This window comes from Rubripirellula reticaptiva, assembly GCF_007860175.1.
GTDB lineage: Bacteria > Planctomycetota > Planctomycetia > Pirellulales > Pirellulaceae > Rubripirellula > Rubripirellula reticaptiva.
Window position 1 is genome coordinate 922744 of record NZ_SJPX01000005.1, and the last position, 115343, is coordinate 1038086.

Annotated in this window: 101 protein-coding genes and 2 tRNA genes (2 of these 103 only partly in view); 44 read left to right on the plus strand and 59 right to left on the minus strand. The window is 55.7% G+C overall.

Features of this window, described 5'->3' with window-relative positions:
• Positions 1 to 908 carry the 3' end of an excinuclease ABC subunit UvrA gene (uvrA, locus tag Poly59_RS24590; RefSeq protein ID WP_146536719.1) on the plus strand. It extends 5515 nt beyond the left edge of the window, so 908 of the gene's 6423 nt are visible here — the last part of the coding sequence; its start codon lies beyond the left edge, outside the window; its stop codon occupies positions 906 to 908.
• 13 nt (positions 909 to 921) lie between these two features.
• Here uvrA and Poly59_RS24595 read toward each other — a convergent pair whose 3' ends face one another.
• The 3 genes from Poly59_RS24595 to Poly59_RS24605 all read right to left on the minus strand — a co-directional run bounded on the left by Poly59_RS24595 (position 922) and on the right by Poly59_RS24605 (position 5626).
• Positions 922 to 2226, minus strand: coding sequence for an MFS transporter (locus Poly59_RS24595; protein ID WP_146536720.1), 1305 nt, complete (start codon positions 2224 to 2226; stop codon positions 922 to 924).
• A gap of 81 nt (positions 2227 to 2307) precedes the next feature.
• Entirely contained in the window at positions 2308 to 3612 is a 1305-nt protein-coding gene (locus tag Poly59_RS24600; protein WP_146536721.1) for an aminotransferase class I/II-fold pyridoxal phosphate-dependent enzyme, read from the minus strand.
• Between the two features lie 199 nt (positions 3613 to 3811).
• Positions 3812 to 5626 carry a peptidylprolyl isomerase gene (locus Poly59_RS24605; RefSeq protein ID WP_146536722.1) on the minus strand — a complete coding sequence of 605 codons (1815 nt, stop codon included), beginning with the start codon at positions 5624 to 5626 and terminating at the stop codon, positions 3812 to 3814.
• Positions 5627 to 6164: 538 nt separating this feature from the next.
• Here Poly59_RS24605 and Poly59_RS24610 point away from each other — a divergent pair.
• Positions 6165 to 7910 (plus strand): S41 family peptidase, encoded by a 1746-nt coding sequence (locus tag Poly59_RS24610; RefSeq protein ID WP_246151910.1) that lies wholly within the window; start codon positions 6165 to 6167, stop codon positions 7908 to 7910.
• A 38-nt stretch (positions 7911 to 7948) separates the two neighbouring features.
• Here Poly59_RS24610 and Poly59_RS24615 read toward each other — a convergent pair whose 3' ends face one another.
• The 8 genes from Poly59_RS24615 to Poly59_RS24650 all read right to left on the minus strand — a co-directional run bounded on the left by Poly59_RS24615 (position 7949) and on the right by Poly59_RS24650 (position 18481).
• Positions 7949 to 9304 (minus strand): hypothetical protein, encoded by a 1356-nt coding sequence (locus Poly59_RS24615; protein ID WP_146536724.1) that lies wholly within the window; start codon positions 9302 to 9304, stop codon positions 7949 to 7951.
• Positions 9301 to 11907 carry a serine/threonine-protein kinase gene (locus Poly59_RS24620; RefSeq protein ID WP_146536725.1) on the minus strand — a complete coding sequence of 869 codons (2607 nt, stop codon included), beginning with the start codon at positions 11905 to 11907 and terminating at the stop codon, positions 9301 to 9303. Before Poly59_RS24620 ends, Poly59_RS24615 begins: the two co-directional genes overlap by 4 nt.
• Positions 11907 to 12566: a sigma-70 family RNA polymerase sigma factor gene (locus Poly59_RS24625; protein ID WP_246151911.1), complete on the minus strand. Its 660-nt coding sequence runs from the start codon at positions 12564 to 12566 to the stop codon at positions 11907 to 11909. The genes Poly59_RS24620 and Poly59_RS24625 overlap by 1 nt, the downstream gene beginning before the upstream one ends.
• A gap of 159 nt (positions 12567 to 12725) precedes the next feature.
• Positions 12726 to 14495, minus strand: a complete 1770-nt coding sequence (locus Poly59_RS24630; RefSeq protein ID WP_246151912.1) for a matrixin family metalloprotease — start codon at positions 14493 to 14495, stop codon at positions 12726 to 12728.
• A 142-nt stretch (positions 14496 to 14637) separates the two neighbouring features.
• Positions 14638 to 16236 (minus strand): prenyltransferase/squalene oxidase repeat-containing protein, encoded by a 1599-nt coding sequence (locus tag Poly59_RS24635; protein ID WP_246151913.1) that lies wholly within the window; start codon positions 16234 to 16236, stop codon positions 14638 to 14640.
• 91 nt (positions 16237 to 16327) lie between these two features.
• Positions 16328 to 16765: a hypothetical protein gene (locus Poly59_RS24640; RefSeq protein ID WP_146536728.1), complete on the minus strand. Its 438-nt coding sequence runs from the start codon at positions 16763 to 16765 to the stop codon at positions 16328 to 16330.
• 165 nt (positions 16766 to 16930) lie between these two features.
• A complete protein-coding gene (locus Poly59_RS24645) occupies positions 16931 to 17617 on the minus strand; it encodes an EF-hand domain-containing protein (RefSeq protein ID WP_146536729.1) in 687 nt (228 codons plus the stop codon).
• Between the two features lie 180 nt (positions 17618 to 17797).
• Positions 17798 to 18481, minus strand: coding sequence for a dioxygenase family protein (locus Poly59_RS24650; RefSeq protein WP_146536730.1), 684 nt, complete (start codon positions 18479 to 18481; stop codon positions 17798 to 17800).
• Between the two features lie 272 nt (positions 18482 to 18753).
• Here Poly59_RS24650 and Poly59_RS24655 point away from each other — a divergent pair, with 272 nt between their 5' ends.
• Together Poly59_RS24655 and Poly59_RS24660 are read left to right on the plus strand one after the other, a co-directional pair.
• Positions 18754 to 19302 (plus strand): RNA polymerase sigma factor, encoded by a 549-nt coding sequence (locus tag Poly59_RS24655; protein ID WP_146536731.1) that lies wholly within the window; start codon positions 18754 to 18756, stop codon positions 19300 to 19302.
• Positions 19299 to 21098: a hypothetical protein gene (locus tag Poly59_RS24660; protein WP_222436161.1), complete on the plus strand. Its 1800-nt coding sequence runs from the start codon at positions 19299 to 19301 to the stop codon at positions 21096 to 21098. Before Poly59_RS24655 ends, Poly59_RS24660 begins: the two co-directional genes overlap by 4 nt.
• Positions 21099 to 21185: 87 nt before the next feature.
• Here Poly59_RS24660 and Poly59_RS24665 read toward each other — a convergent pair whose 3' ends face one another.
• Complete coding sequence (locus tag Poly59_RS24665; RefSeq protein ID WP_146536733.1) at positions 21186 to 21695, minus strand: response regulator; 510 nt, start codon at positions 21693 to 21695, stop codon at positions 21186 to 21188.
• Between the two features lie 84 nt (positions 21696 to 21779).
• Entirely contained in the window at positions 21780 to 22325 is a 546-nt protein-coding gene (locus Poly59_RS24670) for a TIGR03067 domain-containing protein (protein WP_146536734.1), read from the minus strand.
• A gap of 184 nt (positions 22326 to 22509) precedes the next feature.
• Between Poly59_RS24670 and Poly59_RS24675 the strand changes: the two genes are divergently transcribed.
• From Poly59_RS24675 to Poly59_RS24685, 4 genes are all read left to right on the plus strand, one after another.
• On the plus strand, positions 22510 to 23013 hold the full coding sequence (locus Poly59_RS24675; RefSeq protein ID WP_146536735.1) for a DUF1269 domain-containing protein: 504 nt from the start codon (positions 22510 to 22512) through the stop codon (positions 23011 to 23013).
• Between the two features lie 273 nt (positions 23014 to 23286).
• A complete protein-coding gene (locus tag Poly59_RS24680) occupies positions 23287 to 23646 on the plus strand; it encodes a hypothetical protein (RefSeq protein WP_146536736.1) in 360 nt (119 codons plus the stop codon).
• A 246-nt stretch (positions 23647 to 23892) separates the two neighbouring features.
• Positions 23893 to 24057: a hypothetical protein gene (locus Poly59_RS29755; protein ID WP_186776490.1), complete on the plus strand. Its 165-nt coding sequence runs from the start codon at positions 23893 to 23895 to the stop codon at positions 24055 to 24057.
• A 115-nt stretch (positions 24058 to 24172) separates the two neighbouring features.
• On the plus strand, positions 24173 to 24619 hold the full coding sequence (locus tag Poly59_RS24685) for a CBS domain-containing protein (protein WP_186776491.1): 447 nt from the start codon (positions 24173 to 24175) through the stop codon (positions 24617 to 24619).
• 214 nt (positions 24620 to 24833) lie between these two features.
• Here the strand turns inward: Poly59_RS24685 and Poly59_RS24690 are convergent, their stop codons facing one another.
• Complete coding sequence (locus Poly59_RS24690) at positions 24834 to 26426, minus strand: glycoside hydrolase family protein (RefSeq protein WP_146536921.1); 1593 nt, start codon at positions 26424 to 26426, stop codon at positions 24834 to 24836.
• A gap of 234 nt (positions 26427 to 26660) precedes the next feature.
• Between Poly59_RS24690 and Poly59_RS24695 the strand changes: the two genes are divergently transcribed.
• A complete protein-coding gene (locus Poly59_RS24695) occupies positions 26661 to 27659 on the plus strand; it encodes an NAD(P)-dependent alcohol dehydrogenase (RefSeq protein WP_246151915.1) in 999 nt (332 codons plus the stop codon).
• A 300-nt stretch (positions 27660 to 27959) separates the two neighbouring features.
• On the opposite strand, the gene Poly59_RS24700 is transcribed toward Poly59_RS24695, so the two are convergent.
• Positions 27960 to 29342, minus strand: coding sequence for a phospholipase D-like domain-containing protein (locus tag Poly59_RS24700; protein ID WP_146536738.1), 1383 nt, complete (start codon positions 29340 to 29342; stop codon positions 27960 to 27962).
• Positions 29343 to 29625: 283 nt separating this feature from the next.
• Positions 29626 to 29699 (minus strand) — tRNA-Asp (locus tag Poly59_RS24705).
• A 304-nt stretch (positions 29700 to 30003) separates the two neighbouring features.
• Here Poly59_RS24705 and Poly59_RS29760 point away from each other — a divergent pair.
• The 4 genes from Poly59_RS29760 to Poly59_RS24720 all read left to right on the plus strand — a co-directional run bounded on the left by Poly59_RS29760 (position 30004) and on the right by Poly59_RS24720 (position 34239).
• A complete protein-coding gene (locus tag Poly59_RS29760) occupies positions 30004 to 30168 on the plus strand; it encodes a hypothetical protein (RefSeq protein WP_186776492.1) in 165 nt (54 codons plus the stop codon).
• Between the two features lie 202 nt (positions 30169 to 30370).
• The gene (locus Poly59_RS24710) at positions 30371 to 30697 is read left to right on the plus strand and encodes a DUF6793 family protein (protein ID WP_146536739.1); all 327 of its coding nucleotides are present in this window, start codon (positions 30371 to 30373) and stop codon (positions 30695 to 30697) included.
• 162 nt (positions 30698 to 30859) lie between these two features.
• Positions 30860 to 33244, plus strand: a complete 2385-nt coding sequence (locus Poly59_RS24715) for a hypothetical protein (RefSeq protein WP_146536740.1) — start codon at positions 30860 to 30862, stop codon at positions 33242 to 33244.
• Positions 33245 to 33297: 53 nt separating this feature from the next.
• On the plus strand, positions 33298 to 34239 hold the full coding sequence (locus tag Poly59_RS24720) for an ABC transporter ATP-binding protein (protein WP_146536741.1): 942 nt from the start codon (positions 33298 to 33300) through the stop codon (positions 34237 to 34239).
• A 42-nt stretch (positions 34240 to 34281) separates the two neighbouring features.
• Here Poly59_RS24720 and Poly59_RS24725 read toward each other — a convergent pair whose 3' ends face one another.
• Positions 34282 to 35199, minus strand: coding sequence for an SMP-30/gluconolactonase/LRE family protein (locus tag Poly59_RS24725; RefSeq protein ID WP_146536742.1), 918 nt, complete (start codon positions 35197 to 35199; stop codon positions 34282 to 34284).
• Positions 35200 to 35339: 140 nt separating this feature from the next.
• Here Poly59_RS24725 and Poly59_RS24730 point away from each other — a divergent pair, with 140 nt between their 5' ends.
• Positions 35340 to 36731: a DUF6666 family protein gene (locus Poly59_RS24730; protein ID WP_146536743.1), complete on the plus strand. Its 1392-nt coding sequence runs from the start codon at positions 35340 to 35342 to the stop codon at positions 36729 to 36731.
• Between the two features lie 52 nt (positions 36732 to 36783).
• On the opposite strand, the gene Poly59_RS24735 is transcribed toward Poly59_RS24730, so the two are convergent.
• The 3 genes from Poly59_RS24735 to queF all read right to left on the minus strand — a co-directional run bounded on the left by Poly59_RS24735 (position 36784) and on the right by queF (position 38463).
• Positions 36784 to 37011, minus strand: a complete 228-nt coding sequence (locus Poly59_RS24735) for a SlyX family protein (protein WP_146536744.1) — start codon at positions 37009 to 37011, stop codon at positions 36784 to 36786.
• Between the two features lie 14 nt (positions 37012 to 37025).
• Positions 37026 to 38027 carry a sugar phosphate isomerase/epimerase family protein gene (locus Poly59_RS24740; protein WP_146536923.1) on the minus strand — a complete coding sequence of 334 codons (1002 nt, stop codon included), beginning with the start codon at positions 38025 to 38027 and terminating at the stop codon, positions 37026 to 37028.
• Positions 38028 to 38100: 73 nt separating this feature from the next.
• Positions 38101 to 38463 (minus strand): preQ(1) synthase, encoded by a 363-nt coding sequence (gene queF / locus Poly59_RS24745; RefSeq protein ID WP_146536924.1) that lies wholly within the window; start codon positions 38461 to 38463, stop codon positions 38101 to 38103.
• Positions 38464 to 38482: 19 nt separating this feature from the next.
• Between queF and Poly59_RS24750 the strand changes: the two genes are divergently transcribed.
• Together Poly59_RS24750 and Poly59_RS24755 are read left to right on the plus strand one after the other, a co-directional pair.
• Positions 38483 to 39280, plus strand: coding sequence for a 7-carboxy-7-deazaguanine synthase QueE (locus Poly59_RS24750; protein ID WP_146536745.1), 798 nt, complete (start codon positions 38483 to 38485; stop codon positions 39278 to 39280).
• 20 nt (positions 39281 to 39300) lie between these two features.
• Positions 39301 to 40362, plus strand: coding sequence for an SMP-30/gluconolactonase/LRE family protein (locus Poly59_RS24755; protein ID WP_390621524.1), 1062 nt, complete (start codon positions 39301 to 39303; stop codon positions 40360 to 40362).
• A gap of 56 nt (positions 40363 to 40418) precedes the next feature.
• Here Poly59_RS24755 and Poly59_RS24760 read toward each other — a convergent pair whose 3' ends face one another.
• Entirely contained in the window at positions 40419 to 41297 is an 879-nt protein-coding gene (locus Poly59_RS24760; protein WP_146536746.1) for a hypothetical protein, read from the minus strand.
• Between the two features lie 603 nt (positions 41298 to 41900).
• Positions 41901 to 42452, minus strand: coding sequence for a hypothetical protein (locus Poly59_RS24765; protein ID WP_146536747.1), 552 nt, complete (start codon positions 42450 to 42452; stop codon positions 41901 to 41903).
• A gap of 196 nt (positions 42453 to 42648) precedes the next feature.
• Here Poly59_RS24765 and Poly59_RS24770 point away from each other — a divergent pair, with 196 nt between their 5' ends.
• The 3 genes from Poly59_RS24770 (at position 42649) to Poly59_RS24780 (ending at position 46813) form a co-directional block, all read left to right on the plus strand.
• Positions 42649 to 44328, plus strand: coding sequence for a 30S ribosomal protein S1 (locus tag Poly59_RS24770; protein ID WP_246151916.1), 1680 nt, complete (start codon positions 42649 to 42651; stop codon positions 44326 to 44328).
• Between the two features lie 219 nt (positions 44329 to 44547).
• A complete protein-coding gene (locus Poly59_RS24775) occupies positions 44548 to 45774 on the plus strand; it encodes a DUF1559 family PulG-like putative transporter (RefSeq protein WP_186776494.1) in 1227 nt (408 codons plus the stop codon).
• A 286-nt stretch (positions 45775 to 46060) separates the two neighbouring features.
• Positions 46061 to 46813, plus strand: a complete 753-nt coding sequence (locus tag Poly59_RS24780; protein WP_146536749.1) for a hypothetical protein — start codon at positions 46061 to 46063, stop codon at positions 46811 to 46813.
• A gap of 165 nt (positions 46814 to 46978) precedes the next feature.
• Here Poly59_RS24780 and tig read toward each other — a convergent pair whose 3' ends face one another.
• A complete protein-coding gene (gene tig, locus Poly59_RS24785; RefSeq protein WP_146536750.1) occupies positions 46979 to 48481 on the minus strand; it encodes a trigger factor in 1503 nt (500 codons plus the stop codon).
• A gap of 385 nt (positions 48482 to 48866) precedes the next feature.
• On the opposite strand from tig, the gene Poly59_RS24790 reads away from it, so the two are divergent.
• Positions 48867 to 48939, plus strand: a tRNA-Gly gene (locus Poly59_RS24790).
• 64 nt (positions 48940 to 49003) lie between these two features.
• A complete protein-coding gene (locus Poly59_RS24795) occupies positions 49004 to 50008 on the plus strand; it encodes a ketoacyl-ACP synthase III (RefSeq protein ID WP_146536751.1) in 1005 nt (334 codons plus the stop codon).
• A gap of 44 nt (positions 50009 to 50052) precedes the next feature.
• Here Poly59_RS24795 and Poly59_RS24800 read toward each other — a convergent pair whose 3' ends face one another.
• Both Poly59_RS24800 and Poly59_RS24805 read right to left on the minus strand, forming a co-directional pair.
• Entirely contained in the window at positions 50053 to 51432 is a 1380-nt protein-coding gene (locus Poly59_RS24800; protein WP_246151917.1) for a hypothetical protein, read from the minus strand.
• 7 nt (positions 51433 to 51439) lie between these two features.
• Positions 51440 to 52204, minus strand: a complete 765-nt coding sequence (locus Poly59_RS24805) for a penicillin-binding protein activator LpoB (RefSeq protein ID WP_146536752.1) — start codon at positions 52202 to 52204, stop codon at positions 51440 to 51442.
• A gap of 356 nt (positions 52205 to 52560) precedes the next feature.
• On the opposite strand from Poly59_RS24805, the gene Poly59_RS24810 reads away from it, so the two are divergent.
• Positions 52561 to 52998, plus strand: coding sequence for a hypothetical protein (locus Poly59_RS24810; protein ID WP_246151918.1), 438 nt, complete (start codon positions 52561 to 52563; stop codon positions 52996 to 52998).
• 18 nt (positions 52999 to 53016) lie between these two features.
• Here the strand turns inward: Poly59_RS24810 and Poly59_RS24815 are convergent, their stop codons facing one another.
• Together Poly59_RS24815 and Poly59_RS24820 are read right to left on the minus strand one after the other, a co-directional pair.
• Positions 53017 to 54294 (minus strand): M48 family metalloprotease, encoded by a 1278-nt coding sequence (locus Poly59_RS24815; RefSeq protein ID WP_146536753.1) that lies wholly within the window; start codon positions 54292 to 54294, stop codon positions 53017 to 53019.
• A gap of 237 nt (positions 54295 to 54531) precedes the next feature.
• Complete coding sequence (locus tag Poly59_RS24820; protein ID WP_146536754.1) at positions 54532 to 54885, minus strand: hypothetical protein; 354 nt, start codon at positions 54883 to 54885, stop codon at positions 54532 to 54534.
• Here Poly59_RS24820 and Poly59_RS24825 point away from each other — a divergent pair.
• Entirely contained in the window at positions 54775 to 55572 is a 798-nt protein-coding gene (locus Poly59_RS24825; RefSeq protein WP_261343555.1) for a transposase, read from the plus strand. The two genes, Poly59_RS24820 and Poly59_RS24825, sit on opposite strands and share 111 nt — an antisense overlap.
• A gap of 152 nt (positions 55573 to 55724) precedes the next feature.
• Here Poly59_RS24825 and Poly59_RS24830 read toward each other — a convergent pair whose 3' ends face one another.
• From Poly59_RS24830 to Poly59_RS24840, 5 genes are all read right to left on the minus strand, one after another.
• The gene (locus tag Poly59_RS24830; RefSeq protein ID WP_186776495.1) at positions 55725 to 56360 is read right to left on the minus strand and encodes a hypothetical protein; all 636 of its coding nucleotides are present in this window, start codon (positions 56358 to 56360) and stop codon (positions 55725 to 55727) included.
• 379 nt (positions 56361 to 56739) lie between these two features.
• Entirely contained in the window at positions 56740 to 56871 is a 132-nt protein-coding gene (locus tag Poly59_RS30465) for a hypothetical protein (protein ID WP_261343556.1), read from the minus strand.
• A gap of 62 nt (positions 56872 to 56933) precedes the next feature.
• A complete protein-coding gene (locus tag Poly59_RS29765) occupies positions 56934 to 57176 on the minus strand; it encodes a hypothetical protein (RefSeq protein WP_186776496.1) in 243 nt (80 codons plus the stop codon).
• A 119-nt stretch (positions 57177 to 57295) separates the two neighbouring features.
• Positions 57296 to 58402: a DUF3466 family protein gene (locus Poly59_RS24835; protein ID WP_146536757.1), complete on the minus strand. Its 1107-nt coding sequence runs from the start codon at positions 58400 to 58402 to the stop codon at positions 57296 to 57298.
• A 258-nt stretch (positions 58403 to 58660) separates the two neighbouring features.
• Entirely contained in the window at positions 58661 to 60256 is a 1596-nt protein-coding gene (locus tag Poly59_RS24840; RefSeq protein ID WP_186776497.1) for a zinc ribbon domain-containing protein, read from the minus strand.
• A gap of 179 nt (positions 60257 to 60435) precedes the next feature.
• On the opposite strand from Poly59_RS24840, the gene Poly59_RS24845 reads away from it, so the two are divergent.
• The 3 genes from Poly59_RS24845 to Poly59_RS24855 all read left to right on the plus strand — a co-directional run bounded on the left by Poly59_RS24845 (position 60436) and on the right by Poly59_RS24855 (position 62443).
• Positions 60436 to 61458 (plus strand): DUF4272 domain-containing protein, encoded by a 1023-nt coding sequence (locus Poly59_RS24845; protein WP_146536759.1) that lies wholly within the window; start codon positions 60436 to 60438, stop codon positions 61456 to 61458.
• 329 nt (positions 61459 to 61787) lie between these two features.
• On the plus strand, positions 61788 to 62195 hold the full coding sequence (locus tag Poly59_RS24850; protein ID WP_146536760.1) for an HU family DNA-binding protein: 408 nt from the start codon (positions 61788 to 61790) through the stop codon (positions 62193 to 62195).
• Positions 62196 to 62224: 29 nt separating this feature from the next.
• Positions 62225 to 62443: a hypothetical protein gene (locus Poly59_RS24855; protein WP_146536761.1), complete on the plus strand. Its 219-nt coding sequence runs from the start codon at positions 62225 to 62227 to the stop codon at positions 62441 to 62443.
• Positions 62444 to 62653: 210 nt separating this feature from the next.
• Here Poly59_RS24855 and Poly59_RS24860 read toward each other — a convergent pair whose 3' ends face one another.
• Positions 62654 to 65791, minus strand: coding sequence for a vitamin B12-dependent ribonucleotide reductase (locus Poly59_RS24860; RefSeq protein ID WP_146536762.1), 3138 nt, complete (start codon positions 65789 to 65791; stop codon positions 62654 to 62656).
• A 679-nt stretch (positions 65792 to 66470) separates the two neighbouring features.
• On the opposite strand from Poly59_RS24860, the gene Poly59_RS24865 reads away from it, so the two are divergent.
• Both Poly59_RS24865 and Poly59_RS24870 read left to right on the plus strand, forming a co-directional pair.
• The gene (locus tag Poly59_RS24865) at positions 66471 to 66896 is read left to right on the plus strand and encodes a DUF2780 domain-containing protein (RefSeq protein ID WP_146536763.1); all 426 of its coding nucleotides are present in this window, start codon (positions 66471 to 66473) and stop codon (positions 66894 to 66896) included.
• 144 nt (positions 66897 to 67040) lie between these two features.
• Positions 67041 to 67856, plus strand: coding sequence for a sugar phosphate isomerase/epimerase family protein (locus Poly59_RS24870; RefSeq protein ID WP_146536764.1), 816 nt, complete (start codon positions 67041 to 67043; stop codon positions 67854 to 67856).
• Positions 67857 to 67961: 105 nt separating this feature from the next.
• Here Poly59_RS24870 and Poly59_RS24875 read toward each other — a convergent pair whose 3' ends face one another.
• Complete coding sequence (locus Poly59_RS24875; RefSeq protein WP_146536765.1) at positions 67962 to 68168, minus strand: hypothetical protein; 207 nt, start codon at positions 68166 to 68168, stop codon at positions 67962 to 67964.
• Between the two features lie 254 nt (positions 68169 to 68422).
• On the opposite strand from Poly59_RS24875, the gene Poly59_RS24880 reads away from it, so the two are divergent.
• Positions 68423 to 69697 (plus strand): HD-GYP domain-containing protein, encoded by a 1275-nt coding sequence (locus Poly59_RS24880; protein WP_146536766.1) that lies wholly within the window; start codon positions 68423 to 68425, stop codon positions 69695 to 69697.
• A 24-nt stretch (positions 69698 to 69721) separates the two neighbouring features.
• Here the strand turns inward: Poly59_RS24880 and Poly59_RS24885 are convergent, their stop codons facing one another.
• Together Poly59_RS24885 and Poly59_RS24890 are read right to left on the minus strand one after the other, a co-directional pair.
• Positions 69722 to 70672, minus strand: coding sequence for a ribose-phosphate diphosphokinase (locus Poly59_RS24885; protein WP_146536767.1), 951 nt, complete (start codon positions 70670 to 70672; stop codon positions 69722 to 69724).
• Complete coding sequence (locus Poly59_RS24890; protein WP_146536768.1) at positions 70665 to 71414, minus strand: sugar phosphate nucleotidyltransferase; 750 nt, start codon at positions 71412 to 71414, stop codon at positions 70665 to 70667. Before Poly59_RS24890 ends, Poly59_RS24885 begins: the two co-directional genes overlap by 8 nt.
• Positions 71415 to 71571: 157 nt before the next feature.
• Here Poly59_RS24890 and Poly59_RS24895 point away from each other — a divergent pair, with 157 nt between their 5' ends.
• On the plus strand, positions 71572 to 72489 hold the full coding sequence (locus tag Poly59_RS24895) for a lysophospholipid acyltransferase family protein (protein ID WP_146536769.1): 918 nt from the start codon (positions 71572 to 71574) through the stop codon (positions 72487 to 72489).
• Positions 72490 to 72528: 39 nt separating this feature from the next.
• Here the strand turns inward: Poly59_RS24895 and Poly59_RS24900 are convergent, their stop codons facing one another.
• The 5 genes from Poly59_RS24900 to groL (Poly59_RS24920) all read right to left on the minus strand — a co-directional run bounded on the left by Poly59_RS24900 (position 72529) and on the right by groL (Poly59_RS24920) (position 78405).
• Entirely contained in the window at positions 72529 to 73098 is a 570-nt protein-coding gene (locus Poly59_RS24900; protein ID WP_146536770.1) for a nucleotide exchange factor GrpE, read from the minus strand.
• An 18-nt stretch (positions 73099 to 73116) separates the two neighbouring features.
• Positions 73117 to 74259: a molecular chaperone DnaJ gene (gene dnaJ / locus Poly59_RS24905; protein WP_146536771.1), complete on the minus strand. Its 1143-nt coding sequence runs from the start codon at positions 74257 to 74259 to the stop codon at positions 73117 to 73119.
• A 273-nt stretch (positions 74260 to 74532) separates the two neighbouring features.
• Positions 74533 to 76152, minus strand: a complete 1620-nt coding sequence (gene groL / locus Poly59_RS24910) for a chaperonin GroEL (RefSeq protein WP_146536772.1) — start codon at positions 76150 to 76152, stop codon at positions 74533 to 74535.
• Positions 76153 to 76272: 120 nt separating this feature from the next.
• Positions 76273 to 76569, minus strand: a complete 297-nt coding sequence (locus Poly59_RS24915) for a co-chaperone GroES (RefSeq protein WP_146536773.1) — start codon at positions 76567 to 76569, stop codon at positions 76273 to 76275.
• A gap of 135 nt (positions 76570 to 76704) precedes the next feature.
• The gene (gene groL, locus Poly59_RS24920; protein ID WP_146536774.1) at positions 76705 to 78405 is read right to left on the minus strand and encodes a chaperonin GroEL; all 1701 of its coding nucleotides are present in this window, start codon (positions 78403 to 78405) and stop codon (positions 76705 to 76707) included.
• A gap of 442 nt (positions 78406 to 78847) precedes the next feature.
• Between groL (Poly59_RS24920) and gdhA the strand changes: the two genes are divergently transcribed.
• Positions 78848 to 80218 (plus strand): NADP-specific glutamate dehydrogenase, encoded by a 1371-nt coding sequence (gene gdhA, locus Poly59_RS24925; RefSeq protein WP_146536775.1) that lies wholly within the window; start codon positions 78848 to 78850, stop codon positions 80216 to 80218.
• A gap of 27 nt (positions 80219 to 80245) precedes the next feature.
• Here the strand turns inward: gdhA and Poly59_RS24930 are convergent, their stop codons facing one another.
• Positions 80246 to 81340 (minus strand): zinc ribbon domain-containing protein, encoded by a 1095-nt coding sequence (locus Poly59_RS24930; protein ID WP_146536776.1) that lies wholly within the window; start codon positions 81338 to 81340, stop codon positions 80246 to 80248.
• Positions 81341 to 81640: 300 nt separating this feature from the next.
• Between Poly59_RS24930 and Poly59_RS24935 the strand changes: the two genes are divergently transcribed.
• The 4 genes from Poly59_RS24935 to Poly59_RS24950 all read left to right on the plus strand — a co-directional run bounded on the left by Poly59_RS24935 (position 81641) and on the right by Poly59_RS24950 (position 88657).
• Positions 81641 to 83578: an ATP-dependent DNA helicase gene (locus Poly59_RS24935; protein ID WP_246151936.1), complete on the plus strand. Its 1938-nt coding sequence runs from the start codon at positions 81641 to 81643 to the stop codon at positions 83576 to 83578.
• A gap of 145 nt (positions 83579 to 83723) precedes the next feature.
• Positions 83724 to 86747 (plus strand): DUF1553 domain-containing protein, encoded by a 3024-nt coding sequence (locus Poly59_RS24940; protein WP_246151919.1) that lies wholly within the window; start codon positions 83724 to 83726, stop codon positions 86745 to 86747.
• Positions 86744 to 88168, plus strand: coding sequence for a DUF1501 domain-containing protein (locus Poly59_RS24945; protein ID WP_146536779.1), 1425 nt, complete (start codon positions 86744 to 86746; stop codon positions 88166 to 88168). The genes Poly59_RS24940 and Poly59_RS24945 overlap by 4 nt, the downstream gene beginning before the upstream one ends.
• Positions 88169 to 88276: 108 nt before the next feature.
• Positions 88277 to 88657 carry a DUF3127 domain-containing protein gene (locus tag Poly59_RS24950; protein WP_146536780.1) on the plus strand — a complete coding sequence of 127 codons (381 nt, stop codon included), beginning with the start codon at positions 88277 to 88279 and terminating at the stop codon, positions 88655 to 88657.
• A gap of 103 nt (positions 88658 to 88760) precedes the next feature.
• Here the strand turns inward: Poly59_RS24950 and bioB are convergent, their stop codons facing one another.
• Entirely contained in the window at positions 88761 to 89774 is a 1014-nt protein-coding gene (gene bioB, locus Poly59_RS24955; protein WP_146536781.1) for a biotin synthase BioB, read from the minus strand.
• 139 nt (positions 89775 to 89913) lie between these two features.
• On the opposite strand from bioB, the gene Poly59_RS24960 reads away from it, so the two are divergent.
• Positions 89914 to 90444, plus strand: a complete 531-nt coding sequence (locus Poly59_RS24960; RefSeq protein WP_146536782.1) for a hypothetical protein — start codon at positions 89914 to 89916, stop codon at positions 90442 to 90444.
• 19 nt (positions 90445 to 90463) lie between these two features.
• On the opposite strand, the gene Poly59_RS24965 is transcribed toward Poly59_RS24960, so the two are convergent.
• The 11 genes from Poly59_RS24965 to Poly59_RS25015 all read right to left on the minus strand — a co-directional run bounded on the left by Poly59_RS24965 (position 90464) and on the right by Poly59_RS25015 (position 101526).
• The gene (locus Poly59_RS24965) at positions 90464 to 90973 is read right to left on the minus strand and encodes a gamma carbonic anhydrase family protein (protein WP_146536783.1); all 510 of its coding nucleotides are present in this window, start codon (positions 90971 to 90973) and stop codon (positions 90464 to 90466) included.
• 2 nt (positions 90974 to 90975) lie between these two features.
• Positions 90976 to 91629 carry a toprim domain-containing protein gene (locus Poly59_RS24970; protein ID WP_146536784.1) on the minus strand — a complete coding sequence of 218 codons (654 nt, stop codon included), beginning with the start codon at positions 91627 to 91629 and terminating at the stop codon, positions 90976 to 90978.
• A 53-nt stretch (positions 91630 to 91682) separates the two neighbouring features.
• Entirely contained in the window at positions 91683 to 92420 is a 738-nt protein-coding gene (locus Poly59_RS24975; protein WP_146536785.1) for a PIG-L family deacetylase, read from the minus strand.
• A 424-nt stretch (positions 92421 to 92844) separates the two neighbouring features.
• A complete protein-coding gene (locus Poly59_RS24980; RefSeq protein ID WP_146536786.1) occupies positions 92845 to 93870 on the minus strand; it encodes a glutamine synthetase beta-grasp domain-containing protein in 1026 nt (341 codons plus the stop codon).
• Between the two features lie 444 nt (positions 93871 to 94314).
• Positions 94315 to 94545 (minus strand): hypothetical protein, encoded by a 231-nt coding sequence (locus Poly59_RS24985; RefSeq protein ID WP_146536787.1) that lies wholly within the window; start codon positions 94543 to 94545, stop codon positions 94315 to 94317.
• A complete protein-coding gene (locus Poly59_RS24990; protein ID WP_246151920.1) occupies positions 94508 to 94720 on the minus strand; it encodes a hypothetical protein in 213 nt (70 codons plus the stop codon). The genes Poly59_RS24985 and Poly59_RS24990 overlap by 38 nt, the downstream gene beginning before the upstream one ends.
• Before the next feature lie 54 nt (positions 94721 to 94774).
• The gene (locus Poly59_RS24995) at positions 94775 to 95023 is read right to left on the minus strand and encodes a hypothetical protein (protein WP_146536789.1); all 249 of its coding nucleotides are present in this window, start codon (positions 95021 to 95023) and stop codon (positions 94775 to 94777) included.
• A 177-nt stretch (positions 95024 to 95200) separates the two neighbouring features.
• Entirely contained in the window at positions 95201 to 95512 is a 312-nt protein-coding gene (locus Poly59_RS25000; protein ID WP_146536790.1) for a hypothetical protein, read from the minus strand.
• 131 nt (positions 95513 to 95643) lie between these two features.
• Entirely contained in the window at positions 95644 to 97929 is a 2286-nt protein-coding gene (locus Poly59_RS25005; RefSeq protein WP_146536791.1) for a tetratricopeptide repeat protein, read from the minus strand.
• Between the two features lie 11 nt (positions 97930 to 97940).
• A complete protein-coding gene (locus Poly59_RS25010) occupies positions 97941 to 100154 on the minus strand; it encodes an O-antigen ligase family protein (RefSeq protein WP_146536792.1) in 2214 nt (737 codons plus the stop codon).
• Between the two features lie 145 nt (positions 100155 to 100299).
• A complete protein-coding gene (locus Poly59_RS25015; protein ID WP_146536793.1) occupies positions 100300 to 101526 on the minus strand; it encodes a hypothetical protein in 1227 nt (408 codons plus the stop codon).
• A 598-nt stretch (positions 101527 to 102124) separates the two neighbouring features.
• Between Poly59_RS25015 and Poly59_RS25020 the strand changes: the two genes are divergently transcribed.
• The 4 genes from Poly59_RS25020 to Poly59_RS25035 all read left to right on the plus strand — a co-directional run bounded on the left by Poly59_RS25020 (position 102125) and on the right by Poly59_RS25035 (position 105571).
• A complete protein-coding gene (locus tag Poly59_RS25020; RefSeq protein WP_186776498.1) occupies positions 102125 to 102658 on the plus strand; it encodes a cytochrome c oxidase assembly factor Coa1 family protein in 534 nt (177 codons plus the stop codon).
• A gap of 121 nt (positions 102659 to 102779) precedes the next feature.
• On the plus strand, positions 102780 to 103211 hold the full coding sequence (locus tag Poly59_RS25025) for a peptidylprolyl isomerase (protein ID WP_146536795.1): 432 nt from the start codon (positions 102780 to 102782) through the stop codon (positions 103209 to 103211).
• A gap of 7 nt (positions 103212 to 103218) precedes the next feature.
• Complete coding sequence (locus tag Poly59_RS25030) at positions 103219 to 104172, plus strand: hypothetical protein (RefSeq protein ID WP_146536796.1); 954 nt, start codon at positions 103219 to 103221, stop codon at positions 104170 to 104172.
• A 10-nt stretch (positions 104173 to 104182) separates the two neighbouring features.
• Positions 104183 to 105571: an MBOAT family O-acyltransferase gene (locus tag Poly59_RS25035; protein WP_146536797.1), complete on the plus strand. Its 1389-nt coding sequence runs from the start codon at positions 104183 to 104185 to the stop codon at positions 105569 to 105571.
• A 14-nt stretch (positions 105572 to 105585) separates the two neighbouring features.
• On the opposite strand, the gene Poly59_RS25040 is transcribed toward Poly59_RS25035, so the two are convergent.
• The 4 genes from Poly59_RS25040 to hrpB are packed head-to-tail and all read right to left on the minus strand — an operon-like array spanning position 105586 to position 110629.
• Positions 105586 to 106575: a hypothetical protein gene (locus Poly59_RS25040; protein WP_146536798.1), complete on the minus strand. Its 990-nt coding sequence runs from the start codon at positions 106573 to 106575 to the stop codon at positions 105586 to 105588.
• A 33-nt stretch (positions 106576 to 106608) separates the two neighbouring features.
• Positions 106609 to 107382 (minus strand): ABC transporter permease, encoded by a 774-nt coding sequence (locus Poly59_RS25045; RefSeq protein ID WP_146536799.1) that lies wholly within the window; start codon positions 107380 to 107382, stop codon positions 106609 to 106611.
• Complete coding sequence (locus tag Poly59_RS25050; RefSeq protein WP_246151937.1) at positions 107379 to 108023, minus strand: ABC transporter ATP-binding protein; 645 nt, start codon at positions 108021 to 108023, stop codon at positions 107379 to 107381. The genes Poly59_RS25045 and Poly59_RS25050 overlap by 4 nt, the downstream gene beginning before the upstream one ends.
• Positions 108024 to 108040: 17 nt before the next feature.
• A complete protein-coding gene (hrpB, locus tag Poly59_RS25055; RefSeq protein ID WP_186776499.1) occupies positions 108041 to 110629 on the minus strand; it encodes an ATP-dependent helicase HrpB in 2589 nt (862 codons plus the stop codon).
• A 441-nt stretch (positions 110630 to 111070) separates the two neighbouring features.
• On the opposite strand from hrpB, the gene pstS reads away from it, so the two are divergent.
• Genes pstS through pstB form a run of 4 tightly spaced genes read left to right on the plus strand, consistent with a single transcriptional unit; the run spans position 111071 to position 114877 of the window.
• Positions 111071 to 112120 carry a phosphate ABC transporter substrate-binding protein PstS gene (gene pstS, locus Poly59_RS25060; protein WP_146536802.1) on the plus strand — a complete coding sequence of 350 codons (1050 nt, stop codon included), beginning with the start codon at positions 111071 to 111073 and terminating at the stop codon, positions 112118 to 112120.
• A 5-nt stretch (positions 112121 to 112125) separates the two neighbouring features.
• The gene (gene pstC, locus Poly59_RS25065) at positions 112126 to 113109 is read left to right on the plus strand and encodes a phosphate ABC transporter permease subunit PstC (RefSeq protein WP_146536803.1); all 984 of its coding nucleotides are present in this window, start codon (positions 112126 to 112128) and stop codon (positions 113107 to 113109) included.
• Entirely contained in the window at positions 113109 to 114038 is a 930-nt protein-coding gene (gene pstA, locus Poly59_RS25070) for a phosphate ABC transporter permease PstA (protein ID WP_146536804.1), read from the plus strand. The genes pstC and pstA overlap by 1 nt, the downstream gene beginning before the upstream one ends.
• Positions 114039 to 114052: 14 nt before the next feature.
• Positions 114053 to 114877 carry a phosphate ABC transporter ATP-binding protein PstB gene (gene pstB, locus Poly59_RS25075; RefSeq protein WP_146536805.1) on the plus strand — a complete coding sequence of 275 codons (825 nt, stop codon included), beginning with the start codon at positions 114053 to 114055 and terminating at the stop codon, positions 114875 to 114877.
• A 34-nt stretch (positions 114878 to 114911) separates the two neighbouring features.
• Here the strand turns inward: pstB and Poly59_RS25080 are convergent, their stop codons facing one another.
• Positions 114912 to 115343 carry the final stretch of an endonuclease/exonuclease/phosphatase family protein gene (locus Poly59_RS25080; protein ID WP_186776500.1) on the minus strand. The gene runs 795 nt beyond the window's last position, so only the last 432 of its 1227 coding nucleotides appear in the window; the start codon falls outside the window, past its right edge; its stop codon occupies positions 114912 to 114914.

Here is a 115343-nt window from a genome sequence, read left to right on the forward strand (position 1 = left end):
ACGTCACGCTTGGCCAATCCGCACCGACGTTGTCGGGCGGTGAAGCCCAGCGAGTCAAGTTGGCCGCTGAACTGGCCCGTCCGGTTACCGGCAACACTCTTTACTTATTGGATGAACCCACCACCGGACTTCACTTTCACGACATTGAAAAACTGTTGGGCGTGCTGCAGCGTCTCGTCGATCTTGGGAACACGGTTGTTGTGATCGAACACAACCTGGACGTCATCAAGTGTGCCGACTGGGTCGTCGACATGGGCCCAGGCGCGGGCGTCGACGGTGGCCAGATCGTGTTTGCGGGAACTCCCGAGGGACTCGCAAAGTCGCGAAAGTCACTGACGGCACCGTTCATGGCCGAAGCACTCGGACAACCCAAGGTGTCCCCGCAGCGACGATCGCCAACGGAAAAACCGAAGCCAACTGGAAAACCGAAACCAGCGAAAACCGAAACGCCATTGCCTGCTTGCGACGCGCCAATCGACGAAGCGTCCGCGATCACGGATCCCTGGAAAGTGCTGGGCCGAAAATGGCATTCACTTGGCAAAGGATTTCCTGCGGGCCAGAAACCAGACTGGCCGCTCGAGATCGCTGACCAAACCCTAGCGCTGTTAGAAAACGTCGCCGGCGACAATTCGCTCGACTTTATTTCCCCGACCAGCGTATCGGTGAAGCCCGAAGGTTCAAAAACGCCCTGGGCAGAAGTCGAAACGAAGACACCAGAATCGCTAAAAGTCACGCTGGCCGGCCCCACCGAAACGATGGACTTAGAAGGACTGCCAAAGATGCGCGTCGATGGTCCGGTCGAGATGGGCGACTACACGTTCATCACACTTAATTTCACGGAAGAAAAACACGTGCGAAGCCGGAAACTAAAAACGTTTCTGAAGAGTCACCTGGAACGATCACAGTAGAACTTTCGGCAACCTACCGAGATCCCTCGTGCTCGTCTTCACCTGGCAAACTTGCGATCACGGGTGCATCCAGCGAAGCGCTGTTGAGACGAACCGAGACGGTTCGAACTTCGATGTCGTCGTTCCTGGTTTCAATCTTTGGCACTCGCGCGAGCAGGAACAACGTCCCGCCCCGAGCCACCGTCGAAACGCCGAAGATCACAAGGTAGCCAACGTAACTGGTTTCCAAAATCCAAAGAATGCTGCCGCCAATCAGCGCGCCGACGACAAACGCGATCGTGTTGATCAAGTTGTACATCGTCAACAAGCTTGTCCGTTCTTCGACTGCGATGGCGTCGAAAAACATCAAAAAGAACGCAAGCTCGTAGGCTGCCCAGACGACTCCGGCGCCCACTTGAATGGCGATCAACCAAGGCATTGCATCCGAGACAATCCAGGCCGCCGACATCGGAACGATACCGATGCCGCCGATCCATAACAACCTGTGGGGACCGATCCGGTGTGCCACATGGCCCCACATCGGCAATGTCACCACCTTGGCCAAGAACGTCATCGAAATCAGTGTGACGTACTGTGTGTAGCTATGACCAAGTTTCTGGAACATGAACGGCGTAAGATATGGCCCAGCGATCTGCGCGGCGACTTGAACTGCGGCTAGGTACAACAGCAACCGCCCACTGCCCTCGTTCAAGAGATGTCGACACGCGCTAAGCAATGGGATTGATCGCATGTTCGCCGGAATCGGCGTCGGCTCGCTTTTGATTACGAGCATCGCTACCGACACGACTCGGCACGCCCCCGCCAGCCCAAAAACAATCGCATAGGCCGTCAATAGCTGTTCGCTCTGGCTCGCCCACTGCAGTCCAAATCCGCCCGCCAAAAAACCAGCAAACACCGCGGCTTGTGACGACCGCGTGCGAAACGCAAAGTAGCGAGACCGAATCGGTGGCGGAACGACGGTACCAATCCAAGTGTTCCACGCAGGACCACCGGCAAGTCCCGCGCCCCAGTAAATGCTGGCGATCAACATCAGCGACGTTCCGCTGATCGAACCTCGCAGCGCCGCGATGACAAGCGGCACAAACACCAAGGCCTGGATCGACGAGCAAAGCACGACCCAACGTTTGTGCGACCCGAGGGTTCGAATCAAACGTGGCGAAACGAGTTGCAGCACACCCCCGCACAGCAATGGCAAACTTCCCATCAGCCCGGCGGTCAGTTCGCTAATCCCAATCGCCAGCGCAAAGGCAACCAGATACGTTTCACCGAAGCCGACCATGCCACCCCAAGCCGTTGCGTCGGCGCAGCTTGCACGCAAGTTCGTTCGCAGTTCACGGCGACGCGCAAGAGAGCGTGCGATCGGATGGTTGCCGGCGTAGGTCAATGTCAGGAAGGAAGCTTAAGCTTTGACAATCGCCGGGGGTGACGACAAGCACTTCGAGATTTGACGAACCGCTTGACGCAAGCGTTGCTCATTCTCGACCAGCGACATTCGCAGGAAGCCTTCGCCACCCTGACCGAAACCGCTGCCGGGGCTGACGGCGACGTTGCCTTCTTCCAGTAACTTCATCGCAAAGTCCATCGTCGACATCGCACTCTTCCAAGGCTCCGGAATCTCGGCCCACACGAACATGCCGGCCTTAGGCGGGTTCACCGTCCAACCTAATCGACGCAGCCCGCTGACCAGCGCATCGCGGCGACCTTGGTAGATCAGACTTTGCTTTTCAACCGCTTCTTCGGTGTCTCGCAGTGCCACGATCGCAGCAATCTGGATCGCCTGAAACATGCCATAGTCGTAATAGCCTTTGATCGTTCCCAGGCCACGAATCATGTCGGCGTTGCCGGCACAAAAACCGACTCGCCATCCGGCCATGTTGTAGCCCTTGCTCATCGTCGTGAATTCCACCCCAACATCCTTGGCGCCCTTGGCCGACAAGAAGCTTGGCGGCTTGTATCCGTCGAAGGCAACATCGGCGTAAGCAAAGTCATGAATGACCAAGAACCCATAACGTTTTGCCAATCGAACAACTTCGACAAAAAAGTCAGGTTCGATGACTGCCGATGATGGGTTGTGAGGGTAGTTAACGATCAAGATCTTAGGTCGCGGCGCCATGTGCTCGCACGTGTAAGCGACATTGCGCAGGAACAAATCTGGGTCGGCAACGTCAAGCGACACGACATTGCCAGACGCCAAAATAACTCCATACATGTGCACTGGAAAATACGGCGACGGAATCATCGCCGTATCGCCAGGCCCCATTAGAGCCAAGCACATATGCGAGAAACCTTCTTTGCTGCCCAAACATGAAATCACTTCGTGTTCGGGATCCAGCGTCACGCCATACTTGCGTTCGTACTTCTTGGTGACTTCACGGCGCAAATTGGCGATGCCGTTCGATTTGCTGTATCCATGATTGGTCGGATCCGTCGCCGCGGTCATCAATTTGTCGATAACGACTTGTTCGGGTGGATCCGACGGATTGCCCATCCCCATGTCGATAACGTCATCACCCGCCCGACGCTTTTGGTACAGCAGATTGTTGATCCGCCCAAACATATAAGGCGGCAGACGCTCGACCCGCGAGGCGAACTTGACCGCAAACGGCTCCGGCACCGGATCGGTGATCGGCATATCGATGGCAGGCGCGTCGATATTGGGCGTGTCGTTGAACTTATTAGGATCGTTTTCGCGGGTATCGGTCATGATCAAAACTGTGGGGATCGAAACTGAGCTGTCGGAACAGCGTCCATTGTCAACGAGACACCAAATCTAGCCCAGGGGTTAGCCAAAATTTGTAGGTCGCTCTGCTCCCAGACCAACTGGGGCGGTAAACGTATCCAGATCCATCAAAAAACCCCGCCAGGACATGACGGGGTTAAGTGATCGGGGAGATTCCAGCAAGTTATTGCCGAGCTTCAGCGACCCGAGGCGTTTCCTTGGACGCGGCAAGGAAATTGTCAATTTCAGCCTTTTCCCGAAGGTCTTCGATGCGTTCCGCCATCAGGCGACGCATTTTCCGTTCGGTCAGGTCGCGAACCAGTTCACCTTGAACGGCCGCAGGATCGGTCACGACAGGCTCGGTGAACCCTTGGCAACGCAAGATGATGTACTTGCCGCCGGTTGCGATGATTCCGCTAAGTTCGCCAGCCTTCAGAGCGAACGCTTCCTTTTCGACCGACGGTTGACCGCCGTGCTTTCGAATCGGTGGAACCTTGCCCATGTTGCCCGACGAAACAGGTTCGACGCTGTACTGTGAAGCCAAACGGCCAAAGAAATCGTCGGTTGGGTTGTCGCGAGCCATTTCCCAGATTTTTTGGGCACTGCGTTGATCCGACAGAACACACGCCAACACTTCGACGCGAGGTCCGTAGGCAGCTTCGAAGCCTTCTTTCATATCGGCATCGGTCAACACCATGTCATCTTCGACCAACTTCGTCAGCGCGACGCTTGGCCAAACCGAATCAGCCATGTAGACACCACGAGTCACCTCGCCAGTCGACAAAACTTGTTCCATCCACGCTTCGGTATCGGGCGTCCCATCGGGATTGACGATCCCATAACTAACTGCGGCACGCGAAATCTCAGCGTGCAGGTCAGCATCGGTGACCTGTTTGTTCATTTGACGCAGTGCTTGTGTCAACAATTTGCGATTGATTTCGCCTTCCAAGACTTCTTCGCCATGGCGTTTGATGCATTCTTCGCCGACCAAAGCCAACGTGATTTGTTCGCCGTTAATAATCGCGCCGGCACCAGGGTATTGTTGTTCAAGTTCCTCGTTGCCAAGCACCTTGATGACGTTGGCTTCTTGTTGCAACTTGGAAAACAGTTCCGTTGCCGCCGAACGCATTTTCTCGTCGCGGATACGGTCAGTGATTTGTTCGCGGATCGCCGGCAAAGCCTGCGGACTTGGCGAGCTAGCGGGAATACGTCGAACCGCTTGCAACAGGATCCATTGATCGCCCAACTGCAAGACTTGCGAAACTTCGCCGTCCTTCAGACCGAACGCGACTTCTTCCAATCGTGTGTCACCGCTGTGGCGTCGGATTGGCGGGATCAAGCCACCAACGCTTGCGCTGGCTTCGTCTTCGCTGAACTGCTTTGCCAAACTGGCGAACTTGTCCGGATCGGCTGCGGCTTGGGCGTGCAGCTTATTGGCTTTCGCTTCGTTGTCACACATGATCAAGCGACACTTGGCGGCTTCACCATACTGGGCCACAAACGATCGGTTGAATTCTTCTTGAGTGACTTCGACTTGATCGGCCACCAAGCGACGAAGTGCCAACATCGGCCAAATGATTTCGCGGCTGTATTGGTTGGGATCGATATTGCGTTCTTCTTTTAGAAGTTGCAGATAGCTTTCCATCGACAGACCAAACTTAGCCGACAAGCGACGGATTTCGTCGGTCACTTCTTGCTTGCTGACCTCGATGCCATTGTGCTGACAAGCTTGCATGATCAGGTGCCGGTTGATCATGTTGTCGATCACTTCGGTGCCGTAACGCTGGATCGATTGATCCGACAGCGTCTTGCGAGTGATTGGGTCTGCGTTGACGACCGCCACCACATTGCTGCGACTCGGTGCCGTTTCTTGTGCGATCGCCGACGATGTCAGCGTGGCGCCCAAAACGGCGGCCAGCGTGAGCGCTGGAAAACAACGACAGAGCGGGCGGATGGATTGGGTCATGAATTTTCGCGTGCGGGCGGTTTGCAGTGGCATCGTCGGTCACTCCTTTGAACCGAAGTTGGAATCGATAGGTCGACCTTAGAAAAATTCCAACTTTCGCTCAAGTTCAATTCATTTCACGCCGGAGGCAACAAATCAGCTTGACCGCGTTCACTCGCTGGCGTCGCTAGCAAACTTTGATTTGCCCGCCGACTGGACAATGCGTATCGTGGTTGTGACGCCGCGACTTGCTGTGATGCGAGTCGTGATCCGCGCTGGGAAGCGCATGTGGTTCGAGTTGACGAGACGGTGAAACACACCGCCATGAAACTCGCTGGATTCCTGCAAATTATTCTCCTTCAATTTGCACGGATCACCGGAACAACCTGAGCAACTAGGCATCGACTTTTCAGTCTTTGTCGGTCGCTCTCAATTTTCCAGGTAACCGCCTGATTGGTTTTTTGACCAAGCATTCTTTGTGACCTATGTTTCCGTGGCCCTGCCTCCTGCATCAACTGCTGGGCCATGAAATGAGTGCGTCCAGATATGCACTTGTGAGCTTCCCCAAACGATGCCGATGGATTTTTTGCGCATGGATCTTGTCGCTCGCCTAAACAACCTGTCGCGTTGTCGCAACCGCCTATCATTGCCTGCTTCGGCGGTCATTCTTATTCAGTCCTTCCTTGCGACGGGCACAGCAACAGCACAAGAATTCCCAGCGACGGATTCCCGATCGCCAGGCAATCTCACCAGCCAGGTCGCTAGCCCGGTTGCGATCACCGAAGCTGCGCCGATCCCGGTCGACGGCGAACAATCCGCCATCGTCAAAGGTCGCGAACTGGAAGCCAACCGCATGTGGGGCGAAGCCATTCGCCACTACGAAAAAGCGTCTCGCGACTACCCCGAAAGTACGTCGCTGTATCAACGGATGGTGATCAGCCGTTTGCACCACGACGTGAACCGTCGCTACCAAGATCAAAGCTACCTAGCGTCGATCCGGGAAATGAGCACGGCACAAACGTTGGACGTGTACTCGGAAATCTTGGCAAACCTTCAAACGCACTACGTGGAAGACGTCGACTGGGCACGTGTCCAAGTTCACGGCACTGCGGCGCTTGAGGTTGCGTTATCGGAAGAAAAGTTTGTCGATCGCTTGTTGGCCAACGCCGACCCGGCCCGCGTCGAGAACTTTCGTCAAACCATTCACCACAAATTGCAAGGTCGCAGTACAGCAACGCGATTCGACTTGCGAGCCAGCGCGGCATTCGTCGCCGCCGAGGCCGAAGCCGAACTTGGTCTGTCTGGCACCGCAGTCGTGTTGGAATTCCTAAGCGGTGCAGTTTCGACGCTTGACCCCTATACCCGATTGCTTTCGCCCATGCAGTTGGACGAAATGTTTTCGAATATCGAGGGCAACTTTGTCGGCCTTGGACTTGAACTGAAAGCAAAGGCGGATTGTCTACAGATTCTGTCGGTGATCGAAAAAGGCCCTGCCGAAGAAATGGGCATCCGAGGCGGCGAGAAAATTATCGCGGTTGATGGTGTTCGAACGGATGAGGAAGAACCTGGTTATGTTGCCGACTTGCTGCGAGGCCCCGAGCACAGCTACGCTGCGGTTACGATCGTTGGCGTCGATGGGAACGAACGAACCATCAACGTCCAGCGTCGCCGCGTCGAAGTACCGTGCGTCGAAAACGTTCACTTCGTTGATCCGGTTAACCGAGTCGGATACCTTCGACTGACTAACTTTCAAAAGACCACCACTCGCGATGTCGAACGTGCTCTGTGGGATCTGCAACGACAAAAGATGCGTTCACTGATCATCGATGTTCGCGGCAACCCGGGCGGATTGCTGTCGGCGGCAGTCGAAGTTGCTGACCGCTTCATGAGCGATGGTCGTATTCTGACCACTCGCGGTCGAAACGTTCGCGAAAACTTTGACTACGCGGCTCACCGCCCCAACACGTGGAACGTTCCGCTTGCCGTCTTGATCGACGGTGACAGTGCCAGTGCAAGCGAAATCTTCGCCGGTGCGATCGCCGACAGTGGTCGCGGTGTGATTGTCGGCGAAACCAGTTACGGCAAAGGCAGCGTGCAAGGGATTTTCCGGATGCAATCCGCGAAATTTGGCTTGTGCCTGACAACGGCAAAGTTTTACTCGCCAAGCGGCCGGGCGATCAGCCACAACGGCGTCGTCCCGACCGTGCCAGTTCCAGCGACTCGTATCGCTGCTCGTCCAGACGACGAAGGTCGACTGACACTCGACGCCGAAGACGCAGTTCTGCAGAAAGCGGCCGAGCAACTGAGCGGCCGCAACATGATCAGCCGACTGCCGTAACTGGCTCACTGATGGGATGGAAATTCAGACAGAACAGCCTATCGGCTCGATTCCAGTTTGGCGATCTTTTGACGTCGGCTAGCAACGGCAAGTGTGCTGGCGACGATTACGATGCCGGGATAAGCCATCCCTGCGACCCGCGATTCAACGGACTTGGCGACCGATTCAATCTGCGCCGGTTGCTGTGCTGCGATCGCGGCAAGAATCGCATCTCGAACATTGTTGGGTAACAATTCGGGTTCAGCTTTGGCGATCAAACCAACGCTTCGGTGCATACCCAACGTCGCATCGAGAACCACATCAACCATCGACGGCATGCCCGCGTGAGCAATCGAGGGCAAATCACTTCCAAGTTGAATGTCGTCGATCAAACCCGTGGAATGACCGAACCACTCGGTGATAGCCACGTCGATCGAAATTGGATCTTCCACGATGCGGTTGTTTCGACTCGAATCGCGAGCCATCTCACGAAGATCGTTCAGCAATTCCGAGTCAACTTCCCAAGCTTCGTCGGCCGATGCAATTTGGTCCCGATCAAATTCGTGACGCAACAGCGGAATCGCAGCGATACTGCCACCGGTTTGATCGCGTCCGGCCGAATCGAGTTCAACCAAGCCGAAGCCAACGGCGTCAAACTCAACTGGGCTAATGGCATTTGGCCTCGCTTGAACCGAGGACTGATCGGCTGTCGATAAATCAGAAGTCACTTCTGCGACCGCGACTTCAGCCGCAAACGGAGCGATCAAAACACCTTGCGAGTTTGAAACTAAACCGGGCGCCGGCGCACCCGGGTTGAGCTTATCTTCTGTCTTCACGGTTTGCGATCCAGTTGCGGCCTTCACGTCGGAGGGAATCGTTGCCGCCGCAACCGAAGTCATTATATCGCGTGACGCTGCCTTTTGAGCCGAACTCGAAACTGCGGCGCGACCCAAATCTAGGCTTGAAAGGTTCGCCGTGGATGGCGTCAAAACCACGATTGTGTCAACCGATAGCTTCGCCAAAGAAATTGAGAATGAATTGACGGGCGGCAGTGGTTCATTCTGCAAAGGATTGAATTGTGGTGAAGCAACTCGCAAACGATTCAGTGGTGCCGGATTGGATTGCAGCCGATTGGGCGCGTCCCCGCGGAACGGTGTAAACTGCGACGCACTTAGATTTGACCGACCAACATGTTGAAGAGAAGCGTTGTCGTGCCGCGAGTCGCGTCCCCGACTGTCGTGCTCGTCCATTCGGTTGGCAGCGTGAAGATCCACCATTGCCGGACGGTCGCGGTCCGCGCCAACCAAATCATTGGCGGTGTTTCCGGTCGAAAACGAAATCAGACCCGCAGCGAGCATGCACCGAGACTCGAGTTGTTCTAACAAAAGTGCTCGGGATTCGTTACGTTCATTCATGATGATGTCTCCCCGAGAAGCCGTGCGCTGATCGAATCTCGCTTTTCCTGTACATCAGAAACGTCATCGACACCATCGAGCGAACTGAGATTTGCACGATGTTTGCGAAGAAATTCTGAATACTGCTGAACCTCGGGGGCCAACCGAACGGCGGCCGACTGATGCTCAATAGCTTCAGCATAGGCACTGGCGGCGGATTCCTGATCACCTAACTGCTGATTCAGAAACCCAAAATTGTTCAAAACTCGGCCAACCATGCTCTGTATTTCCGCATCGTTTGCGAAAGTTTGGGCAAGCGGACGGCCGAGCGAGATCGCTTCATCGAGTGCGACTTGCGCCTTGGCGACTTGAGCGTTTTTTGATAGCGCCAGCCCAAGATGGTTGTAGCTAAGCACAAGATCGCGACGGTAGGTGGGTTGATTCGGCCAGCGAGCGAGCATTTGCTTGCCAATTTCGACCGCTCGGTTGAACGTGTCGATCGCACCTTCGCTGTCATTCCCTGCAAACTGAGCCGCACCAAGCGTGTTCAGCATGACTACCGTTTGGGTCGCAAGCTTGGCATTCCCTCGATCGGCTTGCAACGCATCGAGCTGGCCAGCGAGCGCCTCACGCGCGTACTCAACCGCTCGCTCAGGCGACTGTTCGGTTAGCAATCCACTTAGGTTGGCCTGGACGTTCGCCAGGATCGCTGCGGGACGTTCGGACGCTGCCGCGTCTGGTACCGGCGGCAAACCACGAAGCAAATCGATCGCCTCAAGGTACGTCTGTTCCGCTTGCTCAGTGGCCCCGGTTTGCGACAGCAGTAAACCAAGATTGTTCAGCGTCGTCGCCATCACCATGCCAGTGCTTGACCCACGAACCGAAGATCGCCCGGCCACACTCTTTTGCGTCACGATCGCGCGAGCAAAGTACTTAGCCGCGTCTTCAAACCGGCCACTTCGAACTAAGGTCTGGGCAAGGTTGTTCTGGCTCTTGGACCAATCCAGCAGTATCGAATCGCTAGCGGTCGGTTGCCTGGCAAGTTCAGCGTAGATTGCTTCACTACGGCCAAGCGTTGCGATCGCACTTTCATGATCACCAAGTTCGGATTGCAGTGCCCCAGTTTTGCCCAACGTAATTGCCAAGTCTTCACGCAGTGCCGGATCGCTCTTCACCTCGGCGGCAAATCGTTCGTAGTAGTCCAGAGTTTCAATCAGCAATTGACGGCGTACCGAATCGGCCGCGGGAATGTCCGACAACAGTTCGGCCATTTGCGAACCAAGCCGATCCACTGCGTCGCGTGCTAACTTCTCGCCGCGCAGAGCCCGTGCACCACTGGCATCCGAAACTTGTTTTGCGGCGGCTAGCTTCGCGGTTGCGATGGCCGATCCGACAAAACCGAGCGCCACGATCGCGGCGCCCGTCAGAACGACGCTGCGATGTTTCGACGCCATCCGGCCGATGCGATCGGCGATCGTCGCGGGACGAGCCAGGGTTGGTTCATCCGCAAGCACACGCTGCAGATCAGCCGAAAACTGCTCGGCCGTTTCGTACCGTGCCTCACGGCTTTTGGACATTGCTTTGGCGATCACGGTTTCCAAATCGCGTGGCAGATCCGGGCGCAAAACCCGCAGCGGCGTCACCTCGTGCGTGTCAATCATCTTTAAGATTGTCGGCGCGTCGTCGCCCGGCGTCGCAGGCTGCAGCGTCAACATCTCGTACAACGTCGCGGCAAGCGAATAAACGTCCGCTCGGCCGTCAATCAACGCCGATTGACCTCGCGCTTGCTCGGGACTCATGTACCGCATCGTGCCAATCACGTCCCCGGATCGCGTCAGCGAAACATCCGTCTGGCAGCGCGCAAGTCCAAAATCAGTGATCCAGATTTTTCCCGCAGTGTCTAGCATCAAGTTCGACGGTTTAACGTCGCGATGCACCACACCGTTTTCGTGCGCAACTTGAAGAGCACCGGCAATGTCGATCGACCAACCAATCACATCCTCCCAGGATTGAGCACGACCGTTTTGCAATCCATTTGCTTCCCTGCGCTGGCCAGCGCACCAAGCGTCCATCGAAATTCCTTCGATGAACTGCATCGCGTAGTAGTGGACGCCTCGCTCACTACCGACGCTGTGAATGGGCACAATGTTAGGATGCTGTAACAGGCCAGCCGCATGAGCTTCATTCTTGAAGCGAGCGATTTGGCGAGAATCCAGCAGTGACGCCAGCGGCAGCAACTTAATGGCGACGCGGCGGTCAAGCGACTTTTGGCTCGCTTCATAAACGACACCCATTCCTCCGCGACCGATCTCGCGATGAATCGTAAACTCGCCTAGCGTCATGCTGCCGCTTAAAACCGACGCCTCGGTCTGGGCCGGACCCTGGAAGCCAACCGCGACGCCGTACAACGCATCGAGCTTTTCCAAGTAAGCATTGAACACGTCGGCCAGATCCGGGTTCGCCTGAGTCAGTTGCTCGGCGTCCAATCGCTGGCCATCTTCGAGACTCCGCAGATACAGATCAAGCAAATCGGTCAATCGCGTTTGCTGATCCTTCGTTAAGCCATGCAGCAACGAAGGTTCAGAATTGCTGATATCGATTACTGATTGATTCAACGCGACCATCACATCGCCTCGTTGGTCGTCTTGAAACTTTCAAGCGCTCGCAACCACAGCATTCGGACCGCACCACTTTTGCGATCCATTCGTTCCGCGATTTCATCAAACGACAAACCCTGCAGCACCCGAAATACGATCACTTCGCGGTACGACGGTTTCAGTTTGCTAAGTTGGTCCGCCAAAAACACCGCGCGCTCACGTGCTTGCATCGGCGCACTCGGCGACGGGCCGCCGCCCGGCAACAAGGCCGCCAAATTGCACGCTGACTGTTCCAGCCGGTTGCTGACCGATTCAAGAGACACCTCGCGGCGAATGTCTCGCTTTTCAACTCTCAGGTGCGTCTTGAAACTGCGATGCAAGGTATGAATTAGAATCGTTCGCAGCCAACACAGCAGTTCGCCTTGGCTGTTGCCGCGAAAGTCTTCGAAATCTTTGTGAGCCGCCAACATCGCTTCTTGAACAATGTCTGACGGATTCAGCCGCCGACGCAATCGACGATCGAGCTGGGTGGTTGCTAGAATCGTCAAATAGTTACCGTACCACTGCAACAACTGCCCCAACGCTTCGCGATTCCCTGCTCGTGCCTGTTTCAACAGTGGCAAAAATTCGACATCGTCGCTCGAGACGTCGGACGCCGACGAGCCAGCGGGTTGAGTCACTTGCATCATAAAGTTTCCTCGGGGGGGTGGCTGAACGACCCAAGACCGATTCCGTTGCCGGACGATCAGATCAAAGACCACTCGATCATCCTAGGTTAGTTGCCGGCGAATCCCAAATCCGCCGGCATTTATTGAAACTCTTCCCAAACCCCGCGTTTCAGGAGGTTACCGGCGTCCGCGTCGACCGATCGATGCGAACACACTTTCGCGTGGAGACAAATCATGGTGCGACGGATGACGACCATGCGACCGACCAGAAGCACCAACTTCGGTCGATTGATTTTCCGTAAGAAAGGTGTCCAGTTCTTCGAACGAAACGCCTCCATCAGCATCCACATCCGCCGCAGAGACCTTAGACCAGAACCGATCACTGACTTCTGATTCAGTCAGCAATCCATCGGCGTCGGCATCCTGTGCAGTAAACGCTTCCAGTTTCGCCGCAGCAACCGCCGCATCAAGCTCGGCAACCGTGACCAACCCGTCCGCGTCGGCGTCAACATTCAATTCGGTTAGCTTGGCCCATAGCCGACGGGAAACTTCGTCTTCCGACAGCGATGCATCGTCGTTGGTGTCCAAGCGTGTCACCAAAGCTTCGGCGTCGCCGCCAAAACGACCGAGGTTAAACGCCATGCCAACGAAGTGACTGGATCGTTCGTCGCCACAGTGGCTGTCGTCGGTGCCTTCGGCGTCGGTGTCAGTATCGTCTGATTCTTCCAGCACTCCGCCGTCATCAATAGGATCAACCGTTTCGTCCGTCGTATCGTCATCGGTTTCGCCAGTTGTCTCGTCAGTCGTGTCAACGACTTCGTCGACGGTGCCAGTGTCTTCAGTAACCGTATCATCGATTTCATCAACCGTTTCATCGGTGGTGTCGTCCACAACGTCTGTCGTATCAGTTTCGTCAACTGTATCGGTGTCCGCTTCAGTATCAGTGTCGACCGTGATCGTCGTCAGCGACGCGTTGCCGCTCATTGCATTGATAACGGTCAACGCGTCCAGCGCAGTCACCGAACCATCACCGTTCACGTCACCAAGACCTGGCGTTTCAATCTCGGTCAAATCAATCGTCGACGAGCGACTGAGTTGATTGATGATCATCAAAGCATCGAGTGCCGAAGTGTTGCTGTCGCCGTTGACATCGGTCGGATTGATGTAGTTAAAGTCGACCAGTTCGGCGTCCAAGCGACCGCCGAACCGATGCCAGTTCCCACCGCGTCGCCATCGATTGCGTGGGAACGGAACGTCGTCCGAATCGCCTGGATCCGTATTCGTGTTCGTGTTGTCGGTATTGTCCGTCGTCGTATCCTGATCGACGGTATCATCAACCGCCGTGATATCGTCATCTGATGTCGTTTCCGTTCCATCGGACACCGCATACAACGAAGCGATCGCTGCCGCATCGACGTTGCTTAGCGAGGTAAAGAATTGATTGGGCGTGACGTACGGTGTCAGCACACTAGCGGCCGTCATGGCGTGATCGAGCCCCAAGGAGTGACCCAGTTCGTGAACTGCGACATAGACAAGGTCAAACGCGCTGCTGCCAAGCGAGTTGCCAACTTCCCATGCTTCCGAAATGTCAAACTGGATGTCGCCAGCAATCCGAGCGGGATTCACGTCATCGGGAAAATAGGCCTGGGCAAGCGTTCCCGCCACACCGTCGATGTTGACGAACGATATATCGATCGAATCCCGCAGTCCCGATTGGCTGGTTGGCGTGAATGTGATGTCCGCGGCACTGGACCAAGCTGCCAGCGCCGTTTCAATCGCAGCGTTGGTTTCCGCCTGCGTCAGCGAATCCGGCGAATTGGCAATGTGATACGTCAGTTCCGCGCCCCCTAAACCGGGGCCATCCCAACCCATGCTGGCCGCCAACACGCGGCGGGTTTCGAGTAGCTGCAACGTTAGGCGGCGTTTTTTTGTTGAACGACGTACCATCAAAAAATCCTTGTTTGAAGCAGAAAAGAGCCGCTTTTGGCGAGTTATCGGAGCCTTGATCGGATCCCCAGTGCATTAGGGACCATCTCATTAACGTTTGTCACTCGATTTCCCTAAAAAAGCTAAAACGATCGCGACCGGGCTACGGACTGACCACCACAGAGCTTTTGATATCATTCGCGCGTGCATGTTCGTTTTCATACAGCGGCATGTGCCGGTAGTAGACTTCCAAGCAATACAGCGAAAAGCAGGTCGTATACAGACGGCCAGCGCGGCGACCCCAAGCATCGTTTTGGGGCGACCAGCTTCCAATTTCTCGCCCTTGTCGTTCCTGATGCGCGGGCACTTCAACCTTCAACTTGTCGTTCCACTGCCTCCACATCGCCCCACCGTAGTGATGCAACGTCTGCGTCGCGTAATACCAGTAGTAGACATCCGGTTCATTGAAATCGATCGGATGGTTCGCTACCAATGCTCCGCAACCCTGGGTCATGCCGGGCATGTTCCGGTGCCAGCCCATGTATTGGCGGCACAACAAACCTTCGGCAGTCATCGAGGGCGATGCGACGCCACCGGTCTGATACGAGTAGCCTCCGGTGTAACCGCTTGTCACCGAGTCAAGGTACGTCTCGACTCGCGGCCAGACCTGAGGTTGAATTTCCAGCCCTCCCGCGTCACCGCTCTTTAGCGCCATCACGAACCAACCTGTCACTGACGTATCGCTTTCGAACCTTGGTCGGTAGCGCCAGCCACCTTCGTACGACTGAGAATTACACGCAAAATCACAGGCTGCTTGAGCGTAGGGACGAATCCATGAATCGCCTGTCATCGCGTACAGTTCGCACAACACAATTGTCGCCTGCGCTTGCGAGTACATCTTTTCGTGTTCGGGAGACCGATTGGCCATAAAACCCTGTCGGTCCTGTTGTTTGACGAGCCAATGAACCGCTCGTAAGAGTTCTTTCTTGTACTCGCCACCACGATGCGTGCTGCCGGCTCCCATCATCGCCAGCATCGCCATCGAAGTCGCGCTGATGTCATTCTCGGTTCTTGCACCGTTTTCGTAGGGACCGACCAGGCTCCAATTACCTCTTTTTTGCTGTTGTCGTTTCAACCATTTCAAACCCAGCGAGACGGCATCCTCGGTGGCTTTGGTTCCGCCTGACTCGCGAAGCAACTTTTGCTTCATCGCTCCGGTGCGACCGCTGAACATTCGCACGGATAGCGGACCACCGAGACTCGCCTGCCAGACAGCGATATCAGATGGCTGAATCATCGAGGGGATCGATGCCAAGACATCTTGCGTTTCAAAGTTCACTAGCTCGACATCCAGAGTTTCCTGATCCAAAACCTCGTCGATCTCAATCGACTCGATCACAAACTCGGCAAGTTCCGGCCTAGCGTCACCACTGCCTTGAGTGATGGTCAATACCAAGCGACCGATCCCACCGGCAGGCGTTGTGATCAAGGCGAGCACCAACAGAAAGACCAAGTGCACCACCAAACTGATCAACCATGGTGGCACCGATTTGCGTTCGGCAATTTCAAGATCAACGGTACAAGGAACCGACGGTTTTGACGCCGCTGACGACGACCGAACCCTCGGCGCGGGACGGGCTTGCGTGAGAGGCGTTGCGGCGCCACTCGGCAAGGCCGGGCCGCTCCATCGCGGACTAGCCGACACCGGTGGCGGAACGACCGCCACTGGCATCAAGACGGCAGATTGCGAGGAAGCGTGCATCGACGTGCCTTTACAGAAACCGGTACAGGAAACGAGTTGCGTCAGAGCAACATCCCAGCGCGCCGCCCTACCCCATGGCCAGAATCTGTCGCTACAGATCCACTCGCGCCGAGGTCAACTCGTAGCGATTTCCCGAACTTGATCCATCACGCTCTGCGAGCCGTGCGGCAATCCGTTCTGCGCGTTCCGCACGTTTCGCTTCCGCCCGTGCCAATCGGTACGGCCGCGCTTGTTCGTCGCGGGCCAGCGTCGACAGTCGCTGTTGCTGACTGTTCTGGTAGCCGATCGACTGAGCTTGCTGTTGATATTGCTGGCCGATCAACGCAACCGACGATGGATAAGCCGATGGAGAGTTCGAAACCAACGAACTGGACGAATACGGGAGTGCCGGATTGAAGGTACTGTTGCTGCCCGTTGGCGTGCTTCCACGACCCCCGCGGCTACACTGCGCCATCGCTTCGCCAGTCGAACACATCAACAGGGCTGCCAAGCTAGCGGCCCCTAATAAGTAGTGTCGTTTACAACGCACGATACACCTCTGCGGGTTTTGAAGAGAGAAAAGACTGTCCTGCTTTAGTAGGGACCATCACCCGGAAGATGTCACAAACAATCGACGCAATACAAACGAAGGGAGCCAAGCCCCGACGGACTCGGCTCCCCTCAAACGAAGAATCATTCAATGGCTGCCAGCCACTCACTCTGCAGATGGACGGCCCGACGATGGACGACCTTGACCGCGACCGCGAGGGCCATCTTGGCTGCCCGCACCGGGACCACCAGCCCCCTCACCTCGACCACGCGGACCTCCGCGTCCGGCCGGCCCCTGCTTCATCTTTTGCAACTGTTCGGGGGTAAGAATTTTCGCCAACTGCGAATCGACTTCGGCCTGCAATTTTGCGATCGCTTCCGTTTGCTGCGTCGTCAAACCAAGTTGCTGTTGCACGAATTCGGGAAGCACCTGCCCAATCGGCGGCTGACCATGACCACCCGGTCCACCACGACCTTCGGGCCCGCCTGGGCCACCACGACCTTCCGGGCCGCCGCGGCCTTCAGGTCCACCTGGACCACCGCGGCCTTCAGGTCCGCCACGCATCCCGTTTCGCTCGCCCTGCTCGGGAGCCTGCCCCACCATCGCTGTCAATTCTTCGCGAGTCACGACTCCATCCTTATCAGCGTCAGCGCGTTCTAGCATTGGCTTTAGCCGGCTGTCAGCCACTTCGTCACTAGTCAGCTTGCCATCACCGTTCGCGTCCAACGCCATCAATCGCTCGATCGGCGCCGCTCCTCGACGTCCTTCGCCACCGCCCGGCGGTTGGGCGATAGCAGTACCAGCACTAAAAACAGACAGCACAGCAGCCGAAAGCAAGATTCGCTTCTTCATGATTCACATCGTGGTTCAAGGTTTCAAAATCCCCAATCACGGATCAACAGTTCCGCTGGGCTACAAGATTGGTTGCCGCGAGAACCAATAACCGCCAAACAAAAGTTGCGTTTTAAACCGCAACAACGTTTTTCGGGGACTGATCCCCAAAGAAGTGGGCGTCAATAACTACTGCAACAACTACTGCAACTGTCGATCATCCGGTGTTCGGCCCAGGACGATGTCGAAACTCGCACCGAGTTCACCAATCTTTGATCCCGCCAGAGGCTTAAAGTCCGCCATCACCAACTCGCGTTGGACCAGATCGCCGGCACGTTGAAATATCCCGTCGCGATCGTTGCCCTTGTAGCCGCGAATCATCAACTGAGTCGTTAATAATTCGTGACCGTTTTGCGACACCTTGATGTGAATGTGCGGCGCCGGTCGCCCCGGATATTCCACTGGCTTGATCGTACGAAAACGATACCCGCCGTCTGATGCCGTTTCGAACTTGCCGTAGCCTTGAAAGTTCTGATCTTGCTGTTTCTTCTTTTGACTGCTGTCACGAGTGTGCAGATAAACGGCATTGGCATCACACTGCCAAATCTCAATCGTGGCGTTCCGCAGCGGCGTCCCAGCCTTCGTTAAAATGCGGCCAGTCAAATGGGTAATCTCGCCGACCGCCGGCATCGTGCTGTCATTAATAATGATCAGGTCATTGTCTTGATCCAGCGGCAACTTGTCGGGATAAAATGGGCCTTCGGTCATCGACGGTGTCAACATCAACTCGTCGGCGAACAGTCCCGGAGTCGAAAAAAATGCTGCCCCACCGGCAACCAATAGCGACCGCCTTGAAATAGGCGGAATGAAGACCGAACGTGTCATTTTGGATATCCCGAGCCATCGAAAGAACAAAGCAACGAAAACCTGTTCGCTTGCTAGTTCCCTTCGTAGCAGGTCTGCTGGCTACCCGCCACGAAAACTTGCGAAATTCAAGAGATTGCAGCTTCCAACCGCATGGCCTCCGATTCGGACTCAATGCATGAGGCGATGCGTCAGTGTTGTTTAAGCCTCTAAATCACGCTTTTGATGTGTTAACAGATTTGCTTGAGTGATCGTGCGGGTGAGTGGACACTGTATTGGTGGAGGTATGATTCTTGGACTTGACCGACGCCATCGACCGATTTCGCGGACCACTTGTGGGGCTGATTGCCTCGTGGGGAGCTTCCCATGTCGATGCGTCTGAACTTGCTCAGGACAGTTTTGCGGACGCTTACCTGAATCGCGATCGCTGTCGAGGTGATTGGCAAGATCCCGAAGTGTTCGGTCGGTGGTTGCGAGGCATCGCCCGCAACAACTTTCGTAATTGGTTGAGATCTTGCCGGCGTCGCCAGCGGCGAGTCGTCTCCGTTGACACCGCAACGCTGGAACAGACCGCCGCGGCCACAGCTGGAAAAGCAGAATCACTCGCCACAACAGATCGTCGCCTGATCGAACTGCGGATGGCGATCGACAGGCTGCCGACCAAGCAACGTCAAGTCATCCTGATGCACTACTTGGAAGAAACGTCGGTCAGCGATGTCGCCGCCTTACTGTCCGTGTCCGCAAAAACTGTCGAAGGCCGACTCTACCAAGCTCGACGAGCGCTGCGGCGATTGATGGACGAACCTTCGGCTTCGGGGATCGGAAAGGCGTTGCTGCTATGAGCTCAAAACATCCTAAACAATTAATCGACGAAACAGAATTGCGAACCGCACTCCAACCCCTGCGGCCCAATCCCAACGGTTTTGCCGCCGGCATTCGGCAACGACTCGAAGAGGGCAATGTCAGGCTACGCGACAGTGAGCAAAACGAAGCGAGCTTCGACCATTCAGGCTGGGCTCAAGTCGCTGCGGCGGTGATGCCATTGCCACTGCTTGGCAGCAACGGCGGTGCTGGCTTGGTCAAGCTTGGGCAACTCTCACTTGGTAAAAAAGTCGTGGCCGTTGCCGCCTTGCCGATGGTCGGCCTACTGCTGATGGTCACGGCCTCGATCTGGGCGATTATTAGAATCCGTCGGGCGCAACGTTCGAATCAGCAGCACCAGGGGCAATCTATCGGCGACATCGACGCGGTGAAGCTAAGCCAAGTCACGGCCGATTGGTGGCGTCAGTTCGGCGTCTTGGTGGTAGGCATGTCCGTTATGTCCGTGCTGTTGATGGTTATCGGTTACACGTTGCCAGTGTTTATCGTATTTATGGTTTCAGGAATCACGATGGTGTCGTTGATCACGAAACTAGGGCAAGAGCACCTTGTCGACCGAAACACGATTGCCGGAACTCTGCTGCCGGGCTTGCTGATGCTGGTCCAAGTCACTCATGTCATCACGATGATCGATCACGGCAATCCATTCTTAGACCAAATGCTGATCCCCGCGGTCTTGGTGCTTGGCGGATTCGCAATGCTATGGATGTGTGCTCCGCCCTGGGAAGGCATCGGTCGCGCTACCGACCTAGTTGCCAGATCACTTTTAGGCATCGGGTTGCTGCTGATCGCGAGTTGGTTCAGCAGTTCGCTTTGGAATCCGGTCACGACCCAGGACTTGAAAACCCACGTCGAATCATTCGACCACGCCCGATTTTCATCAGCGACATGGAATCAGTGGCAAGTCGCTGCGGAATGGCTGCAAGATTCAAACGTGCAGCTAGACCTGTCCAAGCCACATGCGATGCTAAAAACAGAACTCGCCAAAGACAAACCGAACTTGTCTGTCTTGCGTTCTGCGATTGAGGCTGGCTTGTTTCAGCGACAAGACCTGGATCGGTTATTCGATGCAGTTGGCTCGAAGTCGCTGATGTTGGCAGAGTCGAAAACTCAGATGTTCCGCGAACAACAGCGCGGACAGCCATTCATTTCGGCCGACGATCGGACCCGTTTTTTAATCCACGCTTTGGTGCTCGGTGGTGAACTCAGCGAAAGCGAGCGAGACTTTCTTGGCGAACGATTGACCGCAACGATGGATAGTCTCGCGACGAAAACGTACGTGAACCTCTTGGAACAACAGTTGGCAATCACCAAGCTCGCTATCCTGATCGATCGACCTCTTGATACCGATTCACTCCAAGAATTCGTTCGCCATACATTGACCAGTCACCAACGCCTAGGCGTCAACTTAGGTACCCGCCGCGGCGGCTTTGCCAGCAGTCCCAAATTAAACCACAGCATCGAACTGGCAACTGTCGATGCGATCGGATTGATGCAGATCTACGGCGTACCCGAAGATATCCGAATCGACGCTCTACGCTCTTATTTGCGACCGACGTCACACGATCATTGGTTCCAACTCTACGACCAGACCTGCATGCGAGTTGCAAGCCTGCAACGCCTGGAAAGCCTGCCCGATGTACAGCCGATCTCCTGGCAAGATTACTTGCGATACGAACAAAACCTAATGATGGCGATCCTTTTCACACTCGTCTGCGTATTTGCGACCCTCGGCGCAACAAAGTCCGAGTTTGTCTGACGTCAAACGCACAGGCCGGCCTGCCTCCTTTTCCAAATGCATGCTTTGAAAAAAATAAGGCGCGAGTCCGGCGAAGCGATCAGGCATTCACCCTGATGACTCGTGCTTTGCGACCGTCTTGAGTAAACGCCTTAGCGTTGGTGAGATTGCCCCGTCGATTGGCGAGCCAGCGTCACCAACGCACTGCGAGTACGAACGGATATTATCATGACCGGCGACTAAATTGAGAATCACGGATAAGGTCGCCTGCATGTCGAGCGGTTTGTGCAGCAGCCCGCTGCCCCCCAAACTCCTGACGACGTTCAATGTCTGACCGTCTCGTAAACTTGTCATCACAAGCACAGGGATTTGGCGAATTTGTTCGTTCTCAGCGTGACGAACCTTTTCAAGCAGTTCCAAACCGCACAGATTCGGCATTTCGAGGTCAGTGACCAACAGGTCAGGCGGCTGTTCGCAAATCGCGTCCCATGCCAGCAGCCCATCTTCAACCTCCGTGCATTCAAACTCGTTCTGCCTCAGCCATGCACTAACCGTCTTACGCGACGCTCGCACATCGTCGGCAATGACACATCGTTTCGGTTTGGCGAATGGCTGCATGGGACCACAGTGGGGAAGGTTGCTCTCGTATCATTGCTCACGACGAAAGAAGTCAATTCGATCGCTTGGCGGTTCAGGGAAAATTCATTCTTTTGTTATTGCCTCGATTAAGTCTTCATCTACCGGATGTTTCTTCAACACGAACAGCATGTTCTTGCCGCCACCGGGTGACTCGAATTTCATAGGCCGCTCTGACCCAGGTAACGCATAACACAACATCATGATTACGTCCCCGCCCGACTTGCCGGTTAACTTTAAAATTCCGGGCGAGGTCGTGTTCGGCGTGTTTTGCTTCGCTCGAGGCGATGTCTCGTCAGCCACCGGGGCAACTTTCGGGACGGTGATCATCGTGATATGAACCGGTTTGTTCGATTCGTCGATCGTGAACACGGCACGAAACTTTTCTTGCTGGCTCTGGTCATAAGTCACAATCGAATTGGTCGTGATCGTCACGGACGCGCCCGCGAGTTCTCCCGCGGTCAAGGTGCGCCCTTGGTTTATGCCTTCAGTGATTTCCCAACGCCCTTGCAACTGTTCGATGATCGTGTCGTTCGGTTTGTCTTCGGCCAGCGCCGGAACGACAACAAGTGCGGTGAAGGCGAACGAAAACATAGTGATTTTGATAGGCATAGGGGAATTCCTCGTGCTCGGAGTGTCGGCGGAGTCAGCGGTCGGTCGTGACGAAAAGTCTCTCTCGGAGGCAGATGCAAGGATCGTGCCACTTTCACGAACGGCCAAGTGCAAAGCCTGTGGCTTCGGCATGGAAGTTGCCCATTTCGATCGACAAAAGAAAGCCACAATGAAGGAGTAAAAGATGTCGAAATGCTTGATTGCTGAATACGAAACGAGTGCCGGTGCCAAGCTGGGGTTGGAAGCCCTCGAAAAGAAAGGTTTCACACTTGGCAACGTCTCGGTTGTTTCCAAGACGAGCGACCCGGCCGCAAATCGCCTTGACGACTTGCACAAAGAATCCGTGGCGGAGAATTCGGATTCGGCGCCTGACGGGCGTTCGACATCATTGGGAATGCTGATTGGTGGAAGTGTTGCAGCACCGATTGCGGCGGGGACTTTGATCGGACCGCTCATTATCGCTGGACCGTTGGTGGGAATGGCGGTAGGTGCTGCGATTGGAAGTTTGCTCGGTAGCATGGAGCGTTGGGGTGTGAATGAGAATCTCAGCGCGGACTACGAACAACGAGTGAATTCAGGTTCGTTGCTTGTGATTGTGCACGATGTCGACGACGGCGGTTTAAGCGACGCGAGAGCGGTGCTGCAAGCAACTGACCCCAAATCGCTGGAAAAACATGAAGTGTCGTAAACCGAGTCTAGCCGTTTCGCGAGCGATTTTTCCTTTGCCGCATGTCGCCAAAGTCTCATCAATCTCGCAATTTGAAACGCAAAGCTTGACGGTGTTCACTCCGATCTGTGTTCATCAGCCAAGGCCGTAATGTCCATAGACGGGGGGCGACACCTCAAAAGATTTATCCGCACTCTAAAAATTTTAGTGGCGTGGCATTCTTATCAAGTTGGCATAGAGATTGCTCATTCAGGTTCATTCAACTGACACTGATATCCTTTCGAAAGGTGACATATGAGCGACACGAATCCACAGATCGAAGAACAACTCGACAAGCTTGCCACGATCTGTTGCGAGCAACTCAATGGAGACGAGTCCTCGCTGGCTATCGAAGACTCAACCATCGCCGAGTTGTTGAAATCGCTCTTGATGAGCGGCTATGCGCGGAAGGAAGGTGCCAACCTGCAAGTCGACATCGAAAACCGCGTGAAGTCCAAATGCCAAGAGCCCGCCATGCACCGAGGTGGCGCGCTGTCGAGCATTACCGCGCAGGTAGGGAAGAAGTTTCAGGATTTGAAGCGTTGGGAATCCCGTCAGCCCAACGAAAAAAGCGACCCCAAAGCTGCCAATATCAGTTCAGCGACAGGGGCCTAGGAGCGACGAGGGCATGGAACAGGCCCACTCGCAAACCACTCACACCGACCGTCGATTTAGTCAGGAAAGTCCGCGAAAACACGTTGCGATATGGGTATCCAGATGCTGGCAAAACGAGTTAAGACAATCGAGTTTTTTGGCGGTCCGATGGATGGTTTCGAATGTGAAACGAATGAACCGCCGAGACCGTTTGCATGGGTCATTTCGGCTCCCCATGCTGCAAACACCCCCGCACTCGCGCAGCTCATGAGATTATTCCTTTTCCAGGGGCATCCACAGCCAGACATCAATGCGATCTATGCACTTGATCTTGGTTCCCGTCGACCAGTTTACCGCTACATGCATTCAATGGTGGCAACCGACGTTTATCCAAGCGACCTGGTTTGGGTGGTCGATCACCAGCCACGCTGAGCGTTTTCTGATCGCCGCGGTGAATTGGCTTCGCGTTGCAGAACAGTTAGTGAACCGTCCGGCGATTCCCCAAAATTTCCAGTTCGCGTTTCCACCTATTTCGAGGAGAGTAGCGATGCAATTGAAAGAAATCATGACGACACACGTCCAAGGGATTTCGGATCAACAGAGTGCCTGCGAGGCGGCCAAGTTGATGGAGCGATTGCAGATCGGTTCCGTGCCTGTCTTCTGCGATGGCCACGCGATCGGCATTGTTACCGACCGCGATATTGTCACGCGTGCCGTCGCTTGTGGGCGGGACTGTTCCCAGACGCCGGTTCGCCAAATCATGACCGGCGGGTTGGCGACCATGTCCGAGACCACCGAAGTTTCCGTGGCCGTCGATGAAATGGAGCGACGTCAGATTCGCCGATTGTTGATCACAGGACCGGAAGACGAAATTGTCGGCGTCGTATCGGTTGGAGACATCGTGGCGAAGACTGGCAAACACAACCTGTCTGCCGAGTTGATTGAAAAGATATCCGTACCAGCGGAACCAGCAAGACAATCCCCGGTAACCTGAGCGGCAAGTGCGTTGCAGGAAGTTGTTGGCTTGTCGGCTAAAAGTGTGGACGAGCCGGCTAGTTATTTGGGCTACGAAATTTGAGGCCTCACCGACAAGCCGATTAACCTGAATATGCTGTCAAACGACGATCATGGTCTTAGCCTGCCAACCGGGTGCGCGAGGTGGGACATCAAGTCTGCTCTATTCGGTCACGGACAAGCGATGGCTAGCCCTATCCGCTCGCTAAGTGTTCATCGGTTTGTCTGGGTGAAGCGAGTCGTTGCAGTTGGATGTCGGCAACTCGCAGTTCTGCGGTTTCTAGATACACGCCCAACTGCCCGGCATTAAACCTTTGATCCGCAAGTGACAAGACGACACGACCACCAACGGATAGTTCGATGTAACTTCCAAATGCAATCAGTTGCACGACAGCTTCGGCTCGATCCTCGGAGTACCAGAATCCGGATTGCAGCGAACGAAACTGCATCATGTGCTCACCACTGCTGTCTTCGTCGGTCCCCCATGCTCTAAGTTGCGCCACGCCTTTGAGTAGATCGAGCGATAGATAATATCCGTCGCGAGACTCGGGGTCGATGCGAAACACTAATCCACATTTGCCCAACCCCTTCATGTGCAACGTCGCCTGAAAGCGGAAGTGGTCGAGAGTTTCGTCGAACACGAAGGCTTGGAAACCGCTTTCGCATGCAATGTCCAGGTGTCCGTCATCGACGCGGCACAGTTCGACTTGGGGACCGACATCATCGATCAAACTGTGGATGCATCGTGCGTCAATCGATTCTCGCACGTAGTCCGCAATGCCCTCGAACGTCACCGCTCGCAAGAGGCCCGCGTCATTTTTGACCAACCGTTTCGGCGGTGGCATCAAGTTCTCCGCCGTACGGTCGGCCAGGTTCATCGAATAGAAATTCCACAGCAGCCAACCTTTATCGTCACGGCAAACTCGTCCAGCATAGTTTCCTTGCGCCAACAGTACGTTGTCGTGATAACTTTGCCATGGATTCCCGATCTTGTCGGTATGCCAATATCGAATTTTGGCATCTTCGCGGATGCTGCCGATCAAATATTGATCGTCGTCGACACAGATCAAATTCGGTACTTCGACGTCGTCGTAAAGTCGCGGGTGATGCAGTGGTGGCTGGCCTACAAAATGGTTCGGTTCGACCTCTTTCATTAGTGCAACACATCCGCGACGGACAACCGGTCCCGTTTTGACGCGGGCCGCCGCCATCAACCAACCGTCTTTGCCATCGTGGTAGTAAAACGGATCACGAAAACTGACCCAGTGGCGGCCTTCGGCGAGCGATGATTCATAATGCTGTGGATCAGGTTCAAGCGGAAAGCAACTTTCCGAGTCATACAAGGCATGGTGGCTATCGGACACCTTTGATTGACTCTTTCGCAGCGCCTCCTTAACGGGCTCCGGGTCTTGTGGGCCTCGATGGTCTTCCCATTTTACGGGTGCCTTTTTCCAATGATACAGATCATCACTGGTAGCCAACCCGAGCCGCTGAATCTTGCCTTGATCGCGGCGAGAAAGTCCGGTGTAGAACATGCGCCAGCGACCCGGCTGATGGGGATCGGCCGAGACGTGCATCGTCCACAGCATCAAATCGTCCCAGTTTCCGGGGTCGCCGATGAACAGTGCGTTGTTGACACGACGCCAGTTCAGCGCATCAGTGCTGACGGCATGAGCAATGAAATCGTGATTGGGAAGCACGAGATGGAACAGGTGGTACAGACCGTCATGGAACAAAACGTCCACGTCGCCGATCGTTTTGCGGCTTCCGTCGGTTTCTGAAAACATAGATTCTCGGGTGATGTAGGTCTCGTTGTCGCCAAGGTGGCCGGGGACCGATCGAAGCAACAGCTCACCGGCGCTAAGCGAATCTCGGCAACCAAGATTGCATACAAGCCAGCAACACGTTGGCATAGCTTTCTTCGGCACGCGATTTGCCCCGACTTAGGTTATCACGCTCAAATTTGCCACGGTCCAATTTGACACGGCCAATGGTAACCAAACTCTGCAAATGGAAACATGATGTCTACCCAACTTGAACGCTCCGCTTCACAAGCCCGAGACGGTTCGTCCAACCAAACAATGACGGCTTTCGTCTACGACGACTATGGCAATGCAGATGTCCTGCATTGTGCGAAACTGCCGATTCCTGACCGATTACCCGGACAGATTCTCATCGCGGTCGAAGCCTCTAGCGTCAATCCGATTGACTATCGGCTTCGCAGTGGCGAAATGAAGGGCTTGTTGCCATTCGGTTTTCCTCGAATTCCAGGCTACGACGTTGCCGGAACCGTTGCCGACTGTGCTCCAGACGCTCCGTTTGGTCGCGGTGATCGAGTGATGGCGTTCTTGGACCACATGCGTGGCGGGGCGTGCGCAGAGTTCGCGGTTTGTGCGATCGATGTTGCAGCAAAGATTCCCGACTCGATGCAGTTCGCGGACGCTGCTGCGATCCCACTAGCTGGAACGACGGCACTGCAATCACTACGTGACCACGGGAAAATCGCGGCCGGGAAGCGGGTGCTCATCAACGGAGCGAGCGGCGGGGTTGGAGCATTCGCTGTTCAAATCGCCAAAGCTTATGGCGCTCATGTAACCGCAGTGGCAAGTAGTGATAACGAGTCGTTCTGCATGGAACTAGGTGCAGATTGCTTTTACGACTACGAGAAAGTTGACTTCACGAAATCAGTCGAACATTGGGATTTAATCTTTGATGCAGCCGGCAAGTCAGGCTACTTCGACTCTCGAGACGTGCTGAACGAGCATGGCCGGTATGTATCGACGGAACCCGACGCGAAGGGAATGTTGATGACTCTGTTGACGTGGCCGTTGTCGAAGTCCGGAAAAGTCATGCTGGCCAAACCGAACGCAGCCGACCTACGCGAGCTGATCCGACTGCACGAACTCGGCAACCTAAAAGTAACGATCGACCGCCGTTATCCCATGAATCAAGTAGCCGATGCGCATCGACGCGTCGAAGAAGGCGTGGATCGCGGAAAAGTCGTTCTGGTCAACGGCTGATCGCACACACTGCCACACGTTGTTCGGCAGTGGCAACGAACCACTCAATATCAAAGGAATCAAAGCGAATCCTTTTTAAGAAACAGATCGACCTGATTCATGCTTCCGAAAGCGAATTATCTTGTTGTTGCGAGTCGAAACCTCGCGTGGCGAATTCTTGAACATCTCGCGGCTGACCGGTGTGAAAAAACTGCGCACCGCGGGCAAGGCTAATTTGTAAGGCGGTTGGGCAACGACTGAAGCTTCGACCAATCTGGACGAAGCACTGTCATGTCAATTCCGCAACCACAGACCGCGGCGTTACAGTTCGTCGGCAAACATCCGCACGGCAGTCGCAAGGGCTGATCGAGACCTCGAGTGATCAGTCAAACCCGAATCGCAGTCTCGCGACAAGTCTTCATACCAATTACTCACCTCGGCAATCGTTGCCTTGTCGTGGACCAAGACCGACAGTTCATAGTTCAAAAAAAACGATCGCACGTCGAAATTGGCGGACCCTACCAGCGCAACCCAATCGTCAACGATACCGACCTTGGCGTGAACCATTCGCTTGGGGTAACGGTGGACCTTGCAACCGACTTCGACCAGGTCCTTGAAATAGTCGTGCCGAGCATAGTCGACGGGACGCAAATCGCTCACTTGCGGAACAAGAACCTGCACGTCGATCCCGCGGCGACATGCTGATTCCAAAGCCCGCATCGTCACGGGCGGCGGCACAAAGTAGGGCGTTGCAATCCAAATCCTCCGTTCTGCTCGATGAATGGCGAACTGCCAGAAGTCCTCCAAAATTTCATCGGGGCCGTCTGGCCCGATCGGCAAAACCGTCAACCGTGAACCATCGTTCGGTCCGACTCCTGCTTCATCCAATTCACGGCGAGGCAGTTCTTCGTCGGTTTCAAACTTCCAGTCGCTACAGAATACCGCTTGCAACTGAGCGGCAGCCGGACCTTCGATTCGCAAACTCATGTCGATCCACGCTCGTCCATCCGAATCGTCGTTCAGTTCATCGTCGACAATGTTTGCGCCACCAAGAATCGCACGCTCACCGTCTGCCACGGCAAGCTTGCGATGGTTGCGGAAGTTCAAATAGGCCAATCGCGACAACTTCGACATCGCCTTGAAGCGATGCGCCCGACCACCTGCGTCACGGACTTTTTGCAATTGTTCTTCGGGCACCATGAACGACCCAAAACCGTCGACCAGCAAGCGTACTCGGACGCCACTGCGAGCCTTGTCGCAAAGCGCGTCGATGATCGCGGCGCTGCTTTCACTCTTGTCCAGAATAAACGTCATCACATAGATCGACTCTCCAGCACTGTCGATCAATTCCAAAAACGCATCACGGACATTGGATGGGCGATTTAGCAAACGAACGTCGTTACCGTTGGTTGGCAGACAGAGGCTTCGCGACGATGAGAGACGTTCAAGCGAATCACGGGGTTCTGCTTCCGCGCCCGGTAACGTCGGCATGTCCACCAAATTTCGCTGTTCGTGTTCAGCAGAGATTTTCCGTCCGCCGAGCCACAGAAAAAGTAGCAAACCGACGGGTGGCGACAGCAACACAAGGCCCAGCCACCCGATACGACCAACGCTATGCCGCTGCTCGTTGCGGATGATCGTCATCGCCAGGATCGTTAGGAAAGCGCCCACGACAGAAGACACATAGGCGACAATCCAAATCATGAGGTTGCGTTTCAGGGGCAGTGTTTAGGTACTGAATTTCGCCTAGCCACGATCCGAAGGCATACAAGCGTCACGCCCTCTAGAGTCAAGCAAGCAGGCCAGTCGCGGCCGCTCACCCTATTCTGACTGTCTGCCGCCCGATCCGCGACCGCCCTTCAAGTGCCTCTGGCCGTAAAACGGTTCTTGGTGCCGATCATCAAATTCTTTAAAGAGATGAAAGAGCGGCGGCTCGTTGGGTCGGCGCATGAAAAAAGCCTGGTTGAGAAACCAGGCTTTTTCAAAGCGACGCGGACGGGACTCGAACCCGCAACCTCCGGATCGACAGTCCGGGGCTCTAACCAATTGAGCTACCGCGCCTTGGTGGGCTGCCGAAATCGGCGAACCACCTTGGATTGGCGTTGCTTGAGTGGGAATTATATCGGCCGATCTCAGGCTCGCAAGTGTGCCAACGGGTCAATTGCGGAACGTTTCGATTGTTCCGATTACAACGGCCGAAACCCGTCAAAACACCGTAATTCCTTGCCCTTTTCATCGCTTTCGACACACCAATGCGACCTAACTTTGAATGTTAGGTCGAATCGGGCTGGATTTTTTTTGCTCCAGACGACTCGTCCTTTTGCCAACTTTCCTTCGGCCTCTCTCACCGGCCCCAGAGCTTGCCATGATCCCTGATCTAATTGCCTTCTCGATGGTCACCTGGTTCTTTGACGCCTGGGCTGAATTGGTTCGATACTTCAACACGATGAACACCATGCAATGGGGAATCGTGTCGGCTTGCTCGGTTGCGTTTGGCTTTCTGTGCCTGCGCGGCCATAAAATCAACTAATCGGGCTGTGAACACGACCGCCTGCGAGCGGCAACAAGCGGCTCGAACGTGGAATTACGAGTGACGACAATTTGCAGGCGGTGACGCCCTCGGTATGATGACTTTGCGGCATTTTTGCCACGGTCGTCAGTCGCGGGCTTTCTGGACGCTGGCCCCATGCCTTTCGTCTTTCCGCCTCGAAACCACATCTTGGAGTCACCCGATGCCATTGTTTGAAATCGAAACCGAGTCCCACATCATCATCACTTGGGCCGAGGAAGAAAATGACGCTCGGGCTGTGGTTGCCGACGCTTATCCGCAGGACGATTTGCTGCGGATCACCAAACGGCCTCGCGATACTTGGGTGATCAGCAAAGGCGTGCTTGGTTTGACAACGATGAAAGCCGATCCGTGCGTGGTTGCGCGCGATTGCTTGAGCCGATCGGCCGGAGACAAAGTCAACGCCATCCGCCTGTACCGCATGGAAACGGGCAGCGACCTGGAAAACGCTCGCAAGGCGATCGAGTCCAACATGGTCATGGGCTGGTGAAAGAGCAGGCGACAGGCTTCAAGTGACAGGCTTCAGGTGACAGGCAAACGCATTGAGTTGGCGGACGTTTCACACGGGCGGTTGGCTTGCCGGTAACCTGGATAGCGTCGCTGTGACACGTTTTCATTGCGATTGTAAACTGACGCCAAGAACCGACTTCTCATGCCGCGTTTGTCTTTTCTGATCGCGCTGCTTTGTGTGCCTCTGATTGTTGGATGCGACGGATGCCGGCGTGATCCAACCTTGGACAAAGACAAGGACGCCGAAGAATTACCGCGTGATGCTTTCACCACGTATTCGCCAGACCCATTTCCAAGCGTTGGACTGTTGGCCGATGGTGGCGTACCGGCCGGTCGAGCGATCAAGCCGGGCCACTGGATCAGCGCCTCGGTTTCGATCAAGAGCAACCTGGACGATTCGCGTGGCGAGCTCGTTTGCACCGCCAATGCGCAGGGCATCGACTTTAGTACTGGTGATTCGATGGAGGGCCGCAACCGCTTCACCGCGGTTCCCAGTTCTCGCCCCATCGTGCTGCCGAAAGGGCAACTTCGACGCTTCGACTATCGGCTGCTGACGCCTGTGACGGGTGGCAATGCCAAGAAGACTTATAGCCTGAGCGGAAAATTTGTTCCGTCGGGTCGAGCAGTCCCGGTCAACGTGCCGACGATGCCATTCATCGCGATGCAGCCCGAAGAATACTTCTTTGTCGTGCTGACCAACCGTCCCGAACGCTTTGCCAAGCTGCGGAAAGCCGACTGGATCAAACCGTATCGCGACGAATTCGATTTTCCGATCGCGGGCGCAAACTACCGAGTCATTACCGCCTCGACCAAAGATCTATTACCGATCGCCGACACGATGCTGGATTGGACGAACACGGCCGTTTTGGTTTGGGACAACGTTACCGACGATGTGCTGACGCCGGACCAACGCACGGCGATTGCCGATTGGATCCGCTTTGGTGGCAAATTGATCGTCAACGGCCCCGACGCCAGCGACGCATTGGGGCGAAGTGCGTTTCGCGATGTTCTAGCCTTTCAACCATCCGGAAACATCGAACTGGATCCGCAGGCCGGCGAGTCACTATTGAAGGGATGGCAAGTCAAAACGGATCGATCGACCAGCAAACAAATCGAGATCCTGAAGTCGCAATCGGGACGCGTTGCCGTTGATGGACCGTTGGCTGTGGGAGCCACGTTGCTGGAGAATTCGGGTGGACTGATTGCGAAGCGGCAAGTTGGCCGCGGCTCGGTGACGCAGACTCGATTCGATGTGACCAGTGATTGGGTCGTCGACTGGGAATCGTTCGACAGTTTCTTTAACAATGCGATTTTGGATCGGCCACATCGCCGCTATTCGGCTTCGGAAGGTCAGGCCGAAGGTGGCGGCATGGCCACTCGCCAATACGATGCAGTCACCGGATCGGTGACTTCCGATGCCGCGATGAACACGCAATTTCGGATCGCCACTCGCGACGCCAAGATCTTGACGGCATCGCCAGAGAAACCAACCAATGCACCAGAGAATCTGTCATCCTCGCTGACGTATCAAACCGACCCGTTCACGCGAATCGATCCCAGCACCGGGATAAGCGGATGGACCGATTCAAGTGACTTGGTCGAGGCTTGTTCGCAAATTTTGCGTAACGAATCGGGCATCGAGATTCCCAAATCATCGTTGGTCGTGCGATCCCTTGGCTATTACTTGCTGATTCTGGTACCGCTGAACTTTATCATTTTTCGATTGATGGGGCGACTTGAATATGCATGGTTGGCGGTTCCGGTCATCGCAATCGTTGGCGCGATCTGGGTGGCCCGCTCGGCACAATTAGACATTGGTTTTGCTCGCAGCCAGACCGAAATTGCGGTGTTGGAAATGCAACCGAGTTATCCGCGGGCTCACTTGACGCGGATCGACGCGATCTACAATTCGCTGTCCAGCACGTATCGATTTGACTTTAAAACGATCGATGGCTGCGCATCGCCGATGCGCAATGTGCTTTCGCAAAGCGATGCCGGCAACCCGATGTTCAGCACGTCCTACAACGAAGGACCGTCGCTGTCCGGAATGGCTGTCGGCAGTAACCAAGTACGAATGGTCCACGCGGAACAGATCGTCGATGTCGGTGGCGGAATCCGGCTCGACAGCAGCGGCAAGTTGGTCAACGGATCGCCGCTAGAGATTCTGGATTCTTACGTGATCGAAAAAGATGCCGAGGGAAACATTCGAGTTGCCGTCGTCGGCTTGGTAAGCCCTCAGTCGGCGACGACGCTTCGGTATCTGGATTGGCCCGAAGTGAATGTCAGCGACGAACTGCCGATGCAGACGGCGCTGCTGATTCGTCAATTGACGTTGCCATCATCGATCCCATCCGGATCAACTCGACTGGTCGGCCGGGTCAGCGATGCGATCGATGGGATGACGATCACGCCCAAGGCGACTCAGACGTTGGCCCAAACCATTGTGCTGGCTCACCTGAAGCACGCGCCACTGAAACCGGGCCAGCCGGATGTGAATTTAAAGTCCGACGTATCGAAACGCCGGTAACCAGATCTGCGAAGTGCGGTTTCACTTTTTGAGTTCCTTTTGAGATACTTGTCATGATCACACTTCGCGGATTCGGAAAAGACTACGGTGATTTTTGCGCCGTCGAAAGCATCGATTTGCAAATCGATGCTGGCGAAGTATTCGGGTTCATCGGTCCCAACGGTGCTGGCAAAAGTACGACGATTCGATTTCTAGCGACGTTGTTGCGAGCAACACGCGGCAGCGGAACGGTGGCGGGCTGTGACGTGATGGGCGACCCGGTCGGCGTTCGCCAAGCGGTCGGTTACATGCCGGACAACTTCGGTGTTTACGACGGCATGCGAGTATGGGAGTTCCTGGATTTCTTTGCCGTTGCCTATCGCATTGGTCGCACCGAACGCAAACAGATCATCGACAACGTGCTTGAACTGCTAGACCTCACTCACAAACGAAGCGACTTTGTGAACGGGTTGTCGCGTGGCATGAAGCAACGTCTGTGCTTAGCAAAAACACTGGTCCACGATCCGCCGGTTTTGATCTTGGACGAACCGGCCAGCGGACTGGATCCGCGGGCTCGCGTGGAAGTGAAGGCGCTACTAAAAGAGCTTCGCAAGATGGGCAAGACGATCTTGATCAGCAGTCACATTTTGACCGAACTGGCCGACTGTTGCACTTCGATTGGAATCATCGAACGAGGCCAACTGTTGATGCACGGACCGATCGATAGTGTCTATCGCCAGATCCGCCGCAACCGCTTGGTCGAAATCCAGTTCGTTTCGGGCGAGGAGGCTGGCATGTCGATTTTGCGTAGCACCGACACGCTGCGGTCGCTTGAAGTCTTGCCTGGCACTTCCGACACCAAGCGGGTCGTCGCGGAAATGGAAACCGACGACGAGGGGCTCGCCGTGTTGATGGAAACTCTGATCGCCGCCGGCGTGCGGATGAAGTCGTTCAACGATCGCGATCCGACACTCGAAGACGTGTTCATGACCGTGACCAAGGGACTGGTGAGTTAAAAGCGGAAATAAAGTTTAGGTGTCTTTTCTATTACCTAATACCTACTTCATCCGTTCGACGGCTTTCTTCGTTTTGCGATCGAATTGGTAAATCTGCTTTTGTTTTGGATCGGCGACGTAGATTGAATCTTCGGTTGCCGTGATCCCGACGGGGCCGACCAACGGTTCGCCCTCGTGCCACTTTTCGGTTTTGCCGTCCGCGGTGAATTTCCAAATCGCTTTGCCGTAGCCGTCGGTGACGAACCCTTCGCCGCCGGACCATGTCAGACCGTTTGGATACTGGTAGGGACGATCGGTGATCACATTGGTGACGTCACCCGTTTTGACGTCAATCTTGACGACTGCGTCGGCGTCGGGTGTGACAGCCCACAAGTTTCCGTCTTCGTCGAATGCCAATCCTCGTGCGTTAACTCGAGCCACAAGTTCTGGCTTTCCGCCTTCGATAGGCATCTTAAACGTGGCTCGTTTTTCAGCGTCTCCGACGTACATCGTTTTGCCGTCTGCGTCCAAGCAGATTGCCATCGGGATTCCGATGTACCCAGCGGTCAGCGGCACCGGCTCGGCATCGGCGGATTCGATTCGATAAACCTCGCGAGTGGCCGAGTCGCCAACGAAAATGCCGCCGCGCGGATCGATCGCAACACAGCGAGGACGATTCATGGGTTTGCGCAGCAGGTTCGTACCACGTGCAAACAGTTCGGTCTTCTCGCCAATCTTCCAGACACCCGGCAGATCCAAATCGACCGCATAAAGAGTCGTTCCATCAATCGCGACAGCCAGCGGGTAAGCCGGCTCAGCGACGTCGGCGGCGGGTTCACTTTTTGCGTCAGCTTCTGCGCTAGCCACCACATCTTGAGCTGAGCAAACAGCGGTCGGAAACAAGGCCAAGGCAAGCGTGAAACACGCGGCGCCATGGAAGGCCGGGTGGCAGATTGTGCGGATTACGAAAGATTTGCTCATTGCGATGATTATTCGGGCCGATAAACAGAGAGAACGAGACCGGGGAAGTGCAGGTACAAACGCGCCCGGTAACACGAACGCTATCTGAGACCAACGATATGATAACGTCAGGCGGACTTAGTCGCGAACCGATTGCAAACATGCTTTTTGCAGCCGCGTTATTGCTGACACTCGCAATCACGATGGCGTCTTCCACGCTGGCAGCGGAGCCGCAAACGCGAACTGCAGCAAAACCAGTGATGCGGAGCTCGGTAAATCAAACCGGCCAAATTCAGACGACTCGCGTAAAAACCAACGCTCGAAAACGAACATCGATCGTTGCCCAAGCGGCATCGGGGCGCATTCCCAATACTATCCCCGAAGCTCCGCTCGACGGATCGCTGATCCGCGGCAGCGTGAAACAGGTCGGGTTCTTGGAGGACTATGTTGGTTGCCAAAATGGCTGTGGCGCGGTCTGCGATTGCTGTGACGCCGGTCCAACCTGCGGCATGGAAGCCAGTTGCGGAATCGAAGTCGGTTGCGGCTTTGAACCGGGATGCGGATGGGAAAACGGATGCGGCGTTGAAGGGTGCGCGAGCTGCGGCGAATCAAGCTGTGGTGTGGAATCGTTCATGGGCGAACCAACATGCGGCATGGAAATCAACGGCCAGTGCTCCTGCAACGCGTGCCGCGGGATTGAGAGCATTCCGATCTTCTTGCCTCTGCTGCGAGTGAACTGGTGCCGCTTTCAGTTCTTTGCCGGCGTGCAAGGATTCACGGGTCCGATGAGCTATGCGAACACGAATGCTGCGAGTCCGAATTCGCGTAGCGGTTCGAGCAGCTTTGGTTTCTATGAGGGCATCAACGAAGGTCGATCGCTAAAGAAGTGGCTCGGCTGGGACATGGCAGCTCAGTTAGGCTTCCGCGCAACTCAATCCAATCTGTCGGGATCGGAGTTCAGCAATTCGCAGCGCAGCCAAGTCTTCGTGACCGGTGGCTTGTTCCGCCGAGTCGATTATGGACTGCAGTACGGTGCGGTGTTTGACTACATGGATGACGATTGGTGGTTCAACGGCAACTTGACGCAGATTCGCGGCGAGCTGAGTTGGAAGACCAAAGAATGCCATAGCTTTGGATTCCAATTCATGAGCGGGCTGGGCGACGATTCATCGAAGACCGAGGTCACAAGTTCCGCAGGCGCGTTGATCAATTCGACGATCAACTTTGAACCACTCGACCAGTACCGACTGTTCTATCGTCGTCTGCTGGCCGGCAGCGGTGATTGGTCGGCGTTCGGCGGCTGGACCGACAATGGCGACACGATTCTGGGTGCGAATATGAACTTGCCGCTGCGTCAGAAGTTGGTGCTTGCGACCGGAGTGACTTACCTGGCTCCCGCCGAAGGCGACAACAACCTTGGCAACCGCGAAGAAGGCTGGAACATTTCGATGGGCTTGGTCTATCGCCCGGGTGGTCCCACCGGATGCGGCCGCTATTGCCGTCCGCTGTTTGACGTCGCCGACAACGGCACGTTCATGGTCGAGCAGAAGTAGCAAGCGATCGGACTTTAAAACTGCCGCCGCGACGGAATCCGGCGCAAACGCACTAGTAATGCGGCGGCTTTTCGTCGAGCGGATCGGTCGCTGGCTCGGCCGATTTGCTTTTGACCTCTTTCAACTGGACCGTCAACGCATCGACCTTGCGTTGAATCCGATCACCACGCATCGCCTCGGTCGTCACAACCTCGTTCAAATGTTCGTACATACGTTGGACATGAGCGAGCTGGATTTCCAACTCGGTCAAACGATCAGCATTGGTTTTATCGGATGCCATGTCTGGTGTACCGGCTAGCTGCAGGATGCTTTGATGTCGGCGAACGAACGCAAAGCGTACGGGATACCGACATAATCGAGAACTCGGCACAGCCCACGCATGGCAACGCCAAACCCGTCTGGTCCGCTGAATCCACCGAACTGACCGCCACCTTTGACGTGTGGTTCCAGGTCCATGAAGACACCGTCGGCGCCGCGAGCCGTCATTCGCTTGTGCAACTCGGGCATGAAGTCTCGCATGTCGCGAAGGATGGCTTCGTGTCCGCTGTCGCCCATGTCGGCGGGGACAAAGTTGCTGAGGCTGGCTTCATCGACGTGATCGATTCGGCCCGTTGGTGACGGATCGTGATAATCCTTGATGTGAACCCAGCCGAGACTCGGTTTCATCGCCAAGTACTGCGAGTAGGTTTCGTCGGCGGTGAACCCTTGCGTCACAATGTTGGCGGCGTCAAAGATCGTCAACATCGCCGGATGGTTGACCTTGGCAGCGATCGTGCTGAGCAAGTCGCCGGTTTGCCCGACCAAGTTCGCTTCGACTTCTAATCCAAACGTCAAACCGCGTGAGTCGCAAAGCTCGGCGATTTGGCTCAACTGGTCCGCGACTTGATCGATGTGATCAGCGGGGTCCGTACCTTTGGGATGATAGAACGCGAAACCGCGAAGCAGCTTGGCACCAAACGCTTCGGCGCGGTCACAGGCGGTGGTGACGTCTTCGCGAAGGTATTGGTCGAACGGCACATACTTGTTGCTGGTGCCATCATCGACGTCCAGCAATTTTACTTTCCCAATCGGCGAACCGATGCTGCTGACCTTTAACCCGTAATCGCCTTGCATCTTGACCAAGTGCTGGATCTCGGGATCCGACAACGACATCACGTTCTTGATGCCCTCGCCGGCATCGATAAAGCGAATCGAGTAGTACCGCAGGCCGAGTGCTGCAAAAGCGCTGTATTGCTGGACGGCTTGCTTCTCGTTGGCCGCTTCGTCGCCGAAGCCGCTGATCAGTACGGGAGGAATGGTCATGATGAATTGGTTTAAAAGTAAGTTTTGTCGACAGTGCGAAAAAAGGGCGAAGATAAAATCGGGAAAATCAGTTTTCCGGATATCGGACAATGATATTGCTGTGCAGACCACCGCGAGGCGTCCAGCGGCTTTCGACGCTGGCACTGCGAGGCTTTACGACAGCCAAAAAGTCGTCCATGATTCGGTTCGTCACCGCCTCGTAGAAGATCCCTTCGTTGCGAAAAGCCTGCAGATACATCTTCAGGCTCTTCAATTCGACGCAAATTTCGTCCGGCACATAGCTGAACACGATCGTGCCATAGTCCGGTTGTCCCGTTTTGGGGCAGACCGAAGTAAACTCGGGGCAGTGATGCTCGATCGTGAAATTTCGCGACGGGCTGGGGTTGTCGAAAACCTCGAGGAGTTTCCGAAAGTTATCTGAGTTACTCAATTTTAGCGTCTCGTTTTCAATGACTTCCACGGGTGAAATTCGATTCTCGCACGCCTCCGCCGACCCGACCAGGGGCAGCGATGATGAGATGCCGGGCAGCGACCGCGAGATGCCGAGCAGCAGCGACGAGCTGCGGATCAGTGAAACCTTTGTCAGCCGTCAAGGCGAAGGAAAATTGACGGGCGTCGAGAGCTATTTTGTTCGCACCAGCGGCTGCAACCTGCGTTGCTGGTTTTGTGACACACCGTACGCTTCATGGAAACCCGAAGGGGATCGCCAGTCCGTGGCGTCGATCGTCGACCAGATTCGCCAGTCGGGCGTTCAACACGTCGTGCTGACGGGCGGCGAACCAATGCTGCCTTCGGCGATCGAGGCCATTTGCCGGCAACTTCGAGAAGCGGAAATTCACATCACGATCGAAACTGCGGGCACGATTGACCGCGAATTGCCTTGCGATTTGATGTCGATCAGCCCGAAGTTGTCGGCCAGCACTCCCGCCCCCGCAGACCATCCGCGATGGGCCCAATTGCACCAACAGCGGCGAATGCCGATCGGCGTGATGCGGCGGCTGATCGAGCGAGCGGACGACTTCCAGGTCAAATTCGTGATCGATTCTGCGGCCGAGTACGACGAGTGCTTGTCCGTGATTGACGAGCTCGGTGTCCGGCCAGCCGACGTTTGGATCATGCCGCAAGGCGTAACGGCCGAGGCGATGGACGCAGCTGCGCTGTGGCTGAAACCGTGGTCCGACGAGCGTGGGTTCCAGTATTGTGACCGGATGCAAATCCGGTGGTACGGAAACCGCCGCGGAACGTGAAGCTAGCCTCGCGTTGCGGGATGCAATTACAATCATGGGCTGATTCCCCCCCAACTCCCTACCTCATTGCCAATTCGTTTGCCATGCGATTAGCCGCGCTCCTGTGTTTTGTTTCGCTTGCAAGTCTTTCCAGCAGCTTGTTGGTTGCCCAAACGCCCGAGACCCTGGGCCGGATCGAGCGACTGGATCCGGCACTGGACTCGTTGGTGGCAGCGACCGCAAAGATCGAGGTTTTAGCCAGCGGGTTCACTTGGACCGAGGGACCGGTTTGGGTACCGGACGAACAAGGCGGTTATCTGCTATTTTCAGACATCCCGCGGAATAGCATTTTTCGATGGTCCGAAGCGGGTGGTATCAGTCTGTTCATGCAGCCAAGTGGTTACACCGGAGCCACTTACTACGGACTTGAACCTGGCAGCAACGGCTTGGCGCTCGACGCCCAAGACCGACTGACCGCGTGCGAACACGGCGATCGACGCATTTCAGTGCTGACTCGCGGCGGCGGAAAACAAACGCTGGCGGACAACTATCAAGGGCGTCGATTGAACAGCCCCAACGACTTGGTGTTCGATTCGGCGGGATCGATCTACTTCACCGATCCACCGTACGGGCTGCCCGAACGAGCGGCGGATCCTCGCCGCGAACTTGATTTCTGTGGCGTCTATCGACTAGATGCTAACGGCCAATTAACGCTGCTGACCAAACAGCTGACGCGGCCAAATGGTATCGGGCTATCGCCCGACGAAAAGACTCTGATCGTCGCGCAAAGCGATTCCGACAAGCCAATTTGGATGTCGTTTCCGATCAACGAGGACAAGACGCTCGGCGAAGGCGTCGTGATCGCAGACGCGACAGAAGCGAAGAAAGAATTTGCCGGCGCCCCGGATGGCCTGGCCATTCACCGCAGCGGCATCATCTTTGCCAGTGCGCCGGGCGGCATCCATGTGATGAAGCCCGATGGCTCGCTGATCGGTCGCTTGATCACCGGCGAGCGAACTAGCAATTGCACGTTCGACAAGGACCAAAAGACCCTCTACATCACCGCGGACAGCTATGTGTGCCGCGTGAAATTGGTCGAGTGAACAAGAGGTCGGCAAGCAACTGGAAACGTAAAACGCCGACATGTTAGCTCGCTTGTTTACATGCACCAACGCTCAAAGTACGGGTGACGCGACATCTCGATCGCGTCCGCCGTGGGTGCCTCGTCAATGTCGAGGGCAGCCAGTTCATCAAGCACTCGGTCGGCTTTGTCGGCACCCGATTCCAAACGATGAAGCCACAGTGACTTTAACGTTCCGATGCTGTCGAAAAGATCCGGACGCAGCATCAGCATGACACTCTTGACGACCGCACGATTCGCTTCGGGCAGAGCCGTGCCTTCCGAAGTTCGTCGCTGCAGGGTGTCGTGCATCGCAGCGTTCATCAGCCAAGCCGACATGTCCCGCATCGCTCGGCCGCCACACGACCGCGTTTCCTCGGCGTATTCCGTTGCCCGCTTTGCATCGAACGCATAGCAAACATTCTTTGGTGATTCGGCCGTCAAACGCCCGACCAAAGCATCGGTCCAGCGCTCGACACCCTGGCGAAGTCGATTCAACCGAACCGTGTCTCGGACCGAGCAGCCGCGGCCTGTCAGCATCAGCTGTTGGATTCGATTGCGGGCTTCTAGGTGAGTCAGAAACACCGCGTGAGTGATCGGCGAAATCTCATCAGTCGAGTTTTCACGGTCCAGGCCAGTTCCTAGCGCCGCGATCACGCGCGTCAGCATTTCAGTCACCAGCACTTCTTCGATCAGAGTGAGGTGATCTCGCCACCAAGCTCTCATGGACGCAAAGTCGCCGGTCTTCTCGTTCTTCTGATAGCGAGCGACCGCTTGCTGCCACAGCTCGAACCGATTTCGCGACGTTGCCCAGTACTGGGTCATTGCCTCCGGTGGAATCGCCTCGCGTTGGTACAGGATCGCCGGCCCATGCTGGGACACAAGAGCGGCGAGATCGGCGATCAAAACACAATGCATAACGGGACCGGAAAGGCGAGACTTGCGGCTGAATCATTTCGCCGTCCCCGATGATCAAAAATCTGTGATCAAAAATCTGTGATCAAAAATCTGTGATCAAAACCTGCAATCAGGCACCCGCCAATGCGAATCAGCATCGGCAAGCGACTTTCAAGAGAGGACGGCCGAAGCTGATTCAAGCACGCCGCATGCCACCGGGCGCTCCGGCGATCGCCACATCACCCTAAACCATTGCCAACAAGAAGCTTAGCGACAAAACTACGGCACACCGACGGGGTCCGCCAAGCAAAACGAGATGGCGTTTTCGCAGCGCCGGTGCTGCGTCTGAACAACGCAATCCCCCCCGCTAGCGAAAGCCGGACAGCGATTAGCAAAACGTGGGCGCAAAAAAAAACGGCTCAGGTTTTTGTGCCCCACCGACATTGCCCGAAGACATTGCTGATGGAAAAACCCAAGCCGCTATAGTCGTCTACAGAATGAGAAACGTTGAATGTGCCCCACACAAGGAGTCCCTCATTCCGTCTGACTTAAATTTGATCGGCTCGCACGGCTCAAGTTCTTTCCTTCAATTTGCCAAGTTTGTGATAACCCGCAAAAAAAACACTAACCTGCATGACTGTCTGAACACTGAATAAACATTACCTGCCATTCGATCCACTGCACATTCATCAACTGATCCGCATCGCGATTTCCAGCTTGAACGGCCAATTGGCACGCGTCTGCAAAGGAAGAATAGCCACCGTAAATCCCGTCCGATCGCTTTTCGATTTCGGCAAAGGCAGGATGCTCCCCCGCCCGGCGAAACCAGTACTTCGCGTTTCCGTAATCGCCTTCGCGGCGGTGCATGATTCCGTGCCAGAAACTACCGTCTGGCGATCCGTCGTCCTGGCTAATCGAGTGACTGCGATCCAAATCGCCAGCAAGTAGCCAAAACGCTGCAAAACAGCTCTGGCGGGCATGATCGGTGAGACCGGGCCATGGCAGGTCAACGCCACCGCGAGCCGCATTTTTGGTTGCCACGGCCAGCCGATCGGCCAAGTCAGCATTGCGCGGCCCGGCGCCCAGACCTGGCATCGCTGCCGTAGTGGTGGCTTCGATCCAGTCGCTCCCTAGGAACGCAAGCGAGTTGGCGGCAAAGGAATCAATCGCCGGCATGGTTGGAAGACTCCGAAAGCAGTGAAAAGCGTGGAAAACTACGTACCGCGAAGACTACCGACCGCGCCGCCAGATTGCTAGACTGGCGGTGTCGACTCGGGCCCCTGGGCGCGAGCTGCTGCCGTGACGAGTTCGGCAGCGACTGCTTCGGCGAATCCTCGGTTCCTTTTTCTTTGTTCCCTTGCTGACGATCTCGATGACCACCGGCGACCAATCGGCTCCCGAAACGGACCCCAACACGACGGCAAACGTCGTATCGACTCCATCCGATTCGGATGCAGCGACCCCCAACCAATCCCTCGCTTCGGACAATCCGGCAGCTGATCCAGCAGCCGAAACCCCGGCACCTGAAAAGCCAGCGATGGACACAGCCAAGCCAGCCAGCGCGGCTCCCTTGGCCAAAGCTGCTCGCAGCGGCCCCTTGTCGGCTCGAGGACTTGGCTTGGCCAAGCCTTCGTCGCCATCGGTTAGCTCCGAAGAGCTTTCCAAACAAATGGGGGTGAAGCCGAAAGACGCTGGCGGCAAGCCTACGAAAAAGAAGCCCCAGTCGCAAAAGCCTAAACCGGCCGGCGCCTTCAGCAGCGAAACCAGCGACCCGGACAAAATCCCGCGTCCCAAGACGACTCCATCGCGTGTCGCCGTGCCGAATCTGCGAATGGGATTGTCGGACGACCTGCAAGCAGAACTCGATGCCGAACTTGCGGCAGCCGATGTCGAAGCCATCTTGGGCGGATCGGCTGGTATGCCAGACCGCAAAGAACCGCTCGAAGAAAACGCTCGCGTGATGGGCACGGTTCTGAAAGTCGATACGGACCATGTTTTCGTTGGCCTTGGCGGCCCAGACGAAGGCATCGTGCCGTTTCTGCAGTTCAAAGAAGAACCCGTCGTCGGATCACAGATCGAAGTCGAAGTTCGCGCGTTCGAAAAGGGCGACGGTCTTTACGTGTTGTCGCTGCCAGGCGGCACGATCGTTGCATCAGACTGGGAAGACATCGATGAGGGAACCGTCGTCGAAGTCACGATCACGGGACACAACGCCGGCGGTTTGGAATGCAAAGTTGGCGGCGGTCGCGGCTTCATTCCGATGGGCCAAATTTCAGAACATCGCATCGAAGACGCCAGCGAATTCGTTGATCAAAAATTCTTGTGCGTCGTCACCGAATCGAACGAGCGACGGGGCAACCTTGTCCTCAGCCGACGTGCGATTCTTGAACGTGAACGCGAAGAGAAGCGAAAGGAACAACTCGAAAAAATCGAAGTTGGCCAAACGCTGGAAGGCATCGTTCGCAGCGTCAAAGACTTCGGCGCCTTTGTCGATCTCGGTGGACTTGATGGACTGATCCACATCAGCAAATTGAGCTGGGACCGCGTCGCGCATCCAAGCGAAGTCGTAGAAGTCGGCCAACAGGTCAAAGTCCAAATCGACAAGATCGATAAAGAAACAGGCAAGATCGGCCTGTCCTATCGCGACCTGCTCGAAAACCCTTGGGACACTGCCGAAGCCGACTACGCCGCCGGCGCGATCCTGAAAGGCACCGTTACTCGGATCGCCGCCTTCGGTTGCTTTGTCAAACTTGGCCCCGGCGTCGAAGGCTTGGTCCACATCAGCGAAGTGGCTAGCCACCGAGTCTCGCGTGTCGACGCATTCGTCAGCGAAGGCCAAGAAGTCGAAGTGAAGGTTTTATCGTTCGACCGTGATTCGCAAAAAATCAGCCTGTCGATGAAGCAAGTCAACGCACCCGCGGTCGAAGCGAAACCGACCGAAGAGCCAGACGAGCCGCTGCGCGAAGTCGCGATCAAGCCAGCCCACTCGGGTCCGCTTCGCGGCGGAAACGACACCGCATCAGGCGGCGAAAAATTTGGTTTGCGTTGGTAATCTGAACCGACCAACGAATTGAAACACAAACCGAGGGAAGCTCTGCGACCCTCGGTTTTTTCTTGCACCGACGGCATCGCCGGGCGGAAACGAGGCGTTACGCCCGGCGCACTCCACGCATTTTTCTTGCGTCGCCGCCGCACGCCCCGTTAAAATGTGGGCCTTGTCTCAACTTGCCCAGCTCGGGCCGCCTCTTCAAAAATGAATCGGAGGTTTGTGATGCGCTCTCGCAAACACACAGCACGTCGCCATACAGCACGTCGTAACACAGTACGTCGTAACTCGGAATCTCGTGACGCAGGCTCGTCAGCATCTGGATTCACTCTGGTCGAAATCCTGGTCGTGATTTCAATCATCGGCATTCTGATGGGATTGACGGTTCCCGCCGTCATGGAAGCCAGACGCACGGCGGCACGCGCACTTTGCGCTGAAAACCTACGCCAACTTGCCATCGCAACGGTCGCCTTCGAAACCACCCATGACAGAATGCCCGGATACCTGCAACAGTTCGGCGAATTCCCAGGCGGTGCTGACCCTTCCGATCCACCAAACTACTCTGGCAATGTGCCGCGGCACTTCAAAATCGGCGGTTGGCCAATCGCCATTCTTAGCAAACTGGACAACCAGCCTGCCTATGAGCGATGGAGCTTGGACCGGTACCCGATCATCGCCGACGGCAACGGTTCGCAAACCCGAACGACGGAAGGGTACAGCGCCCACGCTTCGACGCATTTGGACACGTTCATTTGCCCTAGTTCCAGCAATACGATCTGGCACCGCGGCAAGAACAACTACATCGCCAACAATGGCATGCACTCCGATTCATTCCCGATGATCTACACACGACCGGGCGCGGCGGCACGAACAGTTGACTTTGCCCGGTCCCAGAACCGAAGAAACGGGATGTTCAATAACCAGTTCAACGGTTTTGACCCTGCTGCTCCGACGCAACGAGTTGCAATCGGAAAACCGTTCCGTCTCGACGACTGCCGCGACGGCGTCAGCCAAACGATGATGCTGAGCGAAAACAATCAAGCGGCACCGACGTACCTGACTCGGCTTTCCGGCAACACGAATCATTTGACAAACATCGTCAACGTCGGCGGATCCGATACCGTGGCCTACTCGCCCGAATCGCGATACTTGCAAGGTGCGGTTTGGCACTTCGAAGATCCCAGCGGGTTTGCCGGAGCCCCCGCCGTGGCGCCGATTCACAAAATCAACGGCGGCGACGTTTACCAAAACTCGCTAACGCTTGCCAACGCATCCGACCTGGCACGGCCCTCGTCCTTGCACACCGGCGGCGTGAACATGGCCATGGCCGACGGCAGCATCAAGTTTGTGACCACATCGATCAGTTACCCGGTTTATCAGGCAATGATGACGCCGTCGGGCCAGGCGAGCGACGTGCCAGCCAACGAATTCATCCCCGTTGACGAGATTTAGCAGCCAGAGCCAGATCAATTTTCAAGCAAAGCCGTACCGAAAGTCGCCAGACGATTGGTAGTCTAGGAAGTTTGACTTCACTTGACTTAGCACTGCCTGACCTCGTAACGTCCGTGCTTGGAATCACGACGATATCCTCGCACGGCGGAATGAGACGATTCGTAATCCACGAATCTACCGATGGCTCGCAATCTTCGCATCCGCGAACTTGGCGGTCGGCTGCGCCACTTGGAAAGACGACAGCTCGTTGACATCAGCGATAAAGTCTCAAAAAAACTCGGTCTTGATGGACCGACCGCTTATTGAAAGCAAACGATCCATCGTCCTGGACATCGAATTCGTCAACATTGATGTCGCGACCGCCGATGCCGATTCAGCTGCCTCGCTTTGGCAGTGGGTCGACGAGACGCCGATCGATATCAATCTGCGCAACGAATTCCTGAACAATGGGATTCGTATCGGCTTGGTTTCCAGCGAAGAGCGCTTTCGAGAACGAATCACTTCGCTTGCTGCACAAAAAGACGTGCTCGAAGAATTCTTGACCAGCGCGTCGGTCGCCAGCGATCTGTCGCGTGGCGAAAAACGAATTCCGATGCGCATCGGCAAGCGATACGAACTCCCCGTTCGTCAACCGATCGAGGGCAACCACGTCGCACTGGCCCGCGTCGGCCAGCAAACGATCGGTCGCACGCTTCAAAATGCGCAATACTTGATGGCCATCCGCCCTGTCCAAGCGACCGGCCAGAAACAAATTGAACTTTCGCTGCGAACCGAAATCCAGCACGGCGAAACCCAACAAAAGTGGGTCGGCAGCGACTCGGCGATCCGAATCGACCAGCGACGCGAAACGTGGCCGATCCCCTCGCTGGACCTAAACCTCGAAGTAGCCGAAGGCGACGTGCTGGTACTCGCCCCAACATGGCCGCTGACTGGCCTGGCCAAGCATATGTTTTCCGGCCAAAACGCCGACCACCAACCAGAAATGGTCGTGCTGCTGATCCGCGTCGCGCAAGTGCCCACGGCGATCGACCGCATCTAGGCATTTTTAGACTTGCCGTAGGGCCGGTTCCCACTCGCGATCGGCGCGCAGCCCCAGTTGCAATGGGCTTGCGCACAAAAAAAGCCGCTGAGGCTTTTGCACTCAGCGGCTTCTTTTCAAATCCAGCTTCTCTTTAAATCGTTGCCTGGTCGCACAGGTTGGCGACTAGTCTTCGTCGCGCTCAGTCTTCTTTTCGGCTTCCTTCGGCGAATCGTCAGCGTACTTGGCTGTTGGAATCGCTTCGGCGTCCTTGGTTGGCAAGACGTTGTGATAGACGGCGAATTCCGATGGTTCTTCGCCAGTCTTCTTGTCGACCGGTTCTTCGGTGACCTTCGCGCTTTCGACAACCAGTTCGATCACCTTGCGTTCCACGATTTGGTTTCGCAGTGCATCCATTTGGCCCTGCTTTTCCAATCGAGCACGAACACGACGTTCGGGCACATCGCTTTGCTGAGCGATCAACGCGATTTCTGCAGCGTAGTCTGCTTCTTCTGCGTCGATCTTTTGCTCTTCTGCAATTTGCTCGAGGATAAAGTGCTCACGCAGTGCCGACTCGGTGGTGGCTTGAGCATTTTGACGTGAAGCGTTGACGAAGCGACGAATCATGTCGTCATCGAAACCGTTGCGGCGAAGTTCAAGAACCTTTCGTTCCAATTCGCGAGCGGTTTGACGCTTGACCAACGTTGCAGGCAGTTCAAAGTCAGCCGATCCGGCCAACAAATCAACCACGGTCTTACGCACGGCTTGCTGAGTACGGTAGTCAGCTTGGCGAGTCAACGAATCACGGACAAAGTCGCGAAGCTCTTGCTCGGATTCAAAGTCACCGAGTTCAGCAAGGAATTCGTCTGTCATTTCTGGGTGCTCGAGCTTCAGCACTTCGACGACGCTGAAGACCACGTCCAGTTCTTTGCCACGCATGGCTTCGTCGGTGGCACCATCGGCGACAGTAACTTTGCCCGATCGGGTTTCGCCTTCTTTGACGCCGACCATCAACTTGCCAAAGCCTTCGCAGACCGCGTCCGAGAAGCTGAGACGATCGTCGAGATCGACGCGTTCTTCATCCATTGAGGTCAACACTTTGCCATCCAGCTTGAACTTCGCTGTGATCAGCAACTTGTCACCGACTTCGGCAGGCCCGTCGGTTGCTTCAAGCGTGGCGTAGCGAGCCAACACGCGATCGAGTGCTTCTTGGACATCGTCGTCCGAGATTTCTTCGACAGGCTTGTTTAGCTTGATGCCCTTCCATTCAGGCGTCTTGAATTCGGGACGAACTTCGATTTCGAATTGGAACTTGAAGTCGCCCGACTCTGGAATATTGATCGCGTTGTAATCGAAGTTAGGCTCGCCGATCGCGTTGAAACTGTCCGCTTCGGTGATCTGAGCTAAGCTGTCCATCAACAGCGAGCCCTTGACTTGCTCTTCAACGCGATCCTTGAATTGCTTCTCGACCAACTTGCGAGGTGCACGACCGTTTCGGAATCCTGGCACTTGGGCTTCAGGAACCAATTCGTCGTAAGCATTCTTGAGGTAACGCTGAACTTCGGACTGCTCGATGGTAACGATCACTTCCCGCAAGCAAGCCTGCGGACTTTCGACCTTAATATCCAACTTCAGCGGCTTCTTTTCTTCAGCGACGTCGGTGATTTGGTTCTCGGTGGAGGTGGACATCGGTGCGAAAGACCTCAGCTCGTGGTAATTGTTTTGGGCGTAGTGGAATTTGAACCCGGCAGTTTACCGAGAAATAGTAAAAATCAGCAAGCGGGGTCTTGGAAGTGGTTTTTACCGCTGCGTTTGCAAGATTAATGACGAGCAGGAAGCGGTAGTTTACAGAGCCGAGATGAGATCGGGCATACCGCTTGAGGATAGTCGGCTGCGTTGTTTGGCGGTTGTTTGGCTGTTGTCTGACTGTTGCTTGACTTTGCTGAAAGGTTACAAAAACTCTGGATTGGGCTGGTGTTCTAGAATTTTTGCGTCCGTTCCAAAAAACACTCCGAAGAGGCCTTGCCGAGTCCGATACCGCTTCTATAATCTGCCTCTCACTCGAGAATGATTTGCGGCTGTAGCTCAGTTGGCAGAGCATCACGTTGCCAACGTGATTGTCGTCGGTTCGAATCCGATCAGCCGCTTTCTCTTTTCTTTCTCCGTGCCGGAAGGTGACACCCCCGGATCCAAGCTGGGAATGGACACGCTGTGCCGCACGCTCAAATAGGCAAGATCGCCGTTCATTTTCCCGAGCGGATTGAGTCCAACGATATGCTCGCCGAGCAGTTTCCACGTTGGGACCTGCAACTGATCGCGGAAAAGACGGGTATCAACCAGCGTCACATTGCGGCCCCCGGCGAAACCGCCAGCGATCTTGCTGTCGCGGCCGCCGAAAAACTGTTTGCCTCGGGTGCGATCGATCGCGAATCGATTGATTTCATCTTGCTGTGCACTCAGACGCCCGATTATCCGCTGCCGACAACTAGCTGCTTGGTCCAAGATCGACTTGGACTATCGACGCGGTGCGGTGCGATGGACTTCAATCTGGGCTGCAGCGGTTTCGTTTATGGACTTGCCGTCGCTGATGGGCTGATCCAAAGCCGAGCCGCGAAAAACATCCTGCTGCTGACAGCGGAAACGTACAGCAAGTACATCGACGACGACGACCGCAGCCTGCGAACGATCTTTGGCGATGCCGCAGCTGCAACTCTGATCACACCCGGCGAGACGCCGTCGGTTTGGGGATTCCAGTTCGGCAGTGACGGCAGCGGCGGTGACATGCTAATCGTCGGCGATGGCGGCGCTCGTGCCGAACAAGACGCGATCAAACCACGACATCGCAAACGCTGGAACAGCCGTTTGTACATGGACGGGCCGAGCCTGATCAACTTCACCGTCGAAGCCATCCCGCGTTTGGTTGACGAAATCCTAGAAGCGAATGGGATGACGGACGCCGACATCGACAAGTACCTGATGCACCAAGCCACTTGGAAGATGCTGGACCAGTTGCGAAGTCGCATGCAGGTCAGCGACGAACGTTTGCCAATCGACCTTGCCGACATTGGTAACACGGTTTCGTGCACGCTGCCGATCCTGATTGAACGCTTGCGTTCAAGAGGCGAAACGAAACCGGGCGACACGAATATGCTGGTCGGTTTCGGCGTGGGCCTGTCGTGGGCCGGTTGCCTGTGGAAAGACCACTGCGAAGGCTAGATCTCTGTCACCTGACCTAGGTTGGCTGACGGTTTGCTGATGGCTTATGGGCTGGACGACACGAAAACCTTCTCGGCGGGGGCGATCGCGATTCGGTAGGTGTTGCGACCGTTGACGATCTGCACGTGCTCATTGACCGGCAACCCGATCGATTGGCCGTTGAACCCAAGCGGATCCAACGACACGATGTGATCGCCGGCCGGCAACTCGCAGCGGAAGACCTGGATTTCCCGCGGTAGCAATCCCCAACATCGCGTGTCGGCTTTCTCACTGCCTGCCCATGCCGACGCGGCCGCGAAATGGAACAGCGATCCGACCGACCCGTTTAACCCAATCGAATTGCCAACCTTGGCAACCGCGGCTTCCTTGGTCGCTCGGCGAACGACCGCTCTCGCAATCGTGTAGGGCATCTCGGATTCCACTTGCCGAGTCGCCAATTCGCCGACGTCCGTGATCGTCTGCGTTGCCCCTAACAACTGGCCGCCCGAGCGAATGCCGATCGCGGCGATCGGCGACGGCGGGATCACCACCAACGGAACCTTGACCGACGCGATGTTCGGAAGCACCGGCCCGTTGACGCGTTTCTTGCCGTCGGCCGATTCTTCTTCGTTGGTTTCGGCGTTTAGCACCGACGATGCAATCGACAGCGCGGCCGAAGTCGTTTCCGCGACCGTTTCTTGCAAGACTGGTCCGCGACCAACACAAGCGATCACGTAAAGAACTCCGTGACCAGCTTGGCTGTGCGAGCCGCCACTGGCGCGCTGGATGTCTTCGGCAGCGGGTGCAAATTGTGGCCGAACGGCGCTGACCAAACGATAGGCCTTGGCCGCATCATCGAAATCGTGGTGCGTCGCCTCTCGCATGATGCCGCGTAGGTACGGGGCTAGGGCCAATGGCTGGTACACCTCGCCGGGCGAGAGAAACCCGCGGCTCTCAGCTTCGCGGCTAAGCTCGTTCTGCTTTTCGGTCGCCTGCAACGCGTAACTTTCAGCGTCGGTTTGGTCGCTGGCAAGCGAGCACAGCGATAGCATCGCGCGAATCATCACCTCTTCGTAGCCCGACGGATGGTACCGCCGCACTCGGTCGTCCGTGACCGTCGAGGCGGCTTCGGATACCAGCGCTAATTTCGGCGACGTATCAAACTTGTCTCGCAAATGGCGCAGCCTCGCCTCGGCCGACCGCACATTGCCGGACGCCAAGTCGACCATCGCCAAATCCAGGGCAGCCGCATCGGACACGCCGCCCTGTTTTTCAGCAAACTGCGAAAGCGTTTCGTCAGCGACTTGAAAATCGCCACTCACATACGCGTCACGAGCAAGATCGATCGACTGCATCGACCGGGCGCAGCCGCCACCAACAACGCCGACGATCGCAACCAGAATCGCGAAACTAAGCTGAAACGGTCGTCCGTTAAGGCTAGCCATCACGAGCCTAGCCATCCGCTTGGTCAAACAAACCCCAGTTCCACCACTTGCCCGCTCGAGTCTTGCTATAGCCCTTACGCAACTTCGCGGACTCTTTCATAAAGTCGCCCGAATGCAAGTTCACCATCTCGAGGGTCAACGTGTAGTCGCGTTGGCTCGACTTGTTGCGATCCGTCGTACCCGACGTAATCGTCGCGTAAAGCAGGTAATCGACCGGCGTTCCCTGACGACCCAAGCTGGCGGCGAACCGGTTGCGGTTGTCAGGCAAGAACAGCGAATCGGGGCGCAACCGAGTATCGACTAAGGCTGCGTCAACCATGCGGCGGCTGATACCACGGAACGTTTCCGCCGAATTGATCTGGCTGTCGATTTGCTCGTAGATTTGGTCCTTGAAATCGCCAAGCTCTTCGGCACTCTTGTTTTCGATTCCCACAAAACAGACCGTCGCCGGGCCGTTGGCCAGCGCCGATCCAATTGGCCCGCCCACCGGCATCCCGTCAATTGTGTCGAATCCGACCGTTTGAATCGCTGGCGGACAACGCGACAGCAGTTTGGCGACCGATTCATCGACCAGCGGATTCCAAGTCGCCGCACCGGCTGCATGACTGCCCACCAGATCACTGTCATTGCTAGCTAGAACGTGCCCATACTGGTGGCTAGCGCATCCCGCCGCCCCAAGCATTGACAAAGAAATGGCTGCCGTCGACAAAAAAGTGGTTGCCACAACATTGGTGATCAACAGGTTGAACAATCGGGATCGTTTTAGCGTCATTGATCGGATTTCCGAAAAACAGGGTTGCGGGGCGGCCGATACGGGCGAATCAGGTCTCTTTAGCGGTCGAGAGTCGACAGAATCTTAAAATTCGTGCAAAGAAATCTCGGTACTCGCCTTGTCGGCTGGTCGCGAGGTATCAAAATGTGCGATCCGTAGCCCAGACCAGAATCGGCTCGACAGAATTGCTGGCGTTGATAAAACCAGAGCGATCACGACAATTAACCAAATCGACCGATTCCACCTGGCCGGCCCAGGCACCCCAAACACCCCTGTATTCCGCTCGATCCGACGCCTTGTCAGGTCCAACGTCCATCCGAATCAGCCTCGCATACTCACCCGCTAAGACTTCGCCCATGACTGCTGTCGCTTTTCCGGAAACGATCGAATCGGCCCCCATCCTTGCCCCCGCTGTGCTGCCAAGCATTTCGCGAGCGGCACCTCATCATTCGTCACCTGTGCTTGTCGGCGACGACGACGATGATGATGACGTCGACTCCGATGACGATTCGGCAGACTCGGACGACGATTCGATTGATGACGGCGAAGATTCGAAGGACGATCTAGCCGAAGACGACGACATCGACGAATTTGATGACATCGACGAAGACGACTTCGATGACAATTTCGATGATGACTTCGAAGAAGAACTCGAAGACGATTATGAAATCGAAATCGATGACGAGATCAGTGCCGAGTTTGGGCTGAACACGGGCGATGTGCCCGAAGAAGAAATCGACGACAGCGTGGATGACGACCTGGACGACTTTGATGATTTCGAAAACGTCGACTGATTCGGCCCTAGCAACCCGCTAGGCCGATTCGGCGAACGAATGAATCACGGGCGTTTCACCTTCGCCTTCTTGGTTCATCCAGGCAATCCGTTCGGCAACGCCCGGATGCAACCATGTCGGTTTGCGTCCCGACGGATGATCGAACGTGACTCGCATCAATGCCGAAGCCAGCGTGCTGGCGGCTTCGTCGTACGTGGCTGGAACATCGGTCACGCCTGTTTCTTTCGATGCAATTTCGACAGCCATTCGGCAAGCCTGCACGTCGGCATCATGTTCGGTTCGGTACGCGACGATGCGCAGAATCAGCATCGTCAACAAAATTCCAATGACCGATCCGGCAACCAACGACCATGATTGGTTACCGGTCGCTCGCGTGATCAACGCTCCTGCCCCCCAGGCTGGCAGCACCGCTAACATTCGCATCGGCACGTGACGACGACGCAGGTGAGCGGCTTCGTGCAGCACGACCATGGCGATCTGCGAGCGAGGCAGTTCATCCATCAAACGATCCGACAACAACAGCGTTCGGATCGGCGGCACAAACCCGGCGACCATCGCATTGAATGCCGTTCCGCCAGTGTTCCATCGCACCGCGCGAATCCGGCGAACTCCCGCCGCATCCATCAACTGATTCACCCAATCGCTCGATGCCACGTCCAGCCGTTCGGTCTTGAACAGATGCCGAATCATCCAGGGCAATCCCAGCACGACAAACCCAGCGATCATCGCAAAGGTCACCACGCCGGTCGCCGAGGCGCTGATCGGCAACAACGCAACCAAGTCCGACATTCCCAACAACATCAAAACGGGAACCACCAGCCACGCCATTCCGCTGCGAAAGGACATCCACACCGAACCGATGTGATTGCCGACGCCAGCCTTGGTGTACTTCAGCATGCGACCGTAACTGTGCTCGGCCGACCAAGTCCCTGTACAAATCACGATTCCTGGCGACAACAACACGATCGCTTGCAAGAACATCGAATCGGCAACATACGGAATCGACTCCAGCGTACGAGCCAAACCGAATCCGGCCAAACACAAGACAGCAACACCCAATCCGATCCAGCGGAACGCAGCAAGCTGTTTTTCTAACCAGTCGGCGCCGGCAAGAGGTTCGATCTTTTCGTCGCGAACGTACAACGCAACACTTCGCGCAGCGACGTGGCTTAGGATCACCCACGCGGTCACCATCATCGCGGTCGCGAGTGCAGCCGAGACGGGACTGATGTCGCTGGCGGGCAACGAACCACAACTAAGCGAAACGATGACGACCAAAAAGAAATACAGATGCACAAGAACTTCCTGGATTGGATGCCGCGGGCACCAGAGAAAGGAGCCACGAGAGAGTTCTCAATATAGTGCTGTTGCCAAAAAGAGCCTGAGACGAGCGACTATTTGCCTCAGTTTGCCCCGACCGACGGTGGTTGACGACGGTTATTCGGATTATTGGGCGAACGGCTCTGCAATCCACGCTACAAACCACTCGGCGAGTCGCCAAGCGTATCCGCATCAAGATCCCTTCCGATCAAGTTAGATCGCGTCCGTTTTCCGGCTTCGATCGATGTCATTTTTCATTGGCGGATCGTTGACTGCTTGGCCGATCGAATAGGCCAGTCGCCCGATCATGGCAAAGTACGTGAATGCGATTCCGATCACTGCGACGATCGCAATCACGGCACCGACCGGTGGCGTCATGGTGCTGAGCGAGGCCAGCAACAGGAACAAGCAAACGAATAGCAAGCCGCTGCTGAAATAAAAACCGCCCCACGATTCTTGGCACTTGGTGACGCTGCACGCGACCTCGGCCGAAAACGGCACAAACGGGCTGCCCATGTCCATCATCGACAGCAACACAAACGGGAACAACGTGTAGACCGAAAACATCGTGATCGCGACGCCGAACAAAGAGGCCTGACCCGAATGCCACGTGGTCGAAAGGGCTACAAACAAGGCAGTTGCGATCAGATCGTTGCGTACCACAAACCAGCCTACCGGTCAGTCTGGATGTCGAAAGAAGAGTTTGACGATCTTGATGATTTCGTTCTCGTTCGCCACCTTCGCTATTGCGTCAAACAAAAAGGCTTTCGAGTTCGCCACGTCGTTCTAGCGACAACGCTTCTTGATGCATCGGAGTACTCGGTGGAAGACCTTGCCGATCTGTACGCACAGCGATGGCAAGTCGAGTTGGACATCCGTAGTCTGAAGCCCCACATGCAAATGGAACACCTGCGTTGCAAGAGTCCTTCGATGGTTCGCAAGGAGATCTACGCTCACATGATTTCGTACAATTTGATTCGAGACCTAATCGTGCGAACGGCGCTGCAATACTCAACAGCTCCCAAGTACCTCAGTCACACTGCGGCGGTTCAATCACTCAATGCGTTTTCGGAAAAGTTGCAAGCCGGAAGTTGCCGAATTGAGCAACTCGAAAGGGCGCTGTTGCAGTCGATCAGCAAGCATCGCGTTGGAGACCGAAAACCAAGAGTTCACCCTCGAGAAATCAAACGCCGCCCCAGTTCATACAAGCTAATGAATCGCCCCCGACACGCCGCCCGAAGCTCTGCAGCGTGAACAACTTACGTCTTAACCACGCGACATTCAGGCCTGCCCCCTTTTTCGCTTTCCAGTGGAACGCTTAGCTGTGGGAATGGTTTGCCGCTGATCAATCTCTCCTGCGAAGCGATACGTTTCGGCTGCGGCCTGCATCACTCTCGTTTGTCCGTCTATCCACGATCAAGACGCCGCAAAGCATCCACAAATCCCGGTCCGCAGCCTTTTACGCGGTATCGCCCATCTGAAACCTTCACCGCTTTAAACGGTTTCGCAAGCATCACCAAAATAATCGCCGGCGCGAGCAAGATCGAAGTAAAGAACAGAATCGATGCGACTCTATCGAGACCGAGCAAGAAGATCACAATCATTGCAAACGCTACCACAATCGCGCCAATTCCCGTCAGTGTCTTCCGCAACGCAAATTTCGCTCTCGCGTTCTCGCTAAGCCCGACACAGATGTGGCATTTCTTCGAAATGGAGTGGCTAGCCAGCAGCATAAAAGGGATGCCCAGTGGACCAAGAAAAATCAGCCACAGCAAATAGGGCGGACTGTAAACCAACTCAATCCACTGCATTTCAGCCGCACTGACTGCCTTTCCCGTTTTCATGCAAATTGGGGGAAGAACTGCATCCGGCACAACCCACAATTTTCCATATTGAATCGCCCACGTCCCAGCTTCCGATCCACTTCCAATTGGAATCGAGTGGCTCACACTGCTCGGTGCAACAAACGGGGTGGTGCAAGCCAACTGTGAGGTTGGAAATTGCTTGACGTCAGCCGCAGACAGATGCAAAGAATCGAACATCGTGTCGTCTACGGGAGGGAAGGGCGAGACGTGCGGACCTGTGGTCGTCGAATCCGCCGTACGCGGCTTTCGCAAACGCACATGACAACTTGGGCACACGATGATTTCCTTGCCGGAAGTTTCAATACCCATAAGCACTGTTTGACATTTCGGACACTTCACGGTCTCGATCTCTCTGGTTGGGTACAGTCGGCCAGGTAGCAACGCCTGAGTTGAGCATTTCCTGATTGCTATTGGTTGAAAATGGCGTCCGTGTCCCAACGCGTGCTGTGAGCTTGGACACCAAATGTCTCACCAGGAACAGACGCCATGGAGCGTGGCCTATCAGATCAATCGATTCACTCAAGCGACAGTTCGGTTGCGGTGTCTTTGCTAGATACTAGGCTAGGTCTCCAGTTTTCAAGTCGCGATTGTACTCGATGCCGTTGATGGCTTGGCAGGACGGTTTGGATTCCTGCATTCTCGATTCGGCTCGGCAAACCAAGTTGGACGCGCTGTTGGGGCGCGACATTCCAAATCGCTCTGAACGACTGGCGATCGTTTCGCCGGTCCAACGTCGACACAACAGTGCCGCTATTTCGCGACCGATCGCAAGGCTGCAAAAGCCAACGCACTCCGCAGCAGGAATACCGCGTACAGCGTTGTTTCTTCGATGACCTGCGCAGCCGTGACCGCCTTGAGACCGTGAGTTGTTTGACCGTTTCTCAGAAGAGATCCCGCGGGACGTCGTGATGGGTAACCATCACTCGTTACCGCCAAAAGCTGAGGTGCTGGTCGGCAAATGTGAATGCGGTGGACGCTTTCGCTCTGATTCATCGCTACGCTGCCCGACTTACAAGTCCAGACAAGAAAAGGGGAGCGGGGTCTTTTATTCTCGAAGCCGGAACACGGGCGTCCGAGAACGCCCGTCGAAGCGGTTGACTTTTACACGAACGCTACGACGCCTGCTTCTTTCGTCGGCGGTAGCTGCTGGCAGCGACAACGATGGCACCGAAGCCGAAGTTCGCGAGCAAGGAGGGCTCGGGTACCGCAACTGTCGGCGTCATCAAAAACGCTCTCTGTTGTCCGTTGAGTTCGCCATACCCAGTGATCTGGCCGTTGTTATTGATCGCCTGAGCTGAGGTCAACGTCCAGCCCGAAGCGACGGGGATGAGAGCGTTTAGGTTCAGCATCGACGTGCCGTCGAAGAGGAAGGCGTGATACGCAGCATCGCCTGTCGTACTCGCGAGCCCCACGACCTGTCCCGAGTCGTTAATTCCATGGCCATAGCTAAAAGTTCCGCCGAGCGTCCCCAGATCCTGCATCGTCGTGCCGTTGTACAGAAAGGCGTGCTGCGCAGCATCGCCTGTCGTATACGCGGCACCCGTGACCTGTCCCGAATTGTTAATTCCATTGCCAAGACTATTCGTTCCGCCGAGCGTCCCCAGGTCCTGCATTGATGTGCCGTTGTATAGAAAGGCGTGTTGCGCAGCATTACCTGTCGTATGCGCGCCACCCGTGACCTGCCCTGAGTTGTTGATCCCCCTGCCATCGCTATAAGTTCCGCCGAGCGTCCCCAGATCCTGCATCGTCGTGCCGTTGTACAGAAAGGCGCGAGACGCAGCATTGCCTGTCGTATCCGCGACCCCCGTGACGTGCCCCGAGTTGTTGATGCCCCTGCCATCGCTGTATGTTCCGCCGAGCGTCCCCAGGTCCTGCATCGTTGTGCCATCGTACAGAAAGGCATGATACACAAGATTGCCTGTCGTATACGCGCCCGTGACCTGTCCCGAGTTGTTGATTCCGTAGCCGTAGCTAGAAGTTCCGCCGAGTGTCCCCAGGTCCTGCATCGATGTGCCGTTGTACAGACTGGCATGCTGCGCAGCATCGCCTGTCGTATTCGCGGCCCCCGTGACCTGTCCCGAATTGTTGATTCCATAGCCGTAGCTAGAAGTTCCGCCGAGTGTCCCCAGGTCAGTGACTACATAGGCTGCCTGCACATGATCCGCCGCTGCAGTTAGCAGCATCAAGCAGGCAACGCCGATTATTGAGTGAAGTGTCATTGATTGGCTCCCAAAACGACCGAGTTAAAGTTGAAGTTGGGACAAGAGACGGGGAGTCTTTAATGCGGATGAAGGAAGAAGAAAGCTGATCAGATTTGAACTGGCTGAGCGAATCTTTATTCCGCAGCTACGCACTTCGCGAGACTATCAGTGTCCCGAACGCCTCCGCGATTCTTCTCTTCTCTTCTCTGCCCCTGCGCGCTTCAAACCCAGTCGGGGAATTTTTCAACGCTTAGGAAGGAAGCTGGTCAGAACAAGTCAGATCGCGTCTGTTTTACGGCTTCGATCGATGTCGTTTTTCATCGGCGGATCGTTGACCGCTTGGCCGATCGAATAGGCCAGACGTCCGATCATGGCAAAGTACGTGAACGCGATTCCGATCACCGCAACAATCGCAATCACGGCACCGACAGGCGGCGACATGGTGCTCAGTGCGGCCAGCAACAGGAACAGACAAACGAACAACAAGCCGCTGCTGAAATAGAAACCGCCCCAAGATTCTTGGCACTTGGTAACGCTGCGCGCGACCTCGGCCGAAAACGGCACTAAGGGACTGCCCATGTCCAGCATCGAAAGCAACACAAACGGAAACAACGTGTAGACCGAAAACATTGTGATCGCGACGCTGATCAAGTTTTGGCCAAACACAAATGAACACGCCATCCAAACTGGAATGAAAGCGACGCCGGCTGCCGCGAACGCGACGAACAACGTGCCCAGCCATCCGAACGGATCGAACGTTGGCCATTCGCTGACATGGTCTTCTTGGTTGGCGACCGATTGCATGATTGCAAAGCCGCATCCGACGACCATCCCGCCCATGATAAATCCGCCAACGATCAACGCGAGCCGCAAGATCGAGATGTCGGTCGACAAGATAAAGAACGCTGGCACCGAAGCTAACACTGACAAAACGATCCAGTGCATCACGACGCCCGAATCCGTAAAGACACCAAACACGTCCTTCAACCACTGCACCAAGTCAGGCTGGTCTTCATACTTGTGCGGGCCGCTTACGGTTTCTTCGCGCGCCGCTTCGTCCAACAGTGCAGTCGCTGATTTTGTGTACGGATCGGGACGACGATCGGCAATCTGGCTCTCTTCAAACTGGAACGACGCCGCTTCGTCCATGTTGATTTCCACCTTCTTTTGAATCTTCGGTGGTGGCGGAACGACGATAGCCGAGTGGCAATCGGGGCACTTGATTGTCTTGCCCGCCTGACTCGCTTTGGCATGCGTCACCGAACTGCAGATGTTGCAGTGGACGCGGTATTCGTTTTGGTGAGTCGGTGCAGCCAACTCAGCGGGCTTACCGCCTGCCGCACCGGCCGCTTTCGTCGATGTCGCAACGATTGGCTTGGGAATCGATTCGACTTCGGCGGTAAAGTCATCCAGCTCGCTCGTAAATTCAGCCAGCAACGCTTCGTCATCGGGACTGAATTTCGAATTCGACACCGCCGGCTTGGCGGAGGCATTGAACTGTTCCGGCAATTTCAAGTCGCCCAGGTCGACGGCATCGAAGTCAACATCATCAAACGGCAATGATCCACCATTGTTTGATTTCGATGCGGGCTTCGCCGACATCCCAGGCGTGTTTGAATTCGCGGTTTCAGAACTCGCAGCCGCAGGCTTCGTCGCGACCGGCTTCGCTGCAACCGGCTTAGCTGTGACTGGCTTCGCCGCGACGGGATCGTCGTCCAGTTTTAGCCAATCGTCATCATCATTTTCTGACGCTGCCAATCCGGGTGCCAAGAATGGCTTCTCGCAGTGGGGACATGTCACTCGCTTCCCAGCCGCATCGTCGGCAACTGAAACCGATCCGTGGCACCGGGGACATTGAAGGGCAAGCGGCATGGCGAGACGAACAGGGTTTTGAGAAAATGACGAGAACACACACCAAGAATAGTCCTGGCGCAGCCAAAAGAGCATCGAGGGTCATTTTATCCAGTTCGCCCCCACGCGACACTGTCGCAAGTTTCTTTTATACAGACTGGAAAGAAACGTTTCGAGCGCGTCGTCCCCAATGAAGCCACATGATCGTTAACGCCTACAGCACGCTTTGCGAATTGACCGAAATCGATTTCGCTCACCAGGATTCCGAGCATCGCGACCGCACCGATTCGAGCCTCGTCCCGCATTTGGGCGAAATGATGGGCGTGGCCTGCAACCGAGGTGCACGAGAAATGTCTTCGACGCTGTACGCAGTGATGCGGCATCTGGAACGAACTCGTCACCATTTCCGGTTCGAAGTCAATCACAACGACATGGACGATTTGGCGGTCTGGGGCTGGAAATCGAATTCCATTTTCACCTTTTCCGACCGCTCCTTCCGTGACCCGGCCGGCCGAATTCTGGTTCATGACGAAACCGGCGAAGCCGAAGGCAACGCAACGATTCCGTACCCGATCGATGCGATCGAGCGAATGGCAGACACTCGACAAGCCTTGGCGGCGATGCATATTCCAACATCGCCCGATCTGCCGCCGGTGGTCGGAGCAGGCGAAGTCACGATGCGCGACGACGAAACGATCGGCTGGCGAACGCTGGCACTGTTTATCGTCGCGGTGCGTGCCGAGTCACTGGCTGCGGGTAAACCGATCACCGCGGCGCAGCTGAAAATGAAGTCACCGATGGCATTCGAAGCCCTTTCGCCTGCCGAACGCGAATTCATCGAAACCGAAAACCCTGATCCTCAGTTGGTCGTCAACTTTGCCTGGCGGTACGAAGCGTTGTACCTGCTGCAGTGGGCGCTGGGGCTACACAGCGAGCTTTCCTTTGCCAATGAGATTTGTGATGTTCCGCACGTTGCCGAAACCATGGTTTCTCGGCCCGACCGGGAAATCGTCACGTCGGCCAGACTGAGACCAACGAACCAGATCCTCGACGCGCTCGATACCAACACACGCCTGCTGTGGGCGGCCCGGGCTGCGGCAATGGGCACCGAAAAGGACCAAGCAGGTCTCGACGGCGGCGTGCTGAGCGAGCGGCAGCATGCCCTCAACTGGCTGACCCAGTTCAGCGGCGCTGCCTGGGATGAAGTCGACACACCGACCTAAATCGCCCATTCACCGGTGGTACACGCAAAGGCAAATGGAACATTAGCCCGCTAAAATCACGTTTTAGCGTTTAATCGTTAAAAGCTACCACCAATTTTCCCGATTGATTTAAGGTTGACGATTATGCCGGACGATACAGACGGTGTGACGCAGATCTTCCAGCCTGACGGGCCGGCAGTGACGTATCGGCTGCTTGTTGGTTCGAATTGCAACTGCGATCTTGACGCCCCTGAAACGGCGACTTAGACTCTAACGAGTGTTAAGTTGAAAGTATCAAAGGGTTTACAACGATCGCCGCAGTTTAGCCGGCGGCAGTTCTGGGAGTCAGAGTGACCAAAAAAGACATCGTGCGAACGATCTCGGAAGAGGTTGGGCTGACTCAGCAACAGACGAAAGAAATTGTTCAGAAGACCTTTGACGCGATTATCGAGTCCTTGGTACGAGAACAACGGATCGAGCTGCGGAATTTCGGCGTTTTCGAGGTCAAACCTCGTGCCGCTCGAAAGGCTCGCAACCCGCGGACCGGGGAACAGGTCGATGTGCCGCGAAAGCACGTCGTCACCTTCAAACCGGGTAAGCACATGGAAGCAAAGGTGCGAGAGTTGGACGAGGCGGAGATTCGCCGGATCATAGACACTCAATCCGAACCTGCTTCAACACCAACGAAAAACACTCCCGACGACCCCACTCTGCCCGGCGGAAACGCTGCCCCGAGCGGTCGGTGGGACAACGACTGAGAAGCGAACCGTTCACGGAGGAACGATCGATGCGACGCCTGATCCAATTGACGCTGCTTGCCGCTTGCTTGACGACCACGGTCGGATGCTTCGTGCCGATTTACTCGGCTCGCCCAGAACGCCGGATCCAGCAGTTGCTGTACACGTCGGAAGACATGCGTTCGGTCGTCGAAGAATGGGAACGCTTCTGGTTCCTTGACGCACCGAGCCACCTGACACCAATCCGGACGCACGGCGGCATTCTGTAATAGGCGCGATCCGAATCGGACCTATTCGAACTGCTTTCTTGGCCGATCTGTCATCCTGCCCGAACAGAGAAACAGGCCGGACAAAGAAACAGGCCGGACAAAAAAATAACCCCGCCAAAGCTTGGTGGGGCTATTTTTGTGTTGATTCACGTCTTTGATGCAGACATGGAGCGAAGAACGCCCCGCGAGACGCGTCCCTTGCCGGTCCGGCTAGCTACAACCCATGCTGTTACCACAGTTGTGACAAAGATAGCAGTTGCCGTTTCGCACGGTGATGCTGCCGCAATTGTCACAGCTCGGCGCGTCAATCTGGAAACTTGCGAACTGGTCGCCCTGATTGCCACCCGCTGCGTCGGTTTTCGCGTGGCTATCGGCATGACCGTTCGTTGGGCTCGCTGAATGCCCATTTCCGTTGACCAAACCGGATCCGCCCAGTGACGATCCGCCCAGTGACGATCCGCTTGGGGCCGATTCGCCCATCGCAGCCATCAAGGTTGCCCGTTCGGCAAGTGCGACGGCCGCACCGGCGTCTTCGCGAAGCCCTTCCATCACCGAGCTGGTGTTGACCGCTGCGTTAGCGACCGCGTCATTACCGCCGTTGGTGCCTTCGCGAGCAGGCATGTTGTCATAGCCGCTCATGAAAGTCAGGCCCAACCAGCGAGCGATATAATCGACCACGCTCTTGGCGATGCGGATGTCTTTGTTTGACGTGTGGCCCATGGGTTCGAATCGGGTGTGACTGAACTTGTTGACCAACACTTCAAGCGGCACGCCGTACTGCAACGCGATCGAAAGCGCGGTGCCGAAGCTGTCCATGATGCCGCCGATCGTTGATCCTTCTTTGGCCATCGTGATGAAGATCTCACCCGGACGCCCGTCCGGATACAGACCGACGCACAGGTAACCTTCATGACCAGCGATCGTGAACTTGTGAGTCACGCTTTGGCGGGTGTCAGGCAACCGTTCGCGGCGCGGCTTATAGACGATCTTCTCGACCGTTTCGGTAACGACCTTGGCGGCTTCGCCAGCGGCCTTGCCTTCTTCGCTTTGCGTGTTGAGCGGTTGCGATTGCTTGCTGCCGTCGCGGTAAATCGCGATCGCCTTCAATCCCAGTTCCCAACCCCAGAAGTACGCACTGGCGATGTCTTCCGGCGTCACGTCGTTCGGCATGTTGACGGTCTTGCTGATCGCACCCGACAAGAATGGCTGAGCCGCCGCCATCATCGTGATGTGTGCTTGCCAGCGAATGCTGCGAATCCCGTTGGCCGGTTGGAACGCACAATCAAACACCGACAAATGCTCTGGTGCAAGTTCCGGTGCGCCTTCGATCGTGTCGTTCGTGTCGATGAACGCCAAGATGACCTCGACTTGGTCAGCCGTGTAGCCAAGATTCTCGAGCGCCAATCGAACGGTCCGGTTCACGATCTTCAGCATTCCACCGCCGGCGAGCTGCTTGTACTTGACCAAGGCGATGTCTGGCTCGATCCCGGTCGTGTCGCAATCCATCATGAAGCTGATCGTTCCGGTCGGTGCCAGAACGGTCGCTTGGGCATTTCGGAAACCGAACTTCTGGCCAATTTCCAGCACGTCGTCCCAAAGCTTCTGAGCCGCGGCCTTTAGCTCGGCAGGACCATCGTCGTTGATATGGTCGCACGCCTCGCGGTGCATCCGCATCACGTTGTTCATTGGCACTTGGTTGTCGTAGTAACCATCAAACGGACCAACCACCGACGCAAGCTCGGCACTGGTACGGTTTGCTTCGCCGTGCAACAGAGCCGTCAGCGAACCGCAGACGCCACGAGCCGCATCAGAATCGTAAGCCAACCCGCTGGTCATCACGACACTGCCAAGATTCGAATAACCTAGGCCGAGTGGACGATAGCGGTGGCTGTTTCGTGCGATTGGCTCGGTCGGATAGCTGGCGTGATCGACCAAAATCTCTTGCGCGATGAAGAACAAACGGCTGGCCGCACGGAAACGTTCGGTGTGGAACGAACCATCCGCCGACATGAACTTCATCAAATTGATGCTGGACAAGTTGCACGCCGTGTCGTCCAAGAACATGTACTCGCTGCACGGATTCGACGCGTTGATCGCACCGCTGTTGGGGCAAGTGTGCCACTTGTTGATCGTCGTGTCGTACTGAACACCCGGGTCGCCACAGTTCCATGCGCACTCGGCCATCTTGTTCAACAATTCTTTGGCGTCGTACGACGGCGGCGTTCCCTTGGCCTTGTCGGAAATCCAACGAGTCTGGAACGATTGGCCTGCGCGAACGGCGTCCATGTAATCGTCAGTCAATCGCACCGACAGGTTTGCGTTTTGGAAACAAACGCTGCTGTAAGCTTCGCCGTTGAAGTTCGATTCGTAACCTTCACGGATCAGTGCGTGAGCCTTTTGTTCTTCATTCCACTTACACTCGATGAACTCCAACACATCTGGGTGCCAGACCTTCAACGATTGCATCTTGGCGGCGCGACGAGTCTTGCCGCCGCTCTTCACGACGCCTGCGATCGAGTCGTAAACCTTCATGAACGAAAGCGGGCCCGACGGTGTACCGCCGCCCGACATGCGTTCGCGCTGGGACCGAATGGTCGACAAGTCAGTGCCGGTGCCGCTGCCGAACTTGAACAACATCGCTTCGCTGAAAGCCAGCCGCATGATGTCTTCCATGTTGTCATCGACGCTTTGGATGAAACATGCTGAACCTTGCGGGTACTCATAAGAGTTATCCGGTTGATCGACACAGCCTTGGGCCGCGTTCCAGCGCCAGTTGCATTTCGATCCGGACACACCGTACTGGGCATGCAGACCGACGTTGAACCAGACCGGACTGTTGAAAGCACCGTGCTGGTGCAAGCACAACCAAGTCAGTTCGCGATAGAACCGGTCGCCGTCTTCGGGGGTATCAAAGTAGCCGTCGGCCAACCCCCAGTCCGTGATCGTACGAGTCACGCGGTGGATCAACTGCCGAACACTCTTTTCGCGTTCGCCATCGTTGCTGGGGTCGCCGTAGAAGTACTTCGAGACGACGACGTTGGTGGCCAATTGGCTCCACGCAGCCGGGATCTCGCAATCGGTTTGCTCGAACAGAGCCTTCCCGCTCTCGTCTTTGATCGCCGCACTACGCAGTTCCCACTGAGTCGATTCGAATGGTGATTGGCCGTTCTCGGGACAAAAGACCGTGTCGATCTTCAATCCATGCTGGCCGGTTCGCTGCAAGGTTCCGAAACGAGCTTGCGCGTACTCGACGCCATGTTCCGAGTTCACTTTTTCAATTGCCGGATCACCCGAAAGGTTTTCGTTGGCGTTCTGAGACTGATCGCGTGCAGACAGGACCGTAGCCATAACTTTGAGACTCCTTGAGGGTCATCCGTGGTTTGGTGATCGCCGCCAAGATTCGCTAGTTTTCCTTGCGAAGCGGCATCCACCAACAATGTTAGTTTGCTGAAGCTGAAGATGTACAACCGTCGCCCATCGAGGTCACGTGCCTGGACCACCTATCCGGAGGAGCTTGCAGCGAAAAGCTTGCGGCAGCACCGAAGAGGTAAGGTTTCCCCAATCGTTAATGAAGGCACTACCTGTAGTAACTTCTAGACACAGAAGTCACTACATGTGGACGTCAGGGGCGTGATCGTACCGATTGCCACCCGCATGTCAAACTTGTTTTCGATGTTACCGTTAAGTCGTTGAAGGCTATCGGTTTACGTGACTCTGATTCAGCGCTCTCAGCTCGGATCCATAGACATCGTCATCGACCTAACTCGATTACTGATTAAGACTTAGTGAAGTTTGATAGCTATTTAACCTAGCGATCGAAAAAGGGTTCGGATTCTGGAAAATATCACGCCTCACCCGCCAGGAATGTCAAACTGGGATAGATGGGAGTCTTACAGGCCGTCGCGGTGTGCTGACACCCGGTTGCCGCGTCGAAACGTTGCCACCAAGATACGTTTGGACACTGCTTCAAATGCCTTCTTTCGTGAAGCCTCCGTCCCCCTAATCCCCCCTCACTTAGAGACGAAACATGGACGAGTTGATTGCACAACTAACCGGAAAACTTGGAATCGACGAATCGGTTGCCAAAGCAGCCACCGGAAAAGCTTTGGCGATGGTCAAGCAACACGCCGGCGACGATCTGTTCGGCAAGATTGCTTCGGCGATCCCGGGTGCGAGCGAAGCCGCAGCGTCGGGTGCGGTTGCAAATGAGCCAGCCGGTGGTGGCGGCGGCGGAATGCTAGGCAAGCTGGCCGGAATGGCATCGAGCGCACTGGGCGAATCAGCTGGCGGTGGCCTGGAACTCGGCGCGGCGCTTTCGAGTGCTGGAATCGAAAGTGACAAGCTGGGCAGCTTCCTGTCGACAGTCATCGCATTCTTGAAAGAAAAAGCGGGCCCAGAAGTCATGGACCAGGTTTTGGCTAAGTTCCCAATGCTAAAAACGCTGTTAGGCTAAGGACGCGTTCGAAAATAGCTCCGGCTTTGAAATGCTCAGTATCACCCTCTCGCTTGCGGGAGGGTCGGACGCGGTAGCGGCACCAGACTCTCCCAAGAGGAGAGTGACATCCCAACAATCAACTGCGACTCGGTCGAATAGCGAATGAAATACGCGATCTGCAACGAAACGTTTGGCGACTGGTCGCTCGACCGCGCACTCGAGCTCTCCCGAGCCAACGGGTACACGGGATGGGAAGTCGCGCCGTTCATGTTGACTGACGACATCAACACATTCTCGTCGTCGGACCGCCAAGCGTATCGCAAGCAGGTGGAATCGGCAGACATGCAGATCATCGGCCTTCACTGGCTGCTTGCCAAAACGAAAGGCTTTCACCTGACTACCCCCGACGAAGACACTCGCCAGCGCACCGCCAAACATCTGATCAATTTGGCTCAGTTGTGCGCCGATCTTGGTGGCGACTTGATGGTGCTTGGCTCGCCCCAACAGCGCAACTTCCCGGCTGAACAGTTCGTGCAGTCAGCGATGCAGAACGCTGCCGAGGTACTGCAAGCTGTTGCACCGGAGCTCGAAAAAACGGGCATCAAGATTGCAATCGAACCGCTCGGCCGTGGCGAAGGCAACTTTTTGAACACGGCCGCCGATGGTCGCCGCTTGATGGCGATGGTCGACAGCCCCAAGGTTCAATTGCACCTCGACGTCAAAGCCATGAGCGACGAACCGACGCCGACCCCGCAGATCATTCGCGATAATGCCGACGCGATGATCCACTTCCACGCCAATGACCCGAACCTTTTGGGTCCTGGGATGGGTGACGTTGCGTTTGGCCCAATCTTCGATGCGCTGCGCGACGTGAAGTACGACGGGTGGGTCAGCGTCGAGGTGTTTGACTATTCGCCGGGCGTAGAAACGTTGGTCGAGACCAGCATGAAAAACATGCTGGCCGCCAATGTTGCCTGAGTGCATCGCAGCGTGCCTGAGTGCACCGCAGCGTGCCTGAGTGCACCGCAGCGTGATTGAAACCCAACGCGCACATGACGCATCCGCAACCTCGCTCAAGCGAGATTACTTGCTGGCGCGTTGCCGACTGCCGCGCAGTGCTGCGGCGACGCAAAGTACTAGGCTAGCGACCATCACGACTGGCAGGACGTGGCTCGGTTCAGTGACGTAGTGTGTCGGTCCCGGCTCGCCATGACCCGGATGGGCTTGTGCCATCAAAGTCGATGATAGAGCTGAAACGGTAAGGACAGCAGCGCGAAAGAAGGTGCTCACAAAATGGTCCGCGGGCGAAGAGGAAACGATGGGTTGATTGGTTTGCTGTACCTTCTATGCCGATCAGCCGTTTCTGTCGAGCCATAGAGGGTCCGGTTCTAACGAACTTGCCGGTTGGACGCCCCCCGAAACGCTCGTTTCCGTTCGGGTGGTGTCGATTGTGCCGCAGAATCTAACGGAACTGGGCTTGAAACGCCACGACGACGAAACAAACGACAAGTGGATGTTTCCTTCGCTGGCATGACCCGAAATCGATGAAGTGCAAAAAGGTCCCCCTTTCAACGCTAAAAGCTGGTGCGATTTTGAGCGCCCCGGTGATCGATCCGATCGATTCACGGGTCAAATTGCTGGCACAGGGAACCCGAATCACTAACGATTTCCTACAGCGTCTGGAATCTCGTCGCATCACGTCCGTCGTGCTAAGCGTTCGTGATATTGCGATCCTAATGGCTTTCACGCCTCAGGGACGCCGCACCAAGGTGCCGCCGCCGCCCGTGTATGTCACGTCGCGATCAGCGAATGACTACAGCGACGCGATGGACAACCATGTGCTCGAATCGGGCCCACTTGAACTAACGACCGAAGACCGCCCCCTTTCCAGCGAGTTCACCAAGCCGGCCGACTGCGCGTACGCCGACGGGCTAACGATTCAGTGGGCGAACGAATCTGACGCGCGCATCAATAACGTCAACACGTTCCTTGCCGACACCGCCACCGATCAGTCGACCGACATTGGCGCGCTGCGAGTGACCTGCTTTGATTTGTTGGACATGATCATGGAAGACCAGGACGCCCTGGTTTGCTGGGCATGCGCCCCGTACGAATCCGACTATCCGTCACGGCACGGTTTGCACGTTGCCGCGTTGGCGTTGGCGATCGGCACGGAAATGGGACTGGGACGGACGGACCTGATGGAACTGGGTATCGGCTGTTTGATGCACGACTCGGGAATGCAAGCGGTTGGGTTGAACATGTTCGATACCAACCAACCGCTCGTCCCCGGCCAACTGAATCGACTTGCCGACCATCCAGTTCGCGCGATCGAGATCGCCGGCGGCTATGGCGAAGAGATTTCATCGCAGGCGCGTTTTGTGATTTACCAACTTCACGAACGCGGCGACGGCAGCGGCTATCCGCGTGGACTCACTGCCGAGGCGATTCACCCACTGGCCAAAATTGCCGCCGTTGCTGACGCTTTCATTGGGATGCTGACCAATCGCAAACACAGGCTGGCGATCCTGGGCTATCACGCGGTCGTGAACTTGTTGGACGAAATGAAAGCAGGCAAGTTTGATGCGGCCGTGCTACGGGCGATGCTAAAAGTCACATCGCTTTACCCGATCGGCAGCCGAGTGACGTTGACGGGCCACAAAATCGGCCGCGTCATCCGCAGTGGCGGCGCCGATTTTCTATTACCAACGATTGAAATGTGGGACGAAAATTTTCCAGATCGAAAACCCGACATCGTCAACCTCCGGCGAGAACCGGCTTATCAGATCACAGGTTCCATCCCCGCTCGCGCGGCTTGATAGCGCCGCGACCTCGATCAGACACTACCGTTCGCGGAACAGTTCACTGATCGATTGGTCATGGTGAATTCGCTTGATCGCTTCGGCCAACAACGGAGCGACACTGAGCTGGACCAGGTTGGGCAATCGCTTTTCGGCTGCGATCGGAATCGTGTCCGTGACAACGATGGAATCAATCGGCGCTTCACGCAATTTTTCAATCGCCGGTCCGCACAACACACCGTGCGTGGCCGCGATATGAATCTCTTTGGCACCGGCGGCATGCACCAAACGGGCCGCACCACAGATCGAACCAGCCGTGCTGATCATGTCATCAAACAACAACGCAATCTTGCCTTCGATCGGACCGCCGATGATTGTGTTCTGTTTCGTTTCCAAGGCGTTTGAACGCTGCTTGTCGACGATCGCCAACGACCCACCAAGTCGCTTGTTGTGACCGAGCGCACGCTTGATACTGCCTTCGTCGGGGCTGACGACGACAATTTTGTCGTCAACAAAACCACGCTCGCTGAAATACTCGTTTAATACCGGCGCGGCATACAAGTGATCGACCGGGACGTCAAAGAAGCCTTGGATCTGTGCCGCGTGCAAGTCCATCGTCAGGACGCGGTCAGCGCCAGCACGTGTGATGATGTTGGCCGCAAGCTTGGCTGTGATCGGCACCCGGCCTTCGTCTTTACGATCCTGGCGCGCGTACCCAAAGTACGGCACGACCGCGGTGATGCGTTCGGCGCTGGCTCGTTTGCAGCAATCGATCATGATCAACAACTCGAATAAGTTGTCATTGACCGAAGGCGACGTCGGCTGGATCAAAAACACATCACGGCCACGAACGTCTTCGTCCAGCTTGCAATAGTTTTCGCCGTCGGGAAACTTTCCCAACGTGATCGCTGAAGGTTCCAAGTGCAAGTGACGACAAATTTTTGTCGCCAATTCAACGTTCGCTCGACCACTGAAGATTTTCAGTTCACGCATAACCCATCGTCCGCATTTTTTCGTCGACCAACCGAAGTTCGTCGGGATTGTTAATCGACAACGACTCGCACTGCTCCAGCACCGCAATCGCTTCGACAGGCCGTCCCGACTCGCGAAGCAAGCGGGCACAATCAGTAAGGTAATATTCTGCTTGAGCGTTGTCGCAACTGAGCCGGTCGAGCGATTCCAACAAGTCCGGTGTTTGGAACAAGTAAGTGCTCATGTTGACTTCCTTGATCTTCAACTGAGCCTCGGTTGCGTCCTTGTGCTCAACGATCCCCATGAAGTTGCCGCTAGCGTCACGATCGATTCGGCCCAGCCCCGTCGGATCTTCCTTTTCCAACGTGCCTAGCAGCAAAGCGGGCGATTTTTCGTCAAAATGCGTGAGCAGCTTTTTCAGGCTGGTCGCCTGGATCAAAGGCGAATCGCCGGCCACGACAATTGTCGGACCGGTTTGCTTCTCGAGGGCCGATCGGCACATTTGCACCGCGTGACCGGTCCCCAATTGCTCGGACTGGGTGACAAACTCGATTTCGTCGGTCCGGTCGGCCAAGGCTTGACGGACCAAGTCGGCCTGGTATCCCACCACCACAATTTTCCGGTGAATCCCAGCTTTTTCCAGTGCATCGAGTACGAAATGGATCATTGGGCGATCGACAACCGGGCATAGCACCTTGGGCAGATCGCTATTCATTCGGGTGCCTTTTCCAGCGGCAAGCACCACGGCACAGGAGTCGTTCATTCGGCTCGTTTCCGGACAATTGAGTGGGTAAAAATTCAGCGAAGCGAGATCGTCGCCTAAGATGGTGAACGGTGGAGGCAAAACAAACAAGCCGGGCCAATCGATCCGGTAATCGATCTGGACTGGCATTGGCCTATTTAGCGAAGATTACGGTGCCATGAAAACCACCATCGACTTTGCCGCCTACGCCCTCGTTCGACTGATCGTCGCCGTGATCCAGACATTACCCGTCGACATGGGCGATGCGATGTGCCGATTCTTGGCCTGGTTGGTGGGCGAAAAGCTGCGGATCCGTCGCCGCGAAACAGACGAGAATTTGGCATTGATCTTCCCCGATGCCGACGAACAACAGCGGCGAAATTTGCGGTTTGCAATGTGGCATCATCTGTTGCTGATGGTTTGCGAGATCGCCTGGGCCCAGCGGCGACTGCATCTGACGAACTGGACCAAGCACGTCCAATTTCGCAAGAACCGTGAAATGCTCTCGCACATGCTGTCGAAGCGTCCTACGGTGATTGTGACCGGACACTTCGGAAACTTCGAAGTCGGTGGCTACATGACCGGTTTGATGGGCATTCAAACCCTGACCATTGCACGCCAACTGGACAACCGATTCATCCACGCCTGGGTCGATCGATTCCGCAGCGCCAAGGGCCAAGAAATGGTCGACAAGGAAGGCTGTGCCACCGAAGTCGACCGCCACCTCAACAACGGCGGCATCCTTTCGTTGCTCGCCGACCAACACGCCGGGCCTAAGGGATGCTGGGTCCATTTCATGGGCGCCCCCGCATCGTGTCACAAAGCACTGTCGCTGTTCTCGCTTAGCAGTAACGCGCCGATGATTGTCGGAGCAACTCGGCGGATCGGAGGCCAGCCGATGCAATTTGAAATCAGTTCGCACGCGATCGCCGATCCCTTGATCGATCACGAAGTCTGCGAATCAGTCACATCGCTGACCAATTGGTACAACGCTCACTTAGAATCTGCCGTGAACGAATCTATCGAACAGTACTGGTGGTTGCACCGGAGATGGCGTAATCCGCCCGAACGGGTAGCCCGCCGCATGGCGGCCTAACCCGAAAAATCGGTGATGAGCCTACGTTACGTGACCGCGCTAACTAGCTGGCCCCGTGCTAACGATCACTTGGCTAGGCCGAATGACACGGTCGTGCATTTGGAAGCCGGTCGCCGCGACGTGGGCGATCATTCCCTCGGCATGATCCGGCGATGGCATCTGCGAGATCGCTTCGTGAAAGTTTGGATCGAACAGTTCCCCGAGAGCCGGGATCTCGCGAATCGAGTACTTGGCCATCGTGTCATCCAACTGCTTTGCCACGATTGCGACACCGTCTTTCAGTCCCGCCACGGCCGGATCATCACCAGCCGATTCCATCGCTCGGTACAAGTTATCGCGAACTTGCAAAATGTCGTTGACCAACGGCACGGCGGCGAACTTCAACTGGTCTTCAAAGTCGCGTCGCATGCGTTTGCGAAAGTTCTCGGCTTCGGCTTGCGCCATCAGCACGCGTTTGTCGGCCGATTCAGCCGTCTGACGCAGACGCTCCATTTCCTCGTCGCGTGATTCAGTGAACTGGACCGAAGCCGGTTTCTGATCGTCGCCAGCAGTGTCTTCAAACGCTGCGTCAGTCGATTCGAATTCGTCGTCTTTGTTTTCGTTTGTCATCGGATTCAACGTCACTATTTAAGATTGAGGTTTTGATTCGGTATCGAAAAAGGTCTTCAATTTGCCGAGGAAACTGGTCCGGTGCGGCAACACGGACTGATGATCAAGATCCGCCAGTTCGCGCAGTAATCGTTCTTGTTCGGTGTTGAGTTTCTTGGGCACTTCGATAAACACCTGGACCAACAGATCGCCTGTACGACCGCCGCGAGGATCAACGACACCCTTGCCGCGAAGTGTGAACACGTCACCATTTTGAGTCCCCCGTTCGACTCGCAACTGCTCGGGGCCAACCAAAGTCGGGACTTCAATTTCCGCCCCCAAGGCGGCTTGCGTGTACGAGATCGGCAACTGCAAAATCAGATCGCTGCCTTCGCGTTTGAATAGCTCGTGCGGCTTCACCGTTACGAACACGTAACAGTCACCGACGGGGCCGCCGTCGGGGCTGGCTTCGCCTTCGCCCGTCACACGAACTCGCATCCCGTCGTCGACACCGGCTGGAATCGTGACCGTCAATTCGGCCTTTTTATTTTCCAGTCCTGTGCCGCGGCAATCGTTGCACGGCGACCCAACCTTTTGGCCACTGCCCTGGCAATCCGGGCAAGCCGTTTGAACTCGTAGAATCCCGGCGGACTGAATCACTTGCCCGTGACCGCCACAGGTCCCGCACTGCGTCGGCTTGCTGCCCGGTTCTGCACCGACGCCGGCACAGGTCTCACACTTGACGCGGCGCCGGAACGAAATGTCCTTATCGACTCCGCGAGCGGCTTCTTCCAAGGTCAGCGTCACGTTGCAACGGATGTCGGCGCCCTTACGAACACGTCGGCGTCCGCCGCCGCGACCGCGGTTGCCAAACAAGTCACCAAACATGCCGCCGCCAAACATATCGCCAAACGCCTCGAAGATGTCTTCGACGTCACCGTATTGGTGAACGCTGTCGACACCCGAGTGACCATGCTGGTCATAGCGGCTTCGCTTTTCAGCGTCCGAAAGTACTTCGTACGCTTCGGTCGCTTCTTTGAACTTGGCGACCGCCGTTTCGTCGTCACGGTTTTGGTCCGGGTGATACTTGATCGCCAGCTTGCGGTATGCGCGATCAATTTCAGTCTTTTGCGCGGTCCGCTCAACGCGAAGAATTTCGTAGTAGCAGGTCTTTTCGGCCATGAATCGTTCTAGGTTGGTCCCTGGAGGGACGAAATAGATTTGCCAGAGACGCGGGCGTGCCCTGGTTTAGCAGGGGCACCGGGTCCGAAGTGCAAACGCATCAAAGCCTCAGTGGGGCGACATAAACGCGGCTTGTTATGTCGCCCCACTGAGGCTTTGAACGGTTCGCGTCGACCGCGTACCAGGGGCCGATGCCCCTGGTGAAGGAAATACACTGTGATTGAAATCGCAGCGATTGAACGTCGCTGCGTTGCACAGATAGGCCAGCAAGACTTAGAGCACGACGCCTTCTGGGGCGCGGCGTTCTTTGTCTTCCTTTTCAAGGTTTGTAACCAGGGCTTCGGTCGTCAACAACAGACCAGCGATGCTGGCTGCGTTTGACAATGCCGTTCGCACAACCTTGACCGGGTCGATGACGCCAGCCTTGATCATGTCGGTGTACTCGCCGGTGTGGGCGTTGTAACCGATCGTCAGACCCTTTTGGCGTACTTCGTCGACCACAACACTGCCGTCAATGCCGCCGTTATCGGCAATCTGACGCATTGGTGCGTCCAACGCGTGCAAGACGATTCGAACGCCGACCTTTTCGTCGCCCTTCGCTTTCTTCATCGCTTCTTCGACAGCTTCGTAGCAACGAACCAGCGCCACACCACCACCAGGAAGAATGCCTTCTTCGACAGCCGCGCGAGTCGCGTGCAAAGCGTCTTCCAAGCGAGCCTTGGTTTGCTTCATCTCGGCTTCGGTTTCGGCACCGACGCTAACGACGGCAACACCGCCAGCCAACTTGGCCAAACGCTCTTGGAACTTTTCCTTGTCATAGTCGCTGTCGGTTTGCTCGATTTGAGCACGGATTTGGGCGACTCGCTTGTCGACGTCTGCACGTTTGGCAGCACCTTCAACAATGGTCGTGTTCCCCTTGTCGACGGTGACCTTCTTGGCGCGACCGAGCTGCTCCAACGTGACATTTTCAAGTTGGATACCCAAGTCGTCGCTGATCAGCGTACCGCCGGTCAACGTTGCGATGTCACCGAGCATTGCTTTACGACGATCGCCGAAACCAGGTGCTTTCACTGCACAAACATTTAGCGTGCCACGCAATTTGTTGACGACCAGCAAAGTCAACGCTTCTGCGTCGATGTCTTCGGCGATGATCAACAATGGCTGGCCCGTACCGGCTGTCTTTTCCAACAACGGTACTAGGTCGCGAATGTTACTGATCTTCTTTTCGTAAAGAAGAACCAGTGCGTTTTCCAAGTTCGCTTCCATCGTGCCCGGATCGGTGATGAAATACGGCGAGATGTAGCCCTTGTCGAACTGCATGCCGTCGACATAGGTGACTTCCATTTCGCGGCTCTTGCCTTCTTCGACAGTGATAACACCATCTTTGCCGACGCGTTCGAGTGCGTCAGCGAGCATTTCGCCGATCTTGTTGTCGTTGTTCGCCGAGATCGCACCGACTTGAGCCACTTCGGTCTTGCTGTTGACCGGGCGTCCCATTTCGACAAGCTTTTCGGTCGCCGCTTGGACAGCTTTTTCGATGCCGCGACGAATCGCATTCGGATTGCTACCAGCAACGATGTTTCGAAGGCCTTCTTTGAAAATCGCACGAGCCAGAACGGTTGCGGTCGTGGTACCGTCACCGGCCAGGTCCGACGTCTTCTGAGCGACTTCGATCACAAGCTTTGCGCCCATGTTTTCGAATCGATCTTCAAGTTCAATTTCTTTGGCAACGGTCACACCGTCTTTGGTCACCGTTGGTCCGCCGAACGATTTATCGATGATGACGTTGCGACCGGTCGGTCCCATCGTCACCGCGACAGCGTTGGCCAACTTCTCGACACCGGCCAACATCCGGGCCCGAGCGTGGTCTTCGAATAGCAGTTGTTTTGCCATGATTGTTATGTCTCTTTGGATGGTTTTTAGTAGGTCCGCCAAACCCTGGCGGAACCCGAACTGCCAGTGCAGTTCGGAAACAAGCAGCACCTCGGCGGAATCCGGCGAGGCTACAAATTCCTAAAGCACTTTTGCCAAGATGTCGCTTTCGCGAAGGATCTTCAATTCAACGCCATCGACTTCGATGTTGCTGCCGCCGTACTTGCCGAAGATGACCGTGTCACCAACGGCAACGGACAGCTCGCCGCGAACACCACTGTCCATCAGTTTGCCTGGGCCAACGGCAACAATCTTGCCGCGTTGAGGCTTCTCTTGAGCCGAGTCGGGCAGCACGATGCCGCCAGCTGTGGTCGATTCAGCGTCTTCGGGCTTAACAACGACGCGGTCATCCAAAGGACGAAGATTTAGCTTTGCCATGATTGTTCTCTTCTATTGTTATGTGTTTGTTGTTTTGAATTGAAAGGTGTTAGAGGGCGTAGGTGACAGATTACAGGCAACAGGTGACAGGCTTTTTTACTGTGACCTGCGACCTGTCTGCTGTTACCGACTTCACTACATCATGCCGCCCATGCCACCCATTCCGCCCATGCCACCCATGTCCATGCCACCCATACCGCCGCCCATTCCATGGTCGTGATCGTGGTGGTCGCCACCGCCTTCCTCTTCGACAGGGATGTCGACGACGAGCGCGTTGGTGGTCAGCAACAACGATGCAACGCTGTTGGCATTGGTCAGCGAAGTACGAACGACCTTGGCTGGATCGACGATGCCAGCCGCGACCAAGTCACAGTAGACTTCGGCGTTGGCGTCATAGCCGTCGGTCTTGCCTTTCATTTGCAACACGCGGTTAACAACCACAGCGCCGTCCAGACCAGCGTTGTTGGCGATCGCACGCAGTGGTTGATCCAGCACATTGCGGATCACGCGGACGCCCATTTTCTGGTCGCCTTCGGTTGCCTTTTCGAGCTTGTCGATCGCAGCACGGCAGCGCAACAGTGCGGTTCCACCACCGGGAACAATCCCCTCTTCCAAAGCCGCTTGAGTCGCCGCACGAGCGTCGTCGATCAAAGCTTTGCGTTCCTTCATCTCGGTTTCCGTCGCAGCACCGACATTGATTTGGGCAACACCGCCGGCCAACTTGGCCAAACGTTCTTGCAACTTTTCCTTGTCGTAATCGCTGTCGGTGTTTTCGATTTCGCGGCGAATCTGTTCGACACGTCCTTCGATATCAGCTTTCTTACCAGCACCGCTGACGATGGTGGTACCTTCGCTGGTGATCCGAACTTGCTTGGCACGACCGAGGTCCGAGATCTTGACGCTTTCAAGATCGATGCCCAGGTCTTTGAAGATTGCCTTGCCGCCAGTCAGCACAGCGATGTCGCCCATGATGGCTTTGCGGCGATCGCCGTAACCGGGTGCCTTGACGGCACAAACCGACAAAATGCCACGCATCTTGTTGACGACCAAAGTCGCCAGGGCTTCGCTTTCGACGTCTTCAGCAATGATCAACAATGGCTTCTTGGCCTTGCTGATCGCTTCCAACAACGGAATCATTTTCTTGTTGCTGCTGATCTTTTCTTCGAACAACAAGATGTGACAGTCATCAAGTTCAACGCTGACGTCGTCTTGGTTGGTGACGAAGTGTGGCGACAAGAAACCACGATCAAACTGCATACCTTCGACAAAGTCGACGTAGGTTTCGTTCGATCGGCCTTCTTCGACGGTAATGACACCGTTCTTGCCAACTTTGGTGAACGCGTTGGCAAGCACTTCGCCGATTTCAGGATCGTTGTTACCAGCGATGGTTGCAACTTGCTTGATGTCGCTCTTGCTCTTTTCGTTGATCGGAGTCGACAACTTGGCAATTTGTGCACAAGCGACGTCAACAGCCTTTGCCATGCCACGCGTCAGCGCCATGGGGTCGGCGCCGGTTGCGATCATCTTGATGCCTTCGCGGAAAATCGCTTCGGCCAAAACGGTCGCGGTCGTGGTTCCGTCGCCAGCGACGTCGTTCGTCTTGCTGGCGGCTTCTTTGACCAGTTGAGCGCCCAAGTTTTCGAGCGGATCGTCCAGTTCAATATCTTCGGCGACAGTTACGCCGTCCTTGGTCACTTTGGGCGAGCCCCAGCCCTTGTCCAGCACTGCGTTACGGCCGCGTGGGCCGAGAGTGCTGCGGACGGCTCGCGCCAATTTGCTGACGCCGGCCAAAAGTGGGCCACGTGCGTCGTCGTCGAAAACGATTTGCTTTGCCACGACGTTAGTCTCCTGTGGTTCGTCGGTAAGTGATTTGTTGGTTGTTCTGTTAAGTGATCGGTGAATCGATCGATGGAAGGCCCCACGTAGCTGCAATGGTGGCAGTAAAAGGGACCGACGGCCTCCTTGTAAGCAACCCGTGTGCCGGAAGACTCAGATTGCGTCGCAAGTCACTACCAACAAAGCACTTAAAGCCGACCGGACAGACGGCTAACCGGCACCCTCGTGACAACTTGGCAGCACTAACCGAGAAACCGCCATAACGCCGCTGAGAATCCACGGAGACTCGTTTGCCGAGCCAGTTCCCAGAGGATCGGTGAGGCCCCCGAACCAACGCAGCACTGAAACTCTGTCTAATACCTGCCCACGGTTTCCTGCTCGGACACGGTATCGCTCGCCGGTACTTTGCCCCCTCTTTCTCTCTTTCTCGAAGGATCGCCCTATGTCGTCTTCTCACAAACCATCGGCCGCAGTTACCGCCGAACTCGATTGCTTCATGCAGGGTCTCGAGAAACGGAACCCGGGTGAAGTTGAATTCCACCAAGCCGTCCGCGAAGTCACCGAGTCGCTGATGCCGTTCATTTTGGAAAACCCCAAATATAAAGACGCGCAGATCCTGGAACGATTGACCGAACCCGACCGGATCATCATCTTTCGAGTCACTTGGGAAGACGACGCCGGAAACATCCGAGCCAACCGTGCATGGCGAGTCCAATTCAACAACTCAATCGGACCCTACAAAGGCGGAATGCGATTCCACCCCTCGGTTACCCAAAGCGTGCTGAAATTCCTGGGTTTTGAACAGATTTTCAAGAACAGCTTGACCGGCTTGCCGATGGGCGGCGCCAAGGGCGGGTCGAACTTCAACCCCAAAGGCAAGAGCGACCGCGAAGTGATGCGTTTTTGCCAGTCTCTGATGATCGAACTGCACCGGCACATCGGTGAAGACACTGACATCCCGGCGGGCGACATCGGCGTGGGCGGCCGCGAGATAAGTTTTCTGTTCGGGCAGTACAAACGACTGGCCAACAAATTTGTGGGCACATTGACGGGCAAAGGCCTGTCGTTCGGCGGCTCGCTCGTCCGCACCGAAGCAACAGGGTACGGCTGCGTTTATTTTTGCGAAAACATGTTCAACCGAATCGGTGACTCGATCAAAGGCAAAACCGTCGTCGTTTCGGGCAGCGGCAACGTGGCAATTTATGCCGCCGAAAAAGCTGCCGAGCTCGGCGGAAAGGTCGTCACGATGTCGGATTCCAGCGGCTTCATTCACGACCCGGACGGAATCGACGCTGAAAAGTTGGCGTTTATCAAAGACTTGAAAGAAGTCCGCCGCGGGCGAATTTCTGAGTATTCAGACAAGTACGCCAGCGCCTCGTTCTATGCCGACGCGCGGCCTTGGAGCGTGGCAGGTGAAATCGCACTGCCTTGTGCAACGCAAAACGAACTGAACTTATTGGAAGCTCAAACGCTGTTGAAGAACGGCGTGCTGGCGGTCGCCGAGGGTGCCAACATGCCGACCGAACTGGACGCGGCCTACGCGTTTCGCGATGCAGGGATTCTGTTCGGTCCAGCCAAAGCGGCGAACGCAGGCGGCGTTGCCGTGTCCGGTCTCGAACAAAGCCAGAACGCGTTGCGATTGTCCTGGAGCCGCGAAGAAGTGGACACGAAGCTAAAAACGATCATGAAGGACATCCATGAAAAGTGCGTCAAATACGGCGCCGATGGCGAGCATGTGGATTACATCGATGGCGCCAACCTGGCCGGCTTCGTCAAAATCGCCGAAGCGATGCTGGCCTACGGCGCAGTCTGAATCCAGTTCACATCTAGCGGACTGAACCTAAAACTGCGGCGAATCCGGCCGCGGTGCGAAGTCACTCGCCATTCTTAAACGCGGATCGGAAAGCGGTTGGCCGGTGATCATCAGATACCCGACGCCTAACATCAACATCCACAAGGGCGTCGTCACCAACAGGCCAAAATAGCACGCTAACACGCCCGCGAACGACAGCATCGTCGTGATCACGATCAAAAGAACGGACGTCAACTTGTTCTGCATCGTGATCGCGAACGAAGCCTTCAACGACCCTAACCAATCGGCTCGTTCGTCGATGACGATGTAGGCCCACGACCATAACAACCAGTACATCACCAACATCAACGGCAACGCCACCAGGACGGCAAGCAGAATCAAGCCAATCGCTGCCCCTTCGCCGACTCCGGCAGCAAACGCCAGAGCAGCAATCACGCCAAAGATGCCAAAAAGAACGCCGGCGCCCAGCATGATGACGATGACCCCAAGCAAGAATCGGCCGAATACCAGAAGAGAGGGCGTCAGTTTTGAAAGCGGCGAACTCTCGTCTCTCGCAACCGCCAACGCGACACCGCAGAACCCAAGCGTGAAGTAGGTACTGAGCAGATTGCAGAACAGACTTAGCACTCCCGAAAGCACCGCAGCAACGTCTTGCCCGGCGGCCGGCCCGACGACGAGCGTTACGAGGTTGGGCCCAAACGCGGCGACTACACTGATTGCGAAGACCAACACGTAACCGCCGACCAAAATGCCCCAGCGTTCTTTAAAAATGGCCCATGTGACGCCGAATATTTCTTCCACACTGCGCTGACCAATGGCAAGCTCGCCAACGCTCACGTTCATAGGCGTGGCCGCCGACGGTTGGTACGGATTGGTCGCTGCCGGACGATGGGATTCACTATCGATCGAACCGCCAATGGGTCGGCTAAACGGGCTTTCGCCGGTTGCCAACGGAGCAGATGTTGCTGCGGCCGGCGACAGTGAACCCGAACCCAAATCCGCTGATGGCGATGCTGGCACCGTGAACTGAGTCTGACACGCCGGGCATTTGGCCATTTTCCCCGCTGCCGTTTCGGGTAATTCGAGCAGCCGGTTGCAGGAAGGGCAGGTTTGACGAAGCATGGCAGTGGACTCAGCAATCGGAAACGGAAAACTCGCAACAGCGGACGCTGTTTTACACGATCCGGACGGCTGCTGCCGATGCCAGCTTGGCCGGATACTGCTATCGTGACGAACGAGTTCTTCTCCCAACCGTTTCTTGCCACACTCCCACCTGAAAGCGCGCATCCCGTGAGCGACCAGCGGACCGACGAATCTGGCGACGAACCCGTCGTCGCTCTGACCGTCGATTCGATCCTCGGCGCCGACGGATCGATCGCTCGGCGGCTCGACGGATATGAGGCTCGCGAACAACAGTTGCAAATGTCGCGCAAGGTCGCCGAGGCTCTGCAATCGGAAAAGCACCTGATCGCCGAAGCCGGCACCGGCACGGGCAAGAGCTTCGCGTATCTGGTTCCCGCGATCCTGTATGCGACCGAGAGCCAAAACGAGATTGAGACCCAGGAAGACGGCGAAGAAAAAAAACGCAGTCGCCGGATCGTCATCTCGACGCACACAATCAGCCTGCAAGAACAACTGATCGCCAAAGACATTCCGCTGCTTAACGCCGTCATTCCTCGTGAGTTCTCGGCGGTGCTTGTCAAAGGTCGTTCGAACTATTTGTCGATCCGGCGAATGGAACGTGCCATTGCCAAGGCAACAACGCTGCTTGCCACTGACGCCCAGCACTCCCAACTTCGCGCCATCAAAGCATGGTCCAAAGAAACCAGCGACGGATCAAAATCGACGCTTCCGGTTCGACCCGATCCAGCGGTTTGGGACGAAGTGGTTTCCGACACCAGCAATTGCTTGGGCCGAAACTGCAAACACCACAAAGAGTGTTTCTATTTTCGCGCCCGCCGACGGTCGATGAACGCCCAGATCATGATCGTCAATCACGCGATGTTGTTTTCGGACATGGCACTGCGACGCCAAGGCGTTTCGATTCTGCCGGATTATGATGCGGTCATCCTGGACGAATGCCACACGATCGAAGCTGTTGCGGGCGATCATTTGGGGCTGCGCATCTCGAGCGGCCAATTCGATTTCCTGTTCGATCGGCTTTACAACGACCGAACTCAGAAGGGCTTGCTGGTTGACAAAGACCTGACTGCGATGCAGCAGTTGGTCGACCGCTGCCGTTTCGCATCGACAAACTTATTCGCCGACGTGTTGGACTGGTACGATTCGACCAAAACTAAAAATGGTCGAGTCCACCATCCCGACATCGTCGACAACCCGCTCAGCGATGCGATGGAGTTATTAGCCGGTCAGTTGCAAAAGCAAGCAGCGGCCCAAAAGCTAGAAACCGACCGCAAAGATTTTGAATCGGCGTACGATCGCATGCTGTCGCTATCGGGCGGGCTTCGGCAATGGCTACGGCAAGAAATCGCGGACTCGGTTTACTGGGTCGAACGCACGGGATCACGACGCGGCATGGACCGCGTCACGCTTGCCGCATCACCGATCAATGTCGGCGAAACGCTACGCAAAGAACTGTTCCAAAACAAGATGATCCGCAGCGTCGTGATGACCAGCGCGACACTGGCCACCGCCAGCGATGACTTCAAATTCTTTCGATCACGAATCGGGCTAACAGGCGGACTGTCGATCCAAGTGGGCAGCCCCTTCGACTACGAAAAACAAGCGAAACTGGTCGTCGTTACCGACTTGCCCGATCCATCACGCGAAAGAGAAGCGTTCGAACAATCGTTGCCGATGCAAATCAAACGATTCGTCGGCCACACCGACGGTCACGCGTTCGTTTTGTTTACCAGCTACGGTCTGCTGAAACGATGTGCCCAATCGTTGACGGGGTGGTTGGCCGAACGTGACATGCAACTTTATACGCAGGGTGGCGAACAGAGCCGAACCCAATTGTTGGACGCGTTCCGGCGGTCACAGCGAGGCGTCTTGTTCGGCACCGACAGTTTCTGGCAGGGAGTTGATGTTCCCGGCGATGCGTTGACAAACGTGGTGATCACGAAACTGCCTTTCGCGGTGCCAGACCATCCGCTGCTGCAAGCTCGCTTGGAATCGATCAAAGCCGGCGGCGGCAATCCGTTTGGCGACTACCAATTGCCCGAAGCCGTGATCAAGTTCCGCCAAGGTTTTGGACGCTTGATTCGGACGCGAACCGATTCAGGAATTGTCGTGGTTTTGGATCCACGAGTCAAAACAAAACCCTATGGTCGAACGTTTGTGCAATCGCTGCCAAACTTACCAGTGGTATATGTGTCAAAAGTCAAACGCAAAAAGTAATGCTGGCTGACAACCTGGCCAAAAGAAACATCGCCTATCCAAAACAAACATTCGCGATGTGATCTGCGGATTCAGCTCTACGTTTTGTGTTCAGTACAACGAATCGATGATGTCGCCAAGTCATCATTGGACTAAAGTACGAGGCATGCGATATCCCACCTTTTTGCTAACCGCACTTTTTGCCTTCCCCGCCTTGGCAGCCGATCCGCCGGTCACATTCAATCGTGACATCCGGCCGATATTGTCGGAAAACTGTTTCCATTGCCACGGTCCCGACGACGCCCACCAAGAAGCCGGCTTGCGGCTCGACATTGCGGGCGAAGTGGACTTTGATGAGGTCATTGCTCGCGTGACGTCGGAAGATCCTGACACAATCATGCCGCCGCCTGATGCGGACCGGATCCTTAAACCGGCCGAAATCGATCTGATCAAAGACTGGGTCCAGCAAGGCGCCCAGTACCAAGGCCACTGGTCGTTCATCTCGCCAACGGCTCCGAAAATTCCTGCCAGTGACGATCCGACATTGTCGCCGATCGATCGTTTCATCCAACGCAAACTCGACGAACAAGCGATTGCACCGGCGCCGCCCGCGTCCAAAGAAACGCTGATTCGCCGAGCCACGTTTGACTTGATCGGACTGCCACCGACGATCGCCGAAATCGACGAGTTCTTAAACGACGACTCGCCATTGGCTTACGAACACTTGCTGGACCGACTGCTCGATCGCCCAGAGTACGGGGAACGAATGGCGTCGGAGTGGTTGGATGCGGCTCGATACAGCGACACGTACGGTTTCCAAGTAGACCGTGATCGTTACGTCTGGCCATGGCGTGACTGGGTCATCGGCGCGCTCAATGACAACTTGCCCTACGACCAATTCATCACCCAACAACTCGCCGGCGACCTGCTGCCACCCGCCGCGACGACCGATGAAACTCGCAAACAAGTTCTGGCAACGACGTTCAATCGCTTGCATCCCCAAGAGTCCGAGGGCGGCAGTGTCCCCGAAGAATACCGCATCGAATATGTGACGGATCGAGCCCAAACAGTTGCCACGGCGATCATGGGACTGACGTACGAATGTTGCCGCTGCCACAACCACAAATACGACCCGATCAGTCAAGAAGAGTACTTTCAACTGACCGCGTTCTTCGACAACATCGACGAAGCCGGTTTGTACTCGTACTTCACCGACGCGATTCCGACACCGACGCTGACATTGCCGACGCCCTCGCAAGAAGCATCGTTAGAAAAGAAACGCACGGATCTTGTGGCGGTCGAAAAATCGGCAAGAGAGGTTCGCGAGAAGCACCGTGCGTTCTGGCAACAACAAATTGGCGACGGTCATTTCACGGACTTCCAATCCATCCCGCCGATCTATTCACTTGACTTCGAACATTCGCCACCGGGCCGAAACTCGCTGGTCGAAGGGATCGACGGGAACGCTTTTCAGTTGACAGGCGATGATGCGGTCAACACGACGGTCGGAAACTTTGATCGTAGCGAACCGTTTTCAGTGTCGCTGTGGATCAAAACGCCGGACGTCAAAGAACGTGCAGTCGTGTTTCACCGTTCGCGAGCTTGGACCGACGCCGCAAGCCGCGGCTACGAACTACTGATCGAGGACGGCAAACTGGCATGGTCACTGATTCACTTTTGGCCGGGCAATCAAATCAGCATCAAGACCACGGGCGCCGTGCCGGTCGGCCAGTGGGTTCACGTCGCGGTGACGAACGACGGATCCAGTCGGGCCCACGGACTGCGGATCTACGTCAATGGAAAACAGGCTGAAACCGAAACGATTCAAGACTCGTTGATCAAGAACATCACCGGCGGTGGTGGCGACACGATCGCAATCGGCGAACGGTTTCGCGACCGCGGTTTCAAGAACGGTTCAGTCGATAAGCTGCGCGTGTTCGATGTAGCGATCACCGAGTTCGAAGCCCGAAACGAAGCAGCGTTACAGTCGTCACCGAACGATGTGCCTCCGGAAATACTGATCGACCACGCGCTCGCGCGCCACGATGTGTCTATCGAGTCGCTTAGCAAGAAACTGCTGGACGCTCGAACGGCCAAGTGCCGGGTCGAAGACAGCTTGCAAGAAATCATGGTGATGCGTGAGTCTGCCGGGCGACGAGACACTCACGTGCTCGGTCGCGGCGACTATAGCCAACCCGAGCAAGTGGTTTCGCCGGGAACGCCTGCATCGATGCTGCCGTTCCCCACCAATGCGCCTCGCAATCGACTAGGACTGGCCAAGTGGTTGACCGATCCCAAGCACCCGCTGACTGCGCGAGTGGCCGTCAACCGATTGTGGCAGATCCTATTCGGAACCGGCTTGGTTCGAACGCCCGAAGACTTCGGCAGCCAAGGCACTCCGCCGTCGCACCCTGAATTGCTGGATGAACTGGCGACCCGGTACATCGCAATCGGATGGGACACCAAGGCAATGCTGAAGCGAATCATGCTGTCACGGACCTATCGCCAATCCAGCCGAAACCCGGACGAGTCGTCGATGCGAAAAGACCCCGAGAATGTTTTCCTGAGTCGGTTTCCGTCGTACCGATTGCCAGCCGAAATGATGCGAGATGCGTCGCTGGCGATCAGCGGCAAGCTGGTCAAGACGATCGGCGGGCCGCCGGCAAAACCCTACGAAGTGGAAGCTTCATTCAAACCGGTTGATCGCGACAAAGGCGACGGACTGTATCGGCGCAGCCTCTACACGTACTGGAAACGCACCGCACCGGCGCCGGTGATGATGACACTCGACGCACCTTCACGCGACGTTTGCCGGGTCAGTCGCGAACGCACGGCCTCTCCGCTGCAAGCCTTTGTCATGCTGAACGGCCCCCAGTATGTCGAGGCAGCTCGCGGGTTCGCTGAAACGTTGGCCCAAAAGCACGCGGGCGACACGTTAGGCACCGACGGTGTCGCCGAAGCCTTCCTTGCGATCACAAGCCGCAGGGCAAACCAGAACGAGCAACAAGTGCTCGAAGAGTTGTATGCCAAACAGAAATCCTATTTTGATGCCGATCCTTCGCGAGCCACCGAACTGCTCGAAGTCGGTGACTCGGCTTTCGATGCAAATCTCCCCGGATCACCAGTTGCGGCGATGACAGTCGTCATTGGAACCCTCTTAAATTACGACGGAAGCATGGTGAAACGATGAACGCAACCTTCTCTCGACGATCATTGCTACAAAACAGCGGCCTAGGCTTCGGTGCTCTGGTTGCCGGGCAAATGCTGGCTGCCGAATCGCTGGCTGCCGAATCAACGGGCGGCGTACTGTCGGCGCTTCACCATGCTCCAAAAGCCAAACGCGTAATCTTTTTGTTTCAATCCGGTGCGCCGTCGCAACTTGATTTACTGGACTACAAGCCGCTGCTCAATGAAAAACACGGCACCGAATTGCCAAACGAAGTCCGCGGTGGCCAGCGGTTGACCGGGATGAGCGGCAATCAATCGAGCCTGCCTTTGGTCGGTTCGCCGTTCAAATTCGCCCGGCACGGGCAAGCCGGCACGTGGTTCAGCGATCTGCTGCCGCACACCGCATCGATCGCCGACGACATTTGCGTGGTCAAGTCGATGCACACCGAAGCGATCAACCACGGTCCTGGTGTGGTCTTCATGCAAACCGGCAGCATGATTCCTGGCCGGCCCAGCATGGGTGCATGGATGGACTATGGACTGGGCACCGAGAATTCGGACCTGCCTGCGTTCGTGGTCATGACGACAAAAGACCAGAATGGCGGCCAACCGTTAAGCGCTGGCTTGTGGGGCAGCGGATTCCTGCCCAGTCAACACCAGGGCACGTCGTTCCGCAGCGGCAAGGATCCGGTGCTGTACCTATCCAACCCAGACGGCATCAATCGCGACAGCCGACGCGCAGCAATGGACGCACTAGGCAGCCTGCACCAAATGCAACTCGCCAGGGGCGCCGACAAACTGATCGAAAACCGAATCGCCCAATACGAACTTGCCTATCGCATGCAGTCGTCCATTCCCGAAGCCACCAACTTTGCCGACGAATCGGCGGACGTAATCGATTCGTATGGCCCGGACGCTAAGAGCCCAGGTTCGTTTGCAGCGAACTGCTTGATGGCACGTCGGCTTGCCGAGCGCGGCGTCCGTTTCATCCAACTCTATCACAAAGGCTGGGACCATCACGGCGGACTGCCGAAGGGACTTGCCAACCAGTGCAAGGCGACTGATCAGCCATCGGCGGCATTGGTCAAGGACTTGAAACGAGTCGGCTTGCTAGACGACACCCTCGTGATTTGGGGCGGTGAGTTTGGACGCACTAATTACTGCCAAGGCAAACTTAGCGGAACCAGCTTCGGACGCGACCACCATCCAAGATGCTTTTCCATCTGGATGGCGGGCGGCGGGATCAAGCCCGGCACGGTCTACGGCGAAACCGACGAATACGGTTACAACATCGTCGATAACCCCGTCCACATCCACGATTTGCACGCGACGATCATGCACCAAATGGGGGTCGACCACGAACGCTTGACGTACAAGTACCAAGGCCGCAATTTTCGTCTTACCGACGTCCACGGCCACGTGGTTACCGACATCCTGGCTTAGCTCGGGCACTGCCGCCCAAGCAACCACTAAAACGATCCGCCCGGACTCGTTACACTCTCTGTCTTACCAACCCCAACGACGTTTTAGTTTGACGAGAGAGAGTACGGGATGAGCGAAGCCAAAGTGACCGGCGTAGTGCATTTGATCGAAGAAACCAAGACCTACGGCGCGAAGGGCTTTCGCAAACGCGTCGTCGTGCTGGAACAGGACAAGGGCAGCTTCACCAATTACGTTCCCGTTGAATTCACACGTGATTCGTGCGACACCGTTGACGACCTGAACGTCGGCGACGAAATCGAAGTGCAGTACCGCCTGAACGGACGCCGCTGGCAAAAAGACGAACAGAGCGAAGTGAAGTTCTTCGTCAACGTCGAAGCCGTGTCGTTCCGAATCACTAGCGATGGCGAGCACAGCCAAACAACGACTCAGCGGACGAGCGATCCCAACGATGCGTTCAGCGAAGCTGGCGACGACGAAGCACCGTTCTGATCTCGCTTGCAGTCATTTCGACTGCAACCGAATCAGCGTGCTGGCAAACCCAACAAAGCCCCGAACTGGTTTACCAGTTCGGGCCTACGATCAGCCGTCTGACCTATTCACCCATCTTCGTCGTGATGTCGAATCCCAAGTCGGCGATCATGTCATAGTCGGCCTGCGGGGCTTGCCCCTTGGTCGTCAAATAGTCGCCCACAAACAAACTGTTCGCGACGTACAACCCCAGCGGTTGCAGCGAACGCAGATGGATTTCGCGACCGCCTGAAATTCTGAGCTCGCGAGTTGGATTAACGAAGCGGAACATCGCCAAAGCTCGCAGGCAGTCTTGCGGCGACAAGTCCGCGTTGCCCTGCATCGGCGTTCCCTCGATCGCGTTTAGGAAGTTCAAGGGAATCGACTGGACCCCCAACTCTTGCAAGTCGAACGCCATCGAGACCACGTCCTCGTGCTTCTCGCCCATTCCGATGATTCCGCCGCTGCACATTTCCATGCCCGCGTCGCGGACGTGACGCAGCGTCTGGACTCGGTCGGCGTAAGTGTGCGTCGTGCAAATTTCGGCGTAATGATCTTCGCTGGTGTTCAAGTTGTGATTGACGCGGTCCACGCCACAAGCCTTCAAGCGATCGGCTTGCTCTCGCGACAACAGCCCCAAGCAGGCACAAATATCCAGCCCGTACTTCTGTTTGATTTCAGGAACGATCGTTTCGACCGCCGCCATTTCTCGTTCATTGGGCCCGCGAGCCGAAATGACCAAGCAATACGTCTTGGCACCGCGTTCGGAAGCCATCCGAGCGGCATCCATCAAGTCGTCTCGCTTCAAGATGTTGTGCTTCGGGACCGGCGCTGTCGAGATCTTTGACTGACTGCAGTAATGGCAATCCTCGGGACACAACCCGCTTTTCGCACTCATCAGAAAATAGAGCTGGACGGTTTTTCCGAAGTGTTTTCGGCGAATCCGAAAACCAGCCGCCAACAAAGCCAGGACGTCTTCGTCCGGCGAACGCAAGATTTCGAGCGCATTTTCACGGCTGATCGGCTCTCCAGCCAAGACTTGCTCGGCCCATTGGTCATATCGGTTGCCAATCTCAGCGTTGGTTTCGACGTTCAGCATCGCGTCAGGGTACCTTAGGGGTGAGTTGCGACTAGGAAGCGGATCAGCCACTATGGTGCCGATCATAGCTGCCCACGACAAGTCACCTACGTTTTCCACCGTTTTTTCCAGCCCCGCACGACTAAGATTCCGTCTTTCAATGCACCCCGTCTTCCTTCGCATCGGTTCGCTCGCCGAAATCCACGCAGCGACAGCGACCGGCCCGCTCGCCCGTGGTCGCCGGGTTATTGCGCGAACAGGCCGAGGAATTGAATTGGGGGAAGTCATCGGGCCGTGCGGCAACTCGCGTGCGATCAGCGATTCGTCGGTCACGATCGTGCGAGCGACCACCCAAGAAGACGAACTGCTGATCCGCCGACTCGATCGGCACAAACGACAAGCCGTCGAAGCCTGCCGCACAGCTTTGGCCGAGTCGGGTTCGCCAGCATGCTTGTTGGACGTCGATCAAATTTTCGACGGTGGTACTTTGGTCATGCACTTCTTAGGTCCCGTCGATGACATCGCCGCATCGGTGACCAAAGCGGTCGCCGAAAAGTACGAATCGATCGTTCGCAGTCGCCACTTTGCCAAGTTGCTTAGCGATGGCTGTGGACCGGATTGCGGCACGGCCGAAGGCGGCGGTTGCGGCACCAGTTGCAGCGGATGTGCGATCGCCGCGGCCTGCAAGTAAAACTGCTAGCGGACCAAATTTAGTCACTAGCGTGATCCCGGTACGCCTTCGCCGCTTCCACGTAATGACCGGCAGCATGCTTGGCTCTGGCCACGTTTTCCGGCGTCAATTCACGAATCACTTTCGCCGGCACACCGACAGCTAAGTGCCCCGCCGGAATCTGCATCCCCTCGGTCACCACCGCACCAGCGCCCACGATCGCGCCAGCACCAATGCTGGCACCGTTGAGCACCACCGCACGAATGCCAATCATCGCTCCGTCGCCCACCACCGCGCCATGAACGACCGCTGCATGGCCGATCGTCACGTCTTTGCCGATCACACACGGAAAACCAGGGTCCGCATGCAACACACACAAATCTTGGACGTTTGAACGATCGCCAACAACGACCTTTTCGGTATCGCCACGAACTACCGCACCAAACCAAACGCTTGCCCCGGAGCCCACGGAAACGTCGCCGACAATCGTCGCGTTCGGCGCCACGAATGCAGACTCGTTAATTAATTCCGGATGAAACTTCGCGTCCATGATCATTCTCCCCCACAAAAAATACGAATCGCCGCTTCCGCGTCGTCTGCCGCCAGCGTCTGCAATGTCCGGGTCGCCGGATCGATGCAAGTCGCCACGAGCGCCGACTCATTCATGCTAGCCAGTCCGCGATAGCGTTGGCCCGAATACCGCACGCCCTTGGCATCGAGTGCGACACGGATCTTTGCATAGTGATCTTCGTTATAGGCATGCAGCACATCGTCCGAGTCAGGCGACGTGATCTCGTACAGCGGGGCGCGGGCGACACAGATTCGCCCCGAATCCAAAAGCGGTCGCATGAATCGATAAAAGAACATCGACATCAATGCGCCACAGTGGATTCCGTCTGCATCCGGATCGAACAACATGATGATCCGATCGTAGCGGAGCCTTGACAAGTCCAGCGACTCACCCCAGCCCACACCGATCGACGCAACCAGTGCCCCGAACAATTCGTTGCGTGCGACGACTGACTTGCGTGCCTTGTAGGCGTTCAGCGGTTTGCCTTGCATCGGCAATACGGCTTGGTCGGCTGACCTTCGCGCTCGTACCACCGATTTCGACGCAGAATCACCCTCGACAATGAATAACTCGGCACCCGAGCCGACCCCGTGGCTTTGGCAGTCGTGCAATTTGACCGGAACGATTCGAAACATTGATTTTCCTATTTTATCCCGCACTCTCACGCGATCGCCAACGGCAACATTGCTTAACCGCCATGGACCGTCTTGACCAAATCGTCGATGGCATACGGCTTGGCCGCCACAAACGATTCACCGGCCGCGACGCCGGCAAGTGATCCCGTCACGACCGCAGCCGCGCGGACGCGATCAAGAATGGATGCCTTATGCGCAAACTGACTTGCATAGCACTGGATCGATGCAATCTTTTGCTCGATTGTGTCGGACACGTCCACCGTGACATGATGCGACAAGCCTGAAATCGAATCGGGCTCGAGAGCCAACCGAAAATAGAGATGTCGCTCGACCGAGTGAACGGGCAAATGATCGAAATGCTCGTCCCACTTCGTCAGCCGACTGTAGAAAATTGCTCCGTCGGTGATCTGCATCGCCTGCCAGTGATCCGGCGATGCCAACGGTGTCTTGTCGCCAAAACCGATCACCAATTTGGGTCGCCACTTGCGAAACTCACGAGCCAACATGACGCGTTGCTCGAACCCATCGAACAGTCGCCGGTTTGCCATCGTCAACTGGATCCTTTTGTGGATTCCTAATACGGCTGCGGCTGCGTTTGCTTCCATCAACCGAGCCGCCGGCCCGGGGCTATTCGGCGTGGGCTCGCCGTCGGTCAAGTCGATGATGCCGACTCGGTAACCTTGATGCACCAGCTTCGCGAGCGTTCCGCCGCAGGCGATTTCGACATCGTCAGGGTGGGCCCCAACAGCGATGACATCAAGCGGCTCGGGAAGTTCAATCGGTGAAGTCATCTAGCGAGATTCCCGGGCGTCAAAGGCGGTTGGTGGGGCAGCATTTATCGTATCAGAGATCGATCCGATCACAGTGCAAGGCATATTTGGGCCCTGCAATCATCACAACCGACACGTTCCGTCATTCCAAAGACTCCGTTTGCACAAACTCTGCGAACCGAACGGCAAAAAGGATGGAAAGGCGGCGACTCGAACTAGTCTTGGTTGTGTCAGGGTGACGCGACCAGCAACATGAACTCAACACCAAGATATCAAGCGTCCCCCCGTGCGAGGCGGGGTCGGTCTTTCGGGATCGGCCTCGCCTTTTTTTATGTGCTAACCGATCAACAAATTTCGACCCGCGATCGAGACACACCAATAAAAAAAGCCCAGTCGCAATCAGATTGCAACCGGGCTTTTTCGTGTGTCAGTTCCAAGGACGAGCTTAGACGCCGACTGGCAACTTGGCGTTCTTGACCGTCGCGATGATGGCGCTAGCGACCATATATGGATCAGCGTTGGATGCAGGACGACGATCTTCCAACCAACCCTTCCAGCCGTGTTCGACGGTGAAGATCGGAATGCGAATCGAAGCACCGCGGTCCGACACGCCGTAGCTGAACATGTCGATCGACTGAGTTTCGTGCAGACCGGTCAAGCGTTGGTTGTTGTCGGCGCCATAGACGTCGATGTGTTCCTTGATCCGTGGCTCGAATGCCTTGCAGACCGCTTCGTAAACTTCTTGACTGCCGCAGGTACGTAGCAGCGTGTTGGAGAAGTTCGCGTGCATACCGCTGCCGTTCCAGTCACCCTTGACTGGCTTGCAGTGATAGTTGATTTCGATGCCGTACTTTTCGCCACAACGGTCGAGCAAGTAACGAGCCAACCAAATTTGGTCGCCTGCGTCTTTAGCTCCCTTAGCGAAGATCTGGAATTCCCATTGGCCCTTCATCACTTCGGCGTTGATGCCTTCGAGGTTCAGACCAGCTTCCAAACACAATTCCATGTGTTCTTCGATCAAATCACGTCCAACGGCACGGCCGGTACCGACGCTGCAGTAATACGGACCCTGGGGAGCTGGGTATCCATCCGATGGGAAGCCCAATGGCTTTTGAGTTTCGGGATCCCACAACGTGTATTCCTGTTCGAAACCGAACCAGAAATCTCCGTCGTCGTCCATGATCGTCGAACGACCGTTGGACTTGTGCGGTGTGTTGTCAGGGTTGAGAACTTCGCACATCACCAAGAAACCGGTGCCAAGACGAGCCGGATCGGGCACGACTTTGACTGGCTTCAGAAGCAGGTCGCTCTTGCCGCCGGTGGCTTGCTGAGTCGACGAACCGTCAAATGACCAAACTTTTGCGTCTTCAACTTTACCGCTGAAATCGTCTTCGATCTTGGTCTTGCTTCGTAGCGTCTGGGTGGGCTGATAGCCGTCGAGCCAGATGTATTCCAACTTGCACTTGGTCATAAATGATTCTCCCTTAAGTGAATCTAAGCTGATATTGACCGAGGAGAACGGGGAACTGAACCAAGACCAATCGGAGATTTCAGCCGATTCGCACTCTTGAAATACAGCGTTCCCGCCACCAAAAACACACGCGTTTTCACAGGTCTACCACCACCCGCAGCCCCGACCGAAAAGCGGAAACGCCGCCGACCGACACAATTGCAGAGCACGCGTACCATCGCTCCACACCCTTAAAATACCCGAAATCCTGCCCAAGGAAAGTGTCTGGTAAAAAGTGCATGAATCCGTAACGATCAGGGTGAATATGACAGCCCTAACCGTCAGCCAAATCCGTTAGCGATACCATTGCCCCCCTTGAACGCCCAAACGGGGAAACCGCTTTTCGGCTTTACGGGGGATCCGCAACCCCAATGTCCCTCGGTTCGCTAACACTGCCCAAGTGCCCTAGTTCTGTTCAAACGCACCACGATCGATCGAGCCGCTGAATCGCGAGCGCCCGTAGACGTCCAAAAAGAAGTGGTCGCCGCCGTCGATCCCGTTGTTGACGGCCGGACTGTAGGCCTCGGGTTCGAAACTGCCCGGGCGAAACAGCGGATCGCCGTAATAATTCGAGGCGTCATAGGGAACCTCGCGAACGCTACCATCGATGATGTTGAATCCAAACCAAAAAGTCACGCGAATCGCACTGCAGCGCTGCTCGCTTGCCTAAATTCGCTTTCAGGATGTTGTTGTAAACGTAGACGCGTTCGCTTTCCGAAATGCTGACTTTGCCGCCGAAATCAAACGACCCAATGTTGCCAACACACGTGTTGTTTTGAATCCGCACATTCTGGCTGCGAAAACAATGCACGCGATTGCCGCCATTCTCGAAGCACAGATTGTTCTCGACCACCGACATGCGGTTCTAGCCAACGCCGTTGCCACCGGACTGAGAATTATAAAAATCATCCAGCACGACCCCCTTGCCATCGCTAGGCCGAGCGAGCGACGCGTTGTTGACCAGGTTGCGGTTACCGAACGAAGTACTATTTCGGATGATGATCACATAAGTTCGCGAGTCGTTACCGCGATACTGTGGTTGGTAGAATGAAATGCCACTGTGCTGGTTGGGGTCGTAAAATGCGTTGCCTTGCGTGATGTTCCACTCTGACAAAATCCAATCGGACTGATCGAATGAAATTCCGCCCCCCCCAGCAATCGCGAACCCGATTGTCTCGAACGGTCACATCATGACAGCGGGTGAACGAGATGCCCGTGGTCAGCCCCGAGTTGGAATCGTTGCTGACATCAAAGCCATCGATTCTTAAATAGCTTTGGTCGGTCGCCGAAATCAGTCCGACCACACGAGCGGCTTCACGACTTTCTGCTCGCAACACAATTTCGCCGCCGGCATGAACAGATCAATTGATGTAACCTGCTCGCAATACGTGCCGGCCAAGACCACTACTTGATCCCCGCCCGAAGCTTGGTTGACTGCGTAGCGAATGTTCCGCCAAGGCGTCGAGCGATTCGTCGCCTGGGAGGCACTGCGAGAATCCGAACCAGAAGTTCCAACGTAATAAGTCGCCGCTTGGCCGACCTGAACCGCTGAGACAACAAACAGAAACGCCAAAGAGGCGACACCATCGCGGAATTGGCACACTGGATTTCCCTTGGCTGAGAAGACGTTGAAAAGTCAGAGACGCCTACATCCATTCGCAAAAAACACCCAACCAACCTAACCCCCAACATCTCGCCAGCCAAAGAGTGACTCACTACAGCCCCATAACACTTCTATTCCAGGCGATCCGTTCGAAGACTTTCCAATCGACGCTGCACTGCCAGTGCCAACGCAGCATCGGCACTCAGGCCGCTAGCTGTGTTGCCCTCATTGATTTTTTCAGCGGCTCGATCGAAACAAACTTTCGCCTTCGCCAGGTCGCCAGACTGTTCAAACGCATCACCGGCCGTCATCCAGACCCGCGGATCAGAAGGAAATTCGCTAGTCGCGATTTTCAGATGCTTCAGCGCTGGTTCTGAGCTGCCCTGTTTTAAATAGGCACGTGCCAAGACCAGTCGAGACTCTTTGGATTTAGGTAACCCCATTTCAAGAGCCGCCTCCAAATCCAAAATCGCCTGACTGGTCATTTTTTCCATCGCCAACAAATTGACCGACCGACGCATTAGCAGGTCAGCCGTTTTACCGTCGATCCGAATCGCAGCCGAGAAATCATCGACTGCGGAATCCAATTCGGCCAAATCCGTCCGCACCTTGCCGCGGCGAATCAGCCACTCACTTCGTGTCCGGTCAACTGCGATTAATTCATTCAACACCGCCAGCGAGTCAGCTGGTCGACCGGTTTGGTGCAGCAAACAGGCAAATTCAAAACGATCGTCCGCGTCGCCCTTTCCACTGGCGATCAACTGCTCGGCGGATCTCAGTGCTTCCACAATGTCGCCTGACTGCTTAAAGATGCGAATCCGGATTCGCCACGAATCCACTTGGCCGGGCGCCAATTTAAGCGAATGGTCGATAGCTTCGACTGCAGCTGATATGTCCTGTCGTTCCATCGCGATTTGCGCCTTGTACTTCAGAGCATTGGGCGAGTCAGACTGAGCCACTGTTGGCATCGTCAATAACTTATTCGCCTTCCGAAAATCGCCCTTTTGAATCAACAAGCCGGCGTGTTCGACCAAAATGTCGGTCGATGGCTTCGCGACTTGTTCGGCACGTTCATAGTCCGCAATCGCCTTGTCGTGATCTCCGAGCGACGCCCACGCGGCAGCCCGGTTTGCATAGGCGACTGGATTGCCGGGCTCGACTCGAATCGCTTGGCTAAAATCCGCGATGACGGAATCCCAGTTACCTAGCTTGGCGTAGGCGATTCCTCTCGCCACATACGCGGCAGCATCATCAGGGTTCGCTTCCAACACCCGCGTCAGAGTTCGGATTGAATCCGCATGACGTTGAACATCGATTTGCAAAATCCCTAACGTCCTCAGCACGTTCGATGTGGCGTCAACACGAGCGCGCGACTCTAGCTGGGCACAGGCAAGTGCGATATCACCGTTGCTCGCTATCTGAAGAGCTTCCTTAATCGTTAGCGGCGACTCCACTCGGCTAGCCAACGTCGCATCTCTTTCGCTTCTACTAACGGATTGACTAAACCCTTCGGCCCAATCAGCAATCGAGGTAATGTTCATTAAACGGTCGACGGCAACCTTTGGATCCAAGGATGGGGCTTCTTGACCACTCTCTATCCAATTCGCGGCACTCGGCTGTCCGGTCGCAATCAATGCACCTGCACGCTTCATATCCCGGTTGGCTAGCTCACCATTTCCCAACTGCTCGTACGCCACACTGCGAAGCGTCCACCCCAACGATTCGTCGGGCGCAATTCGAATCAGATGACTAAAACTAAGTACCGCCCCCATAGGATCCCCATTTTCATTTTTTGCAAAACCATCAACCAGATAGCCAGCACGACAATCAGGACATCGCTGAATGCATCGATTGGCTGCGTCAATCGCTTCGCTCCACTTTTCCTCAGCCAAGTGCCCGACTGACTCGTAGAGATGGGGTTGGTGGAACCGTGGCGGAAGCGCGCGGCCGACAACGCCAAGCGTCGAAGTCGCTTCGCCAGTCTCGCCCATGAACAATTTACAAACCCCGGTCGCCAAAGTGATGCGTGGGTCCGCGTCCTCTGACCGATCAGCTTGCAACACCGCCAACGCTGTATGCGGATCGGCAGCTAGGAAGTAGCGATAGGCTTCCGTCAACAACTTCCCGGTCGGCGAAGTGTCCGCAACGACCGACGCCTCGGAATCAGACAAATTGGGCATCGTGACATTAGCTGAAGGGTCTCCGTCATGTCCCGATCCCAGGCCAGCCACACCCGTGACCCGGGCAGCAACACTGGGTTCGCCCGCATTCTTCGAACCACTCTTAAACAGGATTGCGAGCAACCAAAGGATTCCGATCAATCCCACCACGGCAATCGGCAGCAGCGCGACATCCGAAAACAACCGCTTGATGGTTCGCGTGTATCGGCGGTTAGTTTTTAGAAAGTGAATTTTCATTGCCTAACAAGTCACATCGAGTTTGAAAGCATCAACGCCGCGTCGAATCCCTGATCCCTGATCGACAGTTCGCTCCGTCCCTTAGTTTTTTCATCGCGAGTCGTGGTTTCGCCCGCAATGTCCAGGTAAGTCGCGTCACCCGCCAACGCCTTCCATCGGCTGAGGTGCATAATCAACAACTGCGGGTCACTCTGTGGCGAAGCAATGAATTGCAACTGAGCTAAGCCAAGATGCACATCCTTCAACAATCCACACGATTGCCGGGCCAACAGCAAATGCTGATACGCCGGCTTCAACAACTCACCAACCTCTTGGTTGGACTGGATCACATTGACAAGTTTGGTGGCATCACGAGACTCGAGTCGCCGAAGAAAAGCCGGCAACTCAATCAAGGGCACATCGCGAATCTGTCGCAATGTAGGATCCGTTTCAGTACGTCTGTAAAACTCACTGACTTGCCAAGATGCCAACTGAAGATGCCCTTCGGCATCGTCCCACCGTCGTCCAAGCCCCGACACCAATCGATCAAGCTCAATCTCATCCGACTTGGACTTGCCGAGCCCCTCGACCATGATGCCGCGATGAGCCCCCTGAATCCCTGAAGCCGCGTGCATGTCAAAAACACCGATTAGCAGAAGAGCCAGAGTGGCAATGCTTAGCAGTTCAAAAGGCCACCGCTCCTGCAACTGCTGCAGAACTCCCTTTCGATTGAAATCTCGATCAACGTCCGCCACCCCCACGCCATTGCTAGAGTCCGAGAGGTGACTAAATGCAATTCCCATCAACATCGAAAATGCGATCAGGTTCGAAAAAATAAACAGTCCGAAGTCAAACATATTGGACAGCATTTGCGAAATCACCAACGCAAACCCCATCACTCCCTGAACCCACAACACTTTTGAATCCGACTGACATTCGGATTCAGCTTCGACGGCGTCTGCGTCGCCTGCGTCCGCGTCGTCTGATGCGATCGCCAGTCTCATCTGACGCACAGACGCGTAACATGCAGCAGCAAATCCTGCGACCAACCACAGCATCCCAACACTCCCCGCGACAGCCATGCTTTCCAACAACGCATTTTCAGCGTGCACGAAGTTCACCTGACCGACACTCGAAACAATGACGGGACGAACATATTCAAATGTCCCCAATCCGCTTCCAAATCCCGGAAACTGCCGATACACAGCAAGGGCATCTTGCCACAACCCAACGCGTCCGTCCGATGCCAGCGAGTCAACGTCGACCAGATCGTCGTAGGCTTCGCCAACCATGTCCTTCTGGCCAGCAAAAATGGCGACCATGACACCGACAATCATAAAGCCAAGCACAACGGCCATCAGTTGGCCGACCTTACCACGTGCTGTCTGAGCCACCGTATAGGCAATGCCAACCGATAACGACGCTATCAATCCCCCCCGACTGCCGCACGCGGCGATCCCACCGATGATCGTAACAACGCAAATCACAGCAACGCAGCGAAGCGTAAGCAATCGAAAAGATTGACTCTCGGCACCCGAGTCATCTTGGACTTCGGCCGCATCAAAATCGTCCGCCGGTTTCCAAATCAAAGCAGTCCAAGCAACGGCCGCCACTAACATGATGCAAAGAAATCCGGCCGCATTGTTCGCGTTGGCGAACGGACCAAAACAGCTTCCCGGTGCATCGACAAGATTCAATAGCGTACCGGGCGATGTCATCCGAAACGCCATCCCAAGGTAGGACAGGGCCGCACCAAAAACCGCAAAAGCCCCAACGACCATCCGAATCGCCGCTGCTGTCCGAAATAGCTGCGAGGAAACAATCACGACGGCAACAGCGGCCGTTAACTGCCAAAGCTCTAACCGAGTCGACGCGGGATAGACACTGATCGTCGCTGTCGAAACTACTGCCAAATCGCTCGACGAAGTCCCAGGGTCGGCGACAAAAAGCTCCTGCAGCCTGTTCGACATGGGACTGAGCGACGATACCCAATGCGTTGGAATGGGCGTGATCTGAATCATTCCCATGGCGATCAGACCAAACAGCGTGACCGCCGGAAACGATAGCCGACAATCATGCTGGGTCCGAAAACGGCTAACCGCCGACGCAGCAACGATTGCGATCGTTGCGGTCATCGCGACAAACTGAACACTCAGCGAAGTACCGCCAAACGCAAGCGTGCACCCAGCCAACAAAGCGATCAATCCGGTGGCGGAAAACCACCAAACAACCCTGTCAGCATTCATGGGGGTATTTCTGATTTGGCGCCAACGAGGCTAGTTTGATCAGTAAAGAAACACGGAACGCCCGCGATGCGGGATGTTCATCGAACACACTTCCAGCAAAACCGACACAATGTTGCACCGGAGCAAACATCAACTTTGCCCAAGTTCAATAAACCCTAAAATCAGAAGTTGGCGTCTCGGGGATCTCATTTTCAGGAAGCGTGAATCCCTTGACGGGGAATTCAAGGATGTAGAAAGAAACAAACGAGACACTTGCCTCTCGATCCCCGCCGGGCCCAACTCGATCATTAAACTCCATATTGATTGAACGAAGCTCGTCAGGATCAAACTTCACAAGCTCGTTGGCTTCCGCCAAAGCAGCCTCGAGGTTGGACAAATAGCTGTCAAAGTCTGCCTCTTGATCCAAACGATTGACGATCCCGTCGGGAACTCCCTCTGGTCCGGTAATGTCCTGAAAACTGAACTTGAAAAATTGAGCATTGGGAACGCCAAACGAGTGCGAGTCGTCGATGTAATCGTTGGTCAAAAGTTGACCAACCCGTTCAAAGTAAGGAGCCTCCGACTGTCCACCAGCGAACGCATTCAATCCGGACGTCGCATTACCAGCGGAGGAAACCGTTGACGAAGTTCCAGAAACACCTGCTGTGCTAGAAAAACTGCCGACGGCCGATGCATCACTCGTGATGACCTTACTTGAAGCACTTGTACCGGCGGATGAAAAACCGCCGCTGCTCAATCCACCGGATCCATTGGCGACCGCCCCTGACGAACGCACACCCGAAGAACGCGCGCCTTGCGATCCACCGCCGCTCGACCTTCGACTTGCTCCTCTGCTGATGCTAGAAGCCTGCCCAATACGATTGCTAGTGGTTCCAGGTGCAAAAAAAGTCGCAGACGATTGGCTCGATCCTATGTCAGCGATTGAAAAATCGGCGGACTTTGGCGACACACCTTCTCGCAATCCTATCGTCGAACCGAAACCGGCAACTTGCTTTTCCCCGTGGCCGTCCTCTTGCACACCCTGCCCAAAAGAATCCGATAACGACGTCGTTGACGGCGACTTCGCGACCGAACGACGGAAGAAAATGTCGTCAAACGATTTCGACTCAAAATCGGGTGGCTGCAAATCGTCAACCAACTTCTGAAGAACCGAATCGCCCGCCAACCCATCCGCAGAGCGATTGAAGGCATCCAACGAAACGGCGACGGAAAGAGAATCTGAGTTTGACGACTGCGGCGTGCTCGATGGCGAACGCTCGTCCAGCGGCGTCAGATCATCAATCGTTAGCGGCAGCGTTAAGCGACTCAAGAGCGGCCCTTTGCTGGGCTGATTTTCCGCTTCGGCGGCAGGCAAAACAGCTTCTGCCGACACAGCGGCACTCAAGGGATCAAGGTTAGCTGACGTTTTTGGCGTTAAACCCGGAGCCGAAAACACGACGGAAGAAGCAAAAGCGATTGCTCCGAACCCTCCGATCCACCCGGGATATGACATAGCTGACATCAAGATTCCCCACGCAAACAACGGTTTATGACTTAGGTCACCTCCATCCGGCTGGCGCATTTGTTTTGCAACAACGCCATGCGAATGCGGCGGCTCGGCAATCAAAGAGAGCAGCCCCCCCGACCCACACAGATGCTATCCATCCACCGTTCGGGTGGCAAATGGGCAAACTGAAAACTTTACGCTGTATTCATTTCGGCAACACTAAACCGACCCTGCAGCACCCTAACGGAACTCTATCCGCCGTAAATCGACTTTCGCCCTACCCCGCATACGTCGCAGCCTTCGTTTATTCCCGGACTCGACACTTAGGTTTCGCTGGCTTGAGCCAGATTCCCGGGGGGGTGCAGCTACCTCAGACGCGATTCCAACGGCGTGCTAGACCTATGACGCTGGGGCGATCAGGGGTCTAATCTGCGTTCGTCTTTCGTTACCCCCCGCAGTGTCTCCTTGGACAAGGATGATTTCCATGTCGATGAACCCAAACAACCAATTCGATGCCAACCCGAATGCCCCCGGAAACTCCGGCTCCTACGGCCAGGCTCCGCCCAAGAAAAGCAAAGCCAAATTCTGGCTACTAGGCTGCGGAATTACTGGGTTGGTGGGGATCCTGGTTTGTTGCGGCGGCAGCATCCTGATGACCCAGTTCGGGCTGTCGGTGCTGGCGGGCGAATTCCAAAAACAATTGGAAGGTAATCCTGTCATTGCCGAACACATCGGCGACATCGACTCGTTTAGCATGAATTGGTCCGACACGATCCAAGCCGCTCAAAGCGCCGACAGCGGTGCCGAAGAATTGGCGTTTGCGATCTCGGGCAGCAAGGGATCGGGAAAGGTCATGATCCAGCAAGATAAGTCGGGCGACGGCACCGGCATGCAATCCGCTGTCCTGGTCATGGATGACGGCGAACGTTATCCCATTGAACTTGCCGCCAATCCGGCTGATGACCTGAACATGGACGATATCTTCGACGAAGGTGAACTTCCTGTCGAAATTCAGTAGGCCAGTTCAGTTGATACGCTTCCTGCAGTCGCCCACTTCTAACGCGGACTTAACCGCCAACCGGAAAGCTACATTTGCAGGTTAACTCATTTCACCCCATTTCACGACAAGAGAATTCATCATGAAAGTTGCAACTTTCGACACCACCAAAGGCATCATCAAGATTGAACTGTTTGACGATAAGACTCCGAAGACAGTCGAAAACTTTGAAACACTTTGCGCCAAGAATTACTACGACGGCTTGAAGTTCCACCGCGTCATTCCTGACTTCATGATCCAAGGCGGATGCCCGCAAGGAACCGGCACAGGCGGACCAGGATACAAGTTCGAAGACGAATTTCATCCTGAACTAAAGCACGATGGCCCCGGCGTTTTGTCGATGGCCAACGCTGGTCCGAACACCAACGGATCGCAGTTCTTCATCACTCACGTCGCCACGCCTCACCTCAACAATAAGCACAGCGTGTTTGGCAAAGTGATCGAAGGCCAAGACGTGGTCGACGCGATCGAAATGGGCGACACGATGACCACAGTGACGGTCACGGAAGAGTAGGCCAGCCATGCTGGTTCGGTGGATCAGTGGTGCATTAATCGGCACGTTTTTCATTGCGATCACGTCGCCGATATTTGTGCGAAGCTATTTGCCGCGGCAACTCAACCGCGGCGTTTGGACTTTGCCGGCCGGATCGGAATACCGCTGGCGAAGTGAAGGCTACGCCACGACCGCCATCGGGCCACACGGCATGCCCGGCAAGGCCGCTGTCCCACCGACAAGCCAAACGGGCAAGCGAATTGCGCTGTGGGGCGATTCGCAAGCCGAAGGTGTCTGTGTCGATGACGACCAGAAAATCTTTTCGCTCGTCGAGCAAAAAAGCGATGGGCAATCGAGCGTCTTTCCTCTTGCCCAAAGCGGTGACGATCTGGGTGACTGGATCCGCCAAATGCCTTGGGCAGACCAGACGCTTAGTGTCACCGATCATGCGTTGGTGATCGCGGAACTGTCGGATCTGCATCTCAGTGAGCGACGACCGGATCCACCCCATTGGTCGCAAAGTGCATCGACCAATTTGCCTGCCTTCATCCTCGCCGCTGCTCGCAACCTGGCAATGGATGCGGACGGTAGTCGCAGGCGACTTCGGTTTAGCGTGGGGCCGGTTCAAGTTGAGCCGTCGGTTGTCTCGCCGAGCCAAACACCGGCAACCTTTGCCGACCAACTGCGGCAATTGCGAAGTGCCACGTCGGGCAGAATCACGATCTTCTACGCACCGAAATTGCCGGAAGTCAACGGCGACGAGGTGCGCACTCACGACGGAGACGACGCAGCGTTCGAGGTGATGCGATCAAACGCTAACGAGCTTGGCATCGCCGTCGTCGACATTCGTCCCGCTCTGATCGAATCAGCAGAACATGGCAACTGGCCGCATGGTTTCCACAATGGGCGAATTGGCAGCGGACACCTAAACGCGACTGGCAATGCGATTGTTGCCAACGCGATCCGCGAGTGCTTGCAATAGACTTTTCAGCATGATTTTTACGCAAGCCGAATTCCTCGTTTTCTTCTGCGTCGTGCTTATTGCGACTTGGCTGTGCCGCCTGCGATGGGCTCGCAACACGGTTCTGCTGCTGGCCAGCTACTATTTCTATGCATACTGGGACATCCGCTTTTGCGGCTTGCTGGTCCTGTCGACTGCCATCGACTACACCGCTGGCAAAAAGATCCAAGCAAGCGACAGCCCTACGGTGCATAAACGATGGCTGACCCTCAGCATCATCGCCAACCTTGGCATGCTTGGCTTTTTCAAATACTGCAACTTCTTCATCGATTCTGCGTCGCTGATCTTGGAACCGCTCGGCGTCAGCACCACGACGCTACCAATCCTGTTGCCGGTTGGAATATCGTTCTACACCTTTCAAACGATGTCCTACACGATCGACGTTTATCGGCGCAAGTTGCGCGCGGTCGATCACCCCTTGGACTTTGCACTGTACGTCGCGTTCTTTCCTCAATTGGTCGCTGGCCCAATTGTCCGCGCGAGAGAACTGCTGCCACAAATCACCGAGCTTCCCGCCTGGTCTCATCGCCGATTCTATGGTGGTTCGCAACAATTACTGCGTGGCGCCGTCAAGAAAGTCCTGATCGCTGATCGCTTGGGCGAAATGGTAGACGTCGTGTTTGCGGGCCCCGACCTGTACTCCGGTGCAACCCTTTGGATTGCCGCCATCGCCTATGCCGGCCAAATCTATTACGACTTCGCTGGGTATACCGACATGGCGATCGGTGCGGCGAAGATGTTGGGCTATCGATTCCCAGCCAACTTTCGGCATCCGTACATGGCAACGTCGATATCTGATTTCTGGCGTCGCTGGCATATGACTCTGTCGCGTTGGCTGCGCGACTACGTGTACATCCCGATCGGCGGCAGCCGCGGTAGCAACGCTGCCACGTATCGCAACCTGATGATCACGATGACGCTAGGCGGGCTATGGCACGGCGCAGCTTGGACGTTTGTGATTTGGGGCATTTGGCATGGCGTTGCATTGTGCGGCCAGCGACTTGCAAAATCTACACTGAAAAATCCGTTGAACCTGGGTCGCCCGTTCGATTGGGGCATCACGATGACAGTGGTGCTTGCCGGATGGATTCTCTTTCGCAGCCCCGACCTTCCCTCGGCAATCGAGTATTTCGCCGGGATGATGACGTGGCGACCAGGGATCCAGTGGATGCCGCCGTTAACGATCCTAGCGATCACGATCATGGTCGGCGAACACGTCGCTTGGACAACCAAGCTGAGGCGTGCGATGCGATTGCCAGTCGACCAATGGTACTCGCCCATTGCGACGACCATGATGCTTTGGTCGTTGGTGCTTTACGCTCCGCAAGGCTTCCGACCGTTTGTCTACTTTCAGTTCTGATCTGGATTTCCAAATCAGACTTCAGGTCGAGACCACAGATGGTCCATTCGCCGCCAACGGGCAAGTGAGTCTCGCATTTGCCAATACAGCTTGGGCCAGCGAAACGTTGCCCAAGTGACGAACGGCAACAACATAATAACGACCAAGAAGGTCATGACTTCGTAGGCAAGAAGATAGCTTTCGATCCGTTGGAATGAGCGAAGTCGACTGAGAATCTGCACTGGCACCGCAATCATCACCGCAATGACTCCGGTATAGAACAGCATCTTTGCAATGCCGAACTGAAATCGACCATCACCTTCGTTTGTCGAACCATTGCGGGCGTTGCAGACGTTACCAACGATTGACTTGGGCGTGCTGCGCAGACGCGGATCAAGACGTGACCTGACCAGGATCGCTGCGACCCAACTGCCTATCACCGCAAACAATAGACCGACCCATTCTGCGGAACGGGTGACTTGGCTGCTGTACGTGAACCAAACGTCGTCGATGGGACGACCTCGCCACACAACGTACTGGATGAACACGCATAATGCGCCGATCACAGCGCCGAGTGAAAACCCAATGAAGAACCCTTTAACCACGACCTGCATAACGAGCCTCGTTGGAGCCAGGATTGCAGTCAAGACTCGCAACACCAACCCACCAAACAGGGCTCCCACGACTGTCCAAACAGCGACAGGAACAACCAGCGGAAAAAAATATCGCCATGGCAACTGAGTATCCCAAACCAGCCAGACCGCAGGCAATAACTTAAAGACCATCGCGGCGATTGCAAAACTTATCGCACCGCAGATCGCACCGGTTTCCACTCCGTTGTCGCGGAACTGGCTGGCATGAATCGCCAGTATCAAGTGTTCGGAAAGTTCCGCATCATCATCATTGAACGAAACGTCACAATGGCAAGCCGCAACACCGGTGTCCGTGCCGGCAAAACGGTCAAGCAACGGACAGCCGCAGCACGGACAAGCTTTCAGCGATTCGGTGAAGGCATTCTGGGTCACGATTGCACACTTGCGTCGACGGTCGTAATGAACTCAGACGTTTAGCCGATGGTCGTTGGTGGTCACTTTATGATACGACAGCAATAACGCAACGATGACTCCCATGGCAATCGCCGCGGCGATCACAAACATAATCATGATCTGATACTTGACCGCTTCGATCGGTGGCGCGCCGGCAAGCAATTGGCCTGTCATCATACCAGGGATGCTGACGATGCCGGCAACCGACATCGTGTTCAGGATCGGCACCATCGCGGTTCGCGCCGCGATCGCAAAGGCTTCTCGCGTCGCTTCCCATCGCGTCGCGCCAAGCGACAAACACATTTCGATTTCGCCGCGACGCGACTTCAGCTCACCCACATAGCGATCGACACCGAGCGAAATTCCGGTAAGTGAATTGCCAAGCACCATTCCCAACAACGGAATTACGACCTGGGGCGAATACCAAGGATCCGGACGCACGATCAAACCGATCATCACCGCCGTCACCAGCCAGCTGCTGGACCAAATCGAAATGATGGTGGTCAGTCGGATCGACGGATACTGATTTTCGATTCGCGAGATCGCTGATAAGCCAGCGATCACGGTCATCGCAGCGGCCAGCAACATGACCGGCGGAAAACTTGCCAACGCAAAAATCTGTTTCAGCACCAAACCTAGCAACGACAACTGGACAGCCATACGAATTGCACTGACCGCGATTTTTCGGCCTAGCCCCAAACTCAATCGCCACGACATCAGCCCGTTGATGACCAGCAATCCGGCCGCAATCGCCACTTCGCCCCAAGTCAGCGTCAGATCGTTCATGCGTTCACGCTCCCACTTTCCAACCGAATCAGCTTGCTCGACACACGACTGATTTGGTCGGCGTCGTGGCTGGTCCAGATCCAAACTCGATCAACGTCCGCGTCTTTCCACTGACGAGCCAGCGTTTCAAATCGTTGCACTAGAGCCGCATCCAATGATGCGGTGGGTTCGTCCAGCAACATCACTGTCGGCGACACCAGGATCGCGCGAACAAGCGCCACTAGCTGTTGTTCGCCACCACTAAGCGTCGATGCATCCTGGTCCAAGATCGACTCGCCGCGTCCCAAACTGCTTAGCAATGCGATCGCTTTGGCCTGATTAAACGAATCTGTCGCCGATGCAAACGTGAACGGCAGTGTTAGATTCTGCAGCACCGTGCCAGGAACTAGCGCCGGACGCTGGGCGAGATACACCACGCTGCGTCGAAACATGGGAACTCGATCAACAGTCACGATTTTCCCGCGAAAGCGAATCTGGCCGTCGTCGATTGCGTCCAACCTTGCGATTGCCCGCAGCATCGTCGACTTGCCGCTACCGCTAGGCCCAACCAACCCGATCGCATCGCCAGCGACGATCAACAGGTCAACACCCGCGAGCAACGTCCGGCCGGTTTTGGTGTCGCGTCTTGTGACGTCGACCATTTCAATCACGGATTGCGTCACTTTGGTTTCAAACCTCGTGGCGTTGCAGACGCGGCTTGCGGGTCTTCCGGCCAATGATGTTTGGGATACCGGCGGCGAAGTTCTTTTCGCACATGGATGTAGGTTTCTTTCCAAAAGTTTTCGAGGTCTTCGGTGATTTGCTGAGGACGATAGTTCGGGCCCAGAAGGTGCAATTGAATCGGCACACGTCCACCGGCGATTCGTGGCGTCGTTGCCCAGCCGAACAACTCTTGGATTCGCACTTCCATCCAAGGCGTCCGGCCGTCGGCGTATTGAACCGGAAACTGGTTCCCACTTGGTACTTTTAACTTCGCCGGCGCATGGGCATCAATCAGTTGCTGCTGCCCCCACTGGTAGCGTCCTTTGAAATGATCAAGCCAAGGCGCTGAACGAAGCTGGGCAATCGAAGTCCGAGTTTGGCAAAGTCGCAGCAATACTTCTTCAACACCCGCATGATCGAGCGATGGAAGTTCCAGATCAGGCATTCGCTCAGTCAAGAACCTTACTCGCTCGATCCACGCAGCCACGTCTTTGTCTTTTGCGGGAAAAACGCTTTCCAAGTTTTGGGCCGCATGCCGAGCCAAGATGGCGGCAACCTCGGAACTCGGCTCGCACGCGATCGGCGACTCGGCCAACAACAGGTCGTCAAAGTAACGCCGCCGTCTGGCAACCACTGCCTTCAACGATGGATTGAAAAACGGCTCATCGACTTCGCGGACCGATTGATCGTCCAGCCAATCCCCATCGACGACCGACGCTGCCCGTACTGACGCCTCAGTGCCTTTGGCGTCGACGTCAATGCATAAAAACAATTCGCCGTGGCGACAGGCCGACGAACGATCCAGCTTCACCCCCCGACCTCCCACCATCAAACCGCGATCGTCGCCCGGGTTTCGTCGCCGGGCAACGCGATCGGGATAGGCCGCCAATAACGCTCGCTTGAGCGAATCGCCGGCCGATTCCGTTGTGTCCGGCGTCTGCTCTGCGCCCACCATCCGCTCGATTTGCTTGGCGATCCTCAGCACATTCTTCGCCGCCGGGACGCTTTGCACTGCCGACGCATCGCCACGCTGGAACCGACGCATGCGGTCAACACGATCCGAAACGTCGCAGTCGGACACCGTTGTTCCCGACGCTACCGCAGACCCGCGAAACGGATCTCGTTCGGTCAACAGCGACGCTGCGATCGAGGCATCGGCGACGACCCAGCGTTGGGCGGCTTCGATCATGAAACGCGCCAGTCGCGGATGCAATGGTAACGCCGCCATTCGTTTTCCAATCGAAGTAATATTGCCATCATCGTCGATCGCACCGAGTCGCTGCAGCAAGCGTGTTGCAACATCAACCGACTCGGTTGGCGGCGGAGTCAGCCACGGGAATGCCGCCACGTCTTTCTCGCCCCATAACGCCAACGTCAAGACAGCCCCCGACAGATCGCCTCGCTGGATCTCAGGTGTATCTTCTTGTCTTCGGGATCGATGCGACGCGTTTGGCCACAACCGAAAGCAGACGCCGGGCTGAGTCCGACCAGCACGACCGGCTCGCTGATCCGCCGATGCCTGGGAAATCGGTTCGAGCATCAATTTCGGCAAACCAACCTGGGAATCAAAACGCATCACGCGAGCCACGCCAGTGTCGATGACGGCCGTGACACCAGGAATGGTGATCGATGTTTCGGCAACGTTGGTCGACAGGACGATCTTGCGAACCGATGACTCCGACAACACCGCGTCCTGATCATCGGGCGAAAGATCACCGTAGAGTTCTTGCACCATTGCGCCACGACTGATGCCCCGCTGCTCGATCAACCGTTTCGCGGCATGAATCTCGCCGACGCCCGGCAAAAAAACCAACACGTGACCATCGGTCGCTTGAAGTGCATCGGGCAACGCGCCGGCAACTTGGTCAGCGATGCGATCGCGTGACAGCATTTTCGCATACCGGACGTCGACCGGAAACGCTCGACCCTCGCTGGTCACGCAAGTTGCATCACCCAAGAAATCCGCGATCGGCTGGGGATCAAGTGTCGCAGACATCACGATCAAGCGCAGTTCGGGTCGCAGCGTCGTCCGGATCCGCTGCAGCATCCCGAGCGCAAGATCAAGTTCCAAACTTCGCTCATGAAATTCATCGAGCATCACACATGACACATCATCCAACAGCGGATCGTCTTGCAGTCGGCGAATCAAAATCCCTGTCGTCATCGCGATCAAGCGAGTTCCGCGCGTGACTCGTTTGTCAAAACGGACTTGGTACCCAACATCCTCACCAAGCGACGTCCCAACCAACCGCGCAAGCCGCGCCGCCGCTGAACGAGCCGCCAATCGCCGCGGCTGGATCAACAAGATCTTTCCATCGCCGCAAATCGACCGAGCCAACAAGCGTGGTGGGACTCCCGTCGTCTTACCGGCCCCCGGCGGTGCCTTCAGCACGACCGACGATCCGGCCGACAACGCCGATTCGATTTCCGGCAAGCAATGCGATACAGGCAGCACAGATTCGATCGGCGGGTTCACGCGTCGCTCGCTCGATGAAAGTTTGAAATCACGCTGCTTGCCGTAGATTGGTGAACCACGACAATTCACCCCCAAAGTCCGACAACACGCCGGGGCTCGCGGATTAGAAGGCATCGAACGTCGCTGGGCACATCATACCGACCGGCTCGGTTACGAGACATCGGCAGCAAATTCGCCAGCCCCCCCCCGAAAGCTGGCACGGCTTTCACGATTGTGCCATCCAGCAGCCAATCAACTTGGGGGGGATCCCAAGCTCGGATACGGTAAAAAGCTGGCGGAGACAAACGCTATCAACCGCAAAAAGCACCGTGTTTGAGCGACATAGAGCGGTTTCCAACACCACAAACAGCACCGAATGGGCAACCCACCGGAGGATGTGAATTTTGTGTGAACGACCATTCTTTGACCACACCGATCCCGTTACAACCGCAGGACCAGGGACGGGAAGGAATTCCGGTAAGGACGTCGAAATGACAAAACACACTCTCCGCACCCGCGAGTCTTAACTCAATGCTCTGTCGTCTTGCCTTCCCGTTTGTCGCCATCACGGCTCTCGCCGCGGCGATCGCCGGCTGCAGTTCATCAACGTCATCTGGTTCCGTTGAAAGCATCAAACTGCAAGGTTCGGGTGCTAGTTTCCCAGCGCCGCTCTATGGTCGCTGGTTCAAAGAATACAGCGGTGCGGTCAACGGCGTAAGAATCGACTACCAAGCCAAAGGTAGCGGCGGCGGCATCAAAGACTTCATCGAACACACCGTCGACTTTGCAGCCAGTGATGCGGCGATGAATGACGAAGAAATTGGCCAAGTCGATGGCGGCGTTGTCTTACTGCCAATGACCGCGGGCAGCGTCGTGTTGGCGTACAACTTGCCCAAACTGAAATCGCCACTGAAGCTTTCGCGTGAAGCTTACGTCGGTATTTTCCTGGGCAAGATTTCCAGCTGGGATGACGCCGCGATTGCCAAATCAAACGACGGCGTTGAACTGCCCAAGTTGCCGATCACCGTCGTGCAGCGAGCCGACAGCAGTGGCACGACGTTCGTGTTCACCAACCACTTGTCCGCCGTTAGCGAAGAGTTCAAGAACGGCCCCGGTGTAGGCAAGAGCGTCAACTGGCCCAGCAGCGACAAGTTTATCGCCGCCCCCAAAAATGACGGCGTCACCGCAACCATCAAGCAAACGCCCGGTGCGATCGGTTACATCGAATTCGGTTTCGCCGATCAAGCCAAGTTGCCAATGGCAAATCTAGAAAGCAAGGCGGGCAAGTTTGTTTCGCCGTCGCTGGACAACGCCAAGGCGGCACTCGCTGGCGTTGAAATGCCTGCCGACATGCGAGCTTGGTTGCCGGACCCAGAAGCCGATTCGGCTTACCCGATCGTCAGCTACACATGGCTATTGTGCTACCCCAAGTACGAGGACACCGCCAAAGCAGACGCACTAAAAGAAATGATCATTTGGTGCTTGAACGAAGGACAAAACTCGAGTGCAGAAATGGGCTACGTTCCTCTTCCTGCGAACGTCGTCGAAGCAGTGACTGCGAAACTTGATTCGATCCAATAGCCATCATGAACCACACGCTTCCAAGCGAATCCGAGTTCGGCGGCGAGGCTTCGATCTCGGCGCCGCCTTCGAAATTCGACGTGTTCGCCGATCGTGGCTTTCGATCGGCGACGGCGATGTTTGCTTGGCTGACCGTGGCGTTGGTTTTCTTGATTGTGTACGAAGTCGGCGGCAGCGCCATGCCGGCAATCCAAAAACACGGTGTTGGTTTTCTAACGACACAGACATGGGATCTGCAATCGGAACAGTTCGGCGTGTTGCCTGAAATTTGGGGCACGCTCTACAGTTCATTTCTCGCTCTGATCATTGGCGGCTTCTTTGGTATCTCGATCGCGATCTTTTTGACGCAAGACTTTTTGCCGCGAAAGATTGAATGGGCATTTAAGAATATCGTCGAACTGCTAGCCGCGATCCCAAGCGTTGTGTACGGACTGTGGGGTATCTTTGTCGTGATCCCGATGCTTCGTCCGACGGCGACTTGGCTGCACGAAAACCTGGGCTGGATTCCATTCTTTGGGACATCCCTGTCAGGTCCAGGAATGTTGCCGGCGGCGTTGGTGCTTGCGATCATGATTTTGCCGACCGTCTCGGCGATCTCTCGCGATTCGCTGAACAACGTTCCCAACCGATTGAAGGAAGCGGCGGTCGGTTTAGGGGCAACCCGATGGGAAGCGATCTTCGGCGTCATTCTGCCCACGGCATCGAAGGGCATCTTCGGCGCGCTCGTGCTTGGCTTTGGCCGTGCCTTAGGCGAAACGATGGCGCTTGCGATGTTGGTCGGAAACTCCAACCAAATGAGCATCTCCTTATTCTCGCCTGGCAACACGCTTGCAGCATTACTGGCCAACCACTTCCCCGAAGCGGGCAAGGACGAGGAGCCGGTTCTGATGTACGCCGCATTGGTGCTGCTGGCGATCACGTTGTTGGTCAACATCTGTGGTGCTTTTGTGCTCAAGCGAGCCTCTCGGCGAACGGCGGGATCTCACTGATGAACAAAGATAATCTTGAAATCACCGAACTGACCGAGGCGTTTGACGACGTCGACTTTCCACGTCTCGAACGTTCACTGCGACATCCACGCACATTGATTAGCGCAGGATTGTCGATCGCGATTGGCGTCGCGACCGTGCTCGCGTGCATACCACTGTTTAGTGTGCTGTACATGCTGATCATTCGCGGCGGCAAAAAACTGTCGACCGAACTGTTCACCCAGCTTCCGCCGACTGCATTCGAAGCGGGCGGTGGTTTTGGAAACGCCATCGTTGGAACGCTTGTCATGGTTTCGATCGCGGCCGCGATTGCGATTCCCGTCGGCGTCATGACGGCGATTTTTTTGGCCGAGTTTGGACCGCAAAGCAAGACGGCTTCGATCGCTCGGTTCTGCGCAAAAACTCTCACTGGGCTGCCATCGATTTTGGCGGGAGTGTTTGCTTACGCCGCTGTGGTTTTGGCGACGGGCAGCTACTCGGCACCAGCCGGTGGTGTGGCGTTGGCTTTACTGATGCTGCCGACGGTCATCTTGACGGCCGAAGAAGCGATGCGAATGGTGCCGGTCAAGATGAAAGAAGCGGCAATCGGCATGGGATGCACGCCGACCCAAGTGGCTTGGAAAATCGTGTTGCCAACCGCGATGCCGGGCATTTTGACGGGCGTGATGTTAGCGGTCGCACGAGCCGCCGGCGAAACGGCGCCGCTTTTGTTCACTGCGTTATTTAGCAACTACTGGTTCTTTGAAGACGGTCAGTCGCAACTGATGGAACCGACCGCATCTTTAGCAGTCTTCATTTACAACTTCTCTGGAATGCCTTTCGAGAACCAAATCGAAATGGCCTGGGCGGCCTCGCTTGTGTTGGTCCTGTTGGTGCTTGCCATCAACGTTACCGGACAACTGATATCAAGCCGCACAAAAACGCGTTAGGGAATTCCTTTTTAATGATCGCTCCGACCAAACTTGCCGCAGACGATGTGCTAGCCGACAGCAACGGCGCACCGTTGATCGATTGCAACATCAACAATCTCTACTACGGTAACTTTCGTGCCGTCCGCGACAGCCACATTCCAATCGACCGTGGCTCGATCACCGCTTTCATTGGCCCGTCGGGATGCGGCAAGAGCAGCGCACTGCGCTGCTTGAACCGGATGAACGACTTGGTTCGCGGATTCCGGCTTGATGGCCACGTCCATTTTCGTGGACGCGACATCTACCATCCACGCGTCGATCCGGTTGCCGTGCGCCGCTACATCGGAATGGTGTTTCAACAACCTAACCCGTTCGCGATGAGCATCTTCAATAATGTCGCATTCGGTCTGCGTCTGAACCGCTTTCGAGGCAACGTTGCGGCCAAGGTCGAAGAGGCACTTCGCGGCGCAGCGCTTTGGGAAGAAGTCAAGGACAAGCTGAAATCAAGCGGGCTGTCACTATCGGGTGGCCAACAACAGCGGCTCTGCATTGCTCGCGCGATTGCAACGGAACCCGAAGTCATGCTGATGGACGAACCCTGTTCGGCCCTCGACCCAATCGCAACGCGGCGGATCGAAGAACTGATGCAGGAGCTAAAAAAGAAGTACACGATCGCCATCGTGACTCACAACCTGCAACAAGCCAAACGCGTCGCCGACAAAACGGCTTTCATGTACGTTGACACTTCCGAAGGTACTCGCACGGGCTACTTGGTGGAGTTTGGCGAGACCGGACAGATTTTCGAAGACCCGGCCGAAGAAAACACCAAGCGTTACATCCGAGGCGAATTTAGCTAACCTGCGTTAACGCGAAACGCTCAATGACGCAGTGCTATCGGATCGACGAATCTTCCAGCGACGCGCGAGACTGCGGGCTTTCCCAAGTTGAAAACTCGGCCCATACCGGCAGGTGATCGGACACCTCGATCGCTTGCTCGCGAGTGATGCCAAAGATCCGCTCGATATCCATCACGCCCCAGCGACCGGTGTATTCGCCCGTAAATCGGCGATCGAACATGATGTTGTCGTACGCTTTGGTTTGACGTGTGTTGGTCATCGCGCCAGTGACGACCCAAGTCATCCCCGGCAAACGGCCAAGGTCATCAAATTCAAATTCGCTGGCGTTTAAGTCACCCAACAAGATCACGTCGTCTTCGTCCGGTCGAGCAGCCTGCATGACAGGAAACACCTGCGACAGCGCTGAAATCTCGGCGGGTACTTCGTCGGGATCGGTGTGAATGTTGACCAGCCAAAATGTGAACGC

Excerpts from the sequence above, each read along its gene's own strand:
- Poly59_RS24945 (WP_146536779.1), top strand. The coding sequence starts at position 86,744 with ATGAACGCAACCTTCTCTCGACGATCATTGCTACAAAACAGCGGCCTA.
- Poly59_RS25030 (WP_146536796.1), top strand. The coding sequence starts at position 103,219 with ATGCTGGTTCGGTGGATCAGTGGTGCATTAATCGGCACGTTTTTCATT.
- Poly59_RS24865 (WP_146536763.1), top strand. The coding sequence starts at position 66,471 with ATGGACGAGTTGATTGCACAACTAACCGGAAAACTTGGAATCGACGAA.
- Poly59_RS24695 (WP_246151915.1), top strand. The coding sequence starts at position 26,661 with ATGTCTACCCAACTTGAACGCTCCGCTTCACAAGCCCGAGACGGTTCG.
- Poly59_RS24690 (WP_146536921.1), bottom strand. The coding sequence starts at position 26,426 with ATGTTTTCAGAAACCGACGGAAGCCGCAAAACGATCGGCGACGTGGAC.
- Poly59_RS24805 (WP_146536752.1), bottom strand. The coding sequence starts at position 52,204 with ATGACGCTAAAACGATCCCGATTGTTCAACCTGTTGATCACCAATGTT.
- Poly59_RS24675 (WP_146536735.1), top strand. The coding sequence starts at position 22,510 with ATGTCGAAATGCTTGATTGCTGAATACGAAACGAGTGCCGGTGCCAAG.
- Poly59_RS24835 (WP_146536757.1), bottom strand. The coding sequence starts at position 58,402 with ATGACACTTCACTCAATAATCGGCGTTGCCTGCTTGATGCTGCTAACT.
- Poly59_RS29760 (WP_186776492.1), top strand. The coding sequence starts at position 30,004 with ATGATCCCTGATCTAATTGCCTTCTCGATGGTCACCTGGTTCTTTGAC.
- gdhA (WP_146536775.1), top strand. The coding sequence starts at position 78,848 with ATGTCGTCTTCTCACAAACCATCGGCCGCAGTTACCGCCGAACTCGAT.
- Poly59_RS24610 (WP_246151910.1), top strand. The coding sequence starts at position 6,165 with ATGGATCTTGTCGCTCGCCTAAACAACCTGTCGCGTTGTCGCAACCGC.
- Poly59_RS24940 (WP_246151919.1), top strand. The coding sequence starts at position 83,724 with ATGCGATATCCCACCTTTTTGCTAACCGCACTTTTTGCCTTCCCCGCC.
- Poly59_RS24665 (WP_146536733.1), bottom strand. The coding sequence starts at position 21,695 with ATGCAGCCATTCGCCAAACCGAAACGATGTGTCATTGCCGACGATGTG.
- Poly59_RS24980 (WP_146536786.1), bottom strand. The coding sequence starts at position 93,870 with ATGACCAAGTGCAAGTTGGAATACATCTGGCTCGACGGCTATCAGCCC.
- Poly59_RS24605 (WP_146536722.1), bottom strand. The coding sequence starts at position 5,626 with ATGCCACTGCAAACCGCCCGCACGCGAAAATTCATGACCCAATCCATC.
- dnaJ (WP_146536771.1), bottom strand. The coding sequence starts at position 74,259 with ATGGCCGAAAAGACCTGCTACTACGAAATTCTTCGCGTTGAGCGGACC.
- Poly59_RS24715 (WP_146536740.1), top strand. The coding sequence starts at position 30,860 with ATGCCGCGTTTGTCTTTTCTGATCGCGCTGCTTTGTGTGCCTCTGATT.
- Poly59_RS25010 (WP_146536792.1), bottom strand. The coding sequence starts at position 100,154 with ATGAATGCTGACAGGGTTGTTTGGTGGTTTTCCGCCACCGGATTGATC.
- Poly59_RS24615 (WP_146536724.1), bottom strand. The coding sequence starts at position 9,304 with ATGAATGAACGTAACGAATCCCGAGCACTTTTGTTAGAACAACTCGAG.
- Poly59_RS24750 (WP_146536745.1), top strand. The coding sequence starts at position 38,483 with ATGACTTCCACGGGTGAAATTCGATTCTCGCACGCCTCCGCCGACCCG.
- Poly59_RS24840 (WP_186776497.1), bottom strand. The coding sequence starts at position 60,256 with ATGCCGCTTGCCCTTCAATGTCCCCGGTGCCACGGATCGGTTTCAGTT.
- Poly59_RS29755 (WP_186776490.1), top strand. The coding sequence starts at position 23,893 with ATGAGATTATTCCTTTTCCAGGGGCATCCACAGCCAGACATCAATGCG.
- tig (WP_146536750.1), bottom strand. The coding sequence starts at position 48,481 with ATGTCCACCTCCACCGAGAACCAAATCACCGACGTCGCTGAAGAAAAG.
- Poly59_RS24885 (WP_146536767.1), bottom strand. The coding sequence starts at position 70,672 with ATGCGTGAACTGAAAATCTTCAGTGGTCGAGCGAACGTTGAATTGGCG.
- Poly59_RS24870 (WP_146536764.1), top strand. The coding sequence starts at position 67,041 with ATGAAATACGCGATCTGCAACGAAACGTTTGGCGACTGGTCGCTCGAC.
- Poly59_RS25025 (WP_146536795.1), top strand. The coding sequence starts at position 102,780 with ATGAAAGTTGCAACTTTCGACACCACCAAAGGCATCATCAAGATTGAA.
- Poly59_RS24620 (WP_146536725.1), bottom strand. The coding sequence starts at position 11,907 with ATGGTCGCGTTGAATCAATCAGTAATCGATATCAGCAATTCTGAACCT.
- Poly59_RS24775 (WP_186776494.1), top strand. The coding sequence starts at position 44,548 with ATGCGCTCTCGCAAACACACAGCACGTCGCCATACAGCACGTCGTAAC.
- Poly59_RS24830 (WP_186776495.1), bottom strand. The coding sequence starts at position 56,360 with ATGTTCGATTCTTTGCATCTGTCTGCGGCTGACGTCAAGCAATTTCCA.
- Poly59_RS24710 (WP_146536739.1), top strand. The coding sequence starts at position 30,371 with ATGCCATTGTTTGAAATCGAAACCGAGTCCCACATCATCATCACTTGG.
- Poly59_RS25050 (WP_246151937.1), bottom strand. The coding sequence starts at position 108,023 with ATGGTCGACGTCACAAGACGCGACACCAAAACCGGCCGGACGTTGCTC.
- Poly59_RS30465 (WP_261343556.1), bottom strand. The coding sequence starts at position 56,871 with ATGTCGCGCCCCAACAGCGCGTCCAACTTGGTTTGCCGAGCCGAATCG.
- Poly59_RS24645 (WP_146536729.1), bottom strand. The coding sequence starts at position 17,617 with ATGAAGAAGCGAATCTTGCTTTCGGCTGCTGTGCTGTCTGTTTTTAGT.
- Poly59_RS24860 (WP_146536762.1), bottom strand. The coding sequence starts at position 65,791 with ATGGCTACGGTCCTGTCTGCACGCGATCAGTCTCAGAACGCCAACGAA.
- Poly59_RS24625 (WP_246151911.1), bottom strand. The coding sequence starts at position 12,566 with ATGCAAGTGACTCAACCCGCTGGCTCGTCGGCGTCCGACGTCTCGAGC.
- Poly59_RS24845 (WP_146536759.1), top strand. The coding sequence starts at position 60,436 with ATGATCGTTAACGCCTACAGCACGCTTTGCGAATTGACCGAAATCGAT.
- Poly59_RS24895 (WP_146536769.1), top strand. The coding sequence starts at position 71,572 with ATGAAAACCACCATCGACTTTGCCGCCTACGCCCTCGTTCGACTGATC.
- bioB (WP_146536781.1), bottom strand. The coding sequence starts at position 89,774 with ATGCTGAACGTCGAAACCAACGCTGAGATTGGCAACCGATATGACCAA.
- Poly59_RS24800 (WP_246151917.1), bottom strand. The coding sequence starts at position 51,432 with ATGGCTAGCCTTAACGGACGACCGTTTCAGCTTAGTTTCGCGATTCTG.
- Poly59_RS24890 (WP_146536768.1), bottom strand. The coding sequence starts at position 71,414 with ATGAACGACTCCTGTGCCGTGGTGCTTGCCGCTGGAAAAGGCACCCGA.
- Poly59_RS24670 (WP_146536734.1), bottom strand. The coding sequence starts at position 22,325 with ATGCCTATCAAAATCACTATGTTTTCGTTCGCCTTCACCGCACTTGTT.
- Poly59_RS24760 (WP_146536746.1), bottom strand. The coding sequence starts at position 41,297 with ATGCATTGTGTTTTGATCGCCGATCTCGCCGCTCTTGTGTCCCAGCAT.
- Poly59_RS24635 (WP_246151913.1), bottom strand. The coding sequence starts at position 16,236 with ATGCACGCTTCCTCGCAATCTGCCGTCTTGATGCCAGTGGCGGTCGTT.
- pstB (WP_146536805.1), top strand. The coding sequence starts at position 114,053 with ATGATCGCTCCGACCAAACTTGCCGCAGACGATGTGCTAGCCGACAGC.
- pstC (WP_146536803.1), top strand. The coding sequence starts at position 112,126 with ATGAACCACACGCTTCCAAGCGAATCCGAGTTCGGCGGCGAGGCTTCG.
- Poly59_RS24975 (WP_146536785.1), bottom strand. The coding sequence starts at position 92,420 with ATGACTTCACCGATTGAACTTCCCGAGCCGCTTGATGTCATCGCTGTT.
- Poly59_RS24650 (WP_146536730.1), bottom strand. The coding sequence starts at position 18,481 with ATGACACGTTCGGTCTTCATTCCGCCTATTTCAAGGCGGTCGCTATTG.
- Poly59_RS24770 (WP_246151916.1), top strand. The coding sequence starts at position 42,649 with ATGACCACCGGCGACCAATCGGCTCCCGAAACGGACCCCAACACGACG.
- pstS (WP_146536802.1), top strand. The coding sequence starts at position 111,071 with ATGCTCTGTCGTCTTGCCTTCCCGTTTGTCGCCATCACGGCTCTCGCC.
- Poly59_RS24765 (WP_146536747.1), bottom strand. The coding sequence starts at position 42,452 with ATGCCGGCGATTGATTCCTTTGCCGCCAACTCGCTTGCGTTCCTAGGG.
- Poly59_RS29765 (WP_186776496.1), bottom strand. The coding sequence starts at position 57,176 with ATGAATCAGAGCGAAAGCGTCCACCGCATTCACATTTGCCGACCAGCA.
- Poly59_RS24810 (WP_246151918.1), top strand. The coding sequence starts at position 52,561 with ATGACTGCTGTCGCTTTTCCGGAAACGATCGAATCGGCCCCCATCCTT.
- Poly59_RS24960 (WP_146536782.1), top strand. The coding sequence starts at position 89,914 with ATGCACCCCGTCTTCCTTCGCATCGGTTCGCTCGCCGAAATCCACGCA.
- groL (WP_146536772.1), bottom strand. The coding sequence starts at position 76,152 with ATGGCAAAACAACTGCTATTCGAAGACCACGCTCGGGCCCGGATGTTG.
- Poly59_RS24600 (WP_146536721.1), bottom strand. The coding sequence starts at position 3,612 with ATGACCGATACCCGCGAAAACGATCCTAATAAGTTCAACGACACGCCC.
- Poly59_RS24720 (WP_146536741.1), top strand. The coding sequence starts at position 33,298 with ATGATCACACTTCGCGGATTCGGAAAAGACTACGGTGATTTTTGCGCC.
- Poly59_RS24880 (WP_146536766.1), top strand. The coding sequence starts at position 68,423 with ATGAAGTGCAAAAAGGTCCCCCTTTCAACGCTAAAAGCTGGTGCGATT.
- Poly59_RS24730 (WP_146536743.1), top strand. The coding sequence starts at position 35,340 with ATGCTTTTTGCAGCCGCGTTATTGCTGACACTCGCAATCACGATGGCG.
- Poly59_RS24700 (WP_146536738.1), bottom strand. The coding sequence starts at position 29,342 with ATGATTTGGATTGTCGCCTATGTGTCTTCTGTCGTGGGCGCTTTCCTA.
- Poly59_RS24900 (WP_146536770.1), bottom strand. The coding sequence starts at position 73,098 with ATGACAAACGAAAACAAAGACGACGAATTCGAATCGACTGACGCAGCG.
- Poly59_RS24930 (WP_146536776.1), bottom strand. The coding sequence starts at position 81,340 with ATGCTTCGTCAAACCTGCCCTTCCTGCAACCGGCTGCTCGAATTACCC.
- Poly59_RS25005 (WP_146536791.1), bottom strand. The coding sequence starts at position 97,929 with ATGAAAATTCACTTTCTAAAAACTAACCGCCGATACACGCGAACCATC.
- Poly59_RS24820 (WP_146536754.1), bottom strand. The coding sequence starts at position 54,885 with ATGTTTTCGGTCTACACGTTGTTCCCGTTTGTGTTGCTGTCGATGATG.
- Poly59_RS24630 (WP_246151912.1), bottom strand. The coding sequence starts at position 14,495 with ATGGTACGTCGTTCAACAAAAAAACGCCGCCTAACGTTGCAGCTACTC.
- Poly59_RS25035 (WP_146536797.1), top strand. The coding sequence starts at position 104,183 with ATGATTTTTACGCAAGCCGAATTCCTCGTTTTCTTCTGCGTCGTGCTT.
- Poly59_RS24970 (WP_146536784.1), bottom strand. The coding sequence starts at position 91,629 with ATGTTTCGAATCGTTCCGGTCAAATTGCACGACTGCCAAAGCCACGGG.
- pstA (WP_146536804.1), top strand. The coding sequence starts at position 113,109 with ATGAACAAAGATAATCTTGAAATCACCGAACTGACCGAGGCGTTTGAC.
- Poly59_RS24680 (WP_146536736.1), top strand. The coding sequence starts at position 23,287 with ATGAGCGACACGAATCCACAGATCGAAGAACAACTCGACAAGCTTGCC.
- Poly59_RS24915 (WP_146536773.1), bottom strand. The coding sequence starts at position 76,569 with ATGGCAAAGCTAAATCTTCGTCCTTTGGATGACCGCGTCGTTGTTAAG.
- Poly59_RS24950 (WP_146536780.1), top strand. The coding sequence starts at position 88,277 with ATGAGCGAAGCCAAAGTGACCGGCGTAGTGCATTTGATCGAAGAAACC.
- Poly59_RS24735 (WP_146536744.1), bottom strand. The coding sequence starts at position 37,011 with ATGGCATCCGATAAAACCAATGCTGATCGTTTGACCGAGTTGGAAATC.
- Poly59_RS25045 (WP_146536799.1), bottom strand. The coding sequence starts at position 107,382 with ATGAACGATCTGACGCTGACTTGGGGCGAAGTGGCGATTGCGGCCGGA.
- Poly59_RS24855 (WP_146536761.1), top strand. The coding sequence starts at position 62,225 with ATGCGACGCCTGATCCAATTGACGCTGCTTGCCGCTTGCTTGACGACC.
- Poly59_RS24780 (WP_146536749.1), top strand. The coding sequence starts at position 46,061 with ATGGACCGACCGCTTATTGAAAGCAAACGATCCATCGTCCTGGACATC.
- Poly59_RS24660 (WP_222436161.1), top strand. The coding sequence starts at position 19,299 with ATGAGCTCAAAACATCCTAAACAATTAATCGACGAAACAGAATTGCGA.
- Poly59_RS24685 (WP_186776491.1), top strand. The coding sequence starts at position 24,173 with ATGCAATTGAAAGAAATCATGACGACACACGTCCAAGGGATTTCGGAT.
- Poly59_RS24965 (WP_146536783.1), bottom strand. The coding sequence starts at position 90,973 with ATGGACGCGAAGTTTCATCCGGAATTAATTAACGAGTCTGCATTCGTG.
- Poly59_RS25020 (WP_186776498.1), top strand. The coding sequence starts at position 102,125 with ATGTCGATGAACCCAAACAACCAATTCGATGCCAACCCGAATGCCCCC.
- Poly59_RS24935 (WP_246151936.1), top strand. The coding sequence starts at position 81,641 with ATGTCGCGCAAGGTCGCCGAGGCTCTGCAATCGGAAAAGCACCTGATC.
- Poly59_RS24725 (WP_146536742.1), bottom strand. The coding sequence starts at position 35,199 with ATGAGCAAATCTTTCGTAATCCGCACAATCTGCCACCCGGCCTTCCAT.
- Poly59_RS24755 (WP_390621524.1), top strand. The coding sequence starts at position 39,301 with ATGCAATTACAATCATGGGCTGATTCCCCCCCAACTCCCTACCTCATT.